At 56.4% G+C, this 112,557-nt stretch carries 115 protein-coding genes, 2 tRNA genes and 1 other RNA gene (1 of these 118 only partly in view); 49 read left to right on the forward strand and 69 right to left on the reverse strand.

All coding sequences use genetic code 11. The annotated features are described in order from the left end of the window. The 16 genes from OTG14_RS19485 to OTG14_RS19560 form a co-directional block, all read right to left on the reverse strand. The coding region (locus OTG14_RS19485) for a phage tail protein (RefSeq protein WP_267215637.1) at positions 1-696 on the reverse strand (696 nt) is incomplete at its 3' end. After that, positions 693-1,301 (reverse strand): phage tail protein I, encoded by a 609-nt coding sequence (locus OTG14_RS19490; protein ID WP_267215638.1) that lies wholly within the window; start codon positions 1,299-1,301, stop codon positions 693-695. The genes OTG14_RS19490 and OTG14_RS19485, both read right to left, overlap by 4 nt. Then, the gene (locus tag OTG14_RS19495) at positions 1,294-2,202 is read right to left on the reverse strand and encodes a baseplate assembly protein (protein WP_032650293.1); all 909 of its coding nucleotides are present in this window, start codon (positions 2,200-2,202) and stop codon (positions 1,294-1,296) included. The genes OTG14_RS19490 and OTG14_RS19495 overlap by 8 nt, the downstream gene beginning before the upstream one ends. A gap of 5 nt (positions 2,203-2,207) precedes the next feature. Next, a complete protein-coding gene (locus tag OTG14_RS19500; RefSeq protein WP_090418761.1) occupies positions 2,208-2,558 on the reverse strand; it encodes a GPW/gp25 family protein in 351 nt (116 codons plus the stop codon). Then, complete coding sequence (locus OTG14_RS19505; protein WP_267215639.1) at positions 2,555-3,196, reverse strand: phage baseplate assembly protein V; 642 nt, start codon at positions 3,194-3,196, stop codon at positions 2,555-2,557. Before OTG14_RS19505 ends, OTG14_RS19500 begins: the two co-directional genes overlap by 4 nt. Positions 3,197-3,308: 112 nt before the next feature. Beyond that, positions 3,309-3,776 (reverse strand): phage tail protein, encoded by a 468-nt coding sequence (locus OTG14_RS19510; protein ID WP_048990835.1) that lies wholly within the window; start codon positions 3,774-3,776, stop codon positions 3,309-3,311. Beyond that, a complete protein-coding gene (gene lysC, locus OTG14_RS19515) occupies positions 3,739-3,984 on the reverse strand; it encodes an Rz1-like lysis system protein LysC (protein ID WP_230581841.1) in 246 nt (81 codons plus the stop codon). Before lysC ends, OTG14_RS19510 begins: the two co-directional genes overlap by 38 nt. Continuing rightward, the gene (gene lysB, locus OTG14_RS19520; RefSeq protein ID WP_024906440.1) at positions 3,872-4,297 is read right to left on the reverse strand and encodes an Rz-like lysis system protein LysB; all 426 of its coding nucleotides are present in this window, start codon (positions 4,295-4,297) and stop codon (positions 3,872-3,874) included. Before lysB ends, lysC begins: the two co-directional genes overlap by 113 nt. Beyond that, positions 4,294-4,803 carry a lysozyme gene (locus tag OTG14_RS19525; RefSeq protein WP_024906439.1) on the reverse strand — a complete coding sequence of 170 codons (510 nt, stop codon included), beginning with the start codon at positions 4,801-4,803 and terminating at the stop codon, positions 4,294-4,296. The genes lysB and OTG14_RS19525 overlap by 4 nt, the downstream gene beginning before the upstream one ends. Beyond that, on the reverse strand, positions 4,787-5,008 hold the full coding sequence (locus tag OTG14_RS19530) for a phage holin family protein (protein WP_023309247.1): 222 nt from the start codon (positions 5,006-5,008) through the stop codon (positions 4,787-4,789). The genes OTG14_RS19525 and OTG14_RS19530 overlap by 17 nt, the downstream gene beginning before the upstream one ends. After that, positions 4,999-5,202 (reverse strand): tail protein X, encoded by a 204-nt coding sequence (locus tag OTG14_RS19535; protein ID WP_024906438.1) that lies wholly within the window; start codon positions 5,200-5,202, stop codon positions 4,999-5,001. The genes OTG14_RS19530 and OTG14_RS19535 overlap by 10 nt, the downstream gene beginning before the upstream one ends. 178 nt (positions 5,203-5,380) lie before the next feature. Next, on the reverse strand, positions 5,381-5,821 hold the full coding sequence (locus tag OTG14_RS19540) for a DinI-like family protein (RefSeq protein ID WP_024906437.1): 441 nt from the start codon (positions 5,819-5,821) through the stop codon (positions 5,381-5,383). A 109-nt stretch (positions 5,822-5,930) separates the two neighbouring features. Next, positions 5,931-8,120 (reverse strand): replication endonuclease, encoded by a 2,190-nt coding sequence (locus OTG14_RS19545; protein ID WP_267215640.1) that lies wholly within the window; start codon positions 8,118-8,120, stop codon positions 5,931-5,933. A 1-nt stretch (position 8,121) separates the two neighbouring features. Next, positions 8,122-8,343: a TraR/DksA family transcriptional regulator gene (locus OTG14_RS19550; protein WP_032650300.1), complete on the reverse strand. Its 222-nt coding sequence runs from the start codon at positions 8,341-8,343 to the stop codon at positions 8,122-8,124. After that, positions 8,343-8,570 (reverse strand): DUF2732 family protein, encoded by a 228-nt coding sequence (locus OTG14_RS19555; protein ID WP_029741400.1) that lies wholly within the window; start codon positions 8,568-8,570, stop codon positions 8,343-8,345. Before OTG14_RS19555 ends, OTG14_RS19550 begins: the two co-directional genes overlap by 1 nt. A gap of 68 nt (positions 8,571-8,638) precedes the next feature. Further along, positions 8,639-8,977, reverse strand: a complete 339-nt coding sequence (locus tag OTG14_RS19560; protein ID WP_024906434.1) for a DUF5347 domain-containing protein — start codon at positions 8,975-8,977, stop codon at positions 8,639-8,641. 227 nt (positions 8,978-9,204) lie between these two features. Here OTG14_RS19560 and OTG14_RS19565 point away from each other — a divergent pair, with 227 nt between their 5' ends. From OTG14_RS19565 to OTG14_RS19590, 6 genes are all read left to right on the forward strand, one after another. After that, a complete protein-coding gene (locus OTG14_RS19565; RefSeq protein WP_024906433.1) occupies positions 9,205-9,780 on the forward strand; it encodes a phage repressor protein CI in 576 nt (191 codons plus the stop codon). A gap of 271 nt (positions 9,781-10,051) precedes the next feature. After that, a complete protein-coding gene (gene tssD, locus OTG14_RS19570) occupies positions 10,052-10,543 on the forward strand; it encodes a type VI secretion system tube protein TssD (RefSeq protein WP_024906432.1) in 492 nt (163 codons plus the stop codon). Positions 10,544-10,555: 12 nt separating this feature from the next. Beyond that, complete coding sequence (locus OTG14_RS19575; RefSeq protein ID WP_071994439.1) at positions 10,556-10,918, forward strand: tlde1 domain-containing protein; 363 nt, start codon at positions 10,556-10,558, stop codon at positions 10,916-10,918. A gap of 101 nt (positions 10,919-11,019) precedes the next feature. After that, positions 11,020-11,382 carry a hypothetical protein gene (locus OTG14_RS19580; RefSeq protein WP_230581840.1) on the forward strand — a complete coding sequence of 121 codons (363 nt, stop codon included), beginning with the start codon at positions 11,020-11,022 and terminating at the stop codon, positions 11,380-11,382. 211 nt (positions 11,383-11,593) lie between these two features. After that, positions 11,594-12,028, forward strand: a complete 435-nt coding sequence (locus OTG14_RS19585; RefSeq protein WP_048991070.1) for a hypothetical protein — start codon at positions 11,594-11,596, stop codon at positions 12,026-12,028. Positions 12,029-12,233: 205 nt separating this feature from the next. Next, complete coding sequence (locus OTG14_RS19590) at positions 12,234-13,403, forward strand: coiled-coil domain-containing protein (protein WP_267215641.1); 1,170 nt, start codon at positions 12,234-12,236, stop codon at positions 13,401-13,403. On the opposite strand, the gene OTG14_RS19595 is transcribed toward OTG14_RS19590, so the two are convergent. Then, a complete protein-coding gene (locus tag OTG14_RS19595; RefSeq protein ID WP_267215642.1) occupies positions 13,404-14,168 on the reverse strand; it encodes a siderophore-interacting protein in 765 nt (254 codons plus the stop codon). Between the two features lie 146 nt (positions 14,169-14,314). Here OTG14_RS19595 and OTG14_RS19600 point away from each other — a divergent pair, with 146 nt between their 5' ends. Continuing rightward, entirely contained in the window at positions 14,315-14,809 is a 495-nt protein-coding gene (locus tag OTG14_RS19600; RefSeq protein WP_267215643.1) for a PadR family transcriptional regulator, read from the forward strand. Here the strand turns inward: OTG14_RS19600 and OTG14_RS19605 are convergent. After that, positions 14,806-16,365, reverse strand: coding sequence for a methyl-accepting chemotaxis protein (locus OTG14_RS19605; RefSeq protein ID WP_024906426.1), 1,560 nt, complete (start codon positions 16,363-16,365; stop codon positions 14,806-14,808). The genes OTG14_RS19600 and OTG14_RS19605 overlap by 4 nt on opposite strands. A 336-nt stretch (positions 16,366-16,701) precedes the next feature. Beyond that, a complete protein-coding gene (locus OTG14_RS19610; protein WP_267215644.1) occupies positions 16,702-18,222 on the reverse strand; it encodes a methyl-accepting chemotaxis protein in 1,521 nt (506 codons plus the stop codon). Between the two features lie 435 nt (positions 18,223-18,657). Here OTG14_RS19610 and ygjG point away from each other — a divergent pair, with 435 nt between their 5' ends. Continuing rightward, on the forward strand, positions 18,658-20,037 hold the full coding sequence (gene ygjG, locus OTG14_RS19615) for a putrescine aminotransferase (RefSeq protein ID WP_032650311.1): 1,380 nt from the start codon (positions 18,658-18,660) through the stop codon (positions 20,035-20,037). 36 nt (positions 20,038-20,073) lie between these two features. On the opposite strand, the gene OTG14_RS19620 is transcribed toward ygjG, so the two are convergent. Then, the gene (locus tag OTG14_RS19620; RefSeq protein ID WP_267215645.1) at positions 20,074-20,676 is read right to left on the reverse strand and encodes a helix-turn-helix domain-containing protein; all 603 of its coding nucleotides are present in this window, start codon (positions 20,674-20,676) and stop codon (positions 20,074-20,076) included. Positions 20,677-20,718: 42 nt separating this feature from the next. Here OTG14_RS19620 and OTG14_RS19625 point away from each other — a divergent pair, with 42 nt between their 5' ends. Together OTG14_RS19625 and OTG14_RS19630 are read left to right on the forward strand one after the other, a co-directional pair. After that, the gene (locus tag OTG14_RS19625; protein ID WP_267215646.1) at positions 20,719-21,405 is read left to right on the forward strand and encodes a B3/B4 domain-containing protein; all 687 of its coding nucleotides are present in this window, start codon (positions 20,719-20,721) and stop codon (positions 21,403-21,405) included. 12 nt (positions 21,406-21,417) lie between these two features. Beyond that, a complete protein-coding gene (locus OTG14_RS19630; protein WP_267215647.1) occupies positions 21,418-22,266 on the forward strand; it encodes a dihydrodipicolinate synthase family protein in 849 nt (282 codons plus the stop codon). 65 nt (positions 22,267-22,331) lie between these two features. On the opposite strand, the gene lsrG is transcribed toward OTG14_RS19630, so the two are convergent. The 6 genes from lsrG to lsrA are packed head-to-tail and all read right to left on the reverse strand — an operon-like array spanning position 22,332 to position 28,017. Continuing rightward, entirely contained in the window at positions 22,332-22,625 is a 294-nt protein-coding gene (gene lsrG, locus OTG14_RS19635) for a (4S)-4-hydroxy-5-phosphonooxypentane-2,3-dione isomerase (protein WP_090418794.1), read from the reverse strand. Beyond that, positions 22,622-23,509: a 3-hydroxy-5-phosphonooxypentane-2,4-dione thiolase gene (lsrF, locus tag OTG14_RS19640; RefSeq protein WP_048992618.1), complete on the reverse strand. Its 888-nt coding sequence runs from the start codon at positions 23,507-23,509 to the stop codon at positions 22,622-22,624. Before lsrF ends, lsrG begins: the two co-directional genes overlap by 4 nt. Before the next feature lie 11 nt (positions 23,510-23,520). After that, positions 23,521-24,522 (reverse strand): autoinducer 2 ABC transporter substrate-binding protein LsrB, encoded by a 1,002-nt coding sequence (gene lsrB, locus OTG14_RS19645; protein ID WP_023333523.1) that lies wholly within the window; start codon positions 24,520-24,522, stop codon positions 23,521-23,523. 1 nt (position 24,523) lies between these two features. Next, positions 24,524-25,501: an autoinducer 2 ABC transporter permease LsrD gene (gene lsrD / locus OTG14_RS19650; RefSeq protein ID WP_267215648.1), complete on the reverse strand. Its 978-nt coding sequence runs from the start codon at positions 25,499-25,501 to the stop codon at positions 24,524-24,526. After that, positions 25,502-26,533 (reverse strand): autoinducer 2 ABC transporter permease LsrC, encoded by a 1,032-nt coding sequence (gene lsrC, locus OTG14_RS19655; protein ID WP_048992614.1) that lies wholly within the window; start codon positions 26,531-26,533, stop codon positions 25,502-25,504. Then, positions 26,530-28,017 (reverse strand): autoinducer 2 ABC transporter ATP-binding protein LsrA, encoded by a 1,488-nt coding sequence (gene lsrA / locus OTG14_RS19660; RefSeq protein ID WP_061716443.1) that lies wholly within the window; start codon positions 28,015-28,017, stop codon positions 26,530-26,532. The genes lsrC and lsrA overlap by 4 nt, the downstream gene beginning before the upstream one ends. Positions 28,018-28,232: 215 nt before the next feature. On the opposite strand from lsrA, the gene lsrR reads away from it, so the two are divergent. The 3 genes from lsrR (at position 28,233) to OTG14_RS19675 (ending at position 33,063) form a co-directional block, all read left to right on the forward strand. Beyond that, positions 28,233-29,204, forward strand: coding sequence for a transcriptional regulator LsrR (gene lsrR / locus OTG14_RS19665; protein ID WP_003862617.1), 972 nt, complete (start codon positions 28,233-28,235; stop codon positions 29,202-29,204). A 33-nt stretch (positions 29,205-29,237) separates the two neighbouring features. Next, the gene (gene lsrK / locus OTG14_RS19670) at positions 29,238-30,866 is read left to right on the forward strand and encodes an autoinducer-2 kinase (RefSeq protein ID WP_267215649.1); all 1,629 of its coding nucleotides are present in this window, start codon (positions 29,238-29,240) and stop codon (positions 30,864-30,866) included. Positions 30,867-31,041: 175 nt separating this feature from the next. Then, positions 31,042-33,063, forward strand: a complete 2,022-nt coding sequence (locus tag OTG14_RS19675) for an NADPH-dependent 2,4-dienoyl-CoA reductase (protein WP_267215650.1) — start codon at positions 31,042-31,044, stop codon at positions 33,061-33,063. 120 nt (positions 33,064-33,183) lie between these two features. Here the strand turns inward: OTG14_RS19675 and rlmG are convergent, their stop codons facing one another. Then, positions 33,184-34,320, reverse strand: coding sequence for a 23S rRNA (guanine(1835)-N(2))-methyltransferase RlmG (gene rlmG, locus OTG14_RS19680; protein ID WP_090418807.1), 1,137 nt, complete (start codon positions 34,318-34,320; stop codon positions 33,184-33,186). Positions 34,321-34,403: 83 nt separating this feature from the next. Here rlmG and OTG14_RS19685 point away from each other — a divergent pair, with 83 nt between their 5' ends. From OTG14_RS19685 to sstT, 4 genes are all read left to right on the forward strand, one after another. Next, positions 34,404-34,907, forward strand: a complete 504-nt coding sequence (locus OTG14_RS19685) for a YgjP-like metallopeptidase domain-containing protein (RefSeq protein WP_196346527.1) — start codon at positions 34,404-34,406, stop codon at positions 34,905-34,907. Between the two features lie 70 nt (positions 34,908-34,977). Continuing rightward, a complete protein-coding gene (locus OTG14_RS19690) occupies positions 34,978-35,976 on the forward strand; it encodes a Gfo/Idh/MocA family protein (protein ID WP_157189766.1) in 999 nt (332 codons plus the stop codon). 251 nt (positions 35,977-36,227) lie between these two features. Then, positions 36,228-37,196, forward strand: a complete 969-nt coding sequence (locus tag OTG14_RS19695; RefSeq protein WP_029739669.1) for a TerC family protein — start codon at positions 36,228-36,230, stop codon at positions 37,194-37,196. A 237-nt stretch (positions 37,197-37,433) separates the two neighbouring features. Continuing rightward, positions 37,434-38,675, forward strand: a complete 1,242-nt coding sequence (sstT, locus tag OTG14_RS19700) for a serine/threonine transporter SstT (RefSeq protein WP_267215651.1) — start codon at positions 37,434-37,436, stop codon at positions 38,673-38,675. A gap of 92 nt (positions 38,676-38,767) precedes the next feature. Here sstT and OTG14_RS19705 read toward each other — a convergent pair whose 3' ends face one another. After that, positions 38,768-40,255, reverse strand: coding sequence for a UxaA family hydrolase (locus tag OTG14_RS19705; protein WP_267215652.1), 1,488 nt, complete (start codon positions 40,253-40,255; stop codon positions 38,768-38,770). 17 nt (positions 40,256-40,272) lie between these two features. After that, the gene (gene uxaC, locus OTG14_RS19710; RefSeq protein WP_024906407.1) at positions 40,273-41,685 is read right to left on the reverse strand and encodes a glucuronate isomerase; all 1,413 of its coding nucleotides are present in this window, start codon (positions 41,683-41,685) and stop codon (positions 40,273-40,275) included. Between the two features lie 476 nt (positions 41,686-42,161). Between uxaC and OTG14_RS19715 the strand changes: the two genes are divergently transcribed. From OTG14_RS19715 to OTG14_RS19765, 11 genes are all read left to right on the forward strand, one after another. Further along, the gene (locus OTG14_RS19715) at positions 42,162-43,460 is read left to right on the forward strand and encodes an MFS transporter (RefSeq protein WP_024906406.1); all 1,299 of its coding nucleotides are present in this window, start codon (positions 42,162-42,164) and stop codon (positions 43,458-43,460) included. A gap of 115 nt (positions 43,461-43,575) precedes the next feature. Further along, positions 43,576-44,352, forward strand: coding sequence for a transcriptional regulator ExuR (gene exuR, locus OTG14_RS19720; RefSeq protein ID WP_023309288.1), 777 nt, complete (start codon positions 43,576-43,578; stop codon positions 44,350-44,352). Between the two features lie 344 nt (positions 44,353-44,696). After that, positions 44,697-45,359, forward strand: coding sequence for a DedA family general envelope maintenance protein YqjA (gene yqjA / locus OTG14_RS19725; protein ID WP_024906405.1), 663 nt, complete (start codon positions 44,697-44,699; stop codon positions 45,357-45,359). Positions 45,360-45,361: 2 nt separating this feature from the next. Continuing rightward, the gene (gene mzrA / locus OTG14_RS19730) at positions 45,362-45,745 is read left to right on the forward strand and encodes an EnvZ/OmpR regulon moderator MzrA (protein WP_267215653.1); all 384 of its coding nucleotides are present in this window, start codon (positions 45,362-45,364) and stop codon (positions 45,743-45,745) included. A gap of 142 nt (positions 45,746-45,887) precedes the next feature. Then, positions 45,888-46,256 (forward strand): DUF1090 domain-containing protein, encoded by a 369-nt coding sequence (locus tag OTG14_RS19735; protein WP_008503142.1) that lies wholly within the window; start codon positions 45,888-45,890, stop codon positions 46,254-46,256. Positions 46,257-46,287: 31 nt separating this feature from the next. Then, positions 46,288-46,593, forward strand: coding sequence for an ElaB/YgaM/YqjD family protein (locus OTG14_RS19740; RefSeq protein WP_008503141.1), 306 nt, complete (start codon positions 46,288-46,290; stop codon positions 46,591-46,593). Between the two features lies 1 nt (position 46,594). Further along, positions 46,595-46,987, forward strand: coding sequence for a phage holin family protein (locus OTG14_RS19745; RefSeq protein ID WP_023333540.1), 393 nt, complete (start codon positions 46,595-46,597; stop codon positions 46,985-46,987). 2 nt (positions 46,988-46,989) lie between these two features. Beyond that, positions 46,990-47,286 carry a YqjK-like family protein gene (locus OTG14_RS19750; RefSeq protein ID WP_024906403.1) on the forward strand — a complete coding sequence of 99 codons (297 nt, stop codon included), beginning with the start codon at positions 46,990-46,992 and terminating at the stop codon, positions 47,284-47,286. A gap of 252 nt (positions 47,287-47,538) precedes the next feature. Then, positions 47,539-47,931 carry a DoxX family protein gene (locus OTG14_RS19755; RefSeq protein WP_023309292.1) on the forward strand — a complete coding sequence of 131 codons (393 nt, stop codon included), beginning with the start codon at positions 47,539-47,541 and terminating at the stop codon, positions 47,929-47,931. A 71-nt stretch (positions 47,932-48,002) separates the two neighbouring features. Then, entirely contained in the window at positions 48,003-48,989 is a 987-nt protein-coding gene (locus OTG14_RS19760) for a glutathione S-transferase family protein (RefSeq protein ID WP_267215654.1), read from the forward strand. Positions 48,990-49,096: 107 nt separating this feature from the next. Further along, on the forward strand, positions 49,097-49,462 hold the full coding sequence (locus OTG14_RS19765; protein WP_024906401.1) for a DUF805 domain-containing protein: 366 nt from the start codon (positions 49,097-49,099) through the stop codon (positions 49,460-49,462). A gap of 41 nt (positions 49,463-49,503) precedes the next feature. Here the strand turns inward: OTG14_RS19765 and OTG14_RS19770 are convergent, their stop codons facing one another. Further along, positions 49,504-50,406, reverse strand: a complete 903-nt coding sequence (locus OTG14_RS19770) for a LysR family transcriptional regulator (RefSeq protein WP_032650335.1) — start codon at positions 50,404-50,406, stop codon at positions 49,504-49,506. Positions 50,407-50,510: 104 nt separating this feature from the next. Here OTG14_RS19770 and OTG14_RS19775 point away from each other — a divergent pair, with 104 nt between their 5' ends. Beyond that, positions 50,511-51,212, forward strand: a complete 702-nt coding sequence (locus tag OTG14_RS19775; protein ID WP_023309295.1) for a pirin family protein — start codon at positions 50,511-50,513, stop codon at positions 51,210-51,212. Positions 51,213-51,284: 72 nt separating this feature from the next. On the opposite strand, the gene OTG14_RS19780 is transcribed toward OTG14_RS19775, so the two are convergent. The 14 genes from OTG14_RS19780 to garL all read right to left on the reverse strand — a co-directional run bounded on the left by OTG14_RS19780 (position 51,285) and on the right by garL (position 67,196). Then, positions 51,285-52,589, reverse strand: a complete 1,305-nt coding sequence (locus OTG14_RS19780) for an L-cysteine desulfidase family protein (protein WP_267215655.1) — start codon at positions 52,587-52,589, stop codon at positions 51,285-51,287. A gap of 20 nt (positions 52,590-52,609) precedes the next feature. Beyond that, a complete protein-coding gene (locus OTG14_RS19785) occupies positions 52,610-53,941 on the reverse strand; it encodes an SLC5/6 family protein (RefSeq protein ID WP_208763284.1) in 1,332 nt (443 codons plus the stop codon). 261 nt (positions 53,942-54,202) lie between these two features. After that, positions 54,203-54,613 (reverse strand): Spy/CpxP family protein refolding chaperone, encoded by a 411-nt coding sequence (locus OTG14_RS19790; RefSeq protein WP_024906397.1) that lies wholly within the window; start codon positions 54,611-54,613, stop codon positions 54,203-54,205. Positions 54,614-54,762: 149 nt separating this feature from the next. Then, positions 54,763-57,057: a formate C-acetyltransferase gene (pflB, locus tag OTG14_RS19795; protein WP_024906396.1), complete on the reverse strand. Its 2,295-nt coding sequence runs from the start codon at positions 57,055-57,057 to the stop codon at positions 54,763-54,765. A 15-nt stretch (positions 57,058-57,072) separates the two neighbouring features. Then, positions 57,073-58,281: a propionate kinase gene (gene tdcD, locus OTG14_RS19800; protein ID WP_090418950.1), complete on the reverse strand. Its 1,209-nt coding sequence runs from the start codon at positions 58,279-58,281 to the stop codon at positions 57,073-57,075. Between the two features lie 30 nt (positions 58,282-58,311). Then, positions 58,312-59,643, reverse strand: a complete 1,332-nt coding sequence (gene tdcC, locus OTG14_RS19805) for a threonine/serine transporter TdcC (protein ID WP_024906394.1) — start codon at positions 59,641-59,643, stop codon at positions 58,312-58,314. A gap of 9 nt (positions 59,644-59,652) precedes the next feature. Beyond that, entirely contained in the window at positions 59,653-60,642 is a 990-nt protein-coding gene (gene tdcB / locus OTG14_RS19810; RefSeq protein ID WP_024906393.1) for a bifunctional threonine ammonia-lyase/L-serine ammonia-lyase TdcB, read from the reverse strand. A 101-nt stretch (positions 60,643-60,743) separates the two neighbouring features. Beyond that, complete coding sequence (tdcA, locus tag OTG14_RS19815; RefSeq protein WP_267215656.1) at positions 60,744-61,664, reverse strand: transcriptional regulator TdcA; 921 nt, start codon at positions 61,662-61,664, stop codon at positions 60,744-60,746. Positions 61,665-62,534: 870 nt separating this feature from the next. Next, positions 62,535-62,732 carry a CPCC family cysteine-rich protein gene (locus OTG14_RS19820; protein WP_157189774.1) on the reverse strand — a complete coding sequence of 66 codons (198 nt, stop codon included), beginning with the start codon at positions 62,730-62,732 and terminating at the stop codon, positions 62,535-62,537. Then, positions 62,729-64,294 carry an S-type pyocin domain-containing protein gene (locus OTG14_RS19825; RefSeq protein ID WP_248272465.1) on the reverse strand — a complete coding sequence of 522 codons (1,566 nt, stop codon included), beginning with the start codon at positions 64,292-64,294 and terminating at the stop codon, positions 62,729-62,731. The genes OTG14_RS19820 and OTG14_RS19825 overlap by 4 nt, the downstream gene beginning before the upstream one ends. Before the next feature lie 133 nt (positions 64,295-64,427). Then, positions 64,428-64,631: a hypothetical protein gene (locus OTG14_RS19830; protein ID WP_232473059.1), complete on the reverse strand. Its 204-nt coding sequence runs from the start codon at positions 64,629-64,631 to the stop codon at positions 64,428-64,430. A 445-nt stretch (positions 64,632-65,076) separates the two neighbouring features. Then, positions 65,077-65,454: RNase P RNA component class A (rnpB, locus tag OTG14_RS19835), an RNA gene on the reverse strand. Between the two features lie 59 nt (positions 65,455-65,513). Beyond that, entirely contained in the window at positions 65,514-66,404 is an 891-nt protein-coding gene (gene garR / locus OTG14_RS19840) for a 2-hydroxy-3-oxopropionate reductase (RefSeq protein ID WP_048992586.1), read from the reverse strand. A 21-nt stretch (positions 66,405-66,425) separates the two neighbouring features. Next, positions 66,426-67,196, reverse strand: coding sequence for a 2-dehydro-3-deoxyglucarate aldolase (gene garL, locus OTG14_RS19845; RefSeq protein ID WP_267215657.1), 771 nt, complete (start codon positions 67,194-67,196; stop codon positions 66,426-66,428). 374 nt (positions 67,197-67,570) lie between these two features. Here garL and garD point away from each other — a divergent pair, with 374 nt between their 5' ends. Then, positions 67,571-69,142, forward strand: coding sequence for a galactarate dehydratase (gene garD, locus OTG14_RS19850; RefSeq protein WP_024906390.1), 1,572 nt, complete (start codon positions 67,571-67,573; stop codon positions 69,140-69,142). A 47-nt stretch (positions 69,143-69,189) separates the two neighbouring features. On the opposite strand, the gene OTG14_RS19855 is transcribed toward garD, so the two are convergent. Beyond that, complete coding sequence (locus OTG14_RS19855; RefSeq protein ID WP_024906389.1) at positions 69,190-69,993, reverse strand: DeoR family transcriptional regulator; 804 nt, start codon at positions 69,991-69,993, stop codon at positions 69,190-69,192. Between the two features lie 239 nt (positions 69,994-70,232). Here OTG14_RS19855 and kbaZ point away from each other — a divergent pair, with 239 nt between their 5' ends. The 9 genes from kbaZ to OTG14_RS19900 all read left to right on the forward strand — a co-directional run bounded on the left by kbaZ (position 70,233) and on the right by OTG14_RS19900 (position 79,458). Further along, positions 70,233-71,540: a tagatose-bisphosphate aldolase subunit KbaZ gene (gene kbaZ / locus OTG14_RS19860; RefSeq protein ID WP_267215658.1), complete on the forward strand. Its 1,308-nt coding sequence runs from the start codon at positions 70,233-70,235 to the stop codon at positions 71,538-71,540. Positions 71,541-71,558: 18 nt separating this feature from the next. Further along, entirely contained in the window at positions 71,559-72,032 is a 474-nt protein-coding gene (gene agaV, locus OTG14_RS19865; RefSeq protein ID WP_023333561.1) for a PTS N-acetylgalactosamine transporter subunit IIB, read from the forward strand. Between the two features lie 10 nt (positions 72,033-72,042). Continuing rightward, positions 72,043-72,822 carry a PTS N-acetylgalactosamine transporter subunit IIC gene (agaW, locus tag OTG14_RS19870; protein ID WP_024906387.1) on the forward strand — a complete coding sequence of 260 codons (780 nt, stop codon included), beginning with the start codon at positions 72,043-72,045 and terminating at the stop codon, positions 72,820-72,822. After that, on the forward strand, positions 72,812-73,690 hold the full coding sequence (gene agaE / locus OTG14_RS19875; protein ID WP_024906386.1) for a PTS N-acetylgalactosamine transporter subunit IID: 879 nt from the start codon (positions 72,812-72,814) through the stop codon (positions 73,688-73,690). The genes agaW and agaE overlap by 11 nt, the downstream gene beginning before the upstream one ends. A 16-nt stretch (positions 73,691-73,706) precedes the next feature. Further along, positions 73,707-74,141, forward strand: a complete 435-nt coding sequence (gene agaF / locus OTG14_RS19880; RefSeq protein WP_024906385.1) for a PTS galactosamine/N-acetylgalactosamine transporter subunit IIA — start codon at positions 73,707-73,709, stop codon at positions 74,139-74,141. After that, complete coding sequence (nagA, locus tag OTG14_RS19885; RefSeq protein ID WP_048992578.1) at positions 74,138-75,271, forward strand: N-acetylglucosamine-6-phosphate deacetylase; 1,134 nt, start codon at positions 74,138-74,140, stop codon at positions 75,269-75,271. The genes agaF and nagA overlap by 4 nt, the downstream gene beginning before the upstream one ends. A 246-nt stretch (positions 75,272-75,517) precedes the next feature. Further along, positions 75,518-76,663, forward strand: a complete 1,146-nt coding sequence (locus OTG14_RS19890) for an SIS domain-containing protein (RefSeq protein WP_267215659.1) — start codon at positions 75,518-75,520, stop codon at positions 76,661-76,663. A 12-nt stretch (positions 76,664-76,675) separates the two neighbouring features. After that, the gene (gene kbaY / locus OTG14_RS19895; protein ID WP_048992574.1) at positions 76,676-77,548 is read left to right on the forward strand and encodes a tagatose-bisphosphate aldolase subunit KbaY; all 873 of its coding nucleotides are present in this window, start codon (positions 76,676-76,678) and stop codon (positions 77,546-77,548) included. 20 nt (positions 77,549-77,568) lie between these two features. Continuing rightward, positions 77,569-79,458 (forward strand): alpha-galactosidase, encoded by a 1,890-nt coding sequence (locus OTG14_RS19900; protein ID WP_267215660.1) that lies wholly within the window; start codon positions 77,569-77,571, stop codon positions 79,456-79,458. 19 nt (positions 79,459-79,477) lie between these two features. On the opposite strand, the gene OTG14_RS19905 is transcribed toward OTG14_RS19900, so the two are convergent. Both OTG14_RS19905 and rsmI read right to left on the reverse strand, forming a co-directional pair. Further along, positions 79,478-80,458, reverse strand: coding sequence for a Fic family protein (locus OTG14_RS19905; RefSeq protein WP_267215661.1), 981 nt, complete (start codon positions 80,456-80,458; stop codon positions 79,478-79,480). Positions 80,459-80,463: 5 nt separating this feature from the next. After that, positions 80,464-81,327 carry a 16S rRNA (cytidine(1402)-2'-O)-methyltransferase gene (gene rsmI / locus OTG14_RS19910; RefSeq protein ID WP_267215662.1) on the reverse strand — a complete coding sequence of 288 codons (864 nt, stop codon included), beginning with the start codon at positions 81,325-81,327 and terminating at the stop codon, positions 80,464-80,466. Positions 81,328-81,389: 62 nt separating this feature from the next. On the opposite strand from rsmI, the gene OTG14_RS19915 reads away from it, so the two are divergent. The 4 genes from OTG14_RS19915 to dolP are packed head-to-tail and all read left to right on the forward strand — an operon-like array spanning position 81,390 to position 85,093. After that, positions 81,390-83,543 (forward strand): penicillin-binding protein activator, encoded by a 2,154-nt coding sequence (locus OTG14_RS19915; protein ID WP_267215663.1) that lies wholly within the window; start codon positions 81,390-81,392, stop codon positions 83,541-83,543. Beyond that, the gene (locus OTG14_RS19920; RefSeq protein ID WP_045331022.1) at positions 83,501-83,896 is read left to right on the forward strand and encodes a YraN family protein; all 396 of its coding nucleotides are present in this window, start codon (positions 83,501-83,503) and stop codon (positions 83,894-83,896) included. Before OTG14_RS19915 ends, OTG14_RS19920 begins: the two co-directional genes overlap by 43 nt. Before the next feature lie 21 nt (positions 83,897-83,917). Next, positions 83,918-84,508: a DnaA initiator-associating protein DiaA gene (gene diaA / locus OTG14_RS19925; protein ID WP_003861754.1), complete on the forward strand. Its 591-nt coding sequence runs from the start codon at positions 83,918-83,920 to the stop codon at positions 84,506-84,508. Positions 84,509-84,517: 9 nt separating this feature from the next. After that, positions 84,518-85,093, forward strand: a complete 576-nt coding sequence (gene dolP / locus OTG14_RS19930; protein WP_024906379.1) for a division/outer membrane stress-associated lipid-binding lipoprotein — start codon at positions 84,518-84,520, stop codon at positions 85,091-85,093. 66 nt (positions 85,094-85,159) lie between these two features. Here dolP and OTG14_RS19935 read toward each other — a convergent pair whose 3' ends face one another. Beyond that, a complete protein-coding gene (locus OTG14_RS19935; protein ID WP_267215664.1) occupies positions 85,160-86,197 on the reverse strand; it encodes a permease in 1,038 nt (345 codons plus the stop codon). Between the two features lie 40 nt (positions 86,198-86,237). Continuing rightward, a complete protein-coding gene (locus OTG14_RS19940) occupies positions 86,238-86,882 on the reverse strand; it encodes an NAD(P)H-binding protein (RefSeq protein WP_267215665.1) in 645 nt (214 codons plus the stop codon). Between the two features lie 128 nt (positions 86,883-87,010). Here OTG14_RS19940 and OTG14_RS19945 point away from each other — a divergent pair, with 128 nt between their 5' ends. Then, complete coding sequence (locus tag OTG14_RS19945; protein WP_267215666.1) at positions 87,011-87,529, forward strand: type 1 glutamine amidotransferase domain-containing protein; 519 nt, start codon at positions 87,011-87,013, stop codon at positions 87,527-87,529. Here OTG14_RS19945 and OTG14_RS19950 read toward each other — a convergent pair. Beyond that, a complete protein-coding gene (locus OTG14_RS19950; protein ID WP_024906376.1) occupies positions 87,509-87,943 on the reverse strand; it encodes a YhbP family protein in 435 nt (144 codons plus the stop codon). The genes OTG14_RS19945 and OTG14_RS19950 overlap by 21 nt on opposite strands. 14 nt (positions 87,944-87,957) lie before the next feature. Here OTG14_RS19950 and OTG14_RS19955 point away from each other — a divergent pair, with 14 nt between their 5' ends. Continuing rightward, entirely contained in the window at positions 87,958-88,287 is a 330-nt protein-coding gene (locus OTG14_RS19955; protein ID WP_008501484.1) for a GIY-YIG nuclease family protein, read from the forward strand. Here OTG14_RS19955 and OTG14_RS19960 read toward each other — a convergent pair. Together OTG14_RS19960 and ubiT are read right to left on the reverse strand one after the other, a co-directional pair. After that, positions 88,274-88,777 carry a GNAT family N-acetyltransferase gene (locus OTG14_RS19960; RefSeq protein ID WP_023309324.1) on the reverse strand — a complete coding sequence of 168 codons (504 nt, stop codon included), beginning with the start codon at positions 88,775-88,777 and terminating at the stop codon, positions 88,274-88,276. The two genes, OTG14_RS19955 and OTG14_RS19960, sit on opposite strands and share 14 nt — an antisense overlap. After that, positions 88,771-89,295: a ubiquinone anaerobic biosynthesis accessory factor UbiT gene (ubiT, locus tag OTG14_RS19965; protein ID WP_048992074.1), complete on the reverse strand. Its 525-nt coding sequence runs from the start codon at positions 89,293-89,295 to the stop codon at positions 88,771-88,773. Before ubiT ends, OTG14_RS19960 begins: the two co-directional genes overlap by 7 nt. A 211-nt stretch (positions 89,296-89,506) precedes the next feature. Here ubiT and ubiU point away from each other — a divergent pair, with 211 nt between their 5' ends. The 3 genes from ubiU to OTG14_RS19980 all read left to right on the forward strand — a co-directional run bounded on the left by ubiU (position 89,507) and on the right by OTG14_RS19980 (position 92,474). Continuing rightward, on the forward strand, positions 89,507-90,502 hold the full coding sequence (ubiU, locus tag OTG14_RS19970) for a ubiquinone anaerobic biosynthesis protein UbiU (protein ID WP_023309326.1): 996 nt from the start codon (positions 89,507-89,509) through the stop codon (positions 90,500-90,502). A 7-nt stretch (positions 90,503-90,509) separates the two neighbouring features. Next, a complete protein-coding gene (locus OTG14_RS19975; RefSeq protein ID WP_090418859.1) occupies positions 90,510-91,388 on the forward strand; it encodes a U32 family peptidase in 879 nt (292 codons plus the stop codon). Between the two features lie 78 nt (positions 91,389-91,466). Further along, positions 91,467-92,474, forward strand: a complete 1,008-nt coding sequence (locus tag OTG14_RS19980; RefSeq protein WP_267215667.1) for a luciferase-like monooxygenase — start codon at positions 91,467-91,469, stop codon at positions 92,472-92,474. A gap of 86 nt (positions 92,475-92,560) precedes the next feature. Here OTG14_RS19980 and mtr read toward each other — a convergent pair whose 3' ends face one another. The 12 genes from mtr to OTG14_RS20035 all read right to left on the reverse strand — a co-directional run bounded on the left by mtr (position 92,561) and on the right by OTG14_RS20035 (position 106,245). Further along, the gene (mtr, locus tag OTG14_RS19985; protein ID WP_267215668.1) at positions 92,561-93,805 is read right to left on the reverse strand and encodes a tryptophan permease; all 1,245 of its coding nucleotides are present in this window, start codon (positions 93,803-93,805) and stop codon (positions 92,561-92,563) included. Between the two features lie 142 nt (positions 93,806-93,947). Beyond that, a complete protein-coding gene (locus OTG14_RS19990; protein ID WP_048028855.1) occupies positions 93,948-95,843 on the reverse strand; it encodes a DEAD/DEAH family ATP-dependent RNA helicase in 1,896 nt (631 codons plus the stop codon). Continuing rightward, entirely contained in the window at positions 95,836-95,916 is an 81-nt protein-coding gene (gene yrbN, locus OTG14_RS23860) for a protein YrbN (protein ID WP_100122156.1), read from the reverse strand. Before yrbN ends, OTG14_RS19990 begins: the two co-directional genes overlap by 8 nt. A gap of 107 nt (positions 95,917-96,023) precedes the next feature. After that, positions 96,024-96,908, reverse strand: a complete 885-nt coding sequence (gene nlpI / locus OTG14_RS19995; RefSeq protein ID WP_023309331.1) for a lipoprotein NlpI — start codon at positions 96,906-96,908, stop codon at positions 96,024-96,026. A gap of 108 nt (positions 96,909-97,016) precedes the next feature. Then, positions 97,017-99,155 (reverse strand): polyribonucleotide nucleotidyltransferase, encoded by a 2,139-nt coding sequence (gene pnp, locus OTG14_RS20000; protein ID WP_024906369.1) that lies wholly within the window; start codon positions 99,153-99,155, stop codon positions 97,017-97,019. Positions 99,156-99,397: 242 nt separating this feature from the next. Next, on the reverse strand, positions 99,398-99,667 hold the full coding sequence (rpsO, locus tag OTG14_RS20005; protein WP_003861789.1) for a 30S ribosomal protein S15: 270 nt from the start codon (positions 99,665-99,667) through the stop codon (positions 99,398-99,400). A gap of 154 nt (positions 99,668-99,821) precedes the next feature. Continuing rightward, complete coding sequence (gene truB / locus OTG14_RS20010) at positions 99,822-100,772, reverse strand: tRNA pseudouridine(55) synthase TruB (protein WP_048992082.1); 951 nt, start codon at positions 100,770-100,772, stop codon at positions 99,822-99,824. Further along, positions 100,772-101,176 (reverse strand): 30S ribosome-binding factor RbfA, encoded by a 405-nt coding sequence (rbfA, locus tag OTG14_RS20015; RefSeq protein WP_003024988.1) that lies wholly within the window; start codon positions 101,174-101,176, stop codon positions 100,772-100,774. The genes truB and rbfA overlap by 1 nt, the downstream gene beginning before the upstream one ends. A gap of 89 nt (positions 101,177-101,265) precedes the next feature. Continuing rightward, positions 101,266-103,953: a translation initiation factor IF-2 gene (gene infB, locus OTG14_RS20020; RefSeq protein ID WP_248272477.1), complete on the reverse strand. Its 2,688-nt coding sequence runs from the start codon at positions 103,951-103,953 to the stop codon at positions 101,266-101,268. 24 nt (positions 103,954-103,977) lie between these two features. Then, entirely contained in the window at positions 103,978-105,480 is a 1,503-nt protein-coding gene (nusA, locus tag OTG14_RS20025) for a transcription termination factor NusA (RefSeq protein WP_003861798.1), read from the reverse strand. 28 nt (positions 105,481-105,508) lie between these two features. Beyond that, positions 105,509-105,961 (reverse strand): ribosome maturation factor RimP, encoded by a 453-nt coding sequence (rimP, locus tag OTG14_RS20030; protein ID WP_014833432.1) that lies wholly within the window; start codon positions 105,959-105,961, stop codon positions 105,509-105,511. Between the two features lie 207 nt (positions 105,962-106,168). Next, a tRNA-Met gene (locus OTG14_RS20035) sits at positions 106,169-106,245 on the reverse strand. A gap of 287 nt (positions 106,246-106,532) precedes the next feature. On the opposite strand from OTG14_RS20035, the gene argG reads away from it, so the two are divergent. Then, entirely contained in the window at positions 106,533-107,879 is a 1,347-nt protein-coding gene (gene argG / locus OTG14_RS20040) for an argininosuccinate synthase (protein WP_024906366.1), read from the forward strand. A gap of 154 nt (positions 107,880-108,033) precedes the next feature. Here argG and OTG14_RS20045 read toward each other — a convergent pair. The 5 genes from OTG14_RS20045 to ftsH form a co-directional block, all read right to left on the reverse strand. Further along, positions 108,034-108,120 (reverse strand) — tRNA-Leu (locus OTG14_RS20045). Between the two features lie 9 nt (positions 108,121-108,129). Next, the gene (secG, locus tag OTG14_RS20050) at positions 108,130-108,462 is read right to left on the reverse strand and encodes a preprotein translocase subunit SecG (RefSeq protein WP_023309338.1); all 333 of its coding nucleotides are present in this window, start codon (positions 108,460-108,462) and stop codon (positions 108,130-108,132) included. A gap of 223 nt (positions 108,463-108,685) precedes the next feature. After that, on the reverse strand, positions 108,686-110,023 hold the full coding sequence (glmM, locus tag OTG14_RS20055; protein WP_024906365.1) for a phosphoglucosamine mutase: 1,338 nt from the start codon (positions 110,021-110,023) through the stop codon (positions 108,686-108,688). Beyond that, the gene (gene folP, locus OTG14_RS20060) at positions 110,016-110,864 is read right to left on the reverse strand and encodes a dihydropteroate synthase (protein ID WP_248272478.1); all 849 of its coding nucleotides are present in this window, start codon (positions 110,862-110,864) and stop codon (positions 110,016-110,018) included. The genes glmM and folP overlap by 8 nt, the downstream gene beginning before the upstream one ends. A gap of 98 nt (positions 110,865-110,962) precedes the next feature. Next, positions 110,963-112,557: the 3' portion of an ATP-dependent zinc metalloprotease FtsH gene (gene ftsH / locus OTG14_RS20065; protein WP_010436002.1), read on the reverse strand. It continues 340 nt past the right edge of the window; only the last 1,595 of its 1,935 coding nucleotides appear in the window; its start codon lies off the right edge, out of view — the gene reads right to left on this strand; its stop codon occupies positions 110,963-110,965.

Consider the following 112,557-nt stretch of genomic DNA (forward strand, 5'->3'; position numbering starts at 1 on the left):
AACCTCAATGGCTCCATCCGACCATATTACCCAAGCTCCATTTGCGTTACTTCCTCGACTGGTTACGTATTTAGCTCCTCCCAAACCAAGGTTTTTGAGAACCTCAGCACTCAACCCTGCATCGGCAATTTCTTTTAACGCATTGGCGATTAAAGGGTACTGTTTATGCGGATTATCAGCAGCAATATGCTTTTTCATCTGATCATCAGCGTAGCCCTTTACCTCAATAGCTTTATCGTCAACATACTGGCGCGTTGCCAGCACAACCGACGGATCAATTTTCAGGGAAATTGATGACGTGCTCGACACAATCAGAATCATACGAATGGTCTGCGTGCGACCACTGCCTTCCTGCAGCTGAGGCTTATAAGTCTCCGGGCAATTAGCCACGGCGATCAGAATGCCGTCGTCGTCATAGAGACCGATCTCTCGGATCCAGAAACCGCCCTCATTCTCGGGAATAATCTGTTCCGCGATGATCTGGCTGGTATTATTAGGGTCAACAGCGAGCAGGTTCAGCGGCGCTATGCGTTTTTGGTTGACGAGCTTCGTCTGCGCCGGATCGGGGGTTGGCAACGTTCCGTTAGCGTCGCCTACCGCCATTTGCGTCAGGTTGAGTTGCGTACCAAGTGCCGTCGCGTTAGCTAGCCGCGCAGCGCCCTGATTCGTCAGTATGGCAAAATATTTTGCGGTCATGCGTTCACTCTCAGGTTATCAATCAAATGGATGGCCGAGGCCGGGTAATAATCACCACCGACAATAAGTTCCTCAGTGGTGTAGGGGTAAATAGCCAGCGCATCGCCGTGATAGCATCCTGCGCCGACATAAAACTCTCCCGTCGAGCTCAGGCTGATAGCCAGCCCGGTCATGTGTCTACTTGCCGGTTTGGCATCCTCAATGAGACGTTCAAGCTCCTGATACATTTCGTCAGTGATGCCGTTATCAAGCACACCGACAACCAGACGGAATGTGCCAGGCTCCTCACCGAGCTGCCACCACTCGCGCACCTCAATCAAAAAGCCAAGCGGTTCCACCACACGACGCAATGCGCTGATGGTTCCTTTGTGCTGATGGACGAAAAATGAGGACATAATGACGCTGCGTTTGGTGCTCTCCGGCCACGCCTCATCCCAACGGTCTACCGACAGCGCCCATGCCAGGTAGGGAAGTAAATTCACCGGGCACGCGCTGGGGTTCCATAACGTGCGTAGCGGTACCGGCACACGCTCAATATTCGAGAGCGCAGCGGCAGCAGCGATTTCCAGCGGTGAGGACCCAACGGGTAATAGCCTGTCACTCATCCGAACCCCCGATCGCTATCTGATACGAGGTACAGTTCGAGGCCTGCGACTTACTCAGTACAATGTCAGAGTGGGGAGATTCCAGTTCAACGCGCTGCACGCCTTCAACGTGAAGTGCTGCATAAATGGCCGACAGGCGGATATCGCGTCCAAGGCGATGCTGTGCGCTGATATAATTTTGCAGCCTTTGCTCTGCAGCCTGCCTGATGGGTTCAGACTCTGGTCCGGGATAAACGTAGAGTGTTGCGTTTATCTTGTAAGGCACAATTTCTGCTGACTGAACAGTCACACGATCGCCGACCGGGCGGACGGTTTCAGCGTTAAGCGCTTTTTCAACAACCGCCAGTAGTTCAGGACGAGCGGTGCCATCACCCTCACGGGATAACACCGAAATCGTCACGTATGCAGGCTGAGGGCTATCAACCGAAACGTCAGCGACCCGTCCGTCGGCACTTCGACCATGATATTCATAGGCTCCAACCGGCCCCGCGACGCTCAATCCCTCAAATGCCTGCTGGGCGCGCAGTCGCAGGTCAGCGTCAGACTCCATGACGGCAGCCGTTGGCGGAATGGTAGTGTCATCTCCCGGGGTGATGGTCAGGCGTTCGGTATTATTGTTTCCCGCAATAACATCAAGGTCACGACCAGCAGAATAGGCAAGCGTCACAGCCAGCGCAGCCTCGTTAACCCGCTGGCGCCAGATGACTTCCCGGTAGGCGTTCTCCTGCAGCAGCTTCACAATCGGCTCTGACTCCAGGGTCAGCGTCCGTGCAATCGCCTCTCGCTCCTCTTCCGGATAGAGCGACACAAAGGTGGCCTTTCGTTCTGCCAACAGCGTTTCATAATCCACCTCCTCCACGACATCAGGCGCGGCGAGCTGGCTCAGATCAACAATAGCCATAGCGTTTAACTCAGTGAAATGGTGATAGAAAAGGATTGTCCGGAGATCGGGCGCGTGCCGGTGATATCGACATACAACGTCCCGTCGTTCTCCGAACGCTCGAAAGTGATGGCCGTCAGGCTTATCCGCGGCTCCCATTTCTGGATGGCGGAATAGCATGCGGCCATGATCTGCAGGCGCAGCGCCGGGCTCTGCGGCCTGTCAATCATCTCCGCCAGCAGCGAGCCGTAATCCCGCCGCATGACCCGCGAACCAATCGGCGTGACCAGGATGTCGCGCACGCTTTGCCGAATGTGTTCAGCCTCTGAAATGCTTAGCCCGGTCTGCCTGTTCATTCCCCTGTAACGCACCGTCATTGTGTCCCCTTAGTCCAGCTTCCGCCGCTTTGCACACTGCCGTGCGCGTGGTTGTCCACCTGCACTCCGTTGGAGGTCAATTTACCGCCGGAGTGCTCAATATTTCCGGTCATCACCCCGCCCTTCTGCACTTCCAGCGAGGCGGTAATTAACTTGTTGGTGCACACCACTTCAGGCGTATCCAGCGTGATACGGGACGTTGAGATGACCCGCACCTCCGGCACGGTGGCGGTCAGCGATTCAGAGGCGGTAATATCGGCCGTTTTAATGCCTGCAACCGTCAGCGCCCCGCGCCCGGGTTCGTACTCGATCACCGCGCCGTCCGGAAACGAGACGTGGAACGCATCAGGTGACCCGGACGGTGCCGGATGGTCGTCCGAGAAAATGCCGGGCAGCACAAAGGCGGTATCCAGCTCACCGCCGATGGCCAGCAGCAGCACCTGCTCTCCCTCGGAAGGGGCCCACCACACGCGCGAACGTCCCGCACGACAGGTTAGCCAGTTCAGCCAGGTGGTTTTCATCCCGCCGGTCTGGACACGACAAAGCCCTCTGTTGAGGTCAACGTCGGTCACAACACCGATACGAATCAGGTTGCGGATCGCGCGAGCGATACCGTTCATGGAAGTTAATGTATTCATGAGAAGAGAATGCCGTTCAGGACGAACGGCAGCAACGAGACGGGGTTTTCTGCGGGATGATACAACAAGCGGTCCAGACAGCAGGCGGTTGGCGGCCTTCAGCGCAGGGAGCTTAGTCCTCCCACTGGCTGACCAGCTCACCGTTGATGTACAACGCCTTCGGACGCGTGACGGGCTCCGGCAGCGGCGGCTCCGGGGAATAGGTCGCGTGCAGAGCGCCCTGCTCCTGAGTGACAAGAATGCGCTCGGTCAATTGCACGCTGATGGTGATATCCATCGTATCGTCATCGTTTAAGACGATCGTGAAGGTGTATCCGTTTTTGCGTCCTTCATCGAGGGTAAAAATATCCGGCTGATTTTCCCGCAGCCAGGCCAGCACCGGGACAAAAAATCCCTCGCTGTCGCCGGTGAAACCGCTGACCTTCGCGTTCAGCGCATACCGCTTTTCAAAGGAGAGCGAGGAGGCAAGTCGGGCGTCTATATTGCCGCTTCCGACCGACATCTGCAGGCGCTCCGGGTTGGCATTCAGCTGGGGGATCGCGTCAATTAATGCCTGACGCAGGCTCTTGAGTTTGTGCATCGAGTTTATCCTGACAGTCTTTTATGGTTTCAACCTGCAGCGCGCAGGCGATAAGGGCGTATTCCAGCCTGCGAATATCCGCGCTGAGATCGCCGTTAGTGGCGGGTTCGCTTCCCGGCATCGGGCAGCGGCTCACCTTCGGGCAGGCGTTGTAAACAATGGGCTGCGGAGGCACAGGCGGTGCGGGTGTGCAACCTGCGGACAGCATCAGGCAACTGAGCGGTATACCAGCGGCGTAACGCTTCATTTTCATTGAGTAATCTCCCGATAGTCGCTTCCCGTCTTGCCCTCTCCTCGCCCGCAGTAACAAGCTCCTCACGGAGCCTGACCTGGGCGTTTTCATTTGCTCTGGCCATCCGCTGAGACAGGGACAGCTGCTGGTTAAGCGTGGCGAGGGCCGTTTTTTGCTCGCTGGCGACCCGGTTGGCCGTGGCTAGAGAACGGGACAGGGTCTGGTTGTCATGACGAAGCCACAGCGTGATGGCCAGCAGTCCGGCCAGCATCAGCATGAGGACTCTCATGGCAGCCCCTTCATGCACCAGGCCTTCTCGCGGACACGACGATTTTCCAGCCCGGTATTTTTGACGCCGTTGACATACACCCAGCGGGTAAGCTGCCCGCACGCCTGCGACCACTGTTTACGTTTGATAAAGGAGACCAGAGTCGAGCGGCAGGCGGCGCCTGCGCCGACGTTAAAGGAAAAACTCACCAGCGCGTCGTAGACCCGCGGCGGCATCTCCACCGGCGCGCACGCCGCCAGACGACGCTCAACGTTGAGCACATCAGCGACCAGATTTACCGCGGCCTCACGCTCGGTAATGTCCCGCGTCGGCACGACGTTTGCCGTGTGGCCAATGCCTGACGTCCATACGCCCGCGCTGCACCGGTAGGGCGAGAGGCGACATCCTTCGAGATCGGCAATCAGCGCCAGCCCCTCCGGGGAGGTTTTCAGTAATCGAAAGTCAGGCATCAGCACCGCCAGGGCCAGCACGCCGGCGACGCTGCAACGCTTAATGATTGAGTTCACGAATGCTCTTCTTATCGAGGCCCAGAGACTGGAGGTAGCGCCAGGTTTTGCGCTTAAACCAGTAATTCGTCAGCGCGGTAAAAATGGCGCAAAGGCTCCCCACGTACAGCGCAACCTTTTCAGGAGACATCGCCCCGAACCAGGCCAGCGCCACGGCCAGCCAGTAGGCGATAACCGTGGTGATTTTCTCCAGGCTCAGTCCCATAGGTTTACGGATTCTTTGGTGGGGGCGCTATTCACCTCCGGCATCTCTACCGGCGTGCCGTGAGGCAAAATAACGCCTGACTCCGCGAGGCCAGGATTGGCCTTCAGAACGGCTTCTACGACGCCAGCCGTGCGCCCATAATAGCGGGCGCAAACGGCATCAAGCGTGTCCCCCTGCATTGCATAGATTTTCATCAGACGCTCCCAACATCCGGTTACCAGGTACTGTAGAGTTTCCCGGGCCGGCGGTCTTTTCGCCATCGCTGACGGATGGACAATCTCGGACACAACAGACCGTCCACAAGCAGCGAAGCGTGGGTCGACGAAAGCGCAAAATCTGAATGAGGGTGTACGTTCGGGCTATGACGCTGGGCTAACGCCAGCTCTCGTCTTCCCAGACTTCCCGGAGAATATTATCCAGCATTTCGCGATCGGCCTCTCCTTCAAGCCCCTGGAGCTCGACTCCCGTCACCGATCCTATTTTCACGCTCACCCGCGATGACGGAAACAGGGATCGTATTCTGCGGGTCAGTTCGCACTGAAAGGCTTCAACGACGGCATGGCCAATCTGCTGATCTTTATCAAGCGTAATGTTCACCCGAACGTTACCCTCTTTTTTGATTCGTTCCGGAACAGGCGATGCTGAGAAAACAACGGTAAATGCGTTGTTCTTGATTAAATTTCCCCGCGCAATCTCAGCAATCAAATTCAGGGCAATCTCACGATCTCTTTCCTGACATGTTCCTTCTGTCGTCAGTCGCGCAATCATCTCGACGCGTTCAATCATGACCTGCTCGTTCAACTCTCTGTCCACACAACCTCCACCACGAGATACTGTATAAACATACAGTAGCACGTATTCATAAAAAGAGTGAAGCGAAAAATCAGAACCCTTCACGGTATGTACATGATATGGATGGAGATTAGCGGGCTCTCTGAGCGAAGAGATCCGTTAAATACCCAATACGTTCAAGGATTTTCCGCGCCTTGTGCTGATAAGAACGCGCTGCCGGAAAGAGCGATCCGTCAGCTGCGCCTCTGCACCATTTGTCGTTAAAGCGGCTAACGCCGCCAGCCATAAGGTGCAGGGCCTCTCCGCGGCTGATGGCGATTCCGGTGGCGAGCCGTATCTCATCGATCACCTTCTCCGGAACCCCGTTCTGCGGGTCGCTCGCGAAGACGATGGGCGACGACGCGCCAGGGCGGATGAATTTGATGCGTTCGGTTAACGCCCGCCTCGCACGCCTGCTGAGGGGTTGAGAAAGATCGGTCTGCGTACAGTTATTGACAGAACTCCGAGAGGATACAGGTGCGTCCTTAAGATCCGCGGCCCGCTTCGGCACAATTTTCCACTGCGTGAGTCGGGTTATAATTGGGCTGCCCGCGCCAACGGCAGAATCGTACACGCCGCGGATGCGAACCGTTTCTTCGCCGTACTGGTTAAACCCGGCGCCCGGCTCATACAGGGTGCGCACCTGTAAATCATCGCGACGCACAAACGGGCCGCCCTGTGCAGTAACGTATCCCGCCCAGTCGCCGGCGTCGGCAGCCTCCTGGACGGCAGCAAACTCAACGCTCAGACCGCTCGCGGCCTCGGGATCCGCCAGACGTCGCAGCTCGCGGTAGACCGTTACCGGCGCGCCGCCGATAAACTGAAACTGGCGAATGTGCCAGCGCCCCGCCCAGGCCGACACGGCGGACGCCGTCTCCTTCAGCAGCCCACCGCTTTCGCTATCGGTCTCGCCATCGAGCGCATAGCCGTCGATATTCTTTGAGATGTATTTGGCAATATAGCCGGTAGCACTGCCTTTCTGCGGATCGATCGCGTCCGCGTGAAAGCGCGCCTGTCTGGCGCTTTCGCTCTGCAGCTCAACGGCATCCTCCTGCCGCGCGTAGTCTCCGATAATCCGACGAACGCATTCGACATCTTCCGGCAGCATAAACATCAGCATGTGCCAGTGGGGCGTACCGTCATGATGGGGTTCCGCAACGCGGATACCGAAAATACGGATCCCATCACGGTGGAGCTTTGCGCGGATGCGCGCCCACAGCCGGGTGAGGTAGCCTTGCGTCTCCGCCGGACTGGCCCCGTTCCACTTCGCGTTGGGGTAACCTGATTTCAGCGTCGCGTGATACTGCGCGGGCGCGGTTAAGGTATAGAACTCGCCCACATAGCCCAGCGCCTCACAGATATTTTCAAACCCGCGAATGCGGGTCATCAGTTCACAGCGTCGTATCGCCGGGTTGGCCACCGAGCTATCGAATTTTTCAATCAGGCTAATGCGGTTGCCCTCTTCATCTTCCAGCTCCATGCCCTTGAGAAATTCGCGGGTGCGGCGCTTCTGCTCGCGCCACTCGGTCACGCAGCGTTTGCTCGCATACGCCGTTCTCCGTTTGCTGACGTTGCCGAGGGCAATCTGCAAATGCTCGCGCCAGGCCGCCGCGACCCGACGCAGACGCCCGCGCCACCACGCCTCGGAAAACATGCGGATCACCGCCGCGGCAACGTCATCTTTGTCGAAACACATCTTCGACACGCGCTCCCAGTGCGGAGGCGACACGTTGAACTGGCGGGCGATCAGTCCGGCGCGCTGATACCAGACGTACAGCGTCTGGTATTCGCCCATCTCAGCATCGTTAATATTCGCCAGCTCGCCGCGAATAAAGCTGGCGATATCGGCGGCCAGCAGGTCGATGTCCGCGCGGGACATATCCGGCAGACGGTTATAGCGGGCAACCAGTTCGACCATTCGCGAGGCAAGGTACTGCAGAAGCAGGGTATCGAAATGGCCGTCAAACACGGTTCGGGAGACTGCTTCATGCAAACCTGCGCAGGCATAGCGTTCAGAGACCCGCCGCAGGCGAGGTAACATTCTTTTGCAGAAGCGGATCAAAAAGGCGTTAGCCTGCGGGCTGCCACGATGCTGTTCGAGGGCGTCAAACGCGCGCCAGACCTCAAAACGCACGCAGTCAGGCTGCTGTGAAAGAGCCATTCTTGCCTGCTTCAGCGCCGCGAAAAGGCGATCGCGGCGCTGCTGTTGGGCATGGGTGAGATAAGGGCTGGCAATGGCCGACCGTGGGGCATTCCACGGATAAGCAAATGACGTCGCCAACTCATCCTCCACGGACGTGTTTATTTTTCATCTCTGCGATCTCCTGACAGGTGACGCACAGGGCTACGCCGGGCACCGCTATTCGGCGCGCCTCCGGTATCGGCGCCTCGCAGTCCTCACAGAGGAAACGCGAAGGCGATGCGGGTCGTCTGCGGGCACGATTAATGTGCCGCTCTCTGTCTTCTTGCTCGCGCGCCTGGGCAAGATCGATAAAATCGGCCATCAGTGCAGCTCCTGTGATTCACGCTCGTAGCGGGCCGCTTCGTGGCACAGCAGTTCGGCAACGTCTTCTCCGCTCATGCCGGTTTTGTAGATATGGCTCGCCAGCGCCTCCAGGCGCAGGGAGACCGCGAGGGCTCGCGCGCATCGTTCCTCCGTTTTTGCCTCTGCCAGCAGGCGTTTCAGTTCTTCACTTCCGGTCGGATAAGGGCGGTTTTCACTGTTTCGCATCACGCGTTCTCCTTAAATTCAGGCAAAAGGATGCCCGGCGGGTTTACGCCATTAGTTTTTGGGTTGGGTTATATCGGCATGGTCAGCCGTTCAGGAAATAAACTCACAACAGCACGAAAATGGTTCATGGCGTTAATCAGCGCCCGTTTCTCTTCGGTCGTCAGCTCGCTGATATCGCACTCATGCCGGGCGACGGGCAATCTCGCCAGGAAAAAGAGGGCGGCCAGCGCCCTGCAGTTCTCCTCAAAACAGGGATCGCGCTTATCGCGCAGCTCGGCCATAAACCGCGCCAGCTCTTTTCCGCTATCGCTCCCGTATCGGGCGCGCAGTTCAGCGACGTGGTTAAGCCCGTTAAGACGCGCTCCCACGCTAAGTGGAACCCTTGCACGGGCAGCTTCTATCGCCATATCACCCCTCGCATAAATTCACGCACGCTAATGTGCTGAAAACGGGTGTAGCACGGTTTTTTCCACCGTTTGATGATTGCGATTTCAGAAGCCATGCTGCATGATTCCCATTTTGATACTGTCTGCAATCATTAGCCTCTGTTTGCCAACATCTGCCGCTGATTGCCCGAATTTGCAATGATATTAATACCCAATTGAGTATTAGTAAACACCCAAAGGAATATATTTTGATCTTAGATTCTCAAGTGAATAATGAAGAGTTACTCGATAGAATCTGTCAGGTATATGGTTTCACGCAGAAAATCCAGCTGGCCCGGCACTTTAATATCGCCGCCAGCTCGCTTCAGAACCGCTACGCGCGCGGTACCGTCTCTTACGACTTTGCGGTTCAGTGCGCGCTGGACACCGGCGCGAGCCTTCGCTGGCTGATGACCGGCCAAGGGGCGCAGTTTGAAGGTCATCCCGTGCCGGGCGATCCCGTTTCAGTTTCGACATTCACACTCAGTGACGGGAGACTGGAAGAAAATTCCATTTTGAGTATAGACTCTGCTTTCTTTAGCAAACCGCTGGCGCGCGGCATCGCCGTCCGGGCGGAGGGGAAGCTGCACTTTATCGAAAAAGACGCATCGTTAACCGACGGCCTGTGGCTGGTTGAGATTGAAGGCACCGCCAGCATCCGCGACCTAACGCTGCTGCCGGGTAAAAAACTCCACGTGGCGGGCGGCAAGGTTCCGTTTGAGTGCGGTATCGACGAGATTAAAACGGTAGGGCGTGTGGTGGGGATCTATAGCGAAGTAAGCTGAGGATGTTTCATCCCCCCCTCGTGGCTGTGGATCTGCCGCAAGATAAACCGATACAGAGAAGCGAATTATATGTCCGTATAATTCGCTTCTCTGTTCTTGTTTAATCAGGCTTATAACACTCATAAAAAAATATATGTTTTTAAATTATATTTTTTATTACTTCATTCAACCAATGAATGCATGTAACTGTAGTGACACGAAATATTACAAACAGAAAAATCATGAAGGAGTAAGGTCAGAGAAATTAATTAAATAAATGGAGTTAACCAGAATGGCTATACCAGTTTATCTCTGGCTTTACAGCGAAGAAGGGAAACAGTTAAAAGGTAGCGTTGATGTACATAGACGCGAAGGTAGCATTGAAATAACCGGACTGTCACACGGCGTAGAGATACCTACAGATGATTACTCCGGAAAAATAACAGCCAAACGCCAACATTCTCCCTTTGTTTTTACAAAAGCGCAAGACGTCTCAAGTCCTTACCTTTATCAGATCGTTAGTACGGGAAGCGTTCTTAAATCTGCTGAGCTAAAATTTTATCGAATCAACCACGCAGGGCAGGAAGAAGAATATTTTAATATTTTTATGGAAAATGCACGTATTACCTGCATTGTGCCTTATATGGAAGATGTGAAGGATCCCGACTTCACACATTATGATCATATGGAAGCCATAGAAATGACATATGAAAAAATAACATGGAAATATCTGGACGGTAACATTGTCCATTCCGATAGCTGGAAAGAACGCAGCGCGGCATAAGGGGAATAGCTCATGGCATGGACCTACTACCAAAGTACCGGTGAACTGTGGCATAAAGGTAAACTTATTGGCACAGGGTATTCCGGAAACCTGACAAACAAAAATAATCCAGACCGTCAGCACGTTAAGGGGATGGGACCATTACCACGCGGAACGTATCGCATAGGAGGCCATACATCCTCAAGGGGGCCAATGACAATTAACCTCAAACAAACCTCTGGTGAGAGCTATGGGCGATCGCTGTTTCGCATCCATGGTGAGAAAAAGGCACCAGCCATTCCTGGTTTTGCATCAGAGGGCTGCATTATCATGGGACCTCACATTCGCTCTAAAATAATTCTTTCGTCAGATCGTACGCTTGAGGTAGTTCGTTGAAAAAGTACGTGTTTTCTCTAATTACCTGCATTCTTACGGCTTCCTGTATAGCGTCAGAGAGTGACTGGATAACCTATATTAAGCTGGTGTCCAGCGCTGACATGGCAGCTATTCAGGCATTACCAGCGAAGATTAAAAGCACTGGTGATAATCTGGATGACGAGCATGCTGAACAGTTGGCGACCGCCATCAGCATGGCGCTTATCCGCGCCCCAGAATTAGTGCTGAATGTCACCAATCAATTTAAGTTGAACCCAGACCCTTTACAGCAACGGTTTGGAACCACTTTGATATGTAGCATACCGATGATGATACACAGCACTAATGCGGAGGTTGAAACCTATTTAGCAAAGGCTAAACCAGCATTGGAGAAAGCGGGCTCCCCAGCAAGAGAATGCTTAAGCAATATGCTCGATGTAATCAATGAGGTTAAGCAAGAAAAGGATAAGGACTCAAAACGTTAGCATCATATTATAACAAGCGCTCTTCTGAGCGCTTAATCTTTGAACCATTAAATAATAAACTACATATCACTCCAGTTTATCCAAAAATAAAAGAGCACATGGCTAAATCCTCCCTTTCAACCATCACCGTATCAAATAACAGCGGCTGCTCGGCTATGAGTGCGACGCAGAAATTTGAAAATATCTATATCCCACCGGGAATGAACTTGATATGAAAACGATGCAGCTGTTTTTGATTATGTTAGTGATATCGCACGTGGCTTATGCAAATGACTGTACTTCTGTTGAAGAAATGGACAAGGCAGATAACGCAGCCTCTGCCATTCAGGACTGGCAAGGCATCCATTCTTTTTACAAAAATTACAGACAGTGTGATGAGGGATATATCGCAGAAGGGATATCAGCGACTATTGTCGGGCTGTTAGCCAACAACTGGAAGACCTCCCATCAACTCATGCAGCTATCTGTAAACGATCGCGCTTTTGAGTCATGGATGATTAATCACATCGATACGACCACGAACGATCGCGAGCTCGATAAAGTCGTGAGAAACGCCACGGATAGCTGTCCCGAAGGCGGTAAAGCGTTCTGCAATCAGATTGAGAATGCCGCACAAGGCGCGTTGAAGGAACTGCAAAGCCCATAGCCAAGAATGGTTTCACAGGTAGAGCAGGAAACGGAGCTATCCTCACCCTCCACCTTACAGGCTCCTGCTCACTTCCCCACCTCACAAACTGCAAAACTAAAGAAATCCCCCATCGCGCCGATCATCATCCGTGTGTATTATTTCCTGTAGCTTTTACAACAACTAACCTTAACTCAAATACTTAAGCGCCAAAGCGAAAGGCATCATGAGCACACCGATCAAACGGCTAGAAATCATTAAAAATGCCATTGAACTGGAAGATGACGACATCATCCAGAGCCAGCTGACACGCCTGAAAAATGAAGCGTTTGACGATGAGCTACAGGCAATCGTCGTGGCGCTTGAGGAGAAGAACTACACCGCGGCCATGGCGGCCATTACCGCCTGGCTGCAGGGCCAGCGCGCCGTCACCCCGTGGCGCGACCCGCAGGTGGCAGCCAGCAAGCTGGAACTGAAGGCGCTGGAAGAGCGTCTGCGCGATCTGATTGACCGCCGCAACGCCCGCGTGCAGCAGCTTGATGAGTTTAACGATCTCTATTTTTCCCGCCTTGGGCCGCTGATGCAGCAGATCCTCGCCCTGCGTAAAACCCTGGCGGAGCTAAACCTGCGTCGTCAGCAGGCGGAAGCGCGTCGTCGCGAGGAAGATTACCGTCGCTGCCAGCACTATATGGCGCAGGCGGTAGAGGTGCTGGCGACGCTCACCCAGCGCTGGCGCGATCTCCCGGCCGATTCCGTACAGGCCGCTGAGGCGCGTAAGCATCTGGAACAGCAAAGCAATCTGATTGCCAACCTGCTGGCCGAAGCGCTGGAGCTGGAGAGCGGCTTAACGCGCGAAGAGGAGCCTGCGCGTCAGGCGCGCGACGAGGCGAACGAAGAGTACGAGAAGTATCGCGAACAGCATCACGATGCCGAAGTGCGGCTGCGCAAAGGTAAGCATCTTTCGGAAGAAGACCAGAACGAACTCAAGCGTCTCTGGCGGCAGGCGAGCAAGCTCTGCCACCCGGATCTGGTGGCGGACGATTTGAAAGAAGAAGCCAACAGCATGATGGTGCAGCTTAACCAGGCGAAGCAGAGCGGCGATGTGAAAGCCATTCGCTCGCTGGTAGCCCGCCTGCAACAGGGCTTCGAGCCATTGATGGCCAGCGACAGGCTGAACGATCTGGAACGTATCCGCAAAAAAATGGCGCAGGTCCGCGAGCAGATCGACATTTTAGTGAACGAGCTGGCGGAACTGGAGAAAGAGGAGTCCTGGCTGCTGGTCTCGTCGCTCAACAATATGGAAGCGTACTTCGCTCAGCAGGAGAAAGCGCTGCACGAGGTCCGCGCCTCGCTCGAACATCAGGTGAACGAAGCGCAGCTGGATTCCGCCGCCTGATTATTTGGCGTGCCAGTATGCGCTGGCACGCACCAGCTGCGGGTCAATCGCGTCGGCTTCAAACTGACGGCTCAGCGTTTTCACCACCTTCCCTTCCCCGGTCAGCCAGATGAAGTAGTCTTCCCCCGGAACGGTCAGCGCCGCCAGATGGTCTGCGACCGCCTGCGCGTTGTGGCCCACTACCCAGGTGATATTGAACCCGCTCAGGTGCGCCAGATAGTCTTTATAAGATTCGTCCCCGACCGTCACGACCGCATGAACCTCCGGGCGAATCGGCAGTTTAGCAATGCTTTCTAAGCGTCGACGCAGCGCGGGCATGCCGGACTCGTCGCACACGTACAGCTGCCAGGCGTAATCCTCCGGCACCACCAGCGAACCGCGCGGGCCGCCGATGGTCAGCGTGTCGCCCGCTTTCGCCTCGACCGCCCAGCTGCTGGCAATGCCGCCGTCATGAATGAAGAAATCGAGAACCAGCTCATGATTTGCCTCATCGTAGAGCGGCGTATAGTCGCGCGCCTGCGGACGCACGCCGTCGCCCCAGTCGATGCCTTCATCGGTGACCACCGGCGGCGTAAACGTCGTCCCGGGCGCCGGAAAAAAGACTTTGGTATGGTCGTCGAAACCGCGGGAGCTAAAGCCCTCCAGCGCCTCACCGCCTAAAACAATGCGCTGGAAACCCGCGCTGGCGCGCTCAACGCGGAGCACCGTCAGCTCGCGAAAACGCAGGTCATTACGAACACGCTGTGGATAACGAGTAGATGCCATTTTTAGACCCTTTTCTGGTGAATACGATATATCTAAATCAATTTTCAAATGATAATGATTACTAATAATGAAAAATGCAAGCTCTTTTAGATTGCATCTGAATATATCTTAGATATAGTTTAGATATATCAATTAAAGGACCTGTTATGCGACACGAAAACGACAGCGGCGGGCGACGACCGCGCTTTTTCGGCCACGGCGATCTGCGGCTGGTGATTCTGGATATCCTGACCCGCAGTGCGAGCCACGGCTACGAGCTGATCAAAGAGATCGAGAACCTGACCCAGGGAAACTACACCCCGAGCCCGGGCGTCATCTATCCAACCCTGGATTATCTTCAGGATCAGACCTTTATCACCATTACGGAAGAAGATAGCGGGCGTAAGCGCATTGCGATTACCGCTGAAGGACAGCGCTGGCTGGATGAAAACCGGGAACAGCTGGAACAGATCCAGGTGCGTATCAAAGCGCGCAGCGTCGGTTTTCAGCTGCGCAAAAACCCGCAGATGAAGCGGGCGCTGGATAACTTCAAAGCGGTGTTAGACCTGAAGGTGAATCAGGGAGAGCTCAGCGACGCGCAGCTTAAGCAGATTATCGGCGTGATTGACCGCGCGGCGCTGGAGATCTCCCAGCTGGATTAAGCCGGCGCGTGCTCGCTCACGCGGAAGACGCGTACCAGCTCTTTCAGGTGCATCGCCTGTTCGTTAAGCGATGCCGCTGCAGCTACAGACTCCTCCACCAGCGCGGAGTTCTGCTGGGTGGTGGCATCAATCAGGCCAATCGCGCTGTTAATCTGCGAGATACCTTCCGTCTGCTCGTGGCTGGCCTGGCGAATTTCCCGCAGAATCACGTCCATCTCCTCCACGTTGCCCACCATCCCGTTGATCAGCCCACTCGCTTTTTCGACCAGGTTCATCCCGTCCTGGGTCTGGCTGGTGGAGCTCTCAATCAGCTCACGGATTTCGCTGGCAGACGACGCGCTCTTCTGGGCAAGCTGGCGAACCTCACCGGCCACCACCGCAAAGCCGCGTCCGTGCTCGCCGGCGCGCGCCGCTTCTACCGCCGCGTTCAGCGCCAGAATGTTGGTCTGGAACGCAATGGCGTCGATCAGGTCGATAATGTCGGACATCCGGTTCGATGTTTCGTTAATCAGGCGCATTTTGCTGGTCACCTGCTTCATCATCTCACCGTTGTTTTTGACCACCGTGGCGGCATCGGCCGAAAGGTTGGTCGCTTCCCCGGTATGCGAGGCAGTATTTTTCACCGTCGCGGTGATCTGCTCCATCGAGGCGGCGGTCTGTTCGACAGAACTTGCCTGCTCTTCCGTGCGCGCGGCCAAATCCTGGTTCCCGGCGACAATCTGCGCGGCTGCGCTGGAGATATTCTCCGAGCCGGTTTGCACCTGCTGCACAATGTCCAACAGTCGCGTCTTCATCTCCATCAGCGCATGCAGCAGCAGACCCGTTTCGTCTTTGCCGTGCGGCGTGATGCTGCCCGTCAGATCGCCCTCTGAAATGGCTTTTGCAAAATGCACCGCCTCGCCGAGCGGACGTGTGATAGCGCGCACGATAAACCAGCCAATCAGGCTGCCTGCCACGACGCTAAAGAGCGTGATCAGGATCAGCAGCAGGCGGTTAGACCTGAAATCTCCTTCTACCTGCGCCCCTGCACTCTGCATCTCGCTGTTTTGAATCGTAATCAGCTCCTTCACCTTCGCTTTATAAGCCTGCTGCACGGCGAGGGTGGTGGTCATCATCTCCTGAATAGCGCCCGCACGATTGTTGTTCTGCACCGCCTGCAAAATGCGGTAGCGCGAGTCCAGATACTGCTGGCGCACGCTGCGGATATCCGCCAGCACCTGCTGAGACTTTTGATCCTGCAGCGCGTTGTTCAGCTCGCCGAGGATCACCGTGATGTGCTCGCTGATCTCTTTCAGGCGCTGCTGCGATTGCCCCGTGTAGGTACCCTGCTCATCCAGCAGCATCAGCTGTTGCGTGCTAATAAATTCCTGGAAGTTATCGATTAACTGGTTCGCTTTTACCGTGGTCGGATAATCACTGGTAATAATGGATTGCATCCCGTTATTAGCCCGGTTCAGACTCAGCAGAGACAGGCTCGCGCTGATCGCCATCAGGACAATAAAGAATCCAAACGCCAGAAATAATTTCGTGCCGATCTTTACGTCATGTAAGAACATATTTTCTCCATCGATGTGATTATTTCTCAGACGATCGCTGTTATCGGTAACGAATTTGCTAACTTTATGACTTTGATCGTTTTTTTATTTCATAACCCTCACAATGCATAGGTGTAGGCTATTAATATTGCTTCATCGATCGTTACCAGACCGTCAAACGAGGTATTTTTGAAACAGGATTCTGAAGAACTGACTTAGGCAGGAATAAATAACTGAGGCACTTTCTTTAGTTATTTAATATGAACTTAACAATAAAATACATTAATAGTCACAACCAGAAAATAAAAAGCCGCTTATTCCTTACGGAATAAACGGCTTTTCCGGAACATTATTGACTCAATGGAGCACAGTCACCGCATCCTTAAGGCGTCCGGCGCGATGCTTCACCATCGCAGAAATGTGGGCGCTCTCCTCGACCAGGTCGGCGTTTTTCTGCGTGATGCTGTCGAGTTCAGCCACCGCGCGGGTCAACTCTGACAGTCCGGTTGCCTGCTCGGAGGTCGCGTGGCTGATCTGGGCGATAAGCTGCGTCACGTTTTTCACCTGCACAACGATATCATCCATCGTACGGCCTGCGGCGTGTACCTGCTCAGAGCCGGACTGCACCTTGCTGGCGCTGGCATCAATGAGTTTACGAATATCATTAGCCGCACTGGCGCTGCGGCTGGCGAGATGACGGACTTCACCCGCGACCACGGCAAACCCTTTACCCTGCTCCCCTGCCCTTGCTGCTTCAACCGCCGCGTTTAGCGCCAGAATATTGGTCTGGAAAGCGATATCGTTAATCAGGGAGGTAATCGAGCCAATTCGCTGCGTGCTGTCGGCAATGTCATCCATCGTTTTAACGACGGTCTGCATCGCATTGCCCCCTTTCGTTGCCGCGCTGCTCGCGGCCAAGGAGAGTTTGTCCACCTCGGCGGCGGTTTCGGAGTTACTCTGAACGGACGCGGCCATCTGGTTCATTGTCGCGACGGTCTGCTGCACGTTCGCCACGGTCTGACGCGTCCGATCGTTCAGATCTTCATTTCCCTGCGCCAGCCTGTCGCTGCCGTCACGGACGCTCACCACCTGGCTCGACACGTCATTGATTAACCAGCGGCACATCAGGCCCAGTTGCCCGACCGCACGCAGCGTCAGCCCCAGCTCGTCGCTGCGGTTCAGGTGCTGCACGCTGTTGCGCTCGCCGGTTGCGACCTTCAGCGCCTGTTGCGCCACATTCTCGATCGGGCGGACAATCTGTTGCTCAAACAGCAGCGTCCCCAGCAGCATTACCAGCGCGGCTGCGGCAAGCGGCATCCACCCGGCGGAGGTCGCGACCAGCGTGGCGGCGAGTACGGCAAAAAGCACCGCCATCACGCTGCGCACGCGCCAGCGCAGCGGCATTGCCGGCAGTTTGCCCAGCCAGCCCTTTCCGACCACCAGCCCTTTATGAATACGTTTTTTACAGCGCCCGTCGTTCAGCGCCCGGTAGAGCGGCTCCACGGTGGCAATCTCTTCCGCTGTGGCTTTGGTGCGAATGGACATATAGCCCGTCACCTGCCCGCGGCGCACCATCGGTACCGCATTCGCACGCACCCAGTAGTGGTCGCCGTTTTTGCGCCGGTTTTTAACAATCCCGCTCCACGGCTCGCCCTGCTGCAGCGTGTACCACATATCGGCAAACGCGGCTTTTGGCATATCGGGATGGCGTACCATATTGTGCGGCTGGCCCGTCAGCTCATCGAGCTGGTAGCCGCTCACCTGCACAAAGGTGTCGTTGGCGTGTGTGATATAGCTGTGGACGTCTGTGGTAGACATTAAGGTGGTGTCATCGTCCAGAGGATATTCATTCTGGGTGACATAGGTTGGAGAGGACATCGTGGGCATCCCTTGCAGGTTATTTGAATGTTAATTTTGTGGGTCAATGTTTTTTCGGCGGTAAACAATTTATCTTTAGTTGTTAAACTTGATGGAGATCGCAGATTTGACTTAAACCATACTTTTTGTACGATTTTTTAATTCATTGATTTCAAATACTTTCGTAAAGAAATTACCTGTAAAGCATGACCCGTTAACGCCCACTTAAGTTGCAGCGAATGCACCTCTTTAGTGCAGCTGCGCGTTTCCGTCCTCATTTATCCTCTCTTTCCTGTACCGCTAAATCCCGTTTCGGTTGCTCCGGCATGATTAAATATTGTGCAACATTATTTTAACCTGGCGTTTATCCCGATTTTCGTTAAGTCATCTGAAGTGGCGTAATCCCTGCAATACTTAACTCAGTATCATGTGATACGCGATCCCCGGGAGCACATTTTGAACAGGTTACCTTCCAGCGCCTCGGCTCTTGCCTGTACCGCGCACGCACTGAATCTCATTGAGAAGCGAACGCTCGATCATGAGGAGATGAAACAACTTAACCGAGAGGTCATCGATTACTTTAAAGAGCACGTCAATCCAGGGTTTCTGGAGTATCGCAAATCTGTTACCGCCGGCGGGGATTACGGAGCCGTAGAGTGGCAAGCGGGAAGTCTGAACACGCTTGTCGACACCCAGGGACAGGAGTTTATCGATTGCCTGGGAGGTTTTGGAATTTTCAACGTGGGGCACCGTAATCCAGTTGTGGTTTCCGCCGTACAGAATCAACTTGCGAAACAACCTCTCCATAGCCAGGAACTGCTTGACCCGCTTCGCGCCATGCTCGCGAAAACGCTGGCGGCCTTAACGCCCGGCAAACTGAAGTACAGCTTCTTTAGCAACAGCGGCACGGAATCGGTCGAAGCGGCGATTAAACTCGCCAAAGCGTACCAGTCGCCGCGCGGGAAATTCACCTTTATCGCCACCAGCGGCGCGTTCCACGGGAAATCCCTGGGCGCACTGTCTGCTACCGCCAAATCCACCTTCCGCAAACCGTTTATGCCGCTGCTGCCGGGCTTCCGCCACGTGCCGTTTGGCGACATCAACGCCATGCGCACCGCGCTGAGCGAATGCCGCAAGACCGGCGATGACGTGGCGGCGGTGATCCTGGAGCCGATTCAGGGCGAAGGCGGCGTGATCCTCCCTCCGCAGGGCTATCTGCCCGCCGTGCGTCAGCTGTGCGATGAGTTTGGCGCCCTGCTGATCCTCGACGAAGTCCAGACCGGGATGGGCCGCACGGGCAAGATGTTTGCCTGCGAGCACGAGAACGTGCAGCCGGACATCCTGTGCCTGGCGAAGGCGCTCGGCGGCGGCGTGATGCCGATTGGCGCGACGGTGGCCACCGAGGAGGTCTTCTCGGTGCTGTTCGACAATCCGTTCCTGCATACCACCACCTTTGGCGGTAACCCGCTGGCCTGTGCGGCCGCTCTGGCGACCATTAACGTGCTGCTGGAGCAAAACCTGCCCGCGCAGGCGGAGCAGAAAGGCGACATGCTGCTGGACGGCTTCCGTCAGCTAGGCCGGGAGTATCCGGACCTGGTGCAGGACGCGCGTGGGAAAGGGATGCTGATGGCGATTGAGTTTGTTGATAACGAAACCGGCTACAGCTTCGCGAGCGAGATGTTCCGCCAGCGGGTGCTGGTGGCCGGAACGCTCAACAACTCGAAAACCATCCGCATTGAACCGCCGCTGACGCTGACGATTGAGCAGTGTGAGCAGGTGCTGAAAGCGGCGCGTAAAGCGCTGGCAGCGCTGCGGGTGAGCGTGGAAGAGGCGTAATCAACGCCGGGTGGCGTTACGCTACCCGGCAGTTTTTTATCGGTGAAACTCCGCCACCGTCATGGTGAAGCGAAGCACGGTATCGCTTTCATTGGCGTAGCCGTGCGACACTTCCGTTTTCGCCACCGCCGACGCACCAGCGTTAACCTGGGTCACCGTCTCATCCACCGTCAGCGTTAACTCGCCCTCGTTTACGTGCAGCAGCTCAAAGGTTCCCGCCGGGTGCCCCGGAGAGGTAAACCGTTCTCCCGGCTGCATCTCCCACTGCCATAACTCAATCATGTCAGGTCCCGCGGTACCCGCCAGCAGTCTGGCGCGTCCACCCAGCGCGCCCTGCCACAGCACCGGAATCGCCTCTTCTTCGATAACGTGTACCAGCGGCTCGCTGGAGACGTTGACGATATCCGCCACGGAGATGCCGAGCGCGGCGGCCAGCTTGCACAAAATGGCGATGCTGGGATTGGCTGCGCCCTTTTCGATCTCCACCAGCATCCCTTTGCTGACGCTGGCGCGGCGGGACAGCTCGTCCAGCGACAGCTTTTTCTCTTTACGCCAGTTGCGGATGCGGTTCGCCACGGCCAGGCTTACCTGGGCAACATCGGCACCCGAATCAGTCATTATATTGACTTTATCAGTCATTGGTCACTACCATGGTATAAAACAGTCAATACAGGATTATTTATGTCTCTCGTTACGCCGTCAATAGATTCGCGTCTTGCCGGGATTGCCCCAGGCTTTCGGGCGCTGAGCATTCTGGTTGAAGCTGCGCCGATTACCCACCCGGAGGTAGCGCCCGCCGCGCTGGCGCAGGCCTGCCAGCAGATGTTGAATGATGATGTGCCGTGGGCTGATGCACACCTTTCAGACTGGGATGAGGTGTTTAAAGCCTTCGGCGCGAAACCGAAACGCACGCCCTGTTCCGCCGCGGCCCTGCGCAAGCGGGTACTGAAAGACGGTTCGCTGCCGTCGCTGGATCCGGTGGTGGATATCTATAACGCGGTGAGCATTCGCTATGCCATTCCGGTGGGTGGGGAAAATCTCGCGGCGTACTCGGGTGCGCCGCGTCTGACGCTGGCCGAAGGCAGCGAGCCGTTTGATACTTTAAAAGAGGGGCAACCAGTGGTGGAACATCCGGAACCAGGCGAAGTTATCTGGCGCGACAATCTCGGCGTCACCTGCCGCCGCTGGAACTGGCGACAGGGGGTGCGTACCCGTCTGGATAGCCAGGCGCAATTTATGTGGTTTATTCTTGAAAGCCTGCCGTCGATGCCGCTTGCGGCACTGGAAGAGGCGGGAGAAGAGCTGGTCAACAACCTGCAGCGGCTGATGCCGGGGGCCACGGCTCAGGTTAAGATGCTGACGCTGTAAGAGGACAACACGATGTTTCACGGATTAAGCGCTTTTCCGTTAACCCCCCTGAAAGAGGGGACGTTTGACGAGCAGTCCTTCATTAATCTTCTGCGCCCCGTGGTCGACGCTGGCGTGGATTCTCTGGGCATTCTCGGCTCAACGGGAAGTTATGCCTATCTGACCGTAGAAGAGCGTGGTCGGATCGCACGCTGCGCGGTGGCGCATGCTGATGACATTCCGGTCATCGTCAGCATTGGCGCATTACGGCTGGACGATATTCTGCGTCTGGCTGACGACGCGCAATCGGCAGGTGTCTCCGGCTTGCTGCTGGCGCCCGTGTCGTACCAGCGATTAACGGAAGACGAAGTGTTTAATCTCTATGAAACGGTAACCCGCCAGATCTCCGTACCGCTGTGCATTTATGATAATCCCGCCACGACCGGTTTTTCATTTAGCGATGAATTGTTATTTGCCGCCGCGGCCCTGCCGAATATAGGCTCCATAAAGCTTGGCCGCGTGCCGGAGGACCTGTCGCAGGTACGGGCTCGTCTTCCTGATACCGTCACGCTGGGTATCGCCGGCGACTGGCGAGCGGCCTCCGCCCTGCAGGCCGGGTTTGACGTCTGGTACTCGGTGCTCGGCGGATTGTTCCCGCAAACAGCGCTGGCGATTGCCCGTTCGAAAGAGGCGGCACAATCCGAGCGGCTGGAGCCGCTGTGGGAATTGTTCCGTCGATACGGCAGCTTGCGGGTGGTAGCGGCAGCGGCAGAAATGCTGGGGAAAGTGGAAACACCCGCGCTCCCCTTCCCGCTTCAGGCTATTCAGGGTGAGCCGCGCGAAGCGCTTGCTGCGATACTTGCGGATCTGGTGCTGGCCTGAACAATGCCGGGTGGCGCTAACGCCTACCCGGCCTACAAAAGCAACACAACCTCTTACCCGTACCGTTACTCCGGCAACAACCCCACAAAACTCCGTTTCTTACGTGGCTCCGACATCAATTCCTCAAGCTTATCCACGCACGCCAGATAGTGCGGTGTTTGCTTATGCGCCAGCACCGCCTCTTCGTCTTTATAGGCTTCGTAGATAAAGAAGCGGGTTTTCACCCTCGGGTCCTGCAATACGTCAAAGCGCAGGTTTCCCGGCTCCTTGATTGCCCCCTCGTGGTTGGCGCGGAATACCTCCACAAACTCGTCCACCCGCTCGGGCTTAATGTTGATTTCAACCAGCGTCACGTTCATTTTGCTTCTCCCTGTTTCTCTTCCTGCCAGAACTGGAACGCATCGCGGGCGTTCCAGTTCTCGTGAACCACTTTTTTCACCGCCTTCAGCATGGCGAGCGGCGCGCTGGACTGGAAGATGTTGCGCCCCATGTCCACGCCGGATGCTCCCTGATCTATCGCACGCCAGCACATCTCCAGCGCCTCGTGCTCCGGCAGCTTTTTGCCCCCGGCGATGACAATCGGCACCGGACAGCTGGCGGTCACTTTTTCAAAGCCTTCATCCACGTAGTAGGTTTTGACGAACTGCGCCCCCATTTCGGCGGCGATGCGGCTGGCGAGCGAGAAATAGCGCGCGTCACGCGCCATCTCTTTACCGACCCCCGTCACCGCCAGCGTCGGCATGCCGTAGCGCGCGCCCGCATCGACAAGCTTGATGATGTTGTTGATCGACTGGTGCTCAAACTCGCTGCCGATATAGACCTGTGCCGCCACGGCGCAGACGTTCAGGCGCAGCGCGTCCTCCATCGCCACCGCCACGCACTCGTTCGACAGCTCGCCCAGAATCGAATTACCGCCGGAGGCGCGCAGCACCACCGGTTTGTTCGTGGCGGCGGGCACCTGGCTTCTGAGGATGCCGCGGGTGCACATCAGCACGTCGGTTTCACCAAACAGCGGCGCGATGGAGAGATCGATACGCTCAAGGCCGGTGGTCGGCCCCTGAAAGTAGCCGTGGTCAAAGGCCAGCATCACCGTACGGTTGCTCTTAGGGTTGAAGATGCGTGCCAGGCGGGACTGCATGCCCCAGTCCAGCGAGCCGCAGCCCTTCAGCGTGAACGGCACGTTGACCTGCGGCGTGCCGATGCCAAAATCCTTACCGTCTTTGATATCGTCTAAATCAGCCATTTGCTCCCCCGTCAGAAATCGTATTTGCTGATGTTCTCTTTGGTGAACACCACCCGCTCCGGCAGCAGCACGATGCCGTTGCCCTTCGCCTCATACTGGTAACCCTGCACGCTGTTCGGCTCGACCTTCAGCGCCCCGATATTTTTTACGTCCACGCTGTCGCCGACGTTAAGATCGCCTTTTTTCAGCAAACGATCGGCGACATTGACCGCAATTTTGCCCTGTTGTACGACATCCCACAGGCCGAAAGCTTTTACCGTGCCGCGCTCAACGTACGGACGCATCACGTTCGGCGTACTGAACCCGACAATCGCCACCCCTTCGCGCTTCAGGTTTTCCGCCGCCTGCGCAGCGGCCGGCAGCGCGTTGGCATCCGGGGCGATGATCGCATCCAGATCCGGATACGCTTTTAAGATCCCTTCGGCGGTTTGCAACGATTTGGTGGCGTCGTTATAGCCAAACTGGGTAGTGACGACCTGCCACTGGGGATGATCTTTCTCGATTTTGGCCTTCGCCTCTTTCACCCACTGGTTCTGGTCGGTGACGGTGGGGCTGGAGTAGAAGAACGCCACTTTGGCATTCGGTTTGGTGACCTGCTTGCCCGCCATCTCCACCAGCAGGCCGCCCAGCTGTTCCGGCGTTCCCTGGTTGATATAGATGCTGCGGCACTCCGGTTTGGTGTCGGAGTCCCAGGTCAGAACCTTGACGCCGCGCTGCATCGCGCGCTTGAGCGCCGGGCAGAGGCCGTCCGGCGACACGGCGGAGACGATGATGGCGTTATAGCCCTGGTTGACGAAGTTATTGATCAGCTGCACCTGGCCGGAGACGCTCGGCTCGGTCGGGCCGTCGTAGGTGACGTCCACACCGAGGTCTTTCCCCGCCTCTTTCGCGCCGTTGCCGCCGCTGGTGAAGAAGCCCACGCCCACCAGCTTCGGGATAAAGGCAATGCGGTCCGCCGCCTGCGCCGAAGCGAAGCTGAGGGCCATTGCCAGGACGAACAGTTTTGTTTTCATCTTACGCTCCGGATAGTTTTCTAAAGAGAGAACGCACCCACTCGCGGTGCAGACTCAGCGAACGTCCCATCACCACCACAACCAGCAGCGCCCCTGACAGCGCGCTCGACACCTGGTTGGGGATGCCGACCATCTGTAAACCCTGCTGCAGATACCCCACCAACAGCGCCGCCAGCGCTGTACCGACAACCGAACCTGAACCACCGTAGATATTGGCCCCGCCGAGCACGGCGGCGGTGAGCGCGGGCATCAGTAAATCGCGCCCCAGATCCGAACGCGCGGAGCCGAAATAGGAGACCATCACCAGCGCGGCAACCGCGGAGGCTACGCCCACCAGGCCGTACAGCGCGTAGGGCATGCCGTTCACCGACAGCGCCGCATAGCGTGCCGCGCGCGGATTTTGCCCAATCAGGAACAGATGGCGCCCAAAGCGCCCGCGGTGGGTAATGAGCCAGAAGAAGACGGTGATAGCCGCGAACAAGACCAAAGGGATCGGCAGGCCCAACACCGTGAGGTTAGCGAAGGCGGTAAAGCTGTCCGGGAAGCCGCCGATGCCCTCATAGCCCGTCGCCCCCGCCATGCCGGAGAGCAGCAGCGCGCCGCCGCCGTAGAGGTAGAGCGTGCCGAGGGTAATCACCAGCGGGCTGATGCCGGTGTAGTGGATCAGCGCCGCGTTTACCAGCCCGCACAGCAGTCCCAGCAGCAGCGTCAGCGGAACGGCGACCGCCATCGGCCACCCAGCCTGCATCATCACCCCCAGCGCAATCGCGCACAGGCCGATGGTCGAGCCGAGGGAGATGTCGATCCCGCCGCTGATGATCACCAGCGTCAGCGGCAGCGCCACAATGCCGATGCAGATGAAGTCGCTGGTGCTGAACAGCAGCATGTTGATGTCGAGCATGCGCGGGTTGATGGCGCCGAAGAGCAGGATCTCCAGCACCAGCAAAATGAGCAGCGCGCTTTCCCAGTTAAGCCTCATTTACGCCACCTCTTTTTTGCGTTTGGGAAACGGGGTGACGTGCTTCCCCCCTCTGTTACCCGGCTGGAAGCGACCGTACTTCAGCGCCCGCTGATGGCGCGCCAGCGCCTGGCGCAGACGCCCGTCGAGCACCAGCACGCCCAGCAGCACCAGCCCGGCGATAAAGTCGTTCCACCACGCCGGGAGCCTGAACAGCACCAGCACGGTGTCGATTTGCGTCAGGAAGAAGGCGCCGAGCAGCGCGCCAACCAGCGTGCCCGTGCCGCCCAGCAGCGAAATCCCCCCGAGCACGCAGGCGGCGATGGCCTTCATCTCCAGCCCGCTGCCGGTCTGGTTGGGCACAAAACCAATCTGCGCGGCAAAGACGATCCCGGCGCAGGCCGCCAGCACGCCGTTGAGGGTAAAGGCGATCATGCGGGTGCGGTTCACCGCCACGCCCAGCTGCCGCGCGGCAGCGAGGTTATCCCCCACCGCGTAAAAATCACGCCCGAACGCGGTGCGCGACAGCGTCCACGCGCCGGTGACCACGATAATCAACACCACCATACCAAGGGGCGACACGCCGATGGCCGCAGGCTCAGAGAGAGATTTCAACCCCGGCGGCAGCCCTTCAATCCACTTTCCGCCCGTCCAGAGCAGCATCGCTCCACGGTACAGCCCCAGCGTGCCGAGGGTGGCGACAATCGCCGGGATGCGCAGCCCCACCACCAGAAACCCGTTGAATAACCCGGCCAGCGCGCCAACCGTGAGCGCGAAGAGGATGGAAACGGGCAGGCTGTAGCCGCCGTTCAGCGCCACGCCGACGGCGATGGCGGAGAGCCCGACGGTTGAACCCACGGAGACGTCGATATTGCGGGTCAGCATCACCAGCGCCGCGCCGATCGCCAGCAGGATCAGGATCTGCGAGCTGGCGAAGATCATCCCCAGCGTCTGCAAACTCAGGTAGGACGGATTGAGCGCCACCAGCACGGCGAACAGCGCCAGAATGGCGAGAAACGCGCTCAGCTCGCGGTTTTTCAGTAAGGTCTTCATGCTTGCCCTCCGAACGCCAGCGCCATCATTCTGTCGAGGCTGACGGCATGGCGCGGCAGCTCGCCGCTGAGTACGCCCTGATGCATCACCAGCACGCGGTCCGCGAGGCCCGGAAACTCATCGAGATCGCTTGAGATCATCAGCACCGCCACGTTCTGCGCCGCCACGCTTTTGATCAGCTGGTAGATGTCGGCGCGCGCCGAGACGTCCACGCCGCGCGTCGGTTCATCGACGATCAGCAGCAAAGGGTTGGCCTCCAGGCAGCGCGCCAGCAGCACCTTCTGCTGGTTACCGCCGGAGAGCGTGCGCACGGTTTGATCCGCATGGTTGAGCTTGATCCCCAGCGCCCGGTGATAGCGCTCCACCACCGCCGACTCCCGCTTGCGCTGCTGCCAGAGAGACGGCTCGTTCAGCGCCACGGTGTTCCAGCGGATCGGCGCGTCGAGGAACAGGCCGGACACCTGCCTGTCTTCCGGCAGGTAGACCAGCCCTTTTTCCAGGCGTGAACTTACCGGATCGCCGGTGATCTCCTGGTTCTCCAGCCAGACACGGCCCCCGCGCACGGGCCGCAGGCCGTAGAGCGTTTCCGCAAACTCGGTGCGCCCGGATCCCACCAGCCCTGCCAGGCCGACGATCTCGCCGGCGTAGATCTCAAGGCTGAGATCGATAAAGCCTTCCCCGGTAAGATCGTCAACGCGCAGCACCGGGAAATCCTGCGGCTGGGTGCGACGGTTTCCCGGCAGCGCCAGCCACAGCTTTTGCGTATCGCTGAGGGATTTCTCCCGGCTTACCGGCGTCATGGCGGCGATCAGGGCGCTATCGTCAAACTGCGCGGTTTCGCCGCTCAGCACCACCGCGCCGTCGCGCATCACCGAGACATGGCTTGAAAGCATGCGAATTTCCGGCAGCTTATGGGAGATAAAAACAATCCCGACGCCGAGTGTCTGCAGGGCGCGGATCTGGCGGAACAGCCGTTCGGTTTCGCCCGGCGTGAGGGAGGCCGTAGGTTCGTCGAGGATCAGGATCCGGGCGTTGCGCATTAATCCGCGCAGGATCTCCAACATCTGCTGATCCGCCACTTCCAGAGTGCTGGCGGCGGCGTCGAGGTTAAGCTGGCACTGCAGCTGCTGGAGTTTCTCCGCCAGGCACTTTTCAAGATCGCGCTCGCGCGGCAGACGGAACAGGATGTTTTCCCGCACCGTCAGGTTGGGGAACAGCAGCGGCTCCTGCGGCACGAGATAAATGCCAAGCCTGTGCGCCTGAACGGGCGTCAGCCGCGCATATGACTGCCCCTCGACAGAAAGTTCACCGCTGTCAGGCGTTTCGACCCCGGCGATGATTTTCATCAGCGTCGATTTTCCCGCGCCGTTTCCGCCCATCAGGGCGTGCACCTGGCCCGCAAGCAGCGTGAAATCAATGCCTTTAAGAACCGGCACGCCTGAGAACTGCTTGCTGATATTCCGCGCGTCGAGAAGTGAGGTCATCATCGCTCCGCTATTGAACAAATGATTTTTAGATTTAATAATGTTCAAAAGCGTAGACGGTGAACTATATTTACAACCGTGCAGGGATCACAGTTTTATCGATTGAGATTCAGATAAACCAGAAACGATCGAAATGATCCGTTTTGTCGCGTGGCTCACACTTTCCCTTCGCGCCATCACGAACATATGATCTAAATTTTTATAAGAGTTCAACTATGAGCGATAAACGCACTGCGGAAGAAGGACGGTTTGCCGGGCTGGCACTGGCGGAAGAGGAGCTGGTGGCGCGCGTGGCCTGGTGCTACTACCACGACGGGCTGACCCAGAACGATATCGGCGAGCGGCTCGGGCTGCCGCGATTAAAAATCTCCCGTCTGCTGGAGAAGGGCCGTCAGTCCGGGGTGATCCGCGTGCAGATCAACTCCCGCTACGAGGGCTGCCTGGCGCTGGAGACCGAGCTACAGCAGCGCTTTGGCCTGAAGCTGGTGCGCGTGATGCCCGCCCTGAATACGCCGCCGATGAACGTGCGGCTCGGCATTGGCGCGGCGCAGTCGCTGATGGGCGTACTGGAGCCCGGCCAGCTGCTGGCGGTGGGGTTTGGTGAAACCACCATGAGCAGCCTGCAGCACCTGAGCGGCTTTATCAGCTCGCAGCAGATCCGCCTGGTGACGCTCTCCGGCGGCGTCGGGCCGTATATGACCGGTATCGGCCAGCTGGACGCGGCATGCAGTGTCAGCATGATCCCCGCCCCGCTTCGCGTGTCATCCGCCGAGGTGGCCGGGATCTTAAAACGTGAAACCAGCGTGCGGGACGTAATCCTCGCCGCCACCGCTGCCGACGTGGCGGTGGTCGGCATTGGGTCGGTGAACCAGCGCCGTGACGCCACGATACTGCGATCCGGCTATATCAGCGAAGGTGAACAGCTGATGTACGCCCGCAAAGGCGCGGTCGGCGACATTCTCGGCTATTTCCTCAATGCCGAAGGGGAGTGCGTCGAGGAACTGGAGATCCATAAAGAATTACTCGGCGTCTCGCTTGATGAGCTGGCGCAGCTGCCCACCATCGTTGGCGTGGCCGGAGGGGAAGAGAAAGCCGATGCGATTTATGCCGCACTGAAGGGTCGCCGTATCAATGGCCTGGTGACGGAGGAGACGACAGCCCGCGCGGTGCTGGCTCTGGCCAAGTGAGAGCCCGCCCTGCGCTAACAGCGAGGCAAGCTCATGAGTTACCTTTTAGCGTTAGATGCAGGGACCGGCAGCGTTCGCGCCGTGATTTTCGATTTGCAGGGCAACCAGATTGCCGTCGGCCAGGCCGAGTGGAAGCACCTGAACGTAGAGAACGTGCCGGGGTCGATGGAGTTCGACCTCGACACCAACTGGCGGCTGGCCTGCCAGTGCATTCATCAGGCGCTGTCGCGCGCGAATCTGGGCGCGGCGGATATTCAGTCCGTTGCATGCTGCTCCATGCGCGAAGGGATAGTGCTGTATGACCGCAACGGCGAGGCCATCTGGGCCTGCGCCAACGTTGACGCCCGCGCCAGCCGCGAGGTGGCCGAACTCAAAGAGATCCACGACTACCGTTTTGAATCCGAAGTGTATGACGTTTCCGGGCAGACGCTGGCGCTGAGCGCCATGCCGCGCCTGCTGTGGCTGGCACACCATCGCCCGGATATTTACCGCAAGGCCGCGACCATCACCATGATCAGCGACTGGCTGGCGGCGAAGCTCTCCGGCGAGCTGGCGGTCGACCCGTCTAACGCGGGCACCACCGGCATGCTGGATCTCTTCTCCCGCGACTGGCGTCCGGCGCTGCTCGACATGGCCGGGCTGCGCGCCGATATTCTCTCCCCGGTGAAAGAGACCGGCACCGTGCTGGGCGCTATCACCAAAGAGGCCGCGCAGCAAAGCGGCCTGCGCGAAGGCACGCCGGTCGTCATGGGCGGCGGCGACGTACAGCTGGGCTGTCTGGGGCTGGGCGTAGTTCGCGCCGGGCAGACGGCGGTGCTGGGCGGCACCTTCTGGCAGCAGGTGGTGAACCTGCCGCAGGTGCGCACCGACCCCGAGATGAACATCCGCGTCAACCCGCACGTTATCCCCGGCATGGCGCAGGCGGAGTCGATCAGCTTTTTTACCGGGCTGACCATGCGCTGGTTCCGCGACGCCTTCTGCGCGGAGGAAAAGCTGATTGCCGAGCGGATGGGGATGGACACCTACTCCCTGCTGGAAGAGATGGCCAGCCGCGTGCCGGCGGGTTCACACGGGGTGATGCCGATCTTCTCCGACGCCATGCATTTTAAGCAGTGGTACCACGCCGCACCGTCGTTTATTAACCTCTCCATCGACCCGGAAAAATGCAATAAAGCGACGCTGTTCCGCGCACTGGAGGAGAACGCGGCGATCGTCTCGGCCTGCAACCTGGCGCAGATTTCGCGCTTCTCCGGCGTGACGTTTGAGAGCCTGGTGTTTGCCGGTGGCGGTTCGAAAGGCGCGCTGTGGAGCCAGATCTTAAGCGACGTCACCGGCCTGCCGGTGCGCGTGCCGGAAGTGAAGGAGGCGACGGCGCTGGGCTGCGCCATTGCGGCAGGCGTTGGCGCAGGGCTGTTTGCCGATATGGCCTCGACGGGCGAGCGGCTGGTGAAATGGAGCCGCGAATTCACGCCAAACCCGATACATCGCGAGCTGTACGACGGCATGATGCAGAAATGGCAGGCGGTATATGCGGACCAGCTTGGGTTGGTGGACAGCGGGCTGACGACATCGATGTGGCAGGCACCGGGGTTAGTAAAAACCCATACCCCTCACCCTGCCCCTCTCCCCATAGGGGAGAGGGAAAAAACCAGATCGAGCTGATTCTTTAAGGCCGCACCGGCCAGTCCCCTCTCCCCTCCGGGGAGAGGGTTAGGGTGAGGGGAAGTTCTTTGAGATCTATCACAATCATTCGATCCCGCTTTTACCTTTCTGCTGCCGCTGGCTAAATTAGTAACTCATCCGACCACATAACAATAATTTTACACTGGAAGAGACTATGAGCCGCTACCCGTCGTTATTCGCCCCTCTCGATCTGGGGTTCACCACACTCAAAAACCGCGTGTTGATGGGGTCGATGCACACCGGGCTGGAGGAGCACCCGGACGGGGCCGAGCGTCTGGCGGCTTTCTATGCCGAGCGCGCCCGCCACGGGGTGGCGCTGATCGTCACCGGCGGCGTGGCACCTGCCCCTTCCGGCGTGGGCATGGAGGGCGGCGCGGTCCTGAACGATGCGTCACAGCTGCCGCACCACCGCATTGTGACCGACGCGGTACACCGCGAGGGCGGCAAAATCGCCCTGCAAATTCTGCACACCGGACGCTACAGCTATCAGCCGAATCTGGTCGCGCCGTCGGCTCTTCAGGCGCCGATTAACCGTTTTAAACCTCACGCCCTCACCCACGACGAGATCCTGGCGCTGATTGACGACTTCGCCCGCTGCGCGGCGCTTGCGCGCGAGGCGGGCTACGACGGCGTTGAGGTGATGGGCTCAGAAGGCTACCTGATCAACGAGTTTCTCGCCGCCCGCACCAACCACCGTGAAGACGAATGGGGCGGCGACTATGCCCGCCGGATGCGCTTTGCCGTGGAGGTGGTGCGCGCGGTGCGCGAACGTGCAGGGGCTGATTTTATTATCGTCTTCCGCCTGTCGATGCTCGACCTGGTGGAGGGCGGCGGGACGTTCGATGAAACCGTGCAGCTGGCGCAGGCGATTGAAGCCGCAGGTGCCACCATTATCAACACCGGCATCGGCTGGCACGAGGCGCGCATCCCGACCATCGCCACGCCGGTGCCGCGCGCGGCGTTCAGCTGGGTGACGCGCAGGCTGAAAGGGAAAGTGTCTGTTCCGCTGGTCACCACCAACCGCATTAACGATCCGCAGGTGGCGGACGATGTGATTTCACGCGGCGACGCCGACATGGTCTCAATGGCGCGGCCGTTCCTTGCCGATGCCGAGCTGCTCTCCAAAGCGCAAAGCGGCCGTGCGGATGAGATCAACACCTGCATCGGCTGTAACCAGGCCTGCCTGGATCAGATCTTCGTCGGTAAGGTCACCTCATGCCTGGTTAACCCGCGCGCCTGCCACGAAACCAAAATGCCGGTGATCCCGGCGACAGCGAAAAAACGCCTGGCGGTTGTCGGCGCAGGGCCTGCGGGCCTGGCGTTTGCGGTCAATGCCGCCTCGCGCGGGCACAGCGTAACGCTGTTTGATGCGCTGGGGGAGATTGGCGGGCAGTTTAATATCGCCAAACAGATCCCCGGCAAAGAGGAGTTCTACGAAACGCTGCGCTACTACCGCCGGATGATCGAGCTGACGGGCGTCGAGCTGCGGCTTAACCAGTTTGTCCGCGCGGCGGATCTGACTGATTTCGATGAGGTGATCCTGGCGAGCGGGATCGTACCGCGCACACCTGCGATCGAGGGTATCGATCATCCGAAGGTGTTGAGCTATCTGGATGTATTGCGAGACAAAACGCCGGTTGGCGAGAAGGTGGCGATTATCGGCTGCGGCGGGATCGGCTTTGATACCGCCATGTATTTAAGCCAGCCGGGCGAAGCCACCAGCCAGAACATTGCCGAGTTTTGCGTGGAATGGGGCATTGATACCAGCCTCAGCCAGTCCGGCGGCCTGCGCCCGGAAGGGCCGCAGCTGCCGAAAAGTCCGCGCCAGATCGTGATGCTGCAGCGTAAAGCCAGCAAGCCGGGCGAAGGGCTGGGTAAAACCACGGGCTGGATCCACCGCGCCACCCTGCTCTCGCGCGGGGTGAAGATGATCCCAGCGGTGAGCTACGAGAAGATCGACGACGAGGGTCTGCACGTCACGATCGGCGGCGAACCGCAGCTGCTGCGCGTGGATCATGTCATTTTATGTGCCGGGCAGGAGCCAAAGCGCGATCTGGCGGATCCGCTGCGCGAAGCCGGTAAAACGGTGCATCTGATTGGCGGGTGCGACGTGGCGATGGAGCTGGACGCGCGGCGCGCGATTGCGCAGGGGACAAAACTGGCGCTGAGTATTTAACGGCATCGCCCGGTGGGGGGGTAAAAGCAAAACGGCAACCGGGTTGCCGTTTTTAGTGTTTGCACCCTCTCCCTGTGGGAGAGGGTCGGGGTGAGGGCATCAGGCCGCACATACCCAATCTTACCGACGACGTCCCAGCTTCACCGACTTCAGCACCACAAACTTATTGTTCGTCGCAATGGTGACGCAGTTGCCGAAAATCTTCTTCAGCTTGTGGAAGTAGTCCAGGTGGCGGTTCGCCACGATGTACAGCTCGCCGTTGATTTTCAGGCAACGGCGCGCGTGGTGAAACATTTCCCACGCAACGTTATCCGTCAGGGCGTGCTTCTGGTGGAACGGCGGGTTACAGAACACGGCGTTGAAGCGGAACGGCTCTACGCCAGACAGCGCGTTGTTGATCATAAACTCGCAGCGGTCCAGCGCGTCCGGCATGTTGGTTTCCACGTTCAGACGGCTGGAGGCCACCGCCATCGGCGACTCGTCGCTGAACACCACGCTGGCTTCCGGGTTCTTCGCCAGCAGCGTCAGGCCGATCACACCGTTGCCGCAGCCCAGGTCGACAATCTCACCTTCCAGATTTTCCGGCAGATGTTCCATAAAGAAGCGCGCGCCGATATCCAGACCGGTGCGGGAGAAGACGTTCGCGTGGTTATGGATGGTCCAGTCAGTCCCTTCCAGCTTCCAGCTCAGCGTTTCTGGCGCGTCGGCCAGCTCCGGTGCGCTGAAGGTGCAGTTGATCAGGCGCGCTTTTTTCCAGGCCAGCGTGGTGGTGGTCGGGCCGAGGACTTTCTCGAACAGCTCCAGCGTCGAAGTATGAATATCGCGCGCTTTGGCACCCGCGATGATGCGCGTATCCGGCGTCACGACCTTACGCAGCGCGCGCAGCTGCTGCTCCAGCAGCGCCATGGTTTTTGGCACTTTGATCAGCACCACGCCGGGCGCCTGCGGGTAGTCCGAGGTGCTGTCGAGAAACTTCACGCTGGACTCTTCGATGTCGTTATGGCGCAGGTTTTCACGCGTCGCCAGCTCGCTCAGGTAGGAATCGCCGATGCTGTATGGCGTGTGCTCCGCCAGGGCGCATCCCAGCGCGCCAAACGCGTCATTCAGGATCAAAACCGGGCCGCGGATTTCAGTGTCATCCAACTGCTGCAGCAGATATTCATCCGCTGCTTCCCACGCCTGAAGCGGGTTAACGTCGTCCGTTTCCGGGAAACGTTTAAGGTTGAGTGAACGGAAACCGTTGTCTAAGTGGCTCATCGGCCCTCCTGAATGGTAAAATTTGGCGTATCCCTGAAAAGGGTGCGTGAGTATACCCGTTTTCGCATTAATTTGGGCTTTTGATGAACCAACTTACTTATCTCCAGGGCTATCCGGAGCATTTACTGACTCAGGTTCACAGCCTGATTGCCGAGCAGAAGCTGGGCGCGGTGCTGGAAAAACGCTACCCCGGCACCCACGATTTCGCGACCGATAAGGCCCTCTGGCAGTATACGCAGGATCTCAAAAACCGGTATCTGAAGAGCGCCCCGCCGATCAACAAGGTGATGTACGACAACAAGATCCACGTGCTGAAAAACGCGCTCGGCCTGCACACCGCCGTCTCTCGCGTGCAGGGCGGTAAGCTGAAGGCGAAGGCCGAAATCCGCGTCGCGACGGTTTTCCGCAACGCGCCGGAAGCCTTTCTGCGGATGATCGTCGTCCATGAGCTGGCACACCTGAAAGAGAAAGAGCACGACAAAGCGTTCTATTCCCTGTGCTGCCACATGGAGCCGCAGTACCACCAGCTGGAGTTTGATACCCGTCTGTGGCTTACGCATTTATCGTTAAAAGGTAATGCGGAATAGCGCACGCGAATTGTCATGATGACGTGCTACAGTGGCTAAAGGTTCCCCGCTACGGAGTACGTAAACGTTTATGATACGTTTCGCAGTCATTGGAACGAACTGGATCACGCGCCAGTTCGTCGACGCCGCCCACGAAACCGGCAAACTGAAACTTACCGCAGTCTATTCCCGCAGCCTTGAGCAGGCGCAGAGTTTTGCCAACGACTACCTCGTCGAGCATCTCTTCACCTCGCTTGATGAGATGGCGCAAAGTGACGCCATTGACGCGGTCTATATTGCCAGCCCGAACTCCCTGCACTTCCCGCAAACGAAGCTGTTCCTCAGCCATAAAAAGCATGTGATTTGCGAGAAGCCGCTGGCGTCGAACATCGATGAAGTCGAAGCCGCCATTGCGCTTGCCCGCGAAAACCAGGTGGTGCTGTTCGAAGCCTTCAAAACCGCCAGCCTGCCGAACTTCCTGCTGCTGCAGCAGTCGCTGCCGAAAATTGGCAAAGTGCGTAAAGCCTTTATCAACTACTGCCAGTACTCGTCGCGCTACCAGCGCTATCTGGACGGCGAGAACCCGAATACCTTTAACCCGGCCTTCTCTAATGGTTCGATTATGGATATCGGCTTCTACTGTCTGGCCTCTGCCGTGGCCCTGTGGGGCGAGCCGCACGGCGTGACGGCTACCGCCAGCCTGCTGGAGAGCGGCGTGGATGCGCACGGTTTAGCGGTGCTGGACTACGGTGATTTCAGCGTCACGCTACAGCACTCCAAGGTGAGCGATTCCGTGCTGCCGAGCGAAATTCAGGGCGAGGCGGGCTCGCTGGTTATCGAGAAGATCTCCGAGTGTCAGAAAGTGAGCTTTGTGCCGCGCGGCGGCAAAGCGCAGGAGCTGACGCAGCCTCAGCATATTAACACTATGCTCTATGAGGCAGAGGTCTTCGCCCGTCTGGTGGAAGACAACGAAGTGAATCACCCTGGCCTGGCGGTGAGCCGCACCACGGCGAAGCTGCAAACGGAGATCCGCCGCCAGACCGGCGTGGTGTTCCCGGCAGACGGCATCAGCGCGGAAGCGATCGCGTAAAGCTGTGTAATGAAACGGTGCAGACCATTGACGAAACCGATGGTCTGACATATTTTGTTACCTGCAAAGGGGAGTAACTTCTTCGCCGGTGGATCGTCATTACGATGCGTGCAATACCGCATCCGGTCGCCGGGCAACCCTCGTGGTTGTAAGTGAGACCTTGCCGGAAGGCGAGGTCTATGCATAAAAAGCTAACGGCTATCGTCTTCTGACCATGGCCGTTTTTGTTTTTTATGTGTAAGGAAAATAGTATGCATTCTGTCGGCACTCCAATGTTGTGGGGCGGATTCGCGGTTGTCGTGCTCATCATGCTGGCGATCGACCTCTTTTTGCAGGGGCGTCGCGGCGCACACGGCATGAGCATCAAACAGGCTGCGGCCTGGTCTCTGGTGTGGGTCACCCTCTCCCTGCTGTTCTGTGCCGCCTTCTGGTGGTATCTGGCCTCGACCGAAGGCCGCGCGGTTGCCGATCCTCAGGCCCTCGCCTTCCTCACTGGCTATCTGATTGAAAAAGCCCTGGCGGTCGATAACGTCTTCGTCTGGCTGATGCTGTTCAGCTATTTCGCCGTGCCTGCGGCCCTGCAGCGCCGCGTGCTGGTCTACGGCGTGCTGGGGGCGATTATCCTGCGTACCATAATGATCTTCGCTGGCAGCTGGTTGATTACCCAGTTCGAATGGCTGCTGTACGTCTTCGGCGCGTTCCTGCTGTTCACCGGGGTCAAAATGGCGCTGGCGAAAGAGGACGGCTCTGCGATTGGCGATCGCCCGCTGGTGAAGTGGATCCGTGGACACCTGCGCATGACCGACAAGATTGAGAGCGAGCACTTCTTCGTGCGCAAGAATGGCCTGCTGTTTGCCACCCCGCTGCTGCTGGTGCTGATTCTGGTTGAGCTGAGCGACGTGATTTTCGCCGTGGACAGCATTCCGGCCATTTTTGCGGTCACCACCGACCCGTTCATCGTCCTGACCTCAAACCTGTTCGCCATCCTCGGCCTGCGTGCGATGTACTTCCTGCTGGCAGGCGCGGCGGAGCGCTTCTCGATGCTGAAGTACGGCCTGTCGGTAATCCTGGTGTTTATCGGTATCAAGATGCTGATCGTCGATTTCTACCATATCCCGATCGCCATTTCGCTCGGCGTGGTGTTTGGCATTCTGATCGTGACGCTGATTATCAATACCTGGGTTAACCGCCAGCACGATAAGAAGCAGCAGGTGGAGTAAAACGTTCGGTGCGGGGTGATGCCCTCACCCCGGCCCTCTCCCACAGGGAGAGGGTGAACACACATTTGTAACGCAGTAGTTAAAAAACATGACGCACCACGTAAAATCCAGCATTTTACGCTTCCCTCCCAAGCCACTTTCCCTATACTCGACCAGGCAAACATTTACTTACATCCGGACATAAATGTGACTAAGAGCACATCCGGGATGGAACGCAATTTCACTTAAGGAACACCTATGACTACATCCTCGTCTGGTCTGTTTGCGCGCCTCTCGCGCGGCAGCCTTGTTAAGCAAATACTGGTTGGCCTTGTGCTCGGCGTCGCGCTGGCACTGATCTCAAAACCTGCCGCCGAGGCCACTGGCCTGCTCGGCACACTGTTCGTCGGCGCACTGAAAGCGGTCGCGCCGGTTCTGGTTTTGACGCTGGTGATGGCCTCAATCGCCAACCACCAGCAGGGGCAGAAAACCAATATTCGCCCGATTCTGTGGATGTATCTGCTGGGGACGTTCTCGGCCGCGCTGACGGCGGTTGTCGTGAGCTTTATCTTCCCGTCCACGCTGCAACTGACCACCGGCGCGACCGACATTACGCCGCCCGCGGGTATTGTTGAGGTGATGCACGGCCTGCTGATGAGCATTGTCGCCAACCCGATCCATGCGCTGATTAACGCGAACTACATCGGGATTCTGGTATGGGCCGTCGGTCTGGGCTTCGCTCTGCGCCACAGCAACGACACGACCAAAAACCTGGTTAACGATCTTTCTCACGCCGTAACCTTTATCGTGACGGTGGTCATCCGCTTTGCGCCGATTGGTATTTTTGGCCTCGTGGCATCCACGCTGGCTACCACCGGTTTCGGCGCGCTGTGGGGCTATGCGCAGCTGCTGCTGGTGCTGATTGGCTGTATGGCCGTCGTGGCACTGGTGATTAATCCGCTGCTGGTGTTTCTGCAGACCCGTCGGAACCCGTACCCGCTGGTGCTGATGTGCCTGCGCGAAAGCGGAGTGACAGCCTTCTTCACCCGCAGCTCGGCGGCAAACATTCCGGTCAACATGTCCCTGTGTGAGAAGCTGAACCTGGACCGCGATACCTACTCCGTATCCATTCCGCTGGGTGCGACCGTCAATATGGCGGGAGCGGCCATCACCATTACGGTGCTTACGCTGGCCGCGGTGCATACGCTGGGTATTCCGGTGGATCTGCCAACCGCGCTGCTGCTGAGCGTGGTAGCCTCGCTGTGTGCCTGCGGCGCATCCGGCGTGGCGGGCGGTTCCCTGCTGCTGATCCCGCTGGCATGTAATATGTTCGGCATCCCGAACGAGATCGCCATGCAGGTGGTTGCGGTGGGCTTTATCATCGGCGTATTGCAGGACTCCTGCGAGACGGCGATTAACTCCTCCACCGACGTGATGTTCACCGCCGCCGTGTGCCAGGCGGAAGACGCGCGTTTAGCGAAGAACGCCCTACGAGGTTAACAGCAAAACGGCAACCCTGAGGTTGCCGTTTTTAGTGTTTGTACCCTCTCCCCGTGGGAGAGGGCCAGGGTGAGGGCATCAGGCCGCACCGATTAAAGCGTCACACCACTCTTAAAGATCGCCAGCTCGCGGAAATCGTTCTTCTCGTTGCAGGTCTGCTTGCCGTTAGCAATTTCCACGATAGCGTCCACGAACTCCGTCAGCAGCTGCGGCATCGCTTTGCCGTGGATAAGCTGCCCGGCATCAAAGTCTATCCAGTGTTTTTTCTTCGCCGCCAGCTCGCTGTTGGTGGCGATTTTCACCGTCGGCACAAAACCGCCGTACGGCGTGCCGCGCCCGGTGCTGAACAGCACCATATGGCAGCCGGCTCCCGCCAGCGCGCTGGTGGCGACAGCATCGTTGCCCGGTGCGCTCAGCAGGTTCAGACCGTGCGTTTTCAAGCGCTCGCCGTAGCGCAGAACGTCAACCACCTGGCTCGCGCCCGCTTTCTGGGTGCAGCCGAGGGATTTCTCTTCCAGCGTGGTGATCCCGCCCGCTTTGTTACCCGGAGACGGGTTTTCATAAATGGGCTGATTGTGGGCAATGAAGTACTGTTTGAAGTCGTTCACCATGGTGACGGTTTTCTCAAACGTCTCCTCGTCGCGGCAGTGGCTCATCAGAATACGTTCCGCGCCGAACATTTCCGGCACTTCGGTCAGCACCGTCGTGCCGCCGTTAGCAATCATATAGTCCGAGAAGCGACCCAGCATCGGGTTGGCGGTGATACCGGACAGGCCGTCAGACCCGCCGCACTCCAGACCAAACTTCAGCTCGCTCAGCTTGCCCGGCTCGCGCTTGTCGTGGCGCATCACGTTATACAGCTGGTGCAGCTGCTCAACGCCCGCTTCCACTTCGTCGTCCTGGTGCTGGCACACCATAAAATGCACGCGCTCAGGGTCGAATTCCCCCAGCGTTTCGCGGAAGGCGTCCACCTGGTTGTTCTCGCAGCCCAGGCCAATCACCAGCACCGCGCCCGCGTTCGGGTGACGCACCATGTTTTGCAGCATGGTGCGGGTATTAATGTGGTCATCACCCAGCTGGGAGCAGCCGTAGGTGTGGCTAAACAGATGTACCCCGTCGGTGCCTTCGGCATCGTGAGTCTCTTTCAGGAAGCGCGTCTGGATCTGACGCGCAATCCCGTTCACGCAGCCGACGGTCGGGAGGATCCACAGCTCGTTGCGGATCCCCACGTCGCCATTGGCGCGGCGGTAGATCTGCACGTCACGATCCGCCGCCTGCTCTTGTGCCGCAGGTAAATCAGGTTGATAGCTGTACTCGTCCAGATCGCTCAGATTGGTGCGGGTATTATGGGAATGAATATGTTCACCCGGCACGATATCCGCCAGCGCATGCCCAATCGGAAGACCGTACTTAATGACGTTGTCCCCTTTAGCGAGAGGCTTCACGGCAAACTTGTGTCCGCGAGCAATCGCCTGACGCAGGGTGACGCTCTGGTTATCAACGGTCACCACGTCGCCTTCAGCGAGATCCGTCAGCGCGACGGCCACGTTATCCAGCGAATGGATTTTGATGTATTGCATATCAACCTCAAACGGCCTTAGTTCAGTTCAATGGCGAAGTAGTCACGCGCATTGTTAAAGCAGATGTTTCTCACCATGTCGCCCAGCAGCTGGATATCCGCCGGCGCTTCGCCCGCGTGCACCCAGCGGCCAATCATCTGGCACAGAATGCGGCGGAAGTATTCGTGGCGAGTGTAAGAGAGGAAGCTGCGGCTATCGGTTAGCATGCCGACAAAGCGGCTCAGCAGGCCAAGCTGCGCCAGCTGCGTCATCTGACGCTCCATGCCGTCTTTCTGGTCGTTGAACCACCAGCCGGAACCAAACTGCATCTTGCCCGGCATCCCTTCGCCCTGGAAGTTGCCGACCATGGTGCCCAGCACTTCGTTATCGCGCGGGTTCAGGCAGTACAGGATGGTTTTTGGCAGCAGGTTTTGTTCGTTCTGTTTGCTCAGCAGTTTGGACAGCTCTTCCGCCAGCGGACGGTCGTTGATGGAGTCAAAGCCCACGTCCGCGCCGATCAGTTTGAACTGGCGCTGGTTATTATTGCGCAGCGCGCCGATGTGGTACTGCTGTACCCAGCCGCGACGCGCGTATTCCGCGCCGAGGAACACCAGCACCGCCGTTTTGAACTGCGCCACTTCGTGTTCGCTAAGCGATTCACCGGACAGGCGACGCGCCAGAATGCTGTCCAGCTCGGCCTCGTTTGATTCCGCGAACAGCACGACGTCCAGCGCGTGGTCAGAGACTTTACAGCCGTGCGCCGCGAAGTGATCCAGACGTTTGGTCAGCGCGGTTTGCAGATCGGCGAAACGGCGAATGTCGGTATCGGACACTTCCGCCAGCTTCGCCATGTAGTCGTTAAACGTGGCCTGCTCAATGTTGAAGGCTTTGTCCGGGCGCCAGCTTGGCAGCACTTTGATATCAAAAGAAGTGTCTTTGGCGACGACGGCATGATGCTCCAGGGAGTCAATCGGATCGTCGGTGGTGCCCACCATCTTCACGTTCATCTGCTTCATGATGCCGCGCGCGGAGAAGTTATCCTGCGCCAGCAGCGCATTGCAGCGATCCCAGATTTCATCGGCGGTCGTTGGGGAGAGCAGTTTGCCGGTGATGCCAAACGGACGGCGGAGCTCAAGATGCGTCCAGTGGTAGAGCGGGTTGCCGATGGTGTGCGGAACGGTCGCCGCCCAGGCGTCAAACTTCTCACGGTCGGTCGCATCGCCGGTGCACAGGCGCTCAGCGACGCCGTTGGTGCGCATGGCACGCCATTTGTAGTGGTCACCCTTCAGCCAGATGTCATACAGGTTTTTGAAACGGTAATTTTCGGCAACCTGCTGCGGCGGTAAATGGCAGTGGTAGTCGAAAATCGGCTGGTCTTTTGCGTAGTCGTGATACAGGCGGCGAGCAAATTCGGTATCCAACAGAAAATCTTCGGTCATAAACGGCGTCATTATCGTCTTCCTCATTACGGGAGCGTCAGAAAGCGTATGTTCATATGCTGCAAAGTTATCACACCAATTTCCACCCACCGAAGCTTTTTTCGTGAGTGAGATCAATAAACACCAACAAATAAATTACCCTCAATGGCGTAAACCCTTCTACAGGCCGCGCCATTACTGGCTTTGCGCGCAGCGATTAATGTCCCTACAAAGAATCATACATTTGTGATGTCACTCACCTTTTAAAGTTGTATGACAAGTTATCTTTTCGCCGTCGCAAACGCTAAGCCGACGGAATGCATTACCGGTGTGAGAGGCATCGGGTTTAACGGTACGGATACCGACTTATGCACGCTTACTTATGGCAAGGTTCGGGCCGTTCCGGGACATGCTTCCGGCTACGCCCCTCCCGTTACACAACTGCTCCCGGAAACGGTTGAGAGGTTGCCGTGCTCTGGCGCGGACATAACATAACGATGAGGTTTTAGATGCGTAAAATTAAAGGGTTACGTTGGTATATGATCGCACTGGTGACGTTAGGCACCGTGCTGGGCTACCTGACGCGTAACACCGTGGCAGCTGCAGCGCCAACGTTGATGGAAGAGCTGCATATCTCCACGCAGCAATACTCCTACATCATTGCTGCCTATTCCGCGGCGTATACCATCATGCAGCCTGTTGCTGGCTATGTGCTGGACATTCTCGGTACCAAAATCGGTTATGCCTTCTTCGCCATCGCCTGGGCGGTGTTCTGCGGTGCCACCGCGCTGGCAGGCAGCTGGGGTGGGCTGGCGCTGGCGCGTGGTGCGGTCGGTGCGGCAGAAGCCGCGATGATCCCGGCAGGCCTGAAGGCCAGCTCCGAGTGGTTCCCGGCAAAAGAGCGCTCCATTGCGGTCGGCTACTTCAACGTGGGCTCGTCCATCGGGGCAATGATTGCACCGCCGCTGGTGGTGTGGGCCATTGTGATGCACAGCTGGCAGATGGCGTTCATCATCTCTGGCGTGCTGAGCTTTGCCTGGGCAATGGCGTGGCTGATTTTCTATAAACACCCGCGCGATCAGAAAAAGCTCTCCGAAGAAGAACGCGAATACATCATTGGTGGTCAGGAAGCACAGCATCAGACCAACAACGGCAAAAAAATGACCGTCTGGCAGATCCTGGGCACCCGTCAGTTCTGGGGTATCGCCCTGCCGCGTTTCCTGGCTGAACCGGCCTGGGGCACCTTTAACGCGTGGATCCCCCTGTTCATGTTTAAAGTCTACGGCTTTAACCTGAAAGAGATCGCGATGTTCGCCTGGATGCCAATGCTGTTCGCTGACCTGGGCTGTATCGTGGGCGGCTACCTGCCACCGCTGTTCCAGCGCTGGTTTGGGGTGAACCTGATTGTTTCCCGTAAGATGGTCGTCACCATGGGCGCGCTGCTGATGATTGGCCCGGGTATGATCGGCCTGTTCACCAGCCCGTACGTCGCCATTGCCCTGCTGTGCATCGGTGGCTTTGCGCACCAGTCCCTGTCCGGCGCGCTGATTACGCTCTCGTCTGACGTCTTCGGCCGCAACGAAGTGGCCACCGCCAACGGCCTGACCGGGATGGCCGCCTGGACCGCGAGTACGATGTTTGCGCTGGTGGTCGGCGCGCTGGCGGATACCATCGGCTTCAGCCCGCTGTTCGCCGTGCTGGCTATTTTCGACCTGCTGGGTGCGGTAGTGATCTGGACGGTGCTGAAAAGCAAATCGGCAGAAGAGCTGGCGAAAGAGTCCCTCGGGAAACCGGCGACGCAGAGTTAGCGAAAATGCGTTTCACCGAAGCCGCCTCCGGGCGGCTTTTTTAATGGCAAAATCTGGAGAGTGGCACGCAAAAGTGGTATAACAAATCATCTGCCGTACCCTGCCTGGAGCGCATATGGAAATCACCGAACCACGTCGTTTATATCAACAACTTGCTGCCGAGCTGAAAGATCGCATCGAGCAAGGGGTCTATCTTGTCGGTGATAAACTTCCCGCCGAGCGCTTTATCGCGGATGAAAAAAGTGTGAGCCGCACCGTGGTGCGTGAAGCGATTATCATGCTGGAAGTGGAAGGCTACGTTGAGGTACGCAAAGGCTCCGGCATTCACGTGATTTCTAATCTGCCGAAACACTCTCCCGTCGCGGACGAAAGTCTGGAATTCGCCAGCTATGGCCCGTTTGAGCTGCTCCAGGCTCGCCAGCTGATCGAAAGCAATATTGCCGAGTTTGCGGCGACGCAGGTGACCAAGCAGGACATCATGAAGTTGATGGAGATCCAGGAGAATGCCCGTAAGGAAAAATGTTTCCGCGATTCAGAGTGGGATCTGCAGTTCCACGTTCAGGTCGCCCTGGCAACCCAAAATACGGCGCTGGCGGCAATCGTAGAAAAAATGTGGACTCAGCGCGTTCACAACCCGTACTGGAAAAAACTGCACGACCATATCGATTCCCGTACCGTCGACAACTGGTGTGACGATCACGATCAAATCCTTAAGGCGCTGATTCGTAAAGACCCGCATGCCGCTAAGCTGGCGATGTGGCAGCACCTAGAAAACACCAAGCAGATGCTGTTCAACGAAACCAGCGATGACTTCGAATTTAACGCTGACCGCTATCTTTTCGCCGATAATCCCGTTGTTCATCTCGATACGGCATCCAGTGCCGCAAAATAGATGACCTTTCTGCTGGCAGGCGCTACGTTGCGCCTTTTGGCTTCAATGGGTAAGCAAAACATATATAGTGTCAGCCTTTGTAAATCCCCTCGCTCACTTCCTGGGCTTACGCCAAAATCAACTCACCCCTGCAAATTCTGTGACGCAGAACGTTGGGCTTTGTTACAATTGGATTCAATTCCTTATTTTGTAAGTTAGTGCTTGCTAACCAGCCAATTAACAGGGAACAGTGTTGGCCACACCGCAATGTGTCCGCGAGCGACCATAATGAAATCACAACAATGTCGCCGTGCTGTTTGTCCCGGATAACAGGCGTGACGTTAACCGATTTCCAGGAACACTGAATGGAACTTTTGACCCAACTACTGCATGCCCTCTGGGCGCAGGATTTTGAAACGCTGGCCAACCCTTCCATGATTGGCATGCTCTATTTCGTCTTGTTTATGATCCTGTTCCTTGAGAACGGTTTGCTGCCTGCTGCCTTCCTGCCCGGTGATAGTTTGCTGGTGCTTGTCGGCGTGCTGTGTGCCAAAGGGGCGATGGCGTTTCCACACACCATTTTATTACTGACCGTCGCGGCCAGCCTCGGCTGCTGGGTGAGCTATATCCAGGGAAGATGGCTGGGCAATACCCGAATTGTCCAGAACTGGCTCTCGCACCTGCCTGCACATTATCATCAGCGGGCGCACCACCTTTTCCATAAGCACGGGCTTTCCGCGCTGCTGATTGGCCGCTTTATTGCCTTTGTTCGCACCCTGTTGCCCACCATTGCCGGGCTGTCGGGATTGAGCAGCACGCGCTTCCAGTTCTTCAACTGGATGAGCGGTCTGTTATGGGTGCTTATTCTGACGACGCTGGGCTATGCATTGGGTAAAACGCCGGTCTTTATGAAATATGAAGACCAGCTGATGTCCTGCCTGATGCTGCTGCCTGTGGTTCTGTTGGTCTTCGGCCTGATCGGCTCCCTGGTCGTCCTGTGGAAAAAGAAATACGGAGCCAGAGGCTGACGATGGTTATCTCACCGCTCGCTCTGCGCCGTTTTGCCTTTGCCATGATTACGCTGGTGGTGCTCAGCGCCCTGCTGCTGGCCTGGAGCGCGCTTTCGCATCAGGAATCGACGCTGGCCATCCGCCCGGTAAACCAGGGTGCCAGCGTGCCTGACGGTTTTTCTGTCTGGCATCATCTGGATGCGAACGGGATCCGCTTTAAGAGCATCACCCCGCAGGACGATGTTTTACTGATCAAGTTTGATTCCCGTGCGCAAAGTGCCGCCGCGAAAGTGGTTCTCGATCGTACGCTGCCGCACGGGTATATCATTGCTCAGCAGGAAGATGACAGCCAGCCTGCAGCCTGGCTCTCATTGATTCGCGATACGTCGCATCGGTTTGGATAACTTCCAGGATTCCGAATCTTTTCACTCACTTTGGTGAATCCCCCGTTTACTTACTATGCTTAAGTACGCGGAGCACCCCTCGATGTACTCCGCATAACTTTGGATAGCGGCTCAAGCCGCAACACAATGGAAGGTTTCGATAATGAAATTCCGCATGACTCTGGCTTTGGCCCTTTTTTCTTTAAGCACAGCATCCTTCGCAAACTCTCTCTGTCAGGAGAAAGAACAGGATATTCAGCGTGAGATCGGTTATGCCGAAAAGCATAACAATCAGCACCGTGTTGATGGACTTAAAAAAGCGCTGAGCGAAGTGAAAGCGAACTGTTCAGACAGCAAGCTTCGTGCCGACCACCAGAAGAAAATCGCTGAACAGAAGGACGAGATAGCCGAGCGCCGTCGCGACCTGCAGGAAGCGAAAGAGAAAGGGGATGCGGAAAAAATTGCTAAGCGCGAGAAGAAGTTGAAAGAAGCGCAGGACGACCTGAAAGCGCTGGAAGCTCGCGATTATTGAGTTAACGGAAATCTCAACAGGAGAGAGAATCATGTCAAAAGATACGACGTCTGAACATCTGCGCGCTGAACTGAAATCCCTGGCCGATACCCTTGAAGAGGTGCTGAACTCCTCTGCTGACAAGTCAAAAGAAGAGGTCAGCAAGCTGCGCAGCAAGGCGGAGCAAGCGCTGAAGGAGAGCCGTTATCGCCTGGGTGAAACCGGTGATGCACTGGCGAAACAAACCCGTGAAGCGGCTGCCCGCGCGGACGAATATGTGCGTGATAATCCATGGACGGGTGTAGGGATTGGTGCCGCAGTGGGTGTGGTACTGGGTGTCCTGCTGACGCGTCGTTGATATGGAAGATCCTCGTCACGCACAAGGGCCTGCTAACAACGTCCTCGGCATCGGCCAGCGTATTTTAACGACGCTGGTCGGGATTGCCGAAACGCGCGTCCGGCTGGCAGTGGTCGAGCTGGAAGAGGAGAAAGCGAACCTCTTCCAGATGCTGCTGATGCTCGGGCTGACCATGCTCTTCGCCGCGTTTGGCCTGATGAGCCTGATGGTGTTAATCATCTGGGCCATTGACCCGCAGTATCGTCTTAACGCGATGATTGCCACCACCGTCGTTCTGCTGGTCGCCGCGTTGATCGGCGGTATCTGGACGCTGCGTAAAGCGCGCAAGTCCACATTCCTGCGCCATACGCGTCAGGAGCTGGCGAACGATCGCGCCCTGCTGGAGGATGACTAGCCGTGAGCGGTAAAGCCGAACGTCAAAAGCGAAAAGCGTACCTGCTAAGCCAGATCCAGCAGCAACGGCTGGACCTGTCTGCCAGCCGTCGCGACTGGATTGACGCGACGCGACGGTTTGACCGGGGCTGGAATACCGTCCTGAGCCTGCGTTCATGGGCGCTGGTCGGCAGCAGCGTGATGGCTATCTGGTCCGTTCGTCATCCGAACATGCTGATCCGCTGGGCGCGTCGTGGATTTGGTGCCTGGAGCGCCTGGCGTCTGGTGAAAGCAACGTTGCGGCAGCAGCAATTACGCTAGCCTTCTCGCCGGGTGGCGGCTACGCCTTACCCGGCCTACTTGCACTCGTAGGCCGGGTAAGCGCAGCGCCACCCGGCAAAATTCTCTCCCCTCCCTTACTCAATATCTTTGAAAAAGATTGACAGTTTTCCTTGCTAACAATTGCCACCCGCCCCGTTTATGATGCTCTCCATCGACAGCAACGACGCGGTATCTACCCGGAATTGCAGACAAATAACGTTCAGCCGCTGATGTGGTTTCCTGGAGAGTAAAATGAAAAAATTAGAAGATGTTGGTGTACTGGTAGCGCGTATTCTGATGCCAATTCTGTTCATCGTGGCAGGTTGGGGAAAAATCACTGGTTATGCGGGTACCCAGCAGTATATGGAAGCCATGGGCGTTCCGGGGTTCCTGTTGCCACTGACCATTCTTCTTGAGTTCGGCGGCGGCCTGGCAGTCCTGTTCGGCTTCCTGACCCGCACCACCGCGCTGTTTACTGCAGGCTTCACCGTGCTGACGGCGTTCATCTTCCACAGCAACTTTGCGGAAGGCGTGAACTCTCTGATGTTCATGAAAAACCTGACCATCGCGGGTGGCTTCCTGCTGCTGGCCGTCACTGGCCCGGGCGCATACAGCATCGACCGCGTTCTGAATAAGAAATGGTAAGCACGCTATACTGAATGAACACAAAGCGAGGAGACATCTCCTCGCTTTTGCTATCTGACGGAGGAGAAAAAATGGGACAACTCGTAGACGGCGTCTGGCAGGATGTCTGGTATGACACCAAATCCACCGGAGGTCGCTTTAAGCGCTCTGTTTCGGCCTTCCGTAACTGGCTGACCGCCGATGGTGCGCCAGGCCCTAGCGGTGAAGGCGGCTTCGCGGCTGAGAAAGACCGTTATCATCTTTATGTTTCCCTTGCCTGTCCGTGGGCCCACCGCACGCTGATCGTGCGCAAGCTTAAAGGTCTTGAATCCTTCATTCCGGTTTCCGTCGTCAACCCGTTGATGCTGGAAAACGGCTGGACGTTTGACAGTGATTTCCCTGCGGCGACCGGCGACGAACTGTATCACCACGATTTCCTGTACCAGCTCTATCTGCGCGCCGATCCGCATTACACCGGTCGCGTGACCGTGCCGGTGCTGTGGGACAAGAAAAACCAGACGATTGTCAGCAATGAGTCTGCGGAAATCATCCGCATGTTCAATACCGCATTTGATGCCCACGGCGCCCGTGCCGGAGATTACTATCCGGTTGAGCTGCGTGAGAAAATTGATGAGCTAAACAGCTGGATTTACGACAACGTCAACAACGGTGTCTATAAGGCCGGTTTCGCCACCAGCCAGGAAGCGTATGACGAAGCGGTTAGAAAAGTGTTTGAATCGCTTGAACGCCTGGAACAGCTCCTGGGCAAGCATCGCTACCTGACGGGCGATCGCCTCACGGAAGCGGACATTCGCCTGTGGACCACGCTGGTTCGCTTTGATCCGGTCTATGTCACCCACTTTAAGTGCGACAAGCACCGCATCAGCGATTACCTGAACCTGTATGGTTTCCTGCGCGACATCTACCAGATGCCGGGCATCGCGGAGACGGTCGACTTCGACCATATTCGCACCCACTATTTCCGCAGCCACAAAACCATCAACCCGACGGGCATTATCTCCATTGGGCCGTGGCAGGATCTGAATGAACCTCACGGGCGCGACGTCCGTTTTGGATAAATATTAAGGGCATCAATAGATGCCCTTTTTTAATTCACAATCTCCATCTATCCTTACTTTGATTGCTTAAAAAACAAGTGATTGACCGACTATTGAGGCAAGGAAAAATGGACTGGTATTTAAAAGTACTGCGCAACTACATTGGATTTGGTGGCCGCGCCCGCCGCAAAGAGTACTGGATGTTCGTTCTGGTGAACTTCATCCTCGTCATGGTGCTGGGCATTGTGGATAAAATTCTCGGCTGGGAGCGGGCTGGCGGTGAAGGCGTGCTGACCACCATTTATGGCCTGTTGGTCCTGCTGCCATCATGGGCGGTGCTGTTCCGTCGACTGCACGACACCGATCGTTCAGCGTGGTGGCTATTGCTGCTGTTGATCCCGATTGTGGGCTGGATCGTGATTTTGATTTTCAACTGCCAGAGCGGGACGCCGGGCGAAAACCGCTTTGGCCCCGATCCTAAGGTCGGCGCGTAAAATAACGCCCGGTGGCGCTTACGCTTACCGGGCCTACTCGTTCATTTATTGTGGTGGGCGAAAAGTTTGGGTATTTCGCGCAGGCACCATGATTTGGCTTCGCCCATGCTGTCGCGACGCCACGCCATAATGATATCCACTTCGCTGGTATACTCCGGGCTCACGACCCGCAGTCGCCCTTCTGCAATATCTTTTTCCACAAACGGGTACGGCATCGTCGCCACGCCCAGACCTGCCAGCAGCGCCTGCCGTTTGTCTTCCAGTGAGGTCACCGTCAGACGAGGCTGTTTATCCAGAAGTTGCACCGTCAGCACCGGACGCTCGCGCGCGGTATCCGCGACCGCCACGCCGCGATACTTCACGCGCGTGACTTCAGAGAGCGGCTCCGGCTCCTGGTGAATCGGGTGGTTGGGGGCAGCAACGTAGACGTTCATCACGCTGTAGAGCTTGCGCGAGTTGATTTCTGACGATGAGCGGAAGTGCATGTCCGGCGCAATGACGATATCCGCCCTGCCCGTCTCCAGACGCTCCCACGCCCCTGCCAGCACCTCGGTGATGATCGACAGCTGCGTATTGGCCTTCGCTGCCAGGCGGTCCACCAGCGGGAACAGCGCTTCTGACGGCACCAGCGCTTCGGTAACTAACGTCAGATGGGTTTCCCAGCCGCGCGCCAGCGCTTCGGCGTCCGTCGTGAGCTTGTCCGCCGCCTCCAGCAGCACGCGGCCACGCTCCAGCAGCATCCGCCCGACGTTGGTGAATTTTGTTCGATGGCCGGAGCGGTCAAACAGCACCACGTCCAGCTCTTCCTCCAGCTTCTGCATGGTGTAGCTCAGCGCAGACGGAACGCGCCCCAGTTCATCGGCCGCCGCCGCAAAACTGCCGCGCCGGTCAATCGCGTCCATGACGCGAAGCGCCTCAAGCGTCAATGCTCTCTCTTTAGCCATCTCGTTCTCATTCAGGAAATTTGAACATACCAGGCAGAATATCTGGCTAACAATGCAGCGTCCATACCTTTACCATTGTTTTAGTGTAAAGAGAGGTCAAGTTTATGATTACGACAAGAACAGCTAAACAGTGCGGACAAGCCGATTTCGGTTGGCTGCAGGCCCGCTACACCTTTTCCTTTGGACACTACTTTGACCCTAAACTCCTCGGTTACGCTTCATTGCGCGTGTTGAACCAGGAAGTGCTCGCCCCGGGCGCCTCCTTCCAGCCGCGTACGTACCCGAAAGTCGATATCCTGAACCTGATCCTGGAAGGCGAGGCAGAATACCGCGATAGCGAGGGCAATCATGTCCAGGCAAAGGCTGGCGAAGCATTGTTAATTTCCACGCAGCCGGGCATCAGCTACAGCGAGCATAACCTCAGCAAAGACAAAACGCTGACCCGCATGCAGCTGTGGCTGGACGCCTGCCCTGAGCGGGAAAATCCGCTGGTACAGAAGTTAGATTTAACGGGCGATAAGCAACAGCTGATTGCATCGCCGGATGGCAGTAAAGGTAGCCTGCAGCTGCGTCAGCAGGTGTGGCTGCACCATATCGAACTGAAGAAAGGTGAACAGGCGAGCTTCCAGCTTCATGGCCCGCGCGCCTATTTGCAGTCTATTCACGGTACGGTGCATGCGGTGACGCATACGGAAGAGAAAGAAGCGCTAACCTGCGGCGACGGGGCGTTTATTCGTGATGAAGCGAATATCACCCTGGTGGCGGATACGCCGCTGCGCGCGCTGCTGATTGATTTGCCGGTTTAAAAATCCCCCTCACCCCAACCCCTCTCCCCTTTGGGGAGAGGGCCGGGGTGAGGGGTAACGGGTTGGATTAATTCACGACACCTTACTCGCCATAATCTCAATAATCTGCCGGTCCGTGGCCTGCATCGAGCGGCACGCCAGCGCGCACAGGTTTGCGATTGACTGCTCCACATCGTGCGCCACAATCCCCTCGTTGCCCGTTACGCCCGACTCATCCAGCGCCATCATCACCGCTTTCCAGGCGCTACTGACGCTGGTTGAGACCTTCATGGCGCAGCTGTTTGACGCCCCGTCGCAGATCATCCCGCTGACGTCGCCGATCATGCTTCCAATCGCCATCGCGATGGTCTGGTAACTGCCACCCATCAGCCACGCCATACCCGCCGCAGCGCCCATCGCCGCCGTTGTCGCCGCACACAGTGCGGACAGGCGCGGAAGCTGATAATGGATATAGATCGCCGACAGATGCGACAGCATCAGCGCCCGCGCGAGCCTTTCGTCGTCAGCCTGAACGTGTTCAGCCACGACCACAACCGGCATAGTGGCGGTGATCCCCTGATTGCCAGAGCCCGAATTGCTCATCGCGGGCAGCGTCGCGCCGCCCATGCGGGCATCCGAGGCTGCGCTGGTACGAATTACAATATCTGACCCCAGATCCTGCGCCATCCATCCGCGCGCGCGCTGCTTATCAAGCGTTGCGCCAATATGCAGCCCCCACTTCCCGCTGAGCCCTTCGCGGGAGAGCGCATCGTTCAGCCGCCCTGCCTGCAGGATAAAGCGGATCGCCTCAAACGGCACCTGCTCGACAAATTCCAGGATCTGCGACAGTGTAGTAGTTGAAAGCACCGCCAGCGGATCGTCATTCGTCTGGCACCGTTGATCGTCAAGCGTAAAGCGTGTTTCCCCCTGGCAAACCACTTCCACCACCCGCGTATGCCCGCCCACGATGGTCACCATCGCCGAGTGATCCCCGGCATGAACGCAGGCGCGGGAATAGAGGATCTCATCACAGGGCTCCTGCAGTTTTACCTGCACTTGCCCTGCCTCAAGCAGGGCTTTGGCGCGGACCAGTGCATCGGCGGTGGCATCTTTCAACACCTCCAGTCCGGCGTGCGCGTTACCGCCAATCGCGCCCAGCGCCGCCGCAATCGGTAACCCGACCATACCGGTACCCGGTACCGTCACGCCCAGCCCGTTTTTCATCAGGTTCGGCGAGACCCACGCCTCAATCCGTGTGACCTCCCCCGGCAGAAGGTCTGCGGCCATCGCACAGGCCAATGCCAGAGAGACGGGTTCGGTACACCCAAGGGCAGGCTTCACTTCTTCCTGCACCGCGCGAATAAATTGATTCCATAAAGGATGAGTTTGCTCAGACATCGTTACGACCTTAATTACCCTCAGGAGAATGCGAGGAAAGGAGAAACACAAAGCAGCAGTCCGGTGATGACGATAATCACCAGCGATACGCCTTTATATTTATGCAGGGCTGGCACCTTGTAGACCAGCCATGCAGGTATCAGGCAGCCCACCATGCCGAAGATGGGGCTGCAAATGGAGGTGAAGCTCAGCACCGGCGCGTTCAGGACTATCGCGCTCCAGGCCAGCAGGATGGCGAACAGCATAATCCCGCGCTGGACGGCGTTTTCATTGATTTTCTCAGCCGGCATTCTGCGGCGCAGGATGTTCATGACGATACCCTGCGTCGCCTCGCGAAAGCCGAGATAGACGCCGAAGAACGCGGTCATCACGGCGAAGATATTGAGGATCACGCTGACGATTTTGACCCAGCCCGCGCCATCACCGCTGATAAACTGCGCCGCAATCGCCAGAGCCGAAATGTTCTGCTCGTAGGCTTTAACCGCCTCATCGTGCCCCATCGCCAGCGTGAAGGAGACGGCGTAGAAAAAGACCGTCACAAACAGGATGCCAAAGGCAATATTCATCGCCCGCAGCGCTTTGTGGCGCGCCACCTCCACCGATTTTTCCCGTGAACGGTATGAGATCACCATCGGACTCAGGGTCTGAATAAACAGAATGGAGGTTAAGGTAAAGGGCAGCGTAATGATGGCGTTTTTAATCAACAGTCCCAGCGGCGGCAGCATGCCCACGTTGGCTAAATGCCAGAGGCCAATCATTGACAGCCCCAGCGCGGCTACCACGAATAATTTGGTCAGCACCATCAGGCTGGAGACTTTAAACAGCAGCTTTTCTCCGCGCGACGAAATGGCCACCAGAATGCAGATCAGGCATAAACCGTAAAACGGATTATCTGATAACAAACCGTCGGTCACGCCGAAGGTGTGCAAATACGAGGCGCTGTCGTTGGTAATGGCCGTGGAATAGACAAACATCCAGATCACCAGCATCACGAAATAGAGCGCGCCTAATAAGATGCCCCAGTTCTTACCCAAATAACCGCTAATTACGCTCGGGTAATCTTTGCACTCCGGTGATTCCGCCAGCGTATTAATAAACAGACGCTGGAATAAATACATGGCCGGATAGCCGATTATTGATGAGAGCAAAAATACCCACAGCCCCATTAATCCGACCTGCACGGGGAGAAAAACTATCCCCGCGCCGATAGCCATCCCAATACTCATGATGACCCAGCCCGTGTCGGTGCTGTCGAATTTAATCGCCTCTCGCCACTCGCTTTCACTCATTCCCGCCCGCCTTGCCGCGGGGGAATCACTCACAATCATACTGCTGTTTGTTGCCGTATCCATTGGGCACTCGCTTATTTTGTAGGGTAAACAGTTGTTTTTATTAGTTTCCGATCGCCAGCGATTGCGATTCAGATGGTTGCAGGTGAGTGTTATTGGTGTGGGAAGATCATATCCGGAGAGCGGGAGAAAAAGGTCACAACATTAATAAGGATATTCTGCTTCTGGAGGAAATTTTGCTTCTGAAGTGGGATATTAAAAGCTAATTTTCTAAAAGTGACGCCGATCAAGAAATAAAAACCCGCGCTATGCGCGGGTAGGAAATCAGTTAGCCAGCGCGTTAGCCATATCCGTTCTAATCTGTTTACGCTGTTCCGGCGTCAAAACCTGGCTGACGTCGAAGTAATATTTCACGCGGTAATAACGGGTCTGCTCTTCAATTTTGCTAAAGGCAGCAAGCTGGCTTTTCACCGTGCTTTCGTCCCATTTGCCCGCCTGGAACATGTCGATCAGCGCGCCGTCCTTCACGCCCGTCATCGGGATCTTGCTGACATTTTGTTCCAGCTGCTTATGCAGACCTTCAATCTTCGTAACCTGCTCATTGCTGAGCTTCAGGTGCTGCACCAGCGGATCCTGCGATGGAGACGGAGCAGCCTCAACGTTCGCGGCCTGTGCCGTAAAACTACACACTGCCAGCGAGGCGGCGACCAGCGCAATACGGGTCATTTTCATCATCTTACTGTCCTTACATGCTGTTATAGGGAAAAGCAGGGGTATTGTTTTTCAAGAGCGGATGAATATGTGTGAGTAATTATATAAACAATTTTGTATGTTTAGCGGACAAAAAAAGGCCCCCTGCATTGAGGGGGCATGAGAGCTCACGTTTAGATAGAGTGGGTAAAGGTTCGCGAAATCACATCCTGCTGCTGCTCGCGCGTCAGCGCATTAAACCGCACCGCATAACCTGAAACGCGGATGGTCAGGTTCGGGTAATTCTCCGGGTGCGCGATGGCATCGAGGAGCATTTCCCGGTTCATGACGTTGACGTTCAGATGCTGCCCTCCCTCAATAGAGGCTTCGTGATGGAAATACCCGTCCAGTAGCCCCACCAGGTTGGTTTTGCGCACCAGCTCGTCCTTGCCAAGCGCCTGCGGCACGATGGAGAAGGTGTAGGAAATCCCGTCTTTCGCGTAGGTGAACGGCAGTTTGGCAACCGACGTTAGCGAGGCCACCGCCCCTTTTCTGTCGCGCCCGTGCATTGGGTTCGCGCCTGGGGCAAACGGCGTGCCGCCGCGTCGTCCGTCCGGCGTGTTCCCGGTCTTCTGACCATAAACCACGTTGGAGGTGATGGTCAGGATCGACTGAGTTGGCACCGCGTTGCGGTAGGTCCGCAGCGCCTGAATTTTCTTCATAAAGCGCTCCACCAGGTCGCAGGCAATGCTGTCCACGCGGTCGTCGTTGTTGCCGTACTGCGGATAATCCCCTTCAATCACGAAATCGACTGCCAGTCCCGTATGGTCGCGCACCGGCTTCACCGTGGCATATTTAATGGCCGACAGGGAATCCGCGGCTACCGACAGCCCGGCAATGCCGCAGGCCATGGTGCGATAGACGTCCCGGTCGTGCAGCGCCATCAGCGAGGCTTCGTAGCTGTACTTATCATGCATGTAGTGAATGAGATTCAGGGCGCTAATGTACTGCACCGCCAGCCAGTCCATAAAGTGATCGAGGCTCGCCATCACGGTGTCGTAATCCAGCACGTCGTCCAGCAGCGGCTCGGTTTTAGGACCGACCTGGATCTTCAGCTTCTCGTCCACCCCGCCGTTGATCGCGTACAGCAGCGTTTTGGCGAGGTTGGCGCGCGCGCCAAAGAACTGCATCTGCTTGCCGATCACCATCGGGCTGACGCAGCAGGCAATGGCGTAGTCGTCGCTGTTGAAGTCCGCGCGCATCAGATCGTCGTTCTCATACTGCAGCGAAGAGGTGACGATCGACACCTGCGCGGCGTATTTCTTGAACGCGATCGGCAGTTGTTCAGACCAGAGGATCGTCAGGTTCGGCTCAGGTGCTGGCCCCATGGTGTGCAGCGTGTGCAGATAGCGGAAGCTGTTCTTGGTCACCAGCGTGCGCCCGTCCAGCCCCATGCCGCCGATCACTTCCGTCGCCCAGATCGGATCGCCGGAGAAGAGCGTGTCGAACTCCGGAGTGCGCAGGAAGCGCACCATGCGGATCTTCATGATGAAGTGGTCGATCAGCTCCTGCGCCTGGACTTCATTCAGCCTTCCTGCCTGCATGTCACGTTCAATGTAGATATCGAGGAACGAGGCCGTGCGCCCCAGCGACATCGCCCCGCCGTTCTGGGATTTCACCGCGGCAAGGTAGGCAAAATAGAGCCACTGCACCGCTTCCTGGGCGTTCATCGCCGGGCGTGCGATATCGAAGCCATAGTTCGCCGCCATCTGCTGGATCTGCAGCAGCGCGCGCTTATGCTCCGCCAGCTCTTCACGCAGGCGGATCGTCGCCTCCAGATCCTCACCGCGCTCCAGCCTGCCCTGCAGATCCGTAAACTGGAGTTCACGCTCGCGCACCAGATAAGCAATCCCGTACAGCGCCACGCGGCGATAGTCGCCAATGATACGTCCGCGCCCGTAGCCGTCTGGCAAGCCGGTCAGCACGCCGGACTTACGGCAGCGCATCATCTCTGGCGAATAGACGTCAAACACGCCCTGGTTGTGGGTTTTGCGCAGGTCGGTAAAGAGATATTCAAACTGCGGATCCATCTCCCGGCCATAGGCTTCGAACGAGCTGCGGATCATGTTGATCCCGCCGTACGGATGGAGCGCACGCTTGAGAGGCTTATCGGTTTGCAGGCCGACGATCGTCTCCAGATCCTGGTCGATATAGCCCGGCCCGTGGGCCGTAATGGTGGTGGCAATGTTGGTGTCAAAATCCACCGGGGCGTGGGTGGCATTCTCCTGACGAATGCCGACCATCACCTTCTGCCACAGCGCCGTCGTTGCTGGCGTCGCCTGCGCGAGGAAAGCTTCATCGCCTTCATAAGGGGTGTAGTTATGCTGAATAAAATCGCGGACGTTGACGGCGTTTTTCCATTCTTCACCGCGAAACCCGGCCCATGCGTCGCTGTAGGGCGCGACGCCCGTATCGATTGTTACTTTCATGTGTTTCTCGCTTTATCAGGCGTAAGCCGCAGCCGGGGTAACCTTCCCAAGACGGAGGGCGTCCAGCGCGATCATTTTTTCTTCGTTGGTAGGGATCACCGCGCAGGCCACGCGGGACGACTCGGTGGAGATCACGCGCTCACCCGCGCTGCCCGGCAGGGCATTTTTGGCGTCGTCGAGGCGGATGCCGAACACGTTCAGATGTTCCGCCACCAGCGCGCGGACAAGCGTCGAGTTTTCGCCAATACCGCCGGTAAAGACCACCCCATCGAGGCGGTGCAGTGACGCAGCGTGCCCGGCAATGTGTCGCGCTATACGGTGAACGAAGGTCTGGATAGCCAGCTGCGCCCGCTCGTTGCCAGCGTGCCAGGCTTTCTCCAGCGCGCGTAAATCGGAGGAGATGCCGGAAATCCCAAGCAACCCGGACTCTTTGTTGACCACGCGTTCCAGATCCTCGAACGACTGCCCGGTCTGCTGGGCAATCCACGCCACTGCGCCGAAGTCCACATCGCCGCAGCGCGTACCCATTACCAGCCCTTCCAGCGGCGTCATCCCCATGGAAGTATCCACGCTTTCGCCGTTGCGCACCGCGCAGATGGACGCTCCGTTGCCGAGGTGGGCAATCACCAGGCCGCTGTCATCGGGGGACAGCCCGAGAAGCGTATGCGCCTGCGCGGCCACGTAGCGGTGAGAGGTGCCGTGGAAGCCGTAGCGGCGCACGCCCAGCTCTTCAAAATAGCGGTACGGCAATCCGTACAGATACGCCTGCGGCGGCAGCGTCTGGTGGAAGCTGGTATCAAATACCGCGACCTGCTGCACGCCCGGGAACAAGCGCTCTGCGGCTTCCACGCCGCTCAGGTTAGCGTAGTTATGCAGCGGCGCCAGCGGAGAGACCTGGCGGATCTGCTCAATCACCGCTTCCGTAATCAGGGTCGACTCGCTGAAGAGGTCGCCGCCGTGCGCAATGCGGTGGCCAATTAAGGCCACGCTGCTCATCAGGTCACGCTTCTCCAGCTCCAGGGCGATGGCAGCCAGCGCCCCTTCGTAGTCCTGGTGAGCCAGTCTGGCCGGCTCACCCCCGTTCACGGAAATAAAGGCCTTCTCGGTGTTGATGCCGTCTGCAATGCCCGTCATCAGGGCGTCGCAGCTGCTGGCGTCGAGCACCGAAAACTTAACAGAGGACGAACCGCAGTTAATTACCAGTACAACCGGAAACTCAATCATCATGTGACTCCGCTCTTCCTGAGCAATGGGTTAGAACAGTTTGTAAACGATATTCAGAATGGTCAGCAGGCCGACCGCGGTAACGAAGATGTTCTCGGTACGCCCTTTGTATTTCGCCAGAGCCGGGGCTTTGCGGATGGCGTACATCGGCAGCAGGCACAGCAGAGAGGCGATGATTGGTGCGCCCATGGCTTCAATAAGGTCGAGAATGTTCGGGTTGGCGTAGGCCACAACCCAGGTGGAGCCCATGATGAACACCATGCTGATGGTGTTCAGTTTGCCAACGGAAACTTTCTTCTTATCGCCCTTGTAGCCGAACTTGAGGATCAGGCCATTCAGACCTTCCAGCGTGCCCAGGTAGTGCCCGAAGAAGGATTTGAAGATAGCCACCAGCGCGATGATGGAGGCACCGTATTCCAGTACCGTCGCGAACGTCGATTTAGTTCCGGACATTGACGCAAAGTGGTTCGCCAGGTAAGAGAGCACCGGAATATTCTGCGCCTTGGCGTCCGCCATGTTCTGCGGAGAGAGCGTAAACAGACAGCTAAAGGCGAAGAACATCACCACAGCCACCATCAGCAGGCTGGCGCGACCGATGATTTTGGAACATTTCTGCTCGGTGAACTCTTTACCGAACGTTGGCTCGTACTCTTCGCGCTTGGAGACCACAAACGAGGAGACGATAGGCGAGAAGTTGAAGGAGAAGACCATGATGGAGATACCCAGCCACACGGTGACCAGAATGCCGTCATGACCGGTGAAGGCGATATCGCTCAGGTTGACCTGGTCGATCACCGCCGAGTTCCAGTAAGGGATCAGCGACAGGGAAATCAGCACCAGGCTGGCGATAAACGGGAACACCAGGAAGCTCATGACCTTCACCATCAGGTCTTTACCAAACCAGATAACAAAGGCCATCAGCAGCAGCAGGAACAGCGCCACCACGCCGCGGTTCAGCGCTGGCAACTGGAGCTGGTTTTCCCAGAAGGTCATAAAGGTGTTGGTAATGGTGACGCCGTAAATCCACAGCAGCGGGCAAATGGCAAAGAAGTAGAGGAACGTGATCACCACCCCGCCGGTTTTACCGAAATGCTCTTCCACCGTTTCGGTGATGTTTCCGGAGACGTTGCTGCCGGACAGACACAAACGCGCCAGCGCGCGGTGGCAGTAAAACGCAATCGGGAATGCGAGAACCAGCATCAGCAGGATCGGGATCAATCCGCCAAAGCCTGCGCGAATGGGGAAGAACAGCACGCCTGCGCCAATGGCGGTACCAAACAGGCCAAGCGTCCAGGTGGTATCAGACTTACGCCAGGAGGACGTTTTTGTCTGGCCAACGATAATGCTTTCTGTGTTGCTCATAGGTCACCTTTATGCGTCAACGAAGCCGGTAATTTGGGAAACACGGGAGAGGTCGATATTGCCGCCGGAAATAATGCAGACGGTTTTGCGGCCCTGAATATAGTGGTCAAGTTTGCCGCTTAATAACGCAGCACAAGCCAGTGCGCCAGCGCCTTCCGTCACCACTTTATTTCGCTGAATAAGGGCAACCATGCTGTTGCGAATATCGTCTTCGCTCACCAGCACAATGTCATCGACCAGTTCACGAACGATTTCGAAGGTTAATTTCCCCGGACGAGAGACGTCGCAGCCGTCGGCTAACGTGCCGGTAACGCGATGGTTGGTTATTTCTCCTGCCTGCCAGGAGGCTGCCATTCCGTGCACGTTTTCAGACTGTACGCCGATAATATTAATGGTCGGGTTGATGGATTTAATCGCCGTCGCAATCCCGGCAATTAATCCGCCGCCGCCGATAGGTACAATGACGTTATCCACGTCGTATAAATCTTCGAGAATTTCCAGGCCGATGGTGCCCTGCCCGGCAATCACTTTTGGGTCATCGTAAGGCGGAATAAAAATACGCCCTTCCGTCTCAACGATTTCGCTCACTTTGGCGATGGTATCGTTGAAGTTCTCGCCGTGCAGCACCACTTCGGCGGAGTAGTCGCGGGTGGCGGCAACCTTGGATTTCGGTGCCCCCTTCGGCATCACCACTTTGCCGTCGATGCCGAGCATGGCGCAGGAGAGGGACACACCCTGCGCGTGGTTTCCCGCGGAGCAGGCGACAACGCCTTTGCGTTTTTCAGCGTCGGTCAGCGAGCTTAACTTGTTAAACGCGCCGCGGATCTTAAACGAGCCGGTACGCTGCATATTCTCAAATTTCAGGAATATTTCGCCCTTACAACGTTCGCTGAGATAATTCGAACGTGGCATACCGGTTTTATATATTTTTCCTGCCAGTCGTTTTCTGGCGTCCTGAATATCTTCAATCGTTACCGGGAGATCGTAGGTAATATGCATAATATCCTCGTTATAATAATTCATTCTTTTCAGGCAAAGTCAGGGTATCAGCGCGTTAACACGTTAACGCTCTGGGTATTTTTAAAATGGGTACTAATTATTCATCGTCGTCTTTCGATATTCATCGACGAATATTGTTTTGCCAGCTCAACTAATACTGACGCCGATTTTTTAATCCTGTAATTTTTTGACCACACGGCGGCATAACGCGCCACGGGTAATTCATCTTCCACTGGCAGTACAATAAACTGGTCAGAACCGAACGGTGCAATCATGTCGCGGGGAATCACCGTCAGATAATCGGCATTCAGGACAAGGTTATAAATGGTGACGACCGAATCGGTCTGGACGATGTTTTCGATGCTGATGTGATTGTCTTGCAGGGTGGTCAGAAGTTCTTTGTAGTAGCCCATATCGGTTTGCGGCATCACCCACTGCTCGTGCGTGAGCGATGCCAGTGTCGTCGGGCCGGTGCACGTTCGCATTTTGCTGGCGACCAGCACAAACTCGGACTCAAACAGCGGTTCGACGTGCAGATCCTGCAGCAGCATTTCATCACTCAGCGTGCCGATAGCGAAATCCAGACGACCGTCGCGAATGGCCGGAAGGAAAGATGAGAGCTGGGCTTCATACATCGAGACGCGTGCTTTCGGGAACACTTCTTTAAATTTTTTGATCATTTCGGACAGGAAGGTGAAGCCGATCAGCGACGGGTAACCAAAGGAGACGTCCATAACGGTGCTGAAACTCAGGCTGTTAATCTCACTCACCATGTTTTTCATTTCGCGGGTGATGGACTCTGAGTACGAGAGCAGAACCTGGCCCGCAGCAGTGAGTTTTACGCCGGTGTTTTTACGCACCATCACTTCCACACCGAAGTAGGACTCAATATCGCTGATGATTTTGCTGACGGCGGGTTGCGTCAGACCCAGCTGTCTTGCTGCAGAACCTATGGAGCCACTTTTAATGACTTCCTGAAATACCACGAGGTGCTGTGTTTTCGGTAGAATAATAGTGTTCATAATATTCTGCACTTATTTCCCTATGACGGGGTGAATTCTACTCAATAATGTTTGAAGGGGTATGTGCTGTTACTCACAATTTGCTTTCCAGGCCCTTTATCACGCACAGCGAAAAACCATAAAAACGCTTATTTATCAAAGTAATAAATAGAGAGAAATATGCTACTACGCTGATATTGATCAACAAAAATAGCGGTAATAAATTTATTTTATGGCGATAACCAGGATAAATTTTACCATCCGGAAAAAATCAATAAAGGCGATATTTCAGGCAATTAAAGACCAATAAATAACCGCTATTTGTTTGAAACATTCTTTCAATTTATCAAATTTTTCCGACGCGAATTTTCAGGCTGGCGGAAAAGAGTGGAATACGTCACATATTCATGGGAGAAATGTATTTGATTTCAATGTATGCATATCAAACGAGAAAAGTTTCGCGATCATTAAGATAACAATCATAACAAATTATCAATACTGAAAATCGCGGGTTTTTTAGCGTGAAATTTTGTGATGACGATCGTCCGCAGACACAGGAGCGACACTGAAGGGATAAAAACAGTGAAATGTGCTTAATGTCGCAAATATGAGAATTGATGTCGTTTGTCTGGTGCCGGGTGGCGCTGCGCTTACCCAGCCTAACCCCCCCTGAAAGCAAAAACCCCGCCGAAGCGGGGTTTTCTAAGAAGTTGAAGCTGACCGATAAGGCGGCTTCGTTCAACCATACGTCAGGCGTCTACAGCGCTGGGGTTGTCGTGTGTCGCAGACTGTATCGCACTTTGTATTGCAGATAAAGCAAGCTAACAGACAAAAGAAAGGCCGGGACAAAGCCAGCCATTCTACTCACAGGTCAAATCCGTCAAAGCAAGGTTAACTTACCTTTCGACCTTGTCGGAATGCTTCGCGCGCTTCGTTCAAACTCATTACATTAGCCCCGCCTTTGTAGCCAGGGTCCTCAGCCTGAACGGGATCGTCTTCCCAGTTGCAAACTGGGCAAATCTCATAACTACCTTCTTCGGGGAATTCATACTGACCGCAGCAAGGGCAAGAGTGTTTTGAATCTATCATTTCTGTTTCTCCCAATATTCCATCCCACCTTTCGGTTTAAACATTGTCTTCGGTACTCCATCCTTAGTCTTTACGGAGAAAGTATTTGTCGCTGGATGATAGTACATCACATCGCCATTCTGTCGGACCTTCGTTAAAGTCCCTGCGGGAGGTGTTCGAACAAAATCATGAGTAGCATTAACGTACTCCTTCGAGTTGTTGAAAGAATTATCCTCAAACTCATGTCCATGCTTCACCCAGTGACCGTAGGCATTCTCGACTGGTTCAGACGTTTTGGTTTTTGTCCAGATAGGATCATTTGGGTTCTTGCTGAGGTAGACATAAATCGGGTCAAACGTCCCTGTAGGATGTACAAGAATATAATCCCTGAATGGACGTTCTCCCGGTGCAGGTGTTTCCGTTGACCACGGACTATTGATCTCACTTTCTGGATAAACCAGCACGTTCGGCGGAATGTAGACGTTATCCTGATTGCCGGTGTTGGAAGGTGAAGCATATCCCGGATCGTCAGGCGTCCAGACGATTGTCGGCTTGTTTGCGCCATCTTCCCAGAATTCGTAATTTCCGGTAGTGGTGTTCTTCTGAAGCATACGCACCGGAACTTTATCCTGTCCGCCTCTGGCGCTAACGTGGAAACCTTTCGGTCTCATGGTGCCGTACTGGTCAGCCTCCCAGCGAAAACGGACCCGGGTCGGAACATCTTCTTTATTTCGTGCGGCCTGCTCAAGACGCATCCTGTCGATATAGTCCTGCTCACCACTGTTGAGTTTTGGTGAGTAGAACATACCAAACAGAAAAACAGTTGTGGGATTGGGGGCTATCCAGCGACCAGCCGTAGAAAGGTTGCCGCCGATCTTCTGCAATGCCGCATATCCGGCTTCGATTGCTGCGCCTGGCGCAATTCCGGTAGTTGTCGCTGCTCTTGCTGTCGCCATTCCCGCTGTCGCAGCGGCTTTAGTTGTGTCAGAGGAACTGAAAAGGCGCTTATACCACGGGCGATTATCTTCCGGCAGCGGTGTTGGTTCGGCTGGTTTGTGCTTCTTTGCTGCCTGTGCGTGTTGAACAGGTTCTTCTTCTGGTTGTTCTGCTTGCGGTGTTGCACGGTAATAGCCAGCATGACCGAAGTTATCAATGGATTCCTGATCGGTTCCTGCTTCAGTGCAGCCATCTCCTCGCAGACAGGATTTTGCAAAAACGGGTAGAGCACTCAGCGCTGCGGCAGCGGCAATAGCTTTGTTAATAGGCCATTCGGCAGCCCGCTTTTGATGTTCTTCGAAGGGATTATCTGACGCATCTTCAGCCCATATTGTCGTGCTACCTAACACCTGGTTGCTTTTGCAGTTACACAGCACCTGATCACCTGTGGCGACGCAGGGGTGGTTTTCAGCAAAATGGTAAGCGGTGCCGTTTATTTCGAAGAAACCATTACAAGTATCCTTCGGGCAATATGCAGTGTCACCGAGTAGGGCGATTTTCCGTTCTTCAGTAATCGTCGATGTTGCGGTAGCAATATACCCGCCGCTAGTCGTTTTGTCCCCGAGCCTTGCCAGTGCTCTTGTCATAAGTCCCTCTACTTATTATGGAAATAATCACAACGGTCATTTTACAATCAATGACCACATGAGCAACAAGTATTAGACGTAAGCGAAACTGCGTTTCGTAACATTCGGTAAATCGGGTGTAGCCCCCGAACTTTTACTCTCTTTCAGCCGTATCGAAGGTCCTGCTGTAGGGGCAGTGCTTTGAGCTGGTTACATAGGTAAAGGTGTAAATGCTGTTGGAGTAAACACAAAGCGTTTGCCCGTTTGCCATGGTTGACTGTTCCGGGTTGCTCATCGTTACACGCCCAGCGCAGGCGTTGAAGGCTACCATCAGTTGTGAAAGTATCACCAAGCACATCTCCCAAGAGGGTAACGTTACTTTTTTCATAAGTTAATGAAGTCGAGCTACGCAGTTTCTTACTTACAGTTGTTGGGATTTTTTTGCTGCGGAATAAAAGGCGGCCTGAATACTCAGCAAATAATCATCAATGTCTTTTTGTTCTAATTTCTTCATTTTATGCACTATGTCCAATAGTAGGGCTGGCTCCATCTTGGACGATTTTACAAGAGAAATGAACATAGTGAGACGGGAAGATATAAACCTTGCTCTGCTGGCTGAATCGCAACCCAGAGACATGCGAAAAAAGCCACCTGAAGGTAGTCGGAAATGAAGGCAGTAGCGGTTGCCACGCTTGAGGATATTCGGGATGGAACAGCCGTTGGTGTGCCTCGTTTGTATCACAGTCTGTGTCACATTTTCACCTATGAAGGCCTGAGACACACCAACGTATTGTTTTGAAATGAGTTGAAGCTGACCGATAAGCCGGGTTCTGTCGTTGGACAGTCATTCATCTAGGCCAGCAATCGCTCACTGGCTCAAGCAGCCTACCCGGGTTCAGTACGGGCCGTACCATGTGAACCCCTATTTGGCCTTGCTCCGGGTGGAGTTTACCGTGCCACGGACTGTTACCAGCCGCGCGGTGCGCTCTTACCGCACCCTTTCACCCTTACCTGATCCCGCTTGCGCGGGCCATCGGCGGTTTGCTCTCTGTTGCACTGGTCGTGGGTTTCCCCCCCAGGCGTTACCTGGCACCCTGCCCTATGGAGCCCGGACTTTCCTCCCCTCCGCCCGTCTCCCCCGAAAGGGACGACGACGAAGCGGCGACTGTCTGGTCAGCTTCGGCGCGCAGTATAGAGGGTTTGCGCGCCGCTGTCACCCTCAGGTATGGGCAAGGCGTGATTAACGCGCCACTTCCACCTTCGCCAGTTTTTCGTAGTAGCATGCAATCGCGCTGTGATCGGCCGTGCCCAGGCCATCGGCACGCAGCGCCTGCATCATCTCCATGACCGCCGCGGTCAGCGGCAGCTGCGCGCCCACGCCGTGTGACGTATCCAGCGCGTTGGCCAGATCTTTGATATGCAGGTCGATGCGGAAACCGGGTTTGAAATTACGATCCATGACCATCGGCGCTTTGGCCTCCAGTACGGTACTGCCCGCCAGACCACCGCGAATGGCCTGGTAGACCAGGTCCGGGTTGACGCCCGCTTTGGTTGCCAGCGTCAGCGCTTCGGACATGGCGGCAATGTTCAGCGCCACAATCACCTGGTTTGCCAGCTTGGTCACGTTACCCGCCCCGATCTCCCCGGTGTGCACCACGGAGCCCGCCATTGCTTTCATCAGGTCGTAAAATCTCTCGAAAACCGCTTTATCACCGCCGACCATCACCGACAGCGTACCGTCTATCGCTTTCGGCTCACCGCCGCTGACCGGCGCGTCCAGCATATCGACGTCCTTCGCTTTTAACGCCTCGCTGATTTCACGACTTGCGAGCGGCGCAATAGAGCTCATATCAATCAGCACCAGGCCCGGCTTCGCGCCGTCGATAATGCCGTTTTCACCCAGCGCGACCTCTTTAACATGCGGTGAGTTTGGCAGCATGGTGATGATGACGTCGCACTGCTCGGCAATCGCTTTGGCGGTGGTGGCCGTTTCTGCGCCCGCCGCCATCACCTCCGCCACGGCCTGTGGATTATGATCGGATACCACCAGTGAGTAACCCGCTTTGATGAGGTTCTTACTCATTGGTTTACCCATGATCCCCAGGCCAATAAAGCCCACTTTCAGCGTCATAATCTGTTTCCTCAATGATGGTTATTTTTTAAAAGCGTCCGCTAATTTCTGCGTAGCCGAGCGGAAAACGCCGAGGTCGCTGCCGACGGCAACAAACGTGGCTCCCCACTCGAGATAGCGCCGGGCGTCCGCCTCAACCGGCGCCAGAATGCCGCACGGTTTGCCGTGTGCTTTGGCGCGGGCAAAGATGTGCTGGATCGCGCGCTGTACGTCAGGGTGGCTGGCGTTGCCCAGATGGCCAAAGGCGGCAGCCAGATCGCTTGGGCCGACGAAGACACCGTCCACGCCGTTTGTGGCGGCAATCGCGTCGACGTTATCAACGCCCTGCTGGCTCTCGATCTGAACCAGAATGGTGATGTTGCTGTTGGACTGCGCGAAATAGTCCGGCACGTTGCCAAACATATTGGCGCGGTGCGAAACGGAGACGCCGCGGATCCCTTCCGGGGGGTAGCGCGTTGACGCAACGGCCAGCGCCGCTTGTTCTTCCGTCTCCACAAACGGGATCAGAAAGTTGTAGAAGCCGATATCCAGCAGACGCTTGATAATCACCGGCTCGTTGGTGGGTACACGCACCACCGGGGCGCTGTGGCTGCCTTTCAGCGCCATCAGCTGCGGAATAAACGTGCTGATATCGTTCGGCGCATGTTCGCCGTCCAGCACCAGCCAGTCGAAACCGGCCAGGCCCAGCACTTCGGTGCTGATTGGGTTTGCCAGCGCGGACCAACAGCCAATCTGAATCTGGTGCGCCGCGAGGGCCGCTTTAAATTTATTCGGGAAGATCGCGTTATTCATCGTATTTACCTTTTTAATTCCGCAGCCTTTTTCAGCATCATTTTATTTATTCAGACACCCCGCCAGCATGATATTTATTATTCTGCCGTATTTTGGCGTGATAAAAACGTCATTCAGTATAAGACGCTATCCGCGACCGCACATTGTTTTAATGCTCAGGTATTACGGTATATTTTGATAAAAATTTTTGCATATGCACAAAGCACTGGGCGCTAATGCACAGAATCAAGGATTACGGGTTCTGAAGCGATCGGGATCACATTTTGCTATTCATTCTGCTGACATGCTTTATTTCTGAAAGCCGCGTATTAATTTCTACCATTAGAAAATTGGCTGAATTTATTATCAGACACTTTGCTGGAGAATAGTGAACAATGGCCGACATTGAAATTCGACAGGCATCGCCGACGGCGTTTTATATCAAAGTACACGACATCGATAATGTGGCGATTATTGTCAACGACAATGGCTTAAAAGCGGGCACTCGATTCCCGGACGGGCTGGAACTGATTGAGCATATTCCACAGGGACATAAAGTCGCCCTGGTGGATATCCCTGCTAATAGCGAAATCGTACGTTACGGTGAAGTCATCGGCTATGCCGTTCGCGCTATACCACAGGGTAGCTGGGTTGAGGAGTCGCTGGTGGCACTTCCAGAAGCGCCGCCGCTGAACACGCTTCCGCTGGCAACCCGCGTGCCGGAACCGCTTCCTCCGCTGGAGGGCTATACCTTCGAAGGCTACCGCAATGCGGACGGCAGCGTCGGCACCAAGAATCTGCTCGGTATTACCACCAGCGTGCACTGCGTGGCGGGCGTAGTGGATTACGTGGTGAAAATCATCGAACGCGATCTGCTGCCAAAATACCCGAACGTCGACGGCGTGGTGGGCCTGAACCACCTCTACGGCTGCGGCGTGGCGATTAACGCGCCCGCTGCCGTGGTGCCTATCCGGACCATCCACAATATCGCCCTCAACCCGAACTTTGGCGGCGAGGTGATGGTCATCGGCCTCGGCTGTGAAAAATTGCAGCCAGAACGCCTGCTGCAGGGGACCGAGGATGTTAAAGCCATCCCGGCAGACGAGGCCAGTATCGTGCGCCTGCAGGACGAACGCCACGTTGGTTTCCGCTCAATGGTCGATGACATTCTGCAGGTGGCAGAGCGACATCTGGACAAACTCAACCGCCGCCAGCGCGAAACGTGTCCGGCCTCGGAACTGGTCGTGGGCACCCAGTGCGGCGGCAGCGATGCCTTCTCCGGCGTGACGGCCAACCCGGCGGTAGGCTATGCGTCCGATCTGCTTGTTCGCTGCGGCGCCACGGTGATGTTCTCCGAGGTGACCGAAGTGCGTGACGCCATCCATCTGCTTACGCCACGCGCCGTTAATGAAGAGGTCGGCAAGCGCCTGCTTGAGGAGATGGCCTGGTACGATAGCTATCTCGATATGGGCAAAACCGACCGCAGCGCCAACCCGTCTCCGGGGAACAAAAAAGGCGGCCTGGCGAACGTGGTGGAAAAAGCCCTTGGCTCCATTGCCAAATCCGGTCAGAGCGCCATTGCAGAAGTGCTCTCCCCGGGCCAGCGCCCGACGAAACGCGGCCTGATTTACGCGGCAACGCCGGCCAGCGATTTTGTCTGCGGCACGCAGCAGGTGGCATCCGGCATTACGGTACAGGTCTTTACCACCGGGCGCGGCACGCCGTACGGCCTGATGGCGGTGCCGGTGATTAAGATGGCGACCCGCACCGAGCTGGCAAACCGCTGGTATGACTTAATGGATATCAACGCGGGCACTATCGCCACCGGAGAAGAGAGTATTGAGGACGTGGGCTGGAAACTGTTCCACTTCATTCTGGATGTCGCCAGCGGACGGAAGAAAACCTTTTCGGATCAGTGGGGATTGCATAATCAGCTGGCGGTGTTTAACCCGGCACCGGTGACGTGACTTCCCGTCACCCAGCCCTCTCCCCCCAGGGGAGAGGGTAAAAAACCTTAAACCAACACCACCTCAATCCCGCTTTTTCGCAGCCCTTCCAGGCTCTCCGCCGGAATGCCTTCATCGACAATAATCATATCAATCCGTTGTGTATCAATGATTTTATGCAGGCTCGAGCGGTTAAATTTGCTGGAGTCCGTCACCACAATAATGCGTTCTGCCACCTCGCACATTTTGCGATTCAGACGGGCTTCGTCTTCGTTGTGCGTGCTCACGCCGCGGTCGAGATCGATGGCGTCAACGCCCAGGAACAGCAGGTCAAAATGGTAATTCTGTAGCGACTGTTCTGCCTGGTCACCGTAGAAAGATTGCGACTGACGGCGCAAATGTCCACCGGTCATCAGCAGTTCCACCCCTTCCGCTTCCAGCAACGCATTCGCCACGTTCATCCCGTTGGTCATCGCGATGACGTCCGTGTGCTGACGCAGCATGCGGGCGATTTCAAACGTCGTGGTGCCGGAGTCCAGAATAATACGGTGCCCGGGTTTGACCAGCGCGGCAGCAGCCTGCGCGATACTGCGCTTCACCGCCGTATTCAGCGAGCTTTTATCCTCCACGGAAGGCTCAGCGCCCGGCATGTTGCCTTCGCAAATCAATGCCCCACCGTAAGCGCGAACGGCAATGCCCTGCTTCTCCAGGAACGCCAGGTCATTGCGGATTGTTACCGTCGATACGCCGTACAGATGAGACAGATCGTTAACCTGTACGCTTCCCTGCGCCCGCAACCGCTGAATGATCTGCTCCCGCCTTTCACTGGTGCTGGTGATGCGCTTTTCCGCGGATGAATCGGTGCTGCTCATACGAGCTCCTTAATCAATATTCTTTCGTTTCATTTCGTTTTGCCTATTAAGGCCTTTCCTTTACGGGAATGCAAGCCCTGCATAGTGACGATACGCAAGCTGGCACCGCGCTGAAACCTTTCATTATGTTTCTTTTGTGAAACAGATCGGAAAACCATTATCTTTCGTTTTATTTTTAGATCACCATGATGCAGGATTAAATGAAACAAAACGAAAGATAAATATCATTACCATCCGAAATGGAGAGGAAAGTGAAACATCTGACAGAAATGGTGGAACACCATAAACGGGGGAATTCAAACGGGATTTACGCCGTCTGCTCCGCACATCCGCTGGTACTGGAAGCTGCAATTCGTTACGCGCATTCGCATCAGTCGCCGCTGTTGATCGAGGCCACCTCCAACCAGGTGGATCAGTTTGGTGGCTATACCGGCATGACGCCCGCTGATTTTCACGGGTTTGTCTGCCAGCTGGCCGAGTCGCTCGGTTTCCCGACGTCACAGCTGATCCTCGGCGGCGATCACCTGGGCCCTAACCGCTGGCAAAACCTGCCTGCGCAACAGGCGATGGCTAATGCCGACGATCTGATCAAAAGCTATGTTTCTGCCGGATTCAAAAAGATCCACCTCGACTGCAGCATGTCCTGCGCGGACGACCCGGTTCCCCTGACCGACGCGATCGTTGCCGAACGCGCCGCACGCCTGGCGAAGATTGCCGAAGCGACCTGTCGCGAGCAGTTTGGTGAATCCGATCTGGTCTACGTTATCGGCACGGAAGTGCCGGTTCCCGGTGGCGCGCACGAGACGCTCACCGAACTTGCCGTCACCACGCCAGACGCGGCCCGCGCCACGCTTGAAGCGCACCGCCACGCGTTCGAAAAGGAAGGCTTAAGCGACATCTGGCCGCGCATTATTGGCCTGGTGGTCCAGCCTGGCGTGGAGTTCGACCATGCGCACGTCTGCGACTATCAGCCGCAGAAAGCCGTTGCCCTGAGCAAAATGGTTGAAGCCTACGACACGCTGGTGTTTGAAGCACACTCCACCGACTACCAGACGCCGCAGGCGCTGCGAAAGCTGGTCAACGATCACTTTGCGATTCTGAAAGTTGGTCCTGCCCTGACCTTCGCCCTGCGCGAAGCGCTGTTCTCGCTGGCCGCTATAGAAGAGGAGCTGCTGCCGGCAAAAGCCAGCTCCGGCCTGCGTCACGTACTGGAAAACGTCATGCTCGACCGCCCGGAATACTGGCAAAGCCATTACCACGGTGACGGCAACGCGCGTCGCCTGGCGCGCGGCTACAGCTACTCTGACCGCGTGCGCTACTACTGGCCGGACAGTCAGATTGACGACGCCTTTGAACGCCTGGTGCGTAACCTGGCAGACGAGCCCATTCCGCTGCCGCTGATCAGCCAGTACCTGCCGCTGCAGTACAGCAAAGTTCGCGAGGGCGCTCTCAAGTCAACGCCACGGGAACTCATCATTGACCACATTCAGGACATACTCCAGCAGTACCACGCCGCCTGCGAAGGCGTAACAACGCAAAACGCATAATAAAAAGAGGAAAGCGCTATGCCAAACATTGTCTTATGCCGCATTGATGAACGCCTGATCCACGGTCAGGTGGGCGTGCAGTGGGTGGGGTTTGCGGGGGCAAACCTGGTACTCGTCGCCAACGATGAGGTGGCTGAAGATCCGGTTCAACAGAACCTGATGGAAATGGTGCTCGCGGAAGGGATCGCCGTGCGCTTCTGGTCGCTGCAAAAAGTGATCGACAACATTCACCGCGCCGCTGACCGCCAGAAAATCCTGCTGGTCTGCAAATCACCCGCCGATTTTCTGAAGCTGGTTGAGGGCGGCGTGCCCATCACCCGTATTAACGTCGGAAACATGCACTACGCCAGTGGCAAACAACAAATTGCCAAAACGGTCTCTGTCGACGCGAACGATATCGCCGCGTTCAACGGCCTGAAAGCGGCCGGTGTGGAATGCTTCGTTCAGGGTGTTCCAACAGAAACTGCTTTGGACCTCTTTAAACTGCTCTGAGGGATTCACAATGGAAATCAGTCTGTTGCAGGCGCTGGGGTTGGGCATACTCGCCTTTATCGCCGGTCTGGATATGTTTAACGGGTTAACGCACATGCACCGCCCGGTGGTGCTCGGGCCGCTGGTCGGCCTGATTCTGGGCGATCTGCACACCGGCATTTTGACCGGCGGTACGTTAGAGCTGGTCTGGATGGGGCTGGCCCCGCTCGCCGGTGCCCAGCCGCCTAACGTCATTATCGGCACCATCGTGGGTACCGCATTTGCCATCAGCACCGGCGTGAAGCCAGAAGTCGCGGTTGGCGTCGCCGTCCCGTTTGCCGTTGCGGTTCAAATGGGGATTACGTTCCTCTTCTCGGTGATGTCCGGCGTGATGTCACGCTGCGATCGCATGGCGGCCAATGCAGATACTCACGGTATTGAACGGGTTAACTATCTTGCGCTGCTGGCGCTCGGCATCTTCTATTTTCTGTGCGCGTTCCTGCCGATCTACTTCGGTGCGGAACATGCGAAAACCGCCATTGATGTTCTGCCAGCACGGTTGATTGACGGCCTCGGCGTCGCGGGCGGCATCATGCCAGCCATCGGCTTCGCCGTGCTGCTGAAGATCATGATGAAAAACGTCTACATCCCTTACTTCATTATCGGTTTTGTCGCCGCCGCCTGGCTCAAGCTTCCGGTGCTGGCGATTGCGGCGGCCGCGCTGGCGATGGCGCTGATCGACCTGATGCGTAAATCACCTGAACCGACGGCTCCAGCGGCCCAGAAAGAGGAATTCGAAGATGGCATCTAATCAAACAACGTTACCGGGCGTGTCTGAATCCGAAGAGACGCTGCTGACCGGCGTCAACGAAAACGTCTACGAAGACCAGAGCATCGGTGCCGAGCTGACGAAAAAGGATATTAACCGCGTGGCCTGGCGTTCCATGCTGCTGCAGGCCTCGTTTAACTACGAACGTATGCAGGCCTCCGGCTGGCTGTACGGGTTGCTGCCCGCGTTGAAAAAGATCCACACCAACAAGCGGGACCTGGCGCGGGCAATGAAAGGCCATATGGGCTTCTTTAACACCCACCCGTTCCTGGTGACCTTTGTTATCGGCATCATTCTGGCGATGGAGCGCTCCAAGCAGGATGTGAACAGCATCCAGAGCACCAAAATTGCCGTCGGCGCGCCGCTCGGCGGTATTGGCGACGCCATGTTCTGGCTAACCCTGCTGCCCATCTGCGGTGGTATCGGCGCCAGCCTGGCGCTGCAAGGGTCGATTCTGGGGGCCGTGGTCTTTATCGTGCTGTTTAACGTGGTGCACCTCGGCCTGCGTTTTGGCCTGGCGCACTACGCTTACCGGATGGGCGTGGCGGCCATTCCGCTGATCAAAGCCAACACCAAAAAGGTCGGCCACGCGGCGTCTATCGTCGGGATGACGGTGATCGGCGCGCTGGTGGCAACCTACGTCCGCCTCAATACGACGCTTGAAATCAAGGCAGGTGATGCCGTTGTCAAACTGCAGGCCGACGTAATCGACAAGCTGATGCCCGCGTTCCTGCCGCTGGTCTACACCCTGACCATGTTCTGGCTGGTGCGCCGCGGCTGGAGCCCGCTGCGGCTGATTGGTATCACCGTGCTGCTGGGCGTTGTCGGTAAATTCTGTCACTTCCTGTAAAAGCAAAGAGGTTGCGATGTTAGGCATTATTTTGACGGGTCACGGCGGGTTTGCCAGCGGGCTTGAGCAGGCGATGAAGCAGATCCTCGGCGAACAGCCGCAGTTTATCGCCATCGATTTTCCTGAAACGTCCACCACCGCGCGGCTGACCGCTCAGCTTGAGCAGGCGGTGAGCGAACTCGATGCAGAGCACGATATTGTGTTTCTCACCGATTTGCTCGGCGGCACGCCGTTTCGCGTGGCATCGACGCTCGCCATACAACGGCCGGGCAGTGAAGTCATCACCGGCACCAACCTGCAGCTGCTGCTGGAGATGGTGCTGGAGCGCGATGGATTAAGCAGCGAAGCGTTTCGTCTGCAGGCACTGGAGTGCGGGCACCGCGGCCTGACGAGCCTCGTAGACGAGCTGGGACGCTGTCGCGAGGAAGCCCCTGCCGAGGAAGGGATATGAGGCAGCTGCTGCGCGCGAGGCGGGTGCTTACCGAACAGGGCTGGCTGGATGACCACCAGCTACGCATTGAAGACGGCGTGATTGCGGCTATTGAGCCTGTCCCGGCAGGCGTCACGTCGCGCGATGCAGAGCTGCTCTGCCCGGCGTATATCGATACGCACGTCCACGGCGGCGCGGGCGTGGACGTGATGGATGATGCGCCTGACGTACTGGATATTCTCGCGATGCATAAAGCGCGCGAAGGCGTGGGTGCCTTTTTACCCACCACCGTGACCGCGCCGCTGGAGGCTATCCACGGCGCGCTCGCGCGAATCGCCCGTCGCTGTCAGTCGGGCGGCCCCGGCGCGCAGATCCTGGGCAGCTACCTGGAAGGGCCCTACTTTACGCCGCAGAACAAAGGGGCGCACCCGCCCGAGTTATTCCGGGAACTGAATATCACGGAGCTGGATGCACTGATCGACGTCTCGCATAACACGTTGCGGGTAGTGGCGCTCGCGCCAGAAAAACCCGGCGCGCTGCAGGCGATCCACTATCTTAAACAGCGCGGTTTACGCGTGATGCTGGGCCACAGCGCTGCCACGTACCGGCAAACACTCGCCGCGTTTGATGCGGGTGCCGACGGGCTGGTGCACTGCTACAACGGCATGACGGGGCTGCACCACAGAGAGCCCGGCATGGTCGGAGCAGGGCTGACGGACAAACGGGCGTGGCTGGAGCTAATTGCCGACGGCCACCACGTCCATCCTGGGGCGATGCGCTTATGCTGTTGCTGCGCGAAGGATCGCGTGGTGCTGATTACCGATGCCATGCAGGCGGCAGGTATGCCGGACGGACGGTACACGCTCTGTGGTGAAGAGGTCTCAATGCAAAACGGCGTGGTTCGAACCGGCTCCGGCGGGCTGGCAGGTAGCACGCTGTCGCTGGATGCCGCGGTCAGGAATATGGTGGAGTATGCGGGCGTAACCGCCGAAGACGCTATCCATATGGCCTCGCTACACCCTGCCCGACTGCTTGGCGTTGACGGTCAGCTCGGATCCTTAGCCCCGGGTAAACGCGCCAATATCATTGCGCTGGACGGGGGTTTGCACCTCCAGCAGATCTGGATTCAGGGCCAGGCTCTCCCCCTTTAGCCCTTTCATTGTGTCTCCTGTTGGCCTTACGGCACCCGATCGTAAGGCCTTTCTTTTCCTTTCCTTAAATTTTCCCTTTCCTTTCACGATCACACTTTTCGTTTTATTTCTTTTCTTCCATTGAAGTTTCGATTTCTTTTCTATAGATTTTATTTAACTGCTTAAGTGAACAAGTGAAACGAAACGAAAGATAGCGACACGATTGCCAGCGTCTGATGTGGAATTCACACGACTAAGGACTGAGTTATGCCACAAACTACCACCGCCGCAACCGGCACCTGGACCGAGGAAGAGATCCGCCAGCAGCCTGCCAGCTGGATCCGCTCGCTCAACAATATCGATAGCCTGCGCTCTTCGATCGACAGCTTCCTGACGCCGCTGCTGCGTAAGGACGACCTGCGGATCGTCCTGACCGGCGCGGGCACGTCCGCCTTTATCGGCGATATCGTTTCTCCCTGGCTCGCGAGCTACACCGGGAAAAACTTCACTGCCGTCCCGACAACCGATCTGGTCACGAACCCGATGGACTACTTCAGCCCTGCGCATCCGCTGCTGCTGGTTTCGTTTGCCCGCTCCGGCAACAGCCCGGAAAGCGTCGCAGCCGTCGAGCTGGCAAACCAGTTCGTACCAGAGTGCTACCACCTGTCGATTACCTGCAACGAGGCGGGGAGCCTCTACAAGAACGCCGTTAACAGCGATAACGCTTATGCCCTGCTGATGCCTGCCGAAACGCACGACCGAGGGTTCGCGATGACCAGCAGCATCACCACCATGATGGCGAGCTGTCTGGCCGTATTCGCCCCTGAGACGATCAACAGTAAAACCTTCCGCGACGTCGCCGATCGCTGTCAGGCGATCCTCACCTCGCTCGGCGATTTCAGCCACGGTGTTTTTGGCAACGAGCCGTGGAAACGCGTCGTCTATCTGGGAAGCGGCGGCCTGCAGGGCGCGGCGCGCGAATCGGCGCTGAAGGTGCTGGAGCTGACGGCGGGCAAGCTGGCGGCATTCTACGATTCCCCTACCGGTTTCCGTCACGGGCCGAAGTCTCTGGTGGATAACGAAACGCTGGTGGTGGTGTTTATCTCGAGCCATCCGTATACGCGCCAGTACGATCTGGATCTGCTGGCCGAGCTGCGCCGTGATCGCCAGGCTATGCGCGTCGTCGCCATCGCCGCTGAAAACGATCCGGTCATTGAAGCGGGTCCGCACATTCTGCTGCCGCCTTCACGTCCGTTTATCGATATGGAACAGGCGTTCTGCTTCCTGATCTATGCGCAGGTCTTTGCACTCACCCAGTCGCTCAGCGTAGGTAATACGCCCGATACGCCATCCGCCAGCGGGACGGTCAACCGCGTGGTACAGGGCGTTGTTATTCATCCGTGGCAGGCTTAAGAGGATCTGATTATGAGTATTATCTCGACGAAATATCTTCTGCTGGACGCGCAGGCAAAAGGCTACGCCGTTCCGGCGTTCAACATCCACAACGCGGAGACGATCCAGGCGATCCTCGAAGTGTGCAGCGAAATGCGATCGCCGGTGATCCTCGCGGGCACGCCGGGCACCTTTAAGCATATTGCGCTGGAAGAGATCTACGCCCTGTGCAGCGCGTACTCCCACACCTACGACATGCCGCTGGCGCTGCACCTCGATCACCACGAATCGCTGGACGATATTCGCCGCAAGGTCAACGCGGGCGTGCGCAGCGCGATGATCGACGGCAGCCACTATCCGTTTGAACAAAACGTGAAGCTAGTGAAGTCGGTGGTCGATTTCTGCCACCTCAACGACTGCAGCGTCGAAGCCGAGCTGGGCCGCTTGGGCGGCGTGGAAGATGACATGAGCGTTGATGCGGAAAGCGCGTTCCTTACCGATCCGCAGGAGGCGAAACGCTTCGTCGAACTGACCGGCGTCGATAGCCTTGCCGTCGCCATCGGCACCGCGCACGGCCTGTATACCAAGCGCCCAAAAATCGACTTCCAGCGGCTGGCAGAAATTCGCGAAGTGGTCACGGTGCCGCTGGTGCTGCACGGCGCGAGCGATGTGCCGGATGAGGATGTGCGTCGCACCATCGAACTGGGCGTGTGCAAAGTCAACGTGGCCACCGAACTGAAAATTGCCTTCTCTGACGCGGTTAAAGCCTGGTTTGCCGAAAACCCGCAGGGTAACGATCCGCGCTTCTATATGCGGGTCGGCATGGACGCCATGAAAGAGGTGGTCAGAAGCAAGATCGCCGTTTGCGGCTCGGCAAACCGATTGCTGCTTCCGGCAGAAGCCTGATTAAAAAGGAGCTTACGCTGATGAAAAAAATCTTCGCACTCTCAGTGCTGGCCCTGTGCGTTTCCCATAGCGCGGCGGCGGCGAACTACGCGCTCAATAACGACAATATTGCCCTCTCGTTTGATGACGCAAACTCAACGGTAGTGGTTAAGGACAATAAGGCTAACCATCCGCTCACGCCCCAGGAGCTTTTCTTTCTGACGCTGCCGGATGAGACAAAAATCCACACCGCTGATTTCACCATCAAGCACGTCGAAAAGCAGGACAACGCAATTGTCATCGACTTTACCCATCCGGACTTTAACGTGACGGTGATGCTAAACCTGGTGAAGGGAAAATACGCCAGCATCGACTACACCATTGCCGCAGTCGGCCAGCCGCGAGACGTGGCGAAAATTACCTTCTTCCCGACCAAAAAACAGTCTCAGGCCCCCTATGTCTACGGAGCGATTAACAGCTCGCCGATCGTTGCTGATTCATTCTTTATTTTGCCGGACAAGCCCATCGTTAACACTTACGCCTATGAAGCGACCACCAATCTCAACGTAGAACTGAAAACGCCGATCCAGCCAGAGTCGCCGGTCAGTTTTACCACCTGGTTCGGCACTTTCCCGGAAATCAGCCAGCTGCGCCGCAGCGTAAACCAGTTTATTGATGCCGTTCGTCCGCGACCGTACAAGCCTTATCTGCACTACAACAGCTGGATGGATATCGGCTTTTTCAATCCGTACACCGAGCAGGATGTGCTGGGGCGGATGGACGAGTGGAATAAGGAGTTTATTACCGGACGCGGCGTGGCGCTGGACGCCTTCCTGCTGGACGACGGATGGGACGACCTTACCGGGCGCTGGCTATTTGGCCCGGCATTCAGCAACGGTTTTGGCAAGGTTCGGGAAAAAGCCGACAGCCTGCACAGCTCGGTTGGACTGTGGCTCTCACCGTGGGGAGGCTACAACAAGCCGCGCGACGTTCGCGTCTCGCATGCAAAAGAGTATGGGTTCGAAACCGTCGACGGGAAGCTGGCGCTGTCAGGGCCGAACTACTTTAAGAACTTCAATGAGCAGATCGTTAAGCTAATCAAAAACGAACACATTACCTCATTCAAGCTGGACGGGATGGGTAATGCCAACGCGCATATCCAGGGCAGCCCGTATGCCTCGGATTTTGACGCCTCCATCGCCCTGCTGCACAACATGCGCAGCGCCAACCCGAATCTGTTTATCAACCTGACGACAGGTACCAACGCCAGCCCGTCCTGGCTGTTCTATGCCGATTCTATCTGGCGCCAGGGCGATGACATCAACCTGTACGGCCCCGGCACGCCGGTGCAGCAGTGGATGACCTACCGCGATGCGGAAACGTACCGCTCCATTGTGCGCAAAGGCCCGCTGTTCCCGCTGAACTCGCTGATGTACCACGGGATCGTCAGCGCGGAAAACGCCTATTACGGGCTGGAGAAAGTGCAAACGGACAGCGATTTTGCCGACCAGGTCTGGAGCTACTTCGCCACCGGCACGCAGTTGCAGGAGCTGTATATCACCCCGTCAATGCTGAACAAGGCGAAGTGGGATACCCTGGCGCAGGCGGCGAAGTGGTCGCGGGATAACGCCAGCGTGCTGGTGGATACGCACTGGATTGGTGGCGACCCAACGGCGATGCAGGTTTACGGCTGGGCATCCTGGAGCAAGGACAAAGCGATTCTCGGCTTGCGTAACCCGTCGGATAAGCCGCAAAGCTACTTCCTGGATTTGGCGAAAGATTTCGAAGTCCCGACAGGAAACGCGGCGCAGTTTAGTCTGAAAGCGGTGTATGGCCGTAATTCAACCGTGCCGGAGGCGTACAAAAACGCCGTGGTGATTACGCTGCAACCGCTGGAAACGCTGGTGTTTGAGGCGATGCCAGGGAAATAAAGCGAGTTCAGCTGGCAGGTTAAGCCATGACCTGCCAGCTCCCCCCTTTCCTTGCCCCGATGCGTTTTAATTTACCTTTTGTTTGCAAAGAATGGAGATATCGTTCCGCGGTGCGGGAAGTCACGCCCAATACAGAGGCCAACATCACTGCAGTCATTTGTGGTTGAACGGTAAGAAGCTCAAGGATAGCGTTTTCCTTTTCCGACAATTCTTCCGACATTTTTTCCGACATGACGGACGGCATGTTTATGCCTTCCCGCAAAGCGTCGGCCATATTTTGCAGCATAAATTCCACGAATACCGTGCAATCACTGGCCCGATCGCATTGCCCTAAAATCTGGTAATAGCGCGCTTGCTGGAAGTGAATCAGTGTCTCAACGGGCAGCCATGCAAGCTCTGCACGCCACTGGCTTAATATCAACGTTTGCCACAGCCGCCCCATGCGGCCATTTCCATCCGAAAAGGGATGAATAAACTCAAACTCGTAATGAAATACCGAGCTGGCAATCAGCGGGTGAAGATCGGTTTGCTTAAGCCGGGAAAGAAGATCGTCGATAAGGCGATTCATCTGCGAGGCTGGCGGAGCCATGTGAACTAACTGGTTTCCACGGTATACCCCTACGTCCCCATTTCTGAGCTTTCCGGGATGATCGACCAGACCCATCATCAATAATCGGTGCGCACTGAGTAAGTCATTGAGCTTCCAGGGCTTCCATTCGGGCAATTTCTCATATGCCAGGATAGCGTTGCGTACTTCCTGAATATCTTTTTCAGGAGCAAGTACGCGTTTGCCATCCATGATTGCCGTCACCTGCCCTGTCGTCAGCGAGTTATGTTCAATGGCTAGCGAGGCCTGAATGGTTCTAATACGATTATCTTTACGGAGAAGTGGCGAAGTCCTACCAGAATGTGCCGCCCAATGCCCTAATAGCTCACCAATCTCAACCACCTGATTGAGGATAAAGGGTGTGATGGTGAACGGAGGCTGATAGCGGCTCATTTGACTTACTCCCCCTGCTGCTCCAGCGCATGCTTATACAGCGCATTTTTCTTCACGCCGTGAATTTCTGCCGCCAGCGCAGCGGCTTTCTTCAGCGGCAGTTCCGCCTGCAGCAGCGCCAGCGTACGCAGCGCGTCGGCAGGAAGCGCGTCTTCTTCCGCCTTGTGCCCTTCGACAATCAGCACCATTTCGCCCTTGCGGCGGTTTTCGTCTTCCTTCACCCACGCCAGCAGTTCACCCACCGGCGCGCCGTGGATCGTTTCCCAGGTTTTGGTCAGCTCGCGCGCCAGCACCACGTAGCGGGCTTCTCCCCAGACGGTCACCATATCTTCCAGGCTCTCCAGCAGGCGGTGTGTGGATTCGTAGAAAATCAGGGTGCGCGGTTCCGCTTCCAGGTCTTTTAAGACGTCGCGGCGGCCTTTGGATTTGGCAGGCAGGAAGCCTTCATAGCAGAAACGGTCAGACGGCAGACCTGCGGCGCTCAGCGCAGCAATGGCAGCGCATGGACCCGGCAGGGGCACAACGCGAATACCGGCTTCGCGACAGGTACGCACCAGGTGATAGCCAGGATCGTTGATCAGCGGCGTACCGGCGTCGGAGACCAGGGCGATGTTCTGCCCCTCTTTCAGCTTCGCCACCAGCGTTTCGGCTTTTTGTTGCTCATTGTGATCGTGCAGAGCGAACAAACGGGCGTTAATCGCGAAATGTTGCAGCAGTAAACCGGTGTGGCGGGTATCTTCAGCAGCAATTAAATCAACAGCTTGCAGTACGGTGAGCGCACGTTGGGTAATATCAGACAAATTCCCGATAGGAGTAGGTACAATATAAAGCTGGCCTTGAGAATTATCTGCCGTTTCGTGTTGTTTCATTGTTTCGTCCGTATTGCCGATTTAATATTGAGCATTGCGTAAAAAAAATCACTGGATACAGTATGGTACCGTTAACGTTTCTTCGAAAAAAAGCCACGCGCAGCGTGCCGCTTCTGCTGGCAGCCCTGATCTTTGCAGGCTGTGGCACCCAGGCACCTGACCAGAGCACCGCCCATCTCCAGGGTTCTGCTCAGGCTGATTCTGGCTTTTATCTGCAACAAATGTCGCAGAGTTCAAATGATACCAAGACCAACTGGCAATTACTCGCCATTCGTGCACTGCTGAAAGAGGGTAAAACCCAGCGGGCAGCCGAGCTGTTTAACCAGTTGCCAAAAGATCTTAACGACGCCCAGCGTCGCGAGCAGAGCCTGCTCTCTGCCGAGCTGAAAGTCGCGCTGAAAGATTACGCCGCCGCGAAGAAGATCCTCGGGGATATTGACGTGAGCGCGCTGGATAAAAATCAGCAGGCACGCTTCTGGCAGGCGGGCATTACCGCTGAGCAAGGACGCCCTTCGCTGACCTTGCTCCGCGCGCTCGTCGCGCAAGAGCCACTGCTTGGCGGTGCCGATAAGCAGAAAAATATCGATGCCACCTGGCAAGCGCTGGCGTCGATGACGCAGGAACAGGCGCAGGCGCTGGTCATCAACGCGGATGAAAACGTCCTGCAGGGCTGGCTGGATCTGCAGCAGATGTGGTTTAACAACCGCAGCGATCCTAAGATGTTGAAAGCCGGCATTACGGACTGGCAGACGCGCTACCCGCAAAACCCGGGCGCGAAAATGCTGCCAACCCAGCTAGTGAACGTGCAGAACTTTAAGCCTGCGTCTACCAGCAAAATCGCTTTGCTGCTGCCGCTCAACGGCCAGGCGGCGGTGTTTGGCCGTACCATTCAGCAGGGCTTTGAAGCGGCGAAAAACGGCACCACCCCGGTAACCGGCAGCGCGGTTCCTGCGCAGGCGGCTCAGGCGGCTAACGTGAATGATGTTGTCAGCCCATCTGCCGCAGAGACCAGCGACCTGACCTCGGCGCAAGCGCCGGCGCAGGGCACGATGCAAAACCCGGTGACGGCTCCGACGACGCCGCCAGCTACAGCGGCACCGGCTACTACAGTACCTGCGACCCAGGCTCCGGCCGAGACGCAAGCGGCACCTGCACCTGTCACAACAGCAGAGCAACCTCAACAGCAACCCGCGGCCCAACCTGCCGCGCAGCCGCAGGCTGTGGCAACCACCAGCGCCAACCCGGGCGCTGAGTTGAAAATCTACGACACCAGTTCGCAGCCGCTTGATCAGGTGCTGGCACAGGTTCAACAGGACGGGGCGAGCATCGTTGTCGGTCCGCTGCTGAAAAACAACGTGGAAGAGCTGATGAAGAGCAATACCACGCTGAACGTGCTGGCGCTCAACCAGCCGGAGCAGGTTCAGAACCGGGCCAATATTTGCTACTTCGCGCTCTCTCCTGAAGATGAAGCCCGCGATGCGGCGCGTCATATTCACGAGCAGGGTAAGCAGGCTCCGCTGCTGCTCATCCCACGCAGCGCGCTGGGCGATCGCGTGGCCAATGCCTTTGCCGATGAGTGGCAGAAGCTGGGCGGCGGCGTGGTGCTGCAGCAGAAATTCGGTTCCGTCTCTGAACTGCGCGCGGGCGTAAACGGCGGGGCGGGCATCGCGCTTAACGGCAGTCCTGTCACCGCGAGCCTGCCACAGCAGCAGGGCGTGACGATTGGCGGCCTGACGATCCCTGCCCCACCTACCGACGCGCAGATCAGCGGTGGCGGTAAAGTGGATGCGGCCTATATCGTTGCCACGCCGCAGGAGATCGCCTTTATCAAACCGATGATTGCGATGCGTAACGGCAGCCAGAGCGGCGCAACGCTCTACGCCAGCTCCCGCAGCGCGCAGGGCACCGCAGGCCCGGATTTCCGTCTGGAAATGGACGGTCTGCAGTACAGCGAAATCCCGATGCTGGCAGGCAGCAACCCGGCGCTGATGCAGCAGGCGCTGAGTACCGTACGTAACGATTATTCGCTGGCCCGTCTGTATGCGATGGGTGTCGATGCATGGGCGCTGGCGAACCACTTTACCCAGATGCGTCAGGTGCCGGGCTTTGAGCTTAACGGCAACACCGGCGATCTGACCGCGACTCAGGACTGCGTGATCAACAGGAAGTTATCATGGCTCAAATACCAGCAGGGGCAGATCGTCCCGGCCAGTTAAGCCGCAAACAGACCGGCGATGCGTGGGAGTTAAGGGCGCGTCGCTGGCTTGAAGGCAAAGGACTGCGCTTTATCGCCGCTAACGTCCGCGGGCGCGGCGGCGAAATTGATCTGATCATGAAAGACGGTCAGGTCATCGTGTTTGTAGAAGTGCGCTTTCGACAGTCCTCCCGTTTTGGCGGTGCTGCCGCCAGCGTGACGCTCGCCAAACAACATAAATTATTACAGACTGCCCACTTGTGGCTTGCCCGCCATAATGGGAGCTTTGATACTGTGGATTGCCGGTTCGATGTGATAGCCTTCACCGGAAATGAGATCGAATGGCTTAAAAACGCTTTTGGCGAAGACGCATAATTAGGATTTAAAAGGGATAACGTGCTCGAAAGAATTAAAGTGTGCTTCACAGAAAGCATCCAGACTCAGATTGCCGCGGCGGAAGCCCTTCCGGATGCTATCTCGCGTGCCGCAATGACGCTGGTGCAATCCCTGCTTAATGGCAACAAAATCCTCTGTTGTGGCAACGGCACGTCAGCCGCCAACGCACAGCATTTTGCTGCCAGCATGATCAATCGCTTTGAAACAGAACGCCCGAGTTTACCCGCCATTGCACTTAATACCGATAACGTGGTCTTAACGGCGATTGCTAACGATCGTCTGCATGACGAAATTTACGCAAAGCAGGTGCGAGCCCTGGGTCATGCCGGAGATGTGCTGCTGGCCATCTCTACGCGCGGTAATAGCCGGGATATTGTCAAAGCCGTTGAAGCCGCCGTCACCCGCGACATGACCATCGTGGCCTTAACCGGCTATGACGGGGGTGAGCTGGCGGGTCTGCTTGGGCCGCAGGATGTGGAAATCCGCATTCCGTCTCACCGGAGCGCGCGTATTCAGGAAATGCATATGCTCACGGTGAACTGCTTATGTGACTTGATCGATAACACGCTTTTCCCTCACCAGGATGATTAAGGAGTTCTTATGAAGGCTTTATCGACCCTCGCAGTCCTTATGTCTGCATTACTGCTTCAGGGATGTATCGCTGCGGCCGTTGTGGGTACCGCCGCAGTAGGCACCAAAGCGGCAACCGATCCGCGCTCTGTGGGGACACAGGTGGATGACGGTACGCTGGAGCTGCGCGTCAACAGTGCGCTGTCGAAAGACGAACAGATCAAGAAAGAGGCGCGTATTAACGTGACGGCTTACCAGGGCAAAGTGCTGCTGGCAGGCCAGGCGCCGAATATGGAACTCGCCTCTCGTGCGAAACAAATCGCAATGGGCGTTGAAGGAACCACAGAGGTGTTTAACGAAGTGCGTCAGGGCAAGCCAATTGGTTTAGGTGATGCCTCTTCCGATACCTGGATCACCACCAAAGTGCGTTCCCAGCTGCTGGGCTCGGACCAGGTGAAATCCTCCAACGTGAAAGTGACGACTGAAAACGGCGAAGTGTTCCTGCTGGGTCTGGTGACCGACCGTGAAGGGAAAGCGGCGGCCGATATCGCCAGCCGGGTGAGCGGCGTGAAGCACGTCACCACCGCGTTTACTTACATTAAATAAAAAAAATCCCCTCACTTGAGGGGATTTTTTTGTAGGCCCGGTAAGCGTAGCGCCACCGGGCGTTTTTCACAGAAGCGCAATACTTCCCACCATAATCCCGCTCAACGCCACCAGCCCTGCGGTCAGCCAGAGCGCTTTCGCCGGGAATGACTTACGCAGCATAATCAGCGACGGCAGGCTGATCGCCGGCAGCGTAATCAGCAGCGCCAGCGCCGGCGCGGTGCCCATGCCGGCCAGCATCATGGTCTGAACAATCGGGATCTCCGCCGCCGTTGGGATCACAAACAGGCAGCCTGCAACGGCCATCGCAATGACCCACATCAGCGTGTTGTCGATAGCGCCATCCGCATGCGGGAAGAGCCAGACGCGCGCCGCCCCCAGAACCAGTACCGCCAGGATATAGACCGGGATGGTGCTCCAGAAAAGTTGCCATAGCGCCCTGCCCCAGCGCGCAAAGAACCCGCCCTGCGGCTCGCTGACGTCCAGCTCAACGGCTGCGGGTTCTTCAGCAGTATCCTTCACCAGTTTTTGCACCAGCGTCGCCACCACCAGCACGGTCAGCAGCCCGGCGACCAGACGGATGAACGCGAAATGCCAGCCCAGCACAAAGCCCATAAACACCAGCGTCGCCGGATTGAGCAGCGGGTTGCCCATCCAGAACGCCAGCGCGCCGCCCATCGACACGCGCTGGCGGCGCATCCCTGCCGCCACAGGCGCGGCACAGCAGGAGCACATCATGCCTGGCAGGGAGAAAATCGTCCCCAGAAGCGTGCCCTGAAAGCGCGGCTGACCGAGGGTTTTCACCAGCCAGTTACGCGGGATCAGCACCTGAATCAGCGACCCCAGAATGACGCCTAAAACGGCGGCTTTCCAGACGGCAAGGAAGTAGACCATGGCATAGTCCCACGCCGCCTGCAGCGGGCTGGACTCAGCCTGAGCGAGAATAGATTTACCGATGCTGTGCGTTTCAGCGGCGGTGAAGGCTTTGCCGTAGTACGGCTGCCATTTCACGTACCAGAGGCCAATAATGACCACGAGAAAGAAGAGTGCGGGCTTCCACAATTGAACAGGTGTTGCCGCCTGAGATGAAGACTGACCAGTCATAGCATTCCCCGGAGAGTATTAGGTTATTAGCCGGGGGAGTTTACGCCTCGCCCTGCGCGATTTCACGCAGTTTTGCCGAAGGGATAATGTTTACGCCCGCTTTTGACGGGGCCAGTCCCTCTTTTAACATCGCCCGCGCGACGTCCCGCGCCTCGATGGCCTTCCAGTTGCCGGGAAGGATGCGAAACAGCGGGGCCAGGATCGACTCGTTAAAGCGGCGCTCGTCCCGGTGGCCGATCAGCATCGAAGGGCGCACAATCGTCAGCTGCTCCCATTTCTGCGCAATCAGCGCATCCTCCATCTTGCCCTTCACCTTGTTGTAGAAGAAAGGCGATCCGGCACTGGCGCCCAGCGCGCTGACCACCAGAAAATGTTTGGCCCCCAGCTTTTTCGCCGTAAGCGCGGTGTCCACCACCAGCGTATAGTCGGCGTGGATAAATGCCTCTTTGCTGCCCGCCTCCCGTCGCGTGGTGCCCAGACAGCAAAAGGCGATATCAATAGGATCCTGGACCTGCGCCAGCGCGTCCGTCAGCTGAGGATCGTGCGGATTAAAGACGCCAGATAAATCTGCCAGCGGTCGACGCGTCGGGGCGGCGATATAGTTCACGCGGCGATCCTGAATCAACAGCCGCAGCAGATGATCGCCCACTAACCCGGTAGCCCCGGTAATCAATACCTGACTCATCGTATCCCCTTTACAGAATTGTCCGTTTGCGAACTCAGCGTCGTCGACCACACTTAGAAGTCTGTTACAGGTAAGTATTTACCACAAGCGGAGAAAAATCAGTCTGAAGCCAAAACAACGGAGGAAGCATGGGCAAGAAAATCGCAGTCTTGATTACCGACGAGTTCGAAGATTCAGAATTCACCTCGCCTGCAGAGGCGTTCCGCAAGGCAGGACATGAGGTCATCACCATTGAGAAAGAGGCGGGCAAAACGGTGACAGGTCATAAGGGCGAGGCGACCATAACCATTGATGAGACTATCGATAACGTTAGCCCCTCAGATTTCGACGCCCTGCTGTTACCCGGTGGCCATTCCCCGGATTCCCTGCGCGGGGACGAACGCTTCGTGACCTTTACCCGGGACTTTGTCTCTACCGGCAAACCGGTCTTTGCCATCTGTCACGGTCCGCAGCTCCTTATCAGCGCGGAGGTTGTACGCGGGCGTAAGCTCACGGCGGTGAAACCGATCGTTATCGATCTGAAAAATGCGGGCGCCGAGTTTTACGATCAGGAAGTGGTCAACGACAAAGATCAGCTGATCACCAGCCGTACCCCGGACGATCTCCCGGCGTTTAACCGCGAAGCGCTACGCCTGCTCGGCGCGTAACCAGTGCAGCTTCTTGCCAAAGCCCAGGGTGTTGTCGGTAAATTTCAGCTCATCGAGGCGGATTTCCCACACCGGGGCTTTTAGCGCAGCGGCAACGGGAAAGCGGCGCGTGTAGAGCTTACGGCGCGCGTCGCTCTCTTCGCCATCCAGACGACGGATCTCCCCTTTGAACTGCACGCCGCGGATCAGCGCGACCGTTTTCGGTTGGCCATTCACCGTGCCCGCGACCTTCGCCTGCAGGCCAGTCATCTGCGCATGACGCGTTTTGTCTTCGCTCATGACATAAAACGCGACGCGCTCCGGATCGTAGTAGTAAAACGCGTTAGCGCACCACATCTCCCCCTCGTCATAGACGCACCAGGTGACAACATGCTGCTTCGCCAGCCAGCGGTTAATGGCGGCCAGTGTTTCCATTTTCGTTCTCTCTCATGCTATGGTGCGTTCACCTTAACATACTGAATCTGTTTACCGTGTGCTGGTTTCTCTATCTTGTCCGAACCGCTGATAACGCACTCTACACCGGGATCACCACCGATGTGGCGCGGCGTTTTTTACAACATCAAACGGGGAAAGGGGCAAAAGCACTGCGAGGGAAAGGGGAATTACAGCTCGCCTTTTCGGCGCCCGTCGGTGACCGATCGCTGGCGCTCAGGCTGGAATACCGCATCAAACAGCTGACGAAGCGCCAGAAAGAGCGCCTCGTGACCGGAGACGGCTCCTTTGAGGCGCTACGCGAGAGCCTGATTAAAAGCGATTGAAATGGTCGTGGTACTCGACCAGGCCATTGACGCCGTTGAGCGCGTCATCCGCCAGACGGTGCACCTGGAAAGCGGATTCCGTACCCGGCCAGCGGCAGCGCAGATCGTAATGCGCGGCCTGCTCAAAGCCTAAACGGCCATAGAACGCCGGATCGCCCAGCGTGACAACGGCCGCATAACCGAACTCATTGAGCGAATCCAGGCCTTCATAGACCAGCTGGCGTGCCAGCCCCTGCCCGCGATAGCTTTCATCTACCGCCAGCGGTGCCATGCCTACCCACTGCAGCTCTTCGCCCTGAACAATGACCGGACTGAAGGCAACATAGCCCACCACCTGACCTTCGTCATCGGTGGCAACCAGCCCCAGCGTAATCAGGCCGTCTTCGCGAAGGTCGTGGACCAGTTGGGCTTCGGCATCGCTCGCAAAGGCGCGGCGTAACAACGCATCGATCCCCGGCGCATCAATCCCAATTTCGACTCGAATCAGCATGGCTCACCTACTGAAGTATGTTTACCGTCCGGCGGGGTTATCAGCCCGGCCTCAACGAAATCTGCCATTTGCATTAACATCACGCGCAGCGCTTTCGGCATCTGCTCCAGCTCAATGGCATCCATTAAATTCTTCACGTACAGACCGAGCTCCGTGTCACCTTCAATCACCAGACGGCGCTGGAAGAAGAGCGTATCCGGATCCTGCTTACGCGCGGCGATCATCAGCAGATCGCTGGCGTTGGCGCTAAAGCTCACATCCGCCCCGGCGGTTTCGCGAACGATCAGCTGGTCATTCTCAACGGAGGTAAACCAGCGCAGCCCGATATCACGCACCTCAATGCTCAACCAGCGCCCTTCCAGGAATTCCAGCTCGCCATCCTGCAGCGCCTGGCGGAACTGCCAGCTCAGGACCTGCTCCAGCACCTGACGTTTAAGCGCGAACGGCGCCAGCTTTACCGGCACGCTCAGCATTGATGGACCAAATTGTACGAGACGTGAACGCAGTTTATCCAGCACGAGCTTTACTCCCTGATATCTATAGTCCTGCTATTTTGCCATATCCGAAGCGCAACATAGCGGCGTAAATCAACAAACCGTCGTCCGCCGTACCTCATTATTGGTGTCATCAATACGCCATTAGCTGCCTTAAATCAAAAATTGTCGCCTATGGGTTAATTAAAATCCCAGCTCGTTAACAATTTTGCGATCGACTACATCAGGATAAATTATGGAGCTGCTCTGCCCTGCCGGAAATCTTCCGGCGCTTAAGGCGGCCATCGAAAATGGGGCCGATGCGGTCTATATCGGGCTAAAAGATGACACCAACGCCCGCCATTTTGCTGGCCTCAACTTTACGGAGAAAAAGCTTCAGGAAGCCGTTAACTTCGTTCACCAGCACCGCCGCAAATTGCATATCGCCATCAATACCTTTGCTCATCCTGACGGCTACGCCCGCTGGCAGCGCGCGGTGGATATGGCGGCACAACTGGGTGCCGATGCGCTGATCCTGGCCGACCTCGCCATGCTTGAGTATGCGGCAGAACGCTATCCCCATATTGAGCGCCACGTCTCTGTTCAGGCATCTGCCACCAACGAAGAAGCTGTGCGTTTTTACCATCAACACTTTGACGTGGCTCGCGTGGTGCTGCCGCGCGTGCTCTCTATTCATCAGGTTAAGCAACTCGCGCGCGTCACGCCAGTGCCGCTGGAAGTTTTTGCCTTTGGCAGCCTGTGCATCATGGCCGAAGGCCGTTGCTATCTTTCCTCTTATTTAACCGGTGAATCGCCGAATACCGTCGGGGCCTGCTCCCCTGCCCGCTTTGTTCGCTGGCAGCAGACCCCTCAGGGGCTGGAATCCCGCCTGAATGAGGTGCTGATCGACCGCTATCAGGACGGTGAAAACGCCGGTTATCCCACCCTGTGTAAAGGCCGCTATCTGGTCGACGGCGAGCGCTACCACGCGCTGGAGGAGCCGACCAGCCTCAACACGCTGGAGCTGCTGCCGGAACTGCTGGCGGCCAATATTGCCTCGGTGAAAATCGAAGGTCGTCAGCGCAGCCCGGCCTATGTGAGCCAGGTGGCGAAAGTGTGGCGTCAGGCCATCGACCGCTGCATGGCGGACCCGCAGAACTATGCTCCGCAGCAGGCCTGGATGGAGACGCTCGGATCGATGTCCGAAGGCACGCAAACCACGCTTGGCGCGTATCACCGTAAATGGCAGTGAGATAACCATGAAATATTCATTAGGACCGGTGCTCTACTACTGGCCAAAAGAGACGCTGGAAGATTTTTACCAACAGGCCGCCACCAGCAGCGCCGATGTTATTTACCTCGGCGAAGCGGTGTGCAGCAAGCGCCGGGCGACGAAAGTGGGCGACTGGCTGGACATGGCGAAAAGCCTGGCCGGCAGCGGCAAGCAGGTGGTGCTCTCCACGCTTGCGCTGGTGCAGGCCTCTTCTGAACTGGGCGAGCTGAAGCGCTATGTCGAAAACGGCGAGTTCCTGCTGGAAGCAAGCGATCTCGGCGTGGTGAACATGTGCGCTGAACGTAAGCTGCCGTTTGTCGCGGGCCATGCTCTGAACTGCTATAACGCCGTGACCCTGCGCCTGCTGCTCAAACAGGGGATGACGCGCTGGTGCATGCCGGTGGAGCTCTCCCGCGACTGGCTGGCTAACCTGCTTAACCAGTGCGACGAGCTGGGCATTCGCAATCAGTTTGAAGTGGAAGTGCTGAGCTATGGGCATCTGCCGCTGGCCTATTCTGCCCGCTGCTTTACCGCGCGCTCGGAAGACCGTCCGAAAGACGAGTGCGAAACCTGCTGCATTAAGTATCCGAACGGGCGCAGCATGCTGTCGCAGGAGAATCAGCAGGTGTTTGTCCTCAACGGCATTCAGACCATGAGCGGCTATGTCTATAACCTCGGCAACGAGCTGGCGTCGATGGACGGGCTGGTGGATATGGTGCGCCTGTCGCCGCTGGATACCGGCGTGTTTGCGATGCTGGATGCCTTCCGCGCCAACGAAAACGGCGCCGCTCCGCTGCCGCTGACGGCAAACAGCGACTGTAACGGCTACTGGAAGCGTCTGGCCGGGCTGGAACTGCAGGCCTAAAAAAGGCTCACTTTGTTAACAACGGTTATCATTTTTTAATGCAGTATTAAAGATTGACCGTCGACAAAGTGAGCTGTTATGACTGACAAAACCCTTCCGTTTTCGGTGCTGGATCTGGCGCCGATCCCACAAGGCTCCTCGGCAAGAGAAGCCTTTTCGCACTCCCTCGATCTCGCTCAGTTGGCCGAAAAGCGTGGCTATCACCGCTACTGGCTGGCCGAGCACCACAACATGGTGGGCATTGCCAGCGCCGCCACCTCGGTACTGATTGGTTATCTGGCGGCAAATACAACCACTCTGCACCTGGGCTCCGGCGGCGTGATGCTGCCGAACCACGCCCCGCTGGTGATCGCCGAGCAGTTCGGCACGCTGAATACCCTCTATCCGGGCCGTATCGATTTGGGGCTTGGCCGTGCGCCTGGCAGCGACCAGCCAACGATGCGCGCCCTGCGTCGCCATATGAGCGGCGATATTGATAACTTCCCACGCGACGTGACCGAACTGGTGGACTGGTTCGACGCGCGTGACCCGAACCCGCACGTGCGCCCGGTACCGGGTTACGGCGAGAAGATCCCGGTATGGCTGTTGGGCTCAAGCCTCTACAGCGCGCAGCTTGCCGCCCAGCTGGGGCTGCCGTTTGCGTTTGCCTCGCACTTCGCGCCGGATATGCTGCATCAGGCGCTGCATCTTTACCGTACGCACTTCAAACCGTCCGAGCGTCTGGAGAAACCGTACGCGATGGTGTGTATCAACATCATTGCTGCCGACAGCAATCGCGACGCGGAATTCCTGTTCACCTCTATGCAGCAGGCGTTTGTGAAGCTGCGCCGCGGTGAGACGGGCCAACTTCCGCCACCGGTGGAGAATATGCATCAGCTGTGGTCAGCTTCAGAGCAGTATGGCGTTCAGCAGGCGCTGAGCATGTCGCTGGTAGGCGATAAAGCGAAAGTGCGTCACGGGCTGGAGGCGGTGCTGCGTGAAACGCAGGCGGATGAAATTATGGTTAACGGCCAGATTTTCGATCACCAGGCGCGTTTGCACTCGTTTGAGCTGGCCATGCAGGTGAAAGAGGAGTTGGTGGGGTAGCCTTTTTGCCAGGTGGCGCTTCGCTTACCTGGCCTACGGGGACGCGTAGGCCGGATAAGGCGTAGCCGCCATCCGGCACAAAATGTTTACTGGTACACCGGCAACAGATTAAAACTCGACAGCACGTGTACCAGGGCATTGCCCGCGCCGAACACCAGGATCAGCGCAATCATCGGCTTACCGCCCCAGACGCGGAATTTCGGGCTGCCGAAGCGTTTACGTGATTTACGCGCCAGCAGCGCGGGCACTATTGCCGCCCAGATGGTTGCCGCCAGCCCTGCATAGCCGATGGCGTACAGGAAGCCGTTCGGCCACAGCAGGCCGCCCACAATCGGCGGCAGGAAGGTCAGCACCGCGGTTTTGAAGCGCCCCATCGCAGAATCATCAAAGCCAAACAGATCCGCCAGGTAGTCAAACAGGCCCAGCGTCACGCCGAGGAAAGAGCTCGCCACCGCAAAGTTAGAGAAGATAACCAGCAGCAGATCCAGGCTGCGGCTGTTCAGCACGCCGCTCAGCGCCTGCACCAGCACGTCAATGTTACCGCCCTTCTGCGCAATACCGATAAATTCCGGGCGCGGGATGTTGCCCATTGTTCCGAGCAGCCAGATGACGTACAGCGCCAGCGCCAGCAGCGTGCCGTAGACCAGACACTTCACAATCGTGCGCGGATCTTTGCCGTAGTACTTCATCAGGCTCGGCACGTTGCCGTGGTAGCCGAACGACGCCAGACAGAACGGCAGCGTCATCAGCAGGTACGGCGTATAGGAGGTATTCACTTCGGCAACGTTAAACAGCGTGGCGGGCGTCACGTGCCCCAGCAGGCTGCCGAAGGTCAGGAAGAAGGTGATGACCTTCGCGCCCAGTACGATTGCCGTCATCCGGCTTACCGCTTTGGTACTCATCCAGACGATAAACGCCACGCCCAGCGCAAAGCACAGCCCGGCCAGACGCGCCGGAACGTTCAGCGACATCTCAGAGAAGGTGTGATGCAGAATCGAACCGCTCGCCGAAATATATGCGTAGGTCAGGATATAGAGCACAAACGCGATGGACAGACCGTTCACCAGGTTCCAGCCTTTGCCCAGCAGGTCTTTGGTGATGGTGTCGAAGCTCGCGCCAATGCGGTAGTTCAGGTTGGCTTCGAGGATCATCAGCCCGGAATGAAGCATACAGAACCAGGTAAAGACCAGCGCGGCCAGCGACCAGAAGAACCACGCACCGGACATGACCACGGGCAGGGAGAACATCCCGGCACCTATAATGGTTCCGCCGATGATCACCACGCCGCCAAGCAGCGAAGGTGACGTTTGGGTGGTGGTTAGTGTCGCCATACAGCCTTTTCTCCAGTCAATCATGCGGTTCTGCATTTTAATGTGACGCACTGTACCAGTACAAGAGTACAAAGGGAATAAAAAAAGCCCCGATCGCATGTATCGGGGCTGTATATTTTACTTTACGTCAGAAGCGTAAGGCTTACGCGTCACCGAAACGACGACGGCTGGTGCCTTCTTCACGACGTGGACCGCGGCTTTCGCGGCGCTCGCCGGAGAAACGACGACCTTCACCACCGCGACCTTCGCTGCGACCGCCTTCACGACGCTCGCCGCCGAAACCGCGACCACCACCACGGCGTTCGCCGCCACGGTCAGGACGTGGCTGTGCATCGCCCAGCAGCTGCATGTTCATCGGCTTGTTCAGGATGCGGGTACGCGTAAAGTGCTGCAGTACTTCACCCGGCATGCCTTTTGGCAGCTCGATGGTAGAGTGGGATGCGAACAGCTTGATGTTACCGATGTAACGGCTGCTGATGTCGCCTTCGTTAGCGATCGCGCCAACGATGTGACGAACTTCAACGCCATCATCACGACCCACTTCAATGCGGTACAGTTCCATGTCACCTGCGTCGCGACGTTCACGACGTGGACGGTCTTCACCACCACGCTCTGGACGGTCACCACGTGGGCCACGATCGTTACGGTCGCCACGACGTTCGAAGCGATCGTCACGGTCACGGAATTCACGTTTAGGACGCATCGGCGCATCTGGTGGCACGATCAGGCTACGTTCGCCCTGAGCCATTTTCAGCAGTGCTGCAGCCAGGGTTTCCATGTCCAGCTCTTCGCCTTCAGCAACAGGCTGAATCTGCGACAGCAGCGCGCGGTACTGATCCAGATCGCTGCTTTCCAGCTGCTGCTGTACTTTGGCGGCGAATTTTTCCAGACGGCGTTTGCCCAGCAGTTCTGCGTTTGGCAGGTCCGCTTCTGGAATAGTCAGCTTCATGGTACGTTCGATGTTGCGCAGCAGACGACGCTCGCGGTTCTCAACGAACAGCAACGCACGGCCAGCACGACCCGCACGACCGGTACGGCCGATACGGTGAACGTAAGACTCGGAATCCATCGGGATGTCGTAGTTAACAACCAGGCTGATACGCTCAACGTCAAGACCACGTGCTGCCACGTCGGTTGCAATCAGGATATCCAGACGACCGTCTTTCAGACGCTCCAGAGTCTGCTCACGCAGGGCCTGGTTCATGTCACCGTTCAGCGCTGCGCTGTTGTAGCCGCTACGCTCCAGGGCTTCAGCCACTTCCAGGGTCGCGTTTTTGGTACGAACGAAGATAATCGCCGCATCAAAATCTTCCGCTTCCAGGAAACGTACCAGCGCTTCGTTTTTACGCATACCGTACACAGACCAGTAGCTCTGGCTGATGTCCGGGCGAGTGGTTACGCTGGACTGAATACGCACTTCCTGCGGCTCTTTCATGAAGCGGCGGGTAATGCGACGGATAGCTTCCGGCATGGTTGCAGAGAACAGCGCGGTCTGATGACCGTCCGGGATCTGCGCCATAATGGTTTCAACGTCTTCGATGAAGCCCATACGCAGCATTTCATCTGCTTCATCCAGTACCAGACCGCTCAGTTTAGAGAGGTCCAGGGTACCGCGCTTCAGGTGATCCAGCAGACGGCCCGGCGTACCGACAACAATCTGTGGGCCCTGGCGCAGGGCGCGTAACTGCACGTCATAACGCTGGCCGCCGTACAGGGCAACCACGTTTACGCCGCGCATATGTTTAGAGAATTCCGTCATGGCTTCTGCAACCTGAACAGCCAGTTCACGGGTTGGAGCCAGGACGAGGATCTGCGGAGCACGCAGGTCCGGATCAATGTTGTTCAGCAGCGGCAGCGAGAACGCTGCAGTTTTACCGCTACCAGTCTGGGCCATGCCCAGCACGTCACGACCAGAAAGCAGGTGTGGGATACACTCAGCCTGGATCGGAGATGGTTTTTCGTAACCCAGATCGTTAAGGGCTTCAAGGATAGGAGCCTTCAGGCCCAGATCTGCAAAAGTGGTTTCGAATTCAGCCATGTAGTACGAGTGCCTCAATGTCAATGGCGGCCAGTCTACTTAGCTCATCGTGAAAATGATTAGCAATTTTCATTGAAAAGTGTGAACCGGCTCAAAGTAGGTGTATTGACGAACAACAACGCCCTCACCAGTTAAGGTGATGGCAATCAAAAGATTACGGGCTGATGTTTATGTCGTCAGCTATTGCTGGTCCGATTCTGCCAGGTCGTCATGCTCCTGGCCCAAGAGCGATAATTCCAACAATGCATAACGGTGCTCAACGAAGTTGTGTACGTTGTTAGCAACCGCTAATTTGAACAGTGCCGTAGCGCTGTCCATATCCCCCAGACTTAGGTAGTACTTACCTAAATAGAAGTTGGTTTCACTGAGATGCTCAGCGAGCGAGGTGTTATCCGTTGCGTCCGCCTTGAGGCGTTCCATCAGCGTTGCTTCGCTAATGTTGCCCAGGTAGAACTCGACAATGTTCCATCCCCACTGTTCCTTGTCCGATTTATCGAAGCGCTGTTTCAGTGCCTCTTTTGCCTGCTTCTCATCGAGCTTCCGCTCAACGATGTAAAGCCACAGGCTACGGAAAGGATCATTAGGATCGTCTTGATAAAACGCCAGCAGATCATCTTGCGCTAACTTGTCACGACCGCCGTAATACAATGCGATACCGCGATTCAAGTGCGCGTAGTTGTAAGTTGGATCAAGCTCAAGTACAGAATCAAACGCTTCATAGGCAGCATCAAAATTGCCTGCCTGCGTTAAATAAATGCCTAAGTAATTGAATACTTCAGGCATATCAGGTCGGATAGCCAGCGCTTGTGAAAAATCATTCCGCGCCAATGCCCTCAGACCGAGACTATCATACAACACTCCGCGCTCATATAAAAGCTGTGCGCGTTCTTCATCGGTTAAAGCCCGACTGGCAAGTATTTGTTCCATGCGTGCCAGGATCACTTCCTGCTGCAAAGTCGGTTGCAATGGCACTGCGAGGACTTCGCTCTTACGCCAGGCAGAGTTGCTGCATCCTGCCAGCGTTAAAGCTGTCGCAACGAAACACCAGCGCAAAAAAGGCTTCATTTCCCACTCCCGAAGACAACTATTGGATGAACGTCCTGTCCCCCGGCGGCTTAACAAGGCGTCCTGCCTGATAATAGGCCCTCCGCAAAGCGGAGGGCAAATGGCAACTTACTCGCCTTGCTGTTCTGCTGCCTGTGCTTCTGGCGCAGCAGCTGGCTGAGACTGCTCGGTTGCTTCTTTAATGCTCAGACGGATACGGCCCTGGCGATCAACTTCCAGAACTTTCACCGGTACTTCCTGACCCATCTGCAGGTAATCAGTCACTTTCTCAACGCGCTTGTCAGCGATCTGAGAGATGTGAACCAGACCTTCTTTACCGCCACCGATGGCAACGAACGCGCCAAAGTCAACGATACGGGTCACTTTACCTGCGTAGACACGGCCCACTTCGATTTCTGCAGTAATTTCTTCGATGCGACGGATCGCGAATTTCGCTTTCTCGCCGTCGGTTGCTGCGATCTTCACAGTACCGTCATCTTCGATTTCGATGGTGGTGCCAGTCTCTTCGGTCAGCGCACGGATTACGGAACCGCCCTTACCGATAACATCTTTGATCTTGTCTGGATTGATCTTGATGGTGTGGATACGTGGAGCGAACTGAGAAATGTCGCCACGCGGCGCGTTAATTGCCTGTTCCATCACGCCCAGGATGTGCAGACGCGCACCTTTAGCCTGGTTCAGAGCAACCTGCATGATCTCTTTGGTGATACCTTCAATTTTGATATCCATCTGCAGTGCAGAGATACCTTCGCGGGAACCCGCTACTTTGAAGTCCATATCGCCCAGGTGGTCTTCGTCACCCAGAATGTCAGACAGAACAACGAAGTTGTCGCCTTCTTTCACCAGGCCCATTGCGATACCCGCAACGGCGGCTTTGATTGGCACGCCTGCATCCATCAGCGCCAGAGAGGCACCACACACGGAAGCCATAGAAGAGGAACCGTTGGATTCGGTGATTTCAGACACTACACGTACGGTGTACGGGAATTTGTCTGCTTCTGGCATGACTGCCAGTACGCCGCGCTTCGCCAGACGACCGTGACCAATTTCACGACGCTTCGGCGAGCCAACCATACCGGTTTCGCCTACGGAGTACGGAGGGAAGTTGTAGTGGAACAGGAAGCTGTCAGTGCGCTCGCCCATCAGTTCGTCGATGATCTGCGCATCACGTGCAGTACCCAGGGTCGCGGTAACCAGCGCCTGCGTTTCGCCACGAGTGAACAGCGCGGAACCGTGAGTACGTGGCAGAACGCCAGTACGCACATCCAGACCACGGATCATGTCTTTTTCGCGGCCATCGATACGCGGCTCGCCTGCCAGTACGCGGCTACGAACAACGTTTTTCTCGATAGCGTGCAGGATGTCGCTCAGCTCATTAGCGTCCAGAGTTTCATCTTCAGCAACCAGGGTCGCGATAGTTTCAGACTTGATCACGTCAACCTGAGCGTAACGCTCCTGTTTGTCAGTGATGCGGTATGCATCGCTCAGACGAGATTCTGCCAGGGCAGCAACGCGTGCGTTCAGCGCGTCGTTTGCCGCTTCTGGCTGCCAGTCCCAACGTGGTTTACCGGCTTCTTTCACCAGGTCGTTGATGTTCTGGATAACGATCTGCTGCTGGTCGTGGCCAAATACCACAGCGCCCAGCATCTGGTCTTCGCTCAGCAGTTCAGCTTCGGATTCAACCATCAGTACAGCCGCTTCAGTACCCGCAACCACCAGGTCCAGCTTACTTTCTTTCAGCTCTTCCTGGGTTGGGTTCAGCACGTACTGGTCGTTGATGTAGCCAACGCGCGCGGCACCGATTGGACCATTGAATGGAATACCAGACAGTGACAGGGCAGCGGACGCACCGATCATCGCTACGATGTCCGGGTTAACCTGCGGGTTAACGGAAACAACGGTCGCGATAACCTGTACTTCGTTAACGAAGCCTTCCGGGAACAGCGGACGAACCGGGCGGTCAATCAGACGCGCGATCAGGGTTTCGCCTTCGCTTGGACGGCCTTCACGACGGAAGAAACCACCCGGGATTTTACCGGCAGCGTAGGTACGCTCCTGGTAGTTAACGGTCAGCGGGAAGAAGTCCTGACCTGGTTTAGCTTTTTTCTGGCCAACAACGGTAACGAATACCGCAGTGTCATCCATGCTTACCATAACGGCAGCAGTAGCCTGACGCGCCATCATGCCGGTTTCCAGCGTGACGGTATGTTGACCATACTGGAATTTACGAACGATCGGATTCAGCAAAGTTCTGTCCTTTCTTAAATGTTTGACAGCACACCACCGGTGTGCTGTCGATTTAACCCGACCTTCTTCGCATCCTCGCGACTAATGACAACCAACACCCCCATGGGTGAAGCCTCTCATTAGCCGCGCGAACCTCTGCAATGAAGATCATTTATAGCAACAATACAATAGTTTCCAGTGAATTGCTGCCGTCTGGTTGAAAAAAGGGGCCATCAGGCCCCCTTTTCTGAAACTCGCAAGACTTAGCGACGCAGACCCAGACGCTCGATCAGCGCGGTGTAGCGTGCAACATCTTTACGTTTCAGGTAGTCGAGCAGTTTACGACGCTGAGAAACCATACGCAGCAGACCACGACGGCTGTGGTGATCTTTTTTGTGCTCTGCAAAGTGACCCTGCAGGTGGTTAATCTGTGCAGTCAGCAGTGCAACCTGAACTTCGGTAGAACCGCTGTCGTTAGTACCACGACCAAACTCAGAAACGATTTTAGCTTTAGCTTCAACGCTTAGAGACATTTTCAAACTCCAAAGTATAAAGAATGTAAGGATGCCGATCTCTAATTCAGCGACCCCATGTACGCCCCGCAGATTGTTAAACAATTTACCAGGCGTTAAGCGGCGATATTCTACTCGTCTCCCCTGCTTATCGCAAGGTGAGCCGTCATCACCGTCATGCTTCGATCGGATACTCGACGACCAGACGACGCGGCGCAACGCGCCCCTCACCATCCATTTCGCCCATACCGATGAATTTCCCTTCGTCGCCTTCGGTCACGCGTACCAGTCCTTCCAGCGGCGCTTCCGCCGTACGAACCGGGTTGCCGTTCTTAAAGTAAACGGAGGATGTTAAAGGAAGATTAACAACCGGGAAGTCCGCTGCCGGACTGTCCATCGGCATCAGCAATGGATCCAGCAAATCTGCCGGCGCGATCCCCTGCACTTCCGCCTGTTCTACCAGCTCGCGCAGTTGCTCCAGGGTCACCATCCGCTCTACCGGGTACTTGCTCACCGCCAGACGGCGCAGGTAAATCACATGTGCGCCGCAGCCCAGCTTTTCACCGAGGTCGTCGATGATGGTGCGAATATAGGTCCCTTTCGAACAGTGCACCTCCAGCTCCAGCTCATCACCTTCGTGGCGAATAAACAGCAGCTCATACACGGTTATCGGACGGGCTTCACGCGGGACGTCAATGCCCTGGCGCGCATATTCGTAGAGTTTTTTTCCCTGATACTTCAGCGCCGAATACATCGACGGCACCTGCATCGTGTCCCCACGGAAACTCTCCAGCGCAGCATCAAGCTGTTCCGCGCTGAAGGTCACCGGACGCTCTTCTACCACCTGGCCATCCGCGTCGGAGGTATCCGTGCGCTGGCCCAGTTTAGCGATAACGCGGTAGCGCTTATCGGAGTCGAGCAGGTACTGGGAAAACTTTGTCGCCTCTCCCAGGCAGACCGGCAGCATGCCGGTTGCCAGCGGATCGAGCGCGCCGGTGTGGCCCGCACGGTTGGCGTTATAAATACGCTTAACTTTTTGCAGCACGTCGTTGCTGGAAGCGCCCTGGGGTTTATCCAGCAGCAGCACACCATGCACGTCGCGACCGCGACGACGAGGACGACTCATTAGTCCTCCTTGCTGTCGTCCGCTGGGTTAACACGACGCTCGTCGTCATGTTTAACCACGCTGGTCACCAGGTTGGACATACGCATACCTTCGACCAGCGAGTTGTCGTAGAAGAAGGTCAGTTCAGGCACGATACGCAGGCGCATCGCTTTGCCAAGCAGGGAGCGGATGAAACCAGAGGCTTCCTGCAGCGCTTTAATGCCGTTTTTCACTGCCGCTTCGTCCTGATCGTTCAGGAAGGTGACGAACACTTTGGCATAGGCCAAATCACGGGACATTTCGACACCGGAAACGGTGGTCATCATGCCGACGCGCGGGTCTTTAATTTCACGTTGCAGAATGAGTGCGATCTCTTTCTGCATTTCCTGCGCTACGCGCTGAGGGCGACCAAATTCTTTCGCCATAATAAATTCTCCAGACAAAAAAGGGGCTAAAGCCCCTTTTTGAAAATATTGCCGGGTGGCGCGAGGCGATCCCGGCTTACAATCGGTAATTAAGCGATGGTACGCTGAATTTCGATGATCTCGAACACTTCGATCATATCGCCAACGCGAACGTCGTTGTAGTTCTTCACACCGATACCACATTCCATGCCGTTACGGACTTCGTTAACGTCATCTTTGAAGCGGCGCAGGGATTCCAGCTCGCCTTCGTAGATAACCACGTTGTCACGCAGTACGCGGATTGGGTTGTGACGCTTGATGTTACCTTCGGTCACCATACAGCCCGCGATCGCACCGAATTTCGGTGATTTGAACACGTCACGTACTTCAGCCAGACCGATGATCTGCTGTTTCAGCTCAGGAGACAGCATACCGCTCATCGCGGCTTTCACTTCGTCGATCAGGTTATAGATGACGGAGTAGTAACGCAGATCCAGGCTTTCGGATTCAATCACCCTACGCGCAGACGCATCCGCACGAACGTTGAAGCCAACCAGGATAGCGTTAGAGGCAGCAGCCAGGGTAGCGTCGGTTTCGGTGATACCACCTACGCCCGAACCGATGATCTTCACTTTCACTTCGTCGGTAGACAGTTTCAGCAAGGAGTCGGAGATCGCTTCCACAGAACCCTGAACGTCGGCTTTCAGAACGATGTTCACTTCGTGAACTTCGCCCTCGGTCATGTTGGCAAACATGTTCTCGAGTTTAGATTTCTGCTGACGAGCCAGTTTAACTTCACGGAATTTGCCCTGACGGTACAGTGCCACTTCACGCGCTTTCTTCTCGTCACGCACAACGGTCACTTCGTCACCGGCAGCCGGAACACCGGACAGACCCAGGATTTCCACTGGAATGGACGGACCCGCTTCCAGCACTTCCTGACCCAGTTCGTTACGCATCGCACGAACGCGGCCGTATTCGAAACCGCACAGAACGATATCGCCTTTATGCAGTGTACCTTCACGAACCAGAACGGTAGCAACCGGGCCACGTCCTTTATCCAGGAAGGATTCGATCACCGCGCCGCTCGCCATACCGTTACGGATGGCTTTCAGCTCCAGAACTTCGGCCTGCAGCAGGATCGCGTCCAGCAGTTCGTCGATACCGGTACCCGCTTTCGCAGACACGTGTACGAACTGGCTTTCACCGCCCCACTCTTCCGGCAGGATACCGTACTGGGAAAGTTCGTTTTTAACACGATCGGGATCCGCTTCTGGCTTATCGATCTTGTTCACTGCAACCACAACCGGCACACCGGCTGCTTTCGCGTGCTGGATAGCTTCGATGGTCTGCGGCATGACGCCGTCGTCCGCCGCAACAACCAGAACAACGATATCCGTCGCCTGAGCACCACGAGCACGCATAGAGGTAAACGCGGCGTGGCCCGGGGTATCCAGGAAGGTGATCATACCGTTGTCAGTTTCTACGTGGTATGCACCGATGTGCTGGGTAATCCCACCCGCTTCACCCGAGGCAACCTTAGTAGAACGAATGTAGTCAAGCAGAGAGGTTTTACCGTGGTCAACGTGACCCATGATGGTCACAACCGGTGCACGCGGTTCAGCCGCAGCGCCAGTATCACGGTCGCTCATTACTGCTTCTTCCAGCTCGTTTTCACGACGCAGGATAACTTTGTGGCCCATCTCTTCAGCAACCAGCTGTGCGGTTTCCTGATCGATCACCTGGTTGATGGTCGCCATGGCGCCCAGTTTCATCATCGCTTTGATGACCTGAGAGCCTTTAACCGCCATCTTGTTCGCCAGTTCGCCAACGGTAATGGTTTCGCCGATCACAACGTCACGGTTAACGGCCTGAGCAGGCTTCTGGAAGCCCTGCTGCAGAGCGGAACCTTTACGCTTGCCGCCTTTACCACCGCGAACAGCCGCGCGTGCTTCTTCACGGTCAGCTTTGGATTCAGCGTGCTTGTTGCCTTTTTTCGCCGGACGCGCAGCTTTTGCATTACGGCCACGACCACGACCGCCTTCCACTTCACGGTCGTTATCATCTTCAGCCTGACGCGCATGCTGAGAAGTGGTCACGTGATAGTCGCTGGTGTCTTCAGTCGGCTCAACGGTATTCACACCATTCTTCTCGTTTTCTTCTGCCATACGGCGCGCTTCTTCGGCGACGCGGCGAGCTTCTTCTTCCAGCTTACGGCGGGCTTCTTCTTCCGCTTTACGCTTCAGCTCGGCAGCTTCATTTTCACGGCGGGCTTTTTCAGCCTGGGCGGTTTTGGTCATTTCGTCTGTCTGTTGATTGCTCACTTTGTCTTTTTCCGCAGCGTCACGCTTCACTTTATCACTTGCGTCGCGTTTCGCTTTTTCTGCGGCCTCACGTTCAGCTTTTAATTCTGCTTCACGTTTGGCGGCTGCTTCCGCCTCACGCTGAGCTTGTTCTTCCGCTTCACGCTGTGCCTGCTCTTCCGCGGCAAGGCGTTCTGCCTCTTGCGGATCACGTTTTACAAAGGTGCGCGTCTTGCGGACTTCAATTTGTACCGATTTGCTTTTGCCACCGGTACCAGGGATGTTTAACGTGCTACGCGTTTTGCGCTGCAGCGTTAACTTGTCAGGCGTAGAACCGTGTTCACGGTTCAGGTGCGTTAACAAGGTTTGTTTTTCTTGCGCGGTCACCGAGTCATCAGCGGACTTCGGGATCCCTGCATCAGCAAATTGCTGTACCAGGCGGTCCACGGAGGTCTGAATCTCAGCAGCCAGCGATTTTACAGTTACATCAGTCATGCTGTTCCTTCCTGCTACAGTTTATTACGCTTCGTCGCCGAACCAGCAAATATTACGTGCGGCCATGATGAGCTCGCCGGCTTTCTCGTCGGTTAAACCTTCGATATCAGCCAGGTCATCAACGCCTTGCTCAGCGAGATCTTCCAGCGTACAAACACCACGGGCAGCCAGCTTGAACGCAATCGCACGATCAAGACCTTCCAGATTCAGCAGGTCATCAGCCGGCTTCTTATCGCCAAGGCTTTCTTCCTGAGCCAGTGCCAGGGTGGTCAGTGCGTTTTTAGCGCGTTCACGCAGGGCTTCAACGGTTGGTTCATCCAGACCGTCAATTTCCAGCAGCTCTTTCATTGGCACATAGGCCAGTTCTTCCAGCGTAGAGAAACCTTCTTCAACCAGAACAGTGGCGAAGTCTTCGTCAATATCCAGGTATTTCGTGAAGGTATCGATCGCCGCATGGGCTTCAGCCTGATGCTTAGCCTGCAGGTCATCAACGGTCATCACGTTGAGTTCCCAGCCGCTCAGCTGTGACGCCAGGCGTACGTTCTGGCCGTTACGGCCGATTGCCTGCGCCAGGTTGCCCGCTTCAACAGCGATATCCATGGTGTGTTTGTCTTCGTCAACAACGATAGACGCCACATCAGCTGGAGCCATTGCGTTGATCACGAACTGCGCCGGGTTGTCATCCCACAGAACGATATCAATACGTTCGCCGCCCAGCTCAGTAGACACTGCCTGGACACGCGCACCGCGCATACCGACGCAAGCACCGACCGGGTCGATACGCTTGTCGTTGGTTTTCACCGCAATTTTCGCACGGGAGCCCGGATCGCGAGCCGCCGCTTTAATCTCGATAACTTCTTCACCGATTTCCGGTACTTCGATACGGAACAGTTCTACCAGCATTTCTGGTTTAGAACGGGTCACGAACAGCTGTGCGCCACGCGCTTCAGGGCGAACGGCGTACAGAACACCGCGAATACGGTCGCCTGGACGGAAGTTTTCACGCGGCAGCATATCTTCACGCAGGATCACGGCTTCAGCGTTACCCGGCAACCCTTCGGATTTGATCTCCAGGGAGATATTGTCGCGGTTCACTTTCTTCACCACGCCGGTGATGATTTCGCCTTCCTGATCGCGGAACTGATCGACAACCAGCGCGCGCTCGGCTTCGCGCACTTTCTGCACGATAACCTGTTTAGCGGTCTGGGTGGTGATACGGTCGAAGGTCACAGATTCAATCTGATCTTCAACGTAGTCACCCACGTTCAGACTTTCGTCTTCAAAACGGGCGGCTTCCAGGGTGATCTCTTTGGTCGGCTGGGTCACTTCTTCAACGATTACCCAACGACGGAATGTATCGAAGTCACCGCTTTTACGATCGATTTCTACGCGAACATCGATCTCTTGTTCGTATTTTTTCTTGGTTGCTGTAGCCAGTGCACTTTCCAGCGCTTCAAAAATCTTTTCACGCGGCAGTGATTTCTCGTTGGAGACGGCTTCAACAACAGCCAAAATTTCTTTGTTCATCGCGGGCTTTTCACCTCAATCCAGACTGTTAAAAGTGGGGAACCAGGTTCGCCTTCTGGATATTACTCAGCGCGAACACTTCATCTTTGCCTTCGACTGTCACCGTGATCATTTCACCATCAACAGCTTTGATAATTCCCTGCCATTTACGGCGGTTCTGTACGGCCATACGCAGAACGAGAGCCACTTCTTCACCGGTAAAGCGCACATAGTGCTCGGCCGTGAACATCGGGCGATCGAGGCCAGGTGAGGAAACTTCCAGGTTGTACGCAACGGTAATCGGGTCTTCAACATCAAGAACCGCACTCACCTGGTGGCTGACATCAGCACAATCATCAACATTGATGCCATCTTCACTATCAATATAGATGCGCAGCGTCGATGTACGGCCGCGAACGAATTCGATGCCGACCAGTTCGTAGCCCAGTGCTTCGACCGGTGCAGTAATCATCTCTGTTAATTTTTGCTCTAATGTGGACAAGCCCACCCCCAAGACATAAAAAAAGGGCGTAAAGCCCAGTTATTCTGTAGTCAGATAACAAAAAACCCCGATAAATCGGGGCTTTAGATAACTGAACCCTATAGCCACAACTGTGGCCTGGAGCACTTTCCGAAAGAATTTTTTCAAATCCAGCTACGAAGGCTCTAAGTCTTCACAGTATATTTGAAAAAGAACTTTATGGGAAAGTGGTTGCGGGGGCCGGATTTGAACCGACGACCTTCGGGTTATGAGCCCGACGAGCTACCAGGCTGCTCCACCCCGCGCCTGAAACGTGGCAAATTCTACGCGTTTTGGACAGAATTTGCAAATAATGCTGGGATTTGGTACCGAAGACGGGACGTAAAATCGGCGTTTAGTATATTGATAGTTGACCCCACCTGTCAAGGCGACTTCCGCCAGATCGATCAGACCAAAATTATTACAAAAAACGCATGACTCTCTTCCGGTCTTCGCCAAAAGATGATTAAATGAATACTCACTTATTTTGCATAAAAATGCACAAGAGAGCGAAAGCGGTCTCTAATCAGTCAATCAAGCAGGGTTTTATTCTATGACGACGATTCTCAAGCATCTTCCGGTAGGACAACGTATTGGCATCGCTTTCTCAGGTGGCCTGGATACCAGCGCTGCACTGCTGTGGATGCGCCAGAAGGGAGCGGTTCCGTATGCCTATACTGCGAACCTGGGTCAGCCGGATGAGGACGACTATGATGCCATTCCTCGTCGCGCTAAAGAGTATGGTGCAGAGAACGCGCGCCTGATTGACTGCCGTAAGCAACTTGTCGCGGAAGGTATCGCGGCTATTCAGTGTGGTGCATTCCATAACACCACCGGCGGTCTGACCTATTTCAACACCACCCCGCTGGGCCGTGCGGTCACCGGCACCATGCTGGTTGCGGCGATGAAAGAAGACGGCGTCAACATCTGGGGTGACGGCAGCACCTATAAAGGAAACGATATCGAACGCTTCTATCGCTATGGCCTGCTGACCAACGCCGAACTGCAGATTTACAAACCGTGGCTGGACACCGACTTCATCGACGAGCTGGGTGGTCGTCATGAGATGTCCGAGTTTATGATCGCCTGCGGTTTCGACTATAAGATGTCAGTCGAGAAAGCCTATTCCACCGACTCCAACATGCTGGGTGCGACGCACGAAGCGAAAGACCTGGAATTCCTGAACTCCAGCGTGAAGATCGTTAACCCGATCATGGGCGTGAAGTTCTGGGACGAGAACGTCAAAATCCAGGCAGAAGAAGTGACCGTGCGTTTCGAACGCGGCCATCCGGTTGCGCTGAACGGTAAAACCTTCTCTGACGATGTTGAGCTGATGCTGGAAGCTAACCGTATTGGCGGTCGTCACGGTCTGGGCATGAGCGATCAGATTGAAAACCGTATCATCGAAGCGAAAAGCCGTGGCATTTATGAAGCCCCGGGAATGGCGCTGCTGCACATCGCTTACGAGCGTCTGCTGACCGGCATTCACAACGAAGACACCATTGAGCAGTATCACTCTCATGGCCGTCAGCTGGGCAAACTGCTGTATCAGGGCCGCTGGTTCGATCCACAGGCGCTGATGCTGCGTGATGCGCTGCAGCGTTGGGTGGCAAGCGCGATCACCGGTGAAGTGACCCTCGAACTGCGTCGCGGTAACGACTACTCAATCCTGAACACCGTGTCTGACAACCTGACCTATAAAGCAGAGCGTCTGACTATGGAGAAAGGTGAATCTGTGTTCTCACCAGACGATCGTATTGGTCAGCTGACCATGCGTAACCTGGACATCACCGATACACGTGAGAAGCTGTTCAACTATGTTGAGAACGGTTTGCTGTCAGCGAGTTCAGGTAACGGCCTGCCGCAGGTTGAAAACCTGGAGCACAGCGATAAGAAATAATCGCTGATGTAGCATGCAAAAGGCGTCCTGGGGACGCCTTTTTTATTTGGACTTTTGTAGGGCGGGTAAGCGCAGCGCCACCCGCCATTTTGCCCGCTACCACAATATACAGACGAAAAAAAAGACGTCTTTCGACGTCTTTCTTCTGGAATATTGGTACCGAGGATGGGACTCGAACCCACAAGCCCGTTAGGGCACTACCACCTCAAGGTAGCGTGTCTACCAATTCCACCACCTCGGTACAGAATACTTAGTGCGGGATATCGCTGGTTGGCTTAGCCGGTGCAGCTGGCTGAGTCTGCTCAGTTTTCGCTGGCGCGCTCAGGTTTTCCCACTCGCTTCCTTTGCTGGTCTTATTGCTGTTGATATTGCCAAGCACCAGACTGATGATGAAGAACAGCGTAGCCAGAATCGCCGTTGTGCGGGTCATGAAGTTCGCAGAACCACTTGAACCGAACAGCGTACCGGAAGCGCCTGCTCCGAAGGAGGCTCCCATATCAGCGCCTTTACCTTGCTGCAGCATAATCAGCGCTACGAGAGCGATGGCTACAATAAGGAAAACAACTAAAAGAGCTTCGTACATAATCAACCTGTTCCTTGCGGATTTGCCGCATACCAATGCTTCGACCAATTAGCAGGATTTTTGTTTCCCACTGAAGCGGGTGTGAATACTAACCAAAGCGAATCACCTTCGCAAGGGCATTTTCGACGCATTGTATCAACTGCGGAAAAAAACAGCAAAAAGCCATGAATTGCTTAAAACAAAGGCGGCAAACGCCGCCTTTTTAAACATTTAGCGTGCAAGATTATGCAGCTTTCACAGCATCCGCAATACGGTGCGCAAATTCGGTGACCTGCGCTTCGTCTTCGCCTTCCACCATCACGCGGATCAGCGGTTCGGTACCGGACTTACGCAGCAGCACGCGTCCACGGCTGCCCAGAGCCGCTTCAACATCAGCCATCACCGCTTTGACGTTCTCATTTTCCAGCGGATCGCCTTTGCCAGCAGTAAAGCGCACGTTCACCAGGATCTGTGGGAACATTTTCATTCCGCTGCACAGATCGTGCAGGCTCATATGGTTGCGCGCCATCGCGGCAACCACCTGCAGCGCGGCCACGATACCGTCACCGGTGGTGGTTTTGTCGAGCAGGATGACGTGACCCGAGTTTTCTGCACCGATGCGCCAGCCCTTCTCCTGCAGTTTTTCCAGCACGTAGCGGTCACCCACTTTCGCGCGCACGAACGGAATACCGAGCTGTTTCAGCGCCAGTTCCAGGCCCATGTTACTCATCAGCGTACCTACCGCACCGCCGCGCAGCTGGCCCTGACGCAGACCTTCACGTGCAATGATGTAGAGGATCTGATCGCCGTCGACCTTGTTACCTTCGTGGTCGACCATGATCACGCGGTCACCGTCGCCGTCCAGCGCAATACCGAGATCGGCTTTCTCCGCCAGAACACGCGCCTGCAGGGCACGAACGTCAGTTGCCCCCACCTGCTCGTTAATGTTCAGACCATCCGGCTCGCAGCCGATGGCGATCACTTTCGCACCCAGTTCGCGGAAAACATTTGGGGCGATGTGGTAGGTCGCACCGTTCGCACAGTCCACCACAATTTTCAGATGAGCCAGGCTCAGCTCATTCGGGAAGGTACCTTTACAGAATTCGATGTAACGCCCCGCCGCATCGACGATACGGTTCGCTTTACCCAGCTCTGCGGAATCAACACAGGTGATCTCTTTTTCCATTTCGGCTTCAATCGCCTCTTCCACGTCATCCGGCAGCTTGGTGCCGTCAATGGAGAAGAATTTAATGCCGTTGTCGTAGAACGGGTTGTGAGAAGCCGAGATGACAATCCCCGCTTCCGCACGGAAGGTGCGCGTCAGATACGCGACTGCAGGCGTTGGCATTGGGCCCGTAAAGGAGGCGGACAGTCCGGCAGCTGCCAGACCCGCTTCAAGCGCGGACTCCAGCATATAGCCCGAAATACGGGTGTCTTTACCGATGATAATTTTACGTGAACCATGACGCGCCAGTACCTTGCCAGCAGCCCAGCCGAGCTTCAGGACAAAATCAGGGGTGATGGGAGCATCGCCTACACGCCCACGGATACCGTCGGTACCAAAATATTTACGATTACTCATAGCGTTTGTTTTCCTTCGCTGCCAGTGTGGCTTCCACCACACGCATGGCTTCTACTGTTTCTTTGACGTCATGGACACGAATAATGTGCGCACCCTGCATCGCCGCAATCACTGCGCAGGCCAGGCTGCCGCTCAGGCGTTCGCTCGGCCCCACGTTCAGCAACTGCCCAATCATCGACTTTCTCGACATCCCCACCAGTAACGGCAGGCCAAAATGATGGAATTCCGACAGGCGCGCAAGCAACGCATAATTGTGTGAGAGATTTTTACCGAAACCGAACCCCGGGTCGAGCAGCAATTTCTCTTTTGGGATACCTGCACGTTCACAGCGTGCAATATGCTCAATAAAGAAGCGATACACGTCGGCAAAGACATCGTCATACTTCGGTGCTTCCTGCATGGTTTTCGGTTGGCCCTGCATGTGCATCAGGCATACCGGTAACCCCGTCTCTGCCGCGGCTTCAAGTGCGCCAGGCTCGGTGAGTGAGCGAATATCATTAATAATGTGAGCGCCCACTCTCGCCACTTCACGAATCACTTCGGGTTTGGAGGTATCAACGGAAATCCATACTTCAAACCGCTGTGCAATCGCTTCAACCACCGGCACAACGCGCGCCAGTTCTTCTTCCACAGACACGTCCGCCGCACCAGGACGCGTCGATTCGCCGCCGACGTCAATGATGGTGGCACCCGCATTAATCATTAAATTCGCGTGCTTAACCGCCTCGATAAGCGTGTTGTGCGTGCCGCCGTCAGAGAAGGAGTCAGGGGTAACATTCAGGATCCCCATCACATGGGGATGTGAAAGATCGAGATGCGAGTCCTGAGCGAATAATTTCATGGCGAAATCCCTGATATCTATATGGTTAAACAGAAATGAAAAACCCCGGAGCAAGCTCCAGGGTTTGAGGTACAGACAAACGCGTCAACAGCAGTAACTTACTTATCGCCCAACTGTTCTGACATGGTGTTGCCCGGGTTTGGCGTACGCGGTTCATCAACCGGACGCGGCGCACGCGGGGTGCCATTGTTGTCAGAATTATTGGAAGCGCCTGGGTCTTCCCAGCCTGCTGGCGGACGCACTTCACGGCGCGCCATCAGGTCGTCAATCTGCGGTGCATCGATGGTCTCATACTTCATGAGCGCATCTTTCATCGAATGCAGGATGTCCATATTGTCGTTCAGGATCTGGCGAGCACGTGCATAGTTACGCTCTACCAGAGATTTTACTTCCTGGTCGATGATACGTGCCGTCTCATCGGACATATGTTTCGCTTTCGCCACAGAACGGCCCAGGAAGACTTCACCCTCTTCCTCTGCATACAGCAGTGGACCGAGTTTGTCGGAGAAGCCCCACTGCGTCACCATGTTACGCGCCAGGTTGGTCGCGACTTTGATGTCGTTGGACGCACCGGTAGAAACATGTTCCACACCGTAGATAATCTCTTCTGCCAGGCGACCACCGTAGAGGGTAGAAATCTGACTTTCCAGTTTCTGACGGCTGGCGCTGATCGCGTCGCCTTCAGGCAGGAAGAAGGTCACACCCAGCGCACGACCGCGCGGAATAATCGTCACTTTATGCACCGGATCGTGTTCCGGTACGAGGCGACCAATAATCGCGTGACCCGCTTCGTGGTATGCCGTGGACTCTTTCTGCGCTTCCGTCATCACCATGGAGCGACGTTCCGCACCCATCATGATTTTGTCTTTCGCTTTCTCGAACTCCACCATGGACACCACGCGCTTGTTACCGCGAGCGGCAAACAAAGCTGCTTCGTTGACCAGGTTAGCCAGGTCCGCACCGGAGAAGCCAGGAGTACCGCGCGCAATGATTGCCGCGTCGATATCTGGTGCCAGCGGTACGCGACGCATGTGAACTTTCAGAATCTGTTCACGACCGCGAACGTCCGGCAGACCCACAACAACCTGACGGTCGAAACGGCCTGGACGCAGCAGCGCAGGGTCAAGTACGTCCGGACGGTTAGTCGCCGCGATAACGATGATACCTTCGTTACCTTCGAAACCGTCCATCTCAACCAGCATCTGGTTCAGCGTCTGTTCACGTTCATCATGACCACCGCCCAGACCTGCGCCACGCTGGCGGCCTACGGCGTCGATTTCATCGATGAAGATAATGCACGGTGCTGCCTTCTTGGCCTGCTCGAACATGTCACGCACACGAGATGCACCGACACCCACGAACATTTCAACGAAGTCAGAACCTGAAATAGTAAAGAACGGCACCTTCGCTTCGCCCGCAATGGCTTTCGCCAGCAGGGTTTTACCGGTACCCGGAGGGCCAACCATCAGCACGCCTTTCGGGATCTTACCGCCCAGCTTCTGGAAACGGCTCGGTTCACGCAGGTATTCAACCAGTTCGCCGACCTCTTCTTTCGCTTCGTCACACCCGGCAACGTCTGCAAAAGTGGTCTTGATCTGATCTTCCGTTAACATACGCGCCTTGCTCTTACCGAACGACATGGCACCTTTGCCACCGCCGCCCTGCATCTGGCGCATAAAGAAGATCCAGACGC

It is taken from the genome of Enterobacter pseudoroggenkampii, assembly GCF_026420145.1.
In the GTDB taxonomy this organism is placed as follows: Bacteria; Pseudomonadota; Gammaproteobacteria; order Enterobacterales; family Enterobacteriaceae; genus Enterobacter; species Enterobacter pseudoroggenkampii.

Bases quoted from the DNA above. Each gene is read 5' to 3' on its own strand.
- OTG14_RS19490 (WP_267215638.1), bottom strand. From the start codon at position 1,301: ATGAGTGACAGGCTATTACCCGTTGGGTCCTCACCGCTGGAAATCGCT.
- OTG14_RS19495 (WP_032650293.1), bottom strand. From the start codon at position 2,202: ATGGCTATTGTTGATCTGAGCCAGCTCGCCGCGCCTGATGTCGTGGAG.
- OTG14_RS19500 (WP_090418761.1), bottom strand. From the start codon at position 2,558: ATGACGGTGCGTTACAGGGGAATGAACAGGCAGACCGGGCTAAGCATT.
- OTG14_RS19505 (WP_267215639.1), bottom strand. From the start codon at position 3,196: ATGAATACATTAACTTCCATGAACGGTATCGCTCGCGCGATCCGCAAC.
- OTG14_RS19510 (WP_048990835.1), bottom strand. From the start codon at position 3,776: ATGCACAAACTCAAGAGCCTGCGTCAGGCATTAATTGACGCGATCCCC.
- lysC (WP_230581841.1), bottom strand. From the start codon at position 3,984: ATGCTGTCCGCAGGTTGCACACCCGCACCGCCTGTGCCTCCGCAGCCC.
- lysB (WP_024906440.1), bottom strand. From the start codon at position 4,297: ATGAGAGTCCTCATGCTGATGCTGGCCGGACTGCTGGCCATCACGCTG.
- OTG14_RS19530 (WP_023309247.1), bottom strand. From the start codon at position 5,008: ATGGGACTGAGCCTGGAGAAAATCACCACGGTTATCGCCTACTGGCTG.
- OTG14_RS19535 (WP_024906438.1), bottom strand. From the start codon at position 5,202: ATGAAAATCTATGCAATGCAGGGGGACACGCTTGATGCCGTTTGCGCC.
- OTG14_RS19550 (WP_032650300.1), bottom strand. From the start codon at position 8,343: ATGGCCGATTTTATCGATCTTGCCCAGGCGCGCGAGCAAGAAGACAGA.
- OTG14_RS19555 (WP_029741400.1), bottom strand. From the start codon at position 8,570: ATGCGAAACAGTGAAAACCGCCCTTATCCGACCGGAAGTGAAGAACTG.
- OTG14_RS19560 (WP_024906434.1), bottom strand. From the start codon at position 8,977: ATGGCGATAGAAGCTGCCCGTGCAAGGGTTCCACTTAGCGTGGGAGCG.
- tssD (WP_024906432.1), top strand. From the start codon at position 10,052: ATGGCTATACCAGTTTATCTCTGGCTTTACAGCGAAGAAGGGAAACAG.
- OTG14_RS19575 (WP_071994439.1), top strand. From the start codon at position 10,556: ATGGCATGGACCTACTACCAAAGTACCGGTGAACTGTGGCATAAAGGT.
- OTG14_RS19580 (WP_230581840.1), top strand. From the start codon at position 11,020: ATGGCAGCTATTCAGGCATTACCAGCGAAGATTAAAAGCACTGGTGAT.
- OTG14_RS19585 (WP_048991070.1), top strand. From the start codon at position 11,594: ATGAAAACGATGCAGCTGTTTTTGATTATGTTAGTGATATCGCACGTG.
- OTG14_RS19590 (WP_267215641.1), top strand. From the start codon at position 12,234: ATGAGCACACCGATCAAACGGCTAGAAATCATTAAAAATGCCATTGAA.
- OTG14_RS19595 (WP_267215642.1), bottom strand. From the start codon at position 14,168: ATGGCATCTACTCGTTATCCACAGCGTGTTCGTAATGACCTGCGTTTT.
- OTG14_RS19600 (WP_267215643.1), top strand. From the start codon at position 14,315: ATGCGACACGAAAACGACAGCGGCGGGCGACGACCGCGCTTTTTCGGC.
- OTG14_RS19605 (WP_024906426.1), bottom strand. From the start codon at position 16,365: ATGTTCTTACATGACGTAAAGATCGGCACGAAATTATTTCTGGCGTTT.
- OTG14_RS19610 (WP_267215644.1), bottom strand. From the start codon at position 18,222: ATGTCCTCTCCAACCTATGTCACCCAGAATGAATATCCTCTGGACGAT.
- OTG14_RS19620 (WP_267215645.1), bottom strand. From the start codon at position 20,676: ATGACTGATAAAGTCAATATAATGACTGATTCGGGTGCCGATGTTGCC.
- OTG14_RS19625 (WP_267215646.1), top strand. From the start codon at position 20,719: ATGTCTCTCGTTACGCCGTCAATAGATTCGCGTCTTGCCGGGATTGCC.
- OTG14_RS19630 (WP_267215647.1), top strand. From the start codon at position 21,418: ATGTTTCACGGATTAAGCGCTTTTCCGTTAACCCCCCTGAAAGAGGGG.
- lsrG (WP_090418794.1), bottom strand. From the start codon at position 22,625: ATGAACGTGACGCTGGTTGAAATCAACATTAAGCCCGAGCGGGTGGAC.
- lsrF (WP_048992618.1), bottom strand. From the start codon at position 23,509: ATGGCTGATTTAGACGATATCAAAGACGGTAAGGATTTTGGCATCGGC.
- lsrB (WP_023333523.1), bottom strand. From the start codon at position 24,522: ATGAAAACAAAACTGTTCGTCCTGGCAATGGCCCTCAGCTTCGCTTCG.
- lsrD (WP_267215648.1), bottom strand. From the start codon at position 25,501: ATGAGGCTTAACTGGGAAAGCGCGCTGCTCATTTTGCTGGTGCTGGAG.
- lsrC (WP_048992614.1), bottom strand. From the start codon at position 26,533: ATGAAGACCTTACTGAAAAACCGCGAGCTGAGCGCGTTTCTCGCCATT.
- lsrA (WP_061716443.1), bottom strand. From the start codon at position 28,017: ATGACCTCACTTCTCGACGCGCGGAATATCAGCAAGCAGTTCTCAGGC.
- lsrR (WP_003862617.1), top strand. From the start codon at position 28,233: ATGAGCGATAAACGCACTGCGGAAGAAGGACGGTTTGCCGGGCTGGCA.
- lsrK (WP_267215649.1), top strand. From the start codon at position 29,238: ATGAGTTACCTTTTAGCGTTAGATGCAGGGACCGGCAGCGTTCGCGCC.
- OTG14_RS19675 (WP_267215650.1), top strand. From the start codon at position 31,042: ATGAGCCGCTACCCGTCGTTATTCGCCCCTCTCGATCTGGGGTTCACC.
- rlmG (WP_090418807.1), bottom strand. From the start codon at position 34,320: ATGAGCCACTTAGACAACGGTTTCCGTTCACTCAACCTTAAACGTTTC.
- OTG14_RS19685 (WP_196346527.1), top strand. From the start codon at position 34,404: ATGAACCAACTTACTTATCTCCAGGGCTATCCGGAGCATTTACTGACT.
- OTG14_RS19690 (WP_157189766.1), top strand. From the start codon at position 34,978: ATGATACGTTTCGCAGTCATTGGAACGAACTGGATCACGCGCCAGTTC.
- OTG14_RS19695 (WP_029739669.1), top strand. From the start codon at position 36,228: ATGCATTCTGTCGGCACTCCAATGTTGTGGGGCGGATTCGCGGTTGTC.
- sstT (WP_267215651.1), top strand. From the start codon at position 37,434: ATGACTACATCCTCGTCTGGTCTGTTTGCGCGCCTCTCGCGCGGCAGC.
- OTG14_RS19705 (WP_267215652.1), bottom strand. From the start codon at position 40,255: ATGCAATACATCAAAATCCATTCGCTGGATAACGTGGCCGTCGCGCTG.
- uxaC (WP_024906407.1), bottom strand. From the start codon at position 41,685: ATGACGCCGTTTATGACCGAAGATTTTCTGTTGGATACCGAATTTGCT.
- OTG14_RS19715 (WP_024906406.1), top strand. From the start codon at position 42,162: ATGCGTAAAATTAAAGGGTTACGTTGGTATATGATCGCACTGGTGACG.
- exuR (WP_023309288.1), top strand. From the start codon at position 43,576: ATGGAAATCACCGAACCACGTCGTTTATATCAACAACTTGCTGCCGAG.
- yqjA (WP_024906405.1), top strand. From the start codon at position 44,697: ATGGAACTTTTGACCCAACTACTGCATGCCCTCTGGGCGCAGGATTTT.
- mzrA (WP_267215653.1), top strand. From the start codon at position 45,362: ATGGTTATCTCACCGCTCGCTCTGCGCCGTTTTGCCTTTGCCATGATT.
- OTG14_RS19735 (WP_008503142.1), top strand. From the start codon at position 45,888: ATGAAATTCCGCATGACTCTGGCTTTGGCCCTTTTTTCTTTAAGCACA.
- OTG14_RS19740 (WP_008503141.1), top strand. From the start codon at position 46,288: ATGTCAAAAGATACGACGTCTGAACATCTGCGCGCTGAACTGAAATCC.
- OTG14_RS19745 (WP_023333540.1), top strand. From the start codon at position 46,595: ATGGAAGATCCTCGTCACGCACAAGGGCCTGCTAACAACGTCCTCGGC.
- OTG14_RS19755 (WP_023309292.1), top strand. From the start codon at position 47,539: ATGAAAAAATTAGAAGATGTTGGTGTACTGGTAGCGCGTATTCTGATG.
- OTG14_RS19760 (WP_267215654.1), top strand. From the start codon at position 48,003: ATGGGACAACTCGTAGACGGCGTCTGGCAGGATGTCTGGTATGACACC.
- OTG14_RS19765 (WP_024906401.1), top strand. From the start codon at position 49,097: ATGGACTGGTATTTAAAAGTACTGCGCAACTACATTGGATTTGGTGGC.
- OTG14_RS19770 (WP_032650335.1), bottom strand. From the start codon at position 50,406: ATGGCTAAAGAGAGAGCATTGACGCTTGAGGCGCTTCGCGTCATGGAC.
- OTG14_RS19775 (WP_023309295.1), top strand. From the start codon at position 50,511: ATGATTACGACAAGAACAGCTAAACAGTGCGGACAAGCCGATTTCGGT.
- OTG14_RS19780 (WP_267215655.1), bottom strand. From the start codon at position 52,589: ATGTCTGAGCAAACTCATCCTTTATGGAATCAATTTATTCGCGCGGTG.
- OTG14_RS19785 (WP_208763284.1), bottom strand. From the start codon at position 53,941: ATGGATACGGCAACAAACAGCAGTATGATTGTGAGTGATTCCCCCGCG.
- OTG14_RS19790 (WP_024906397.1), bottom strand. From the start codon at position 54,613: ATGATGAAAATGACCCGTATTGCGCTGGTCGCCGCCTCGCTGGCAGTG.
- pflB (WP_024906396.1), bottom strand. From the start codon at position 57,057: ATGAAAGTAACAATCGATACGGGCGTCGCGCCCTACAGCGACGCATGG.
- tdcD (WP_090418950.1), bottom strand. From the start codon at position 58,281: ATGATTGAGTTTCCGGTTGTACTGGTAATTAACTGCGGTTCGTCCTCT.
- tdcC (WP_024906394.1), bottom strand. From the start codon at position 59,643: ATGAGCAACACAGAAAGCATTATCGTTGGCCAGACAAAAACGTCCTCC.
- tdcB (WP_024906393.1), bottom strand. From the start codon at position 60,642: ATGCATATTACCTACGATCTCCCGGTAACGATTGAAGATATTCAGGAC.
- tdcA (WP_267215656.1), bottom strand. From the start codon at position 61,664: ATGAACACTATTATTCTACCGAAAACACAGCACCTCGTGGTATTTCAG.
- OTG14_RS19820 (WP_157189774.1), bottom strand. From the start codon at position 62,732: ATGATAGATTCAAAACACTCTTGCCCTTGCTGCGGTCAGTATGAATTC.
- OTG14_RS19825 (WP_248272465.1), bottom strand. From the start codon at position 64,294: ATGACAAGAGCACTGGCAAGGCTCGGGGACAAAACGACTAGCGGCGGG.
- OTG14_RS19830 (WP_232473059.1), bottom strand. From the start codon at position 64,631: ATGTGCTTGGTGATACTTTCACAACTGATGGTAGCCTTCAACGCCTGC.
- garR (WP_048992586.1), bottom strand. From the start codon at position 66,404: ATGACGCTGAAAGTGGGCTTTATTGGCCTGGGGATCATGGGTAAACCA.
- garL (WP_267215657.1), bottom strand. From the start codon at position 67,196: ATGAATAACGCGATCTTCCCGAATAAATTTAAAGCGGCCCTCGCGGCG.
- garD (WP_024906390.1), top strand. From the start codon at position 67,571: ATGGCCGACATTGAAATTCGACAGGCATCGCCGACGGCGTTTTATATC.
- OTG14_RS19855 (WP_024906389.1), bottom strand. From the start codon at position 69,993: ATGAGCAGCACCGATTCATCCGCGGAAAAGCGCATCACCAGCACCAGT.
- kbaZ (WP_267215658.1), top strand. From the start codon at position 70,233: ATGGAGAGGAAAGTGAAACATCTGACAGAAATGGTGGAACACCATAAA.
- agaV (WP_023333561.1), top strand. From the start codon at position 71,559: ATGCCAAACATTGTCTTATGCCGCATTGATGAACGCCTGATCCACGGT.
- agaW (WP_024906387.1), top strand. From the start codon at position 72,043: ATGGAAATCAGTCTGTTGCAGGCGCTGGGGTTGGGCATACTCGCCTTT.
- agaE (WP_024906386.1), top strand. From the start codon at position 72,812: ATGGCATCTAATCAAACAACGTTACCGGGCGTGTCTGAATCCGAAGAG.
- agaF (WP_024906385.1), top strand. From the start codon at position 73,707: ATGTTAGGCATTATTTTGACGGGTCACGGCGGGTTTGCCAGCGGGCTT.
- nagA (WP_048992578.1), top strand. From the start codon at position 74,138: ATGAGGCAGCTGCTGCGCGCGAGGCGGGTGCTTACCGAACAGGGCTGG.
- OTG14_RS19890 (WP_267215659.1), top strand. From the start codon at position 75,518: ATGCCACAAACTACCACCGCCGCAACCGGCACCTGGACCGAGGAAGAG.
- kbaY (WP_048992574.1), top strand. From the start codon at position 76,676: ATGAGTATTATCTCGACGAAATATCTTCTGCTGGACGCGCAGGCAAAA.
- OTG14_RS19900 (WP_267215660.1), top strand. From the start codon at position 77,569: ATGAAAAAAATCTTCGCACTCTCAGTGCTGGCCCTGTGCGTTTCCCAT.
- OTG14_RS19905 (WP_267215661.1), bottom strand. From the start codon at position 80,458: ATGAGCCGCTATCAGCCTCCGTTCACCATCACACCCTTTATCCTCAAT.
- rsmI (WP_267215662.1), bottom strand. From the start codon at position 81,327: ATGAAACAACACGAAACGGCAGATAATTCTCAAGGCCAGCTTTATATT.
- OTG14_RS19915 (WP_267215663.1), top strand. From the start codon at position 81,390: ATGGTACCGTTAACGTTTCTTCGAAAAAAAGCCACGCGCAGCGTGCCG.
- OTG14_RS19920 (WP_045331022.1), top strand. From the start codon at position 83,501: ATGGCTCAAATACCAGCAGGGGCAGATCGTCCCGGCCAGTTAAGCCGC.
- dolP (WP_024906379.1), top strand. From the start codon at position 84,518: ATGAAGGCTTTATCGACCCTCGCAGTCCTTATGTCTGCATTACTGCTT.
- OTG14_RS19935 (WP_267215664.1), bottom strand. From the start codon at position 86,197: ATGACTGGTCAGTCTTCATCTCAGGCGGCAACACCTGTTCAATTGTGG.
- OTG14_RS19940 (WP_267215665.1), bottom strand. From the start codon at position 86,882: ATGAGTCAGGTATTGATTACCGGGGCTACCGGGTTAGTGGGCGATCAT.
- OTG14_RS19945 (WP_267215666.1), top strand. From the start codon at position 87,011: ATGGGCAAGAAAATCGCAGTCTTGATTACCGACGAGTTCGAAGATTCA.
- OTG14_RS19950 (WP_024906376.1), bottom strand. From the start codon at position 87,943: ATGGAAACACTGGCCGCCATTAACCGCTGGCTGGCGAAGCAGCATGTT.
- OTG14_RS19955 (WP_008501484.1), top strand. From the start codon at position 87,958: ATGCTATGGTGCGTTCACCTTAACATACTGAATCTGTTTACCGTGTGC.
- OTG14_RS19960 (WP_023309324.1), bottom strand. From the start codon at position 88,777: ATGCTGATTCGAGTCGAAATTGGGATTGATGCGCCGGGGATCGATGCG.
- ubiU (WP_023309326.1), top strand. From the start codon at position 89,507: ATGGAGCTGCTCTGCCCTGCCGGAAATCTTCCGGCGCTTAAGGCGGCC.
- OTG14_RS19975 (WP_090418859.1), top strand. From the start codon at position 90,510: ATGAAATATTCATTAGGACCGGTGCTCTACTACTGGCCAAAAGAGACG.
- OTG14_RS19980 (WP_267215667.1), top strand. From the start codon at position 91,467: ATGACTGACAAAACCCTTCCGTTTTCGGTGCTGGATCTGGCGCCGATC.
- mtr (WP_267215668.1), bottom strand. From the start codon at position 93,805: ATGGCGACACTAACCACCACCCAAACGTCACCTTCGCTGCTTGGCGGC.
- OTG14_RS19990 (WP_048028855.1), bottom strand. From the start codon at position 95,843: ATGGCTGAATTCGAAACCACTTTTGCAGATCTGGGCCTGAAGGCTCCT.
- yrbN (WP_100122156.1), bottom strand. From the start codon at position 95,916: ATGAAAATTGCTAATCATTTTCACGATGAGCTAAGTAGACTGGCCGCC.
- nlpI (WP_023309331.1), bottom strand. From the start codon at position 96,908: ATGAAGCCTTTTTTGCGCTGGTGTTTCGTTGCGACAGCTTTAACGCTG.
- rpsO (WP_003861789.1), bottom strand. From the start codon at position 99,667: ATGTCTCTAAGCGTTGAAGCTAAAGCTAAAATCGTTTCTGAGTTTGGT.
- truB (WP_048992082.1), bottom strand. From the start codon at position 100,772: ATGAGTCGTCCTCGTCGTCGCGGTCGCGACGTGCATGGTGTGCTGCTG.
- rbfA (WP_003024988.1), bottom strand. From the start codon at position 101,176: ATGGCGAAAGAATTTGGTCGCCCTCAGCGCGTAGCGCAGGAAATGCAG.
- infB (WP_248272477.1), bottom strand. From the start codon at position 103,953: ATGACTGATGTAACTGTAAAATCGCTGGCTGCTGAGATTCAGACCTCC.
- nusA (WP_003861798.1), bottom strand. From the start codon at position 105,480: ATGAACAAAGAAATTTTGGCTGTTGTTGAAGCCGTCTCCAACGAGAAA.
- argG (WP_024906366.1), top strand. From the start codon at position 106,533: ATGACGACGATTCTCAAGCATCTTCCGGTAGGACAACGTATTGGCATC.
- secG (WP_023309338.1), bottom strand. From the start codon at position 108,462: ATGTACGAAGCTCTTTTAGTTGTTTTCCTTATTGTAGCCATCGCTCTC.
- glmM (WP_024906365.1), bottom strand. From the start codon at position 110,023: ATGAGTAATCGTAAATATTTTGGTACCGACGGTATCCGTGGGCGTGTA.
- folP (WP_248272478.1), bottom strand. From the start codon at position 110,864: ATGAAATTATTCGCTCAGGACTCGCATCTCGATCTTTCACATCCCCAT.